Source organism: Bradyrhizobium sp. LjRoot220 (assembly GCF_964252915.1).
In the GTDB taxonomy this organism is placed as follows: Bacteria; Pseudomonadota; Alphaproteobacteria; order Rhizobiales; family Xanthobacteraceae; genus Bradyrhizobium.
The window spans coordinates 115,343-226,547 of sequence record NZ_CAXUPS020000002.1 but is presented as its reverse complement, the minus strand read 5'-3'; the positions used below and the strand labels follow the sequence as shown (position 1 = coordinate 226,547).

Here is a 111,205-nt window from a genome sequence, read left to right as displayed (position 1 = left end):
CGTCGCGCCGGCGATCACGAACCAGGTGTTGACCTCCTGGCTCTTGGCAACGTCGCCCTTCGCATGCGCGTCATCGAGACGTTTTTGCGTGGGGTCTTCTGTTTTATCGTCGCTGTCGTCGGCCATCGCGGCGCCCTGGCTTTATCTTATCGAAGCGGCGTGAGCTCGTGCATGACGCCGGTGAAGTAGTTCAGATAGGTGCCCATCATCGCGGTGATGACGGCAGCGAAGATCAGGAAGCCGATCATGATCGAGAGCGGCACGCCGACGAAATAGACCTGCATCGCCGGCATCAGCCGCGCCAGAATGCCGAGCCCGAGGTTGAAGACGAGGCCGAACACCAGAAACGGCGCCGACAATTGCAGGCCGATCTTGAAGGCGGCGGTGAAAGCCCGGGTCGCAAGTGCGGCGACATCGCCGGTCGGCATCGTCTCGCCCGGCGAGAAGATCCGGTAGCTCTCGTTGAGCGCCGCGATGACCAGATGATGGCTGTCGGTGGCAAACAACAGCGTCATGCCGAGGATGGTGAGGAAGTTGCCGATCAGAAGGCCCTGCTGGCCCTGGGTCGGATCAACCGCGGTGACGAAGCCGAGGCCGAGCTGCTGGGCGATCACCGAGCCTGCGACCGCCAGCGCCGACAGCGTCACCCGCGCGGTGGCGCCGAGCACCACGCCGATGATGATCTCGTGCACCATCAGGACGCCCATCGCGCTCATCGAGGTCAAATCGACCTGATAGGCGGCGCGGTGCAGCGGCAGGATGATCAGCGTCAACAGAAGCGCGATCGCGAGCTTGATCCGGACCGGGATGTTGCTCTCGCCAAACCCCGGCAACAGCATCACCATCGCCCCCACGCGGGCAAACACCAGCATGAAAGTGGCGGCAAGGGCCGGCAGCAGGGATATATCGACGCGCATGACCTAGCCACAGTGCATCATCCGCCTATGATTCGCGACGATATCCGCATCATGTAGCCTTGCAGCGAATCCGCCATGAACGGCAAGGCCAGCAGCAATGTCACGAAGATCGCGAGGATCTTCGGCACGAAAATCAGCGTCTGCTCCTGGATTTGCGTCAGCGCCTGAAACAGCGACACCACGACACCGACCACAAGCCCGACCACCATCAAGGGCGACGACACCACGACAATGGTCCAGATCGCATCGCGCGCCACGTCGAGGGTTTCAGCACCGGTCATGTTTTGACTCGCTCTTTCCACAGCGTCATTCCGGGGCGCGAAGCGAACCCGGAATCTCGAGATCCCGGGTTCGCTGCGCGCCCCGGGATGACGTCCAAGGACGTCAAATCGGCATCTTCATGATGTCTTCGTAGGACTGGATCACCCGGTCGCGCACCGACACCAGGGTCGAGACCGCGACGTCGGTCTCGGCCACCGCCGTCACCACGTCCATGACGTTGGCCTTGCCCGAGGTCATCGCGATGGACTGGGCGTCGGACTTCTTGCCGGCTTCCATCACGCTGCCGACGGCATCCTTGAGCAGCGCGCCGAACGACGGGCCGCCGGAGGTCTGGCCGCCCTTCTCCGCGCCGCCGGTCTCCATGATGCGCGAGAGCGCGGCGTAGGCGTTTGCTGCAACGGTCGGTGAAGCCATGGTCTATGATTCCTGTTTCAGGCCTTGAGGATGTCGAGCGTGCGTTGGATCATCCGGCGCGTGGCGCTGATGATGTTGAGGTTGGCCTCATAGGACCGCTGGGCTTCGCGGATGTCGGTCATTTCGACCAGCGGGTTGACGTTGGGATATTTGACGTTGCCGGCGGCGTCCGCCGCCGGGTTGCTCGGCTCGTGCTTGATGCGGAACGGCGACTGGTCGGTGCGCACCTTGCCGAGCGTCACCACCCGCGCGTCGATCGAACGGTCGAGCGCCGAGGTGAATGTCGGCACCTTGCGGCGATAGGGATCGCCGGCGGAATTCGGCGCGGTGGAATCGGCGTTCGCGATGTTTTCCGAGATCACCCGCATCCGCCCGGCCTGCGCGCGCAGGCCCGAGGTTGCGATGCTCATCGAGCGGGCAAAGTCGCTTCCACCATCATCTGCCATGATCCGGTTCCCTTAAATTGCAGCGCGTCAGCGCTTTCCGATGGCGGTTTTGAGAAGTCCGAGGCTGCGGCTGTAGAGCGAAGTGGCCGCCGCATAGTCCATCTGGTTGGCCGAGACCTTCATCATCTGGTCTTCCAGATTGACGGCGTTGCCGGCGGGCCGCGTCAGAAATCCGCTCTTGCCGCCATCGCCATTGAAGGCCTGGGCGCCGCCGGACAGGCCGATGTGGCTGGCGCTGGTGCGCATCATTCCCATCGATCCGAATGTTCCGCCGACGCTGGCGGCGGAACCCTTGTTGTCGAATTTCGGTTCGATCAGCTCGCGCGGCTTGAAGTTCGGGGTGTTGGCGTGGGAAATGTTTTCGGCGAGCACCCGCTGGCGCTCCTGATGCCACTGCATCTTGGTGCGCAGCGCCGACAGGATCGGAAGATCGTTGATGGCCATCGCGAGCGGGTCCTCGTTAACCTCTGGCCGACGCCGCGAGGTAGGCAGAATTTGCCCGGTGTATGGTTAACGGCTGGTTAAAATCCGCCGAAACCGGCCGTGGACAACGCGCTTGCGCCGGAGCTGACGCGAAAAGAGCGCATTTTCGCCACGATGCCTGCGTTAACCAGCAGCGGCCAACGCGGCCCGGGGCGCTCAGAAGTCGTTTTGGATCAAGCGATTCTTGGTCTATTAATTAATGGGCGGCAGCGTTTGCCGTGGGGAATCAAGAAATAAGGCTGATCTCGGGCGTGATTCGTCGGTTCGACGGATCTTCGGGACATGGATTCGGAAGAATCATGTTCAACTTGGAAAGATCAGATCCACACACCTCGAAGCAAGCATGTGAGAACGGCCTGAGGCCGGGGACTAGAGAATGCAGACAGCATATTTCATCTTCGCATTCATCGCTGTGCTGGCGCTGATTGGCGTCGCCGCATGGCTGGTACGCCGCTTCGCTACCAACCGCCTCGGCGCCAACCCCAATCGCGGGCGGATGCCGCGGCTGGCCGTGATCGACGCCGCCGCGGTGGACGGCCGCCGGCGGCTGGTGCTGGTTCGGCGCGACAATGTCGAACATCTCCTGATGATCGGCGGCCCCAGCGACATCGTGGTGGAACCCAATATCGTCCGTGCCATGCCCGGCCGTGAGCAGGCCAGGCCGGCGATCACCGGCGAGCAGCCGCCGCGCATCGCGCCGCTGCCGGACGCCGGCTGGAACGACGATGGCGCGCGCGAGCCCTTCGATCACGCCGAACCGCAGATGCCCGAGCCGCCGCCGCGCCCGGCACGCCCCGCTTTCGCCGACGAAATCCGTCGTCCGGTGCCGCCGCCGATGGCGGAGCGCCGCAACGATCGCAGCGACCCGCTGGCAGGCTTCTCGCCGGAACCGATCGCCAGCCGCCCCGAACCGCGTCCCGATCCGGCCCCGCCGCGCCTGACCCGTACCGAGCGAAGCGAGCCGATGATGCCGCGGCCGCAACGCCCGTTGGAGCCGTCGAAGGCACCGCCGCCGGTCCGCGCGCCCGAGCGCGCGGCGGCCCCGCCGCCTCCGCCGGCGCCGCCGCCGCAGTCCAGCGCCGACCAGAATCTCGCCGAGATGGCGCAGCGGCTCGAAGCTGCCTTGCGCCGGCCGGCCGACGCCCCGATCGCGCCTCCGGTCGCGCCCGAGCCGCCGCCCGCCCGCCCCTCGCGCAGCGAGACGCCGGCCCCCGCAGCACCGCAGAAGAGCGGGTTTGAGAACCTCGAAGACGAAATGGCCTCGTTGCTCGGCCGCCCGAAGTCTCCTTCGTGAGATCGGCGAAAGCCCCGCGTAGAGTTGTATTATTTGCCACACTGATAGCCGCCGGATCGCTCGCCGACCCGGTGCTGGCGCAGGACATCAGTATCAATCTCGGCCAGGGCGGTGGCGGCGTCACCGAACGCGCGATCCAGCTGATCGCGCTGCTGACGATCCTCTCGATCGCGCCCTCGATCCTGATCATGATGACGTCGTTCACCCGGATCGTGGTGGTGCTGTCGCTGCTCCGCACCGCGCTCGGCACCGCGACCGCACCGCCGAACTCCGTGATCATTGCGCTGGCCATGTTCCTGACCGCGTTCGTGATGGGGCCTGTGCTGCAAAAAGCCTATGACGACGGCATCAAACCGTTGGTCGCCAACCAGATCGGGGTCGAGGAAGCGCTGCAAAAGGCGTCCGTGCCGCTGCGCGGTTTCATGCTGAAGAATGTGCGCGAGAAGGACCTCAAGCTGTTCCTGGACATGTCGCGCGAGCCGCCGCCGGCGACGCCGGACGACATGTCGCTGCGGATTCTGGTGCCGGCCTTCATGATTTCCGAATTGAAGCGCGCTTTCGAGATCGGCTTCCTGTTGTTCCTGCCCTTCCTGATCATCGACCTCGTGGTAGCCTCGGTGCTGATGTCGATGGGCATGATGATGCTGCCGCCGGTCGTGGTGTCACTCCCGTTCAAACTGATCTTCTTCGTGCTGGTCGACGGCTGGTCGCTGGTGGCAGGAAGCCTGGTGCAGAGTTACGGGACGTAGTGGATTTGATCCGCGCCGATGTCACGGGCGGTCGGATACGCGGTCGCGCCGGCCCTCTCAACGACAGCCGTCGTGACCATGCCGATGCCGTTGCCCGCCACCTCGTCCCTCGTGCCGAATTCCAGCAGCATGGCGGCCGTGCCGATCACCGCGACCACGACGGCTATCGCGACCGGAACCATGGCTCCGCGCGTATTCTTCCCGGGATTGTCCATCAAACCTAGTCCGTCTCTCGTAATTTGCGCCGCTTGGGACGGTACGATTTGGGACCGAAACCGTTTCAAACAAGGAGCTCACCGATGACAATTGCGCGACTGGTAAATGCCGCCGATCTCGGTGCGCTGCTGACGCTGTTTGCCGCTTGCGATGTCAGCAAAAGCGCAGAACCGGCGCGGGCTAGCATAATTTGGGCGCAGATCCTCGCGCGCGAAGGACTGGCGGTCTTCGTATCGGATGAAAACAGTAGAATCGTTTCAACCTGCACGCTGATCACCGCGCCCAACCTGCTGCGCGGCGGCCGGCAGCACGGCATTCTCGAGAACGTCGCCACCCATCCCGATTTTCAGGGACGCGGCCACGGCCGCGCGGTGGTCGCGGCAGCCCTCGCCGAGGCGTGGAAGCAGGATTGCTATCAGGTCTTGATGCAAAGCGGCCGCACCGATCCGCGCGTGCACCGGTTCTACGAGGCTTGCGGCTTCGTGCCCGGACTTCGCACCGCCTACGCCGTGCGCAGGCCTGCGAAATAGGCAGCGGTGACCCCTCACCGCTCGACCCTATTGCTAGCCAAGATGATCGCCGAGCTACCCCTAGCGTCTCGGTTTCCTCACGGGGCCAACACGGCCTTCTTGATCGATCGCGGCAACGCGATCGTCCGGAACAGCGCGGCGGGATAAAGATAATCGTCCCCTGACTCGTCCGCGATACGCAGCATCCCCTGCTTTTCTGCAGCCACGTCACGCAGCGCCACGTAGATCTTTCGTCGTTCCAGCGATGCCGGATAATCTGCGCTGCTGATGCACACGACCAATTGTCTGGCACTCCTGCGGCTATGCGGCGGTCTGCCCACGAGAAAACTCACCCCTTGAAATCATACTGCTTGCTGAGGTGGTCGCCGATCTGCACCAGCATCGCGACGCATTCGGGATAGCCTGGCTTGTCGATCGTCGCCTGTTCGGCACTTGCGCGGAACTCCCAGGAATCGCCATCGCGGAGCACGGAGATCACCATTCCATCCGGACAATCGGCATGGACCTTCAACTCGGCCCTTGCCATCGCAATGAGTTCGGCTTCGGTCTTGGCTGGCTTGCTCATGGCAACGGCTCCCCCCGTGGTGTCTTTGGTTTTATGCGCCACAGGTTGCCGGTTCGGAGGCCATCTGTCGAGGGGATGAAAAAAACCGCTGATTCGGACTGGAATTTCGGCCGAACTAAACCTCGGTTGGTTGACTCCATATTTTGTAGTATGTACTATTAAAAATGTAGCATATCGGATCACCGATGACGATGGCTCCATCGACACGACACCCGGCAAGTGCCGGCCGTCTTTGGCTCGGTATGGCTGCCTATCTGGTTCCCTCGTTTCCGATCGCCTTTGTCTGGCATCTCGTGCTGTTCGAATCGCAGTATCATTCACTTCACATCTACCGCGCCGACCCCATCATCCCGTTCGGGCTGGCTTCGATGATCATTCAAAGCGTGATCTTTTCATGGGCCTATCCCCTCCTGTTTCCTGGCCAGCGCAGTTCCCTCTTGAAGAATGGACTGCTCTACGGATTCGGCGCCGGCCTGTTGTCGTGGTCATTCACGACGCTGGCCGTCGCGGCAAAGCATCCGATGGCTTCGATCTCCGACTACGTATTTCTCGAGACGGCGTTCACTTTCCTGCAGTTCCTGATCGTGGGCCCTCTGATCGCCCTCGCCTACCGCAACTCCAGTTAGGGTCCGGCAACTTGAACCTTCCGGAATGAGCAATCTCCATTATCCGCAGTTTTGTGCGCTTGCGCGTGCGGCGGAGATGATCGGCGAACGCTGGACGCTGTTGATCATCAGAGAACTCTTGCTTGGGCCGAAACGATTTAGCGACCTTCAGGACCACCTCGGGGGCATGAGTCCGACCTTGCTGACAGCGCGCCTCGCAGACCTCGCCGAAAGCGGCATCATACGCCGAACTGCGCTGCCGAGGCCGGCCAACGCGCAGGTCTACGAATTGACCGAGATCGGCCGCGAAATTCAGCCGGCGATCCGGGAATTGATCCGCTGGGGCGGACGTTTTTTGTTTCCGCCGGTGCCCGGGGACGCATTCGAGCCGGATTGGGTCATGCTCGGGCTTGACGCCATCGCCAAACGCACGCCGGTGATCAAGATAAACGTGGGGCTCATCGTGACGCATGGAAAAAAGTCTGCCGACTTCACCGTTGCAGGCAGCGAGAGCGGAACCGCCATCCATCGGGGCATCACCGATTGCAAGGCGACGCTGGAAGCACCATTCGACGCCGTGCTCCAGATCGTGAGCATGAGCGTGTCGCTCGACGACGCCATCGCAGCCAATCGCGCGAAAATCATCGGCCCGGTGACGCCTATTCGCAAACTGCCGCAGATGTTCGACCTCGCCGAGCGCAGGCGTGGAACGACGACGACCGCCTCACCCCAGTAAAGGAGCAGATCGTGAAGAAATTCGTTCTGTTGCACTATGGATTTGAAAAGCCCACGCCGGAAATCATGGCCGCCTGGGGCAAATGGTTCGAGGCGATGAAGGACAACATCGTCGATATGGGCGGCCATTTCAGCAGAGGCCGGGAAATCTCCAAGGCCGGCACCAGGGATTTGCCGTTGGGTCTTGAATCGATCACCGGCTACACGATCGTAAACGCCGCAGGCCTTGATGATGCCGAGGCGATGGCGCGGAGCAATCCGTACATATCGAGCGTCAGGGTCTATGAAATCATGTCGAAATAGAGCCGAGCACCCTTCGCGCCAGACCGACGCCCGCGCGAGCCGCACGGCTATTTTCGGATGTGTTTGGTAAATATCCTGACGACATAGCCCTTCATGGCCGGTGCCGCGTCGAACATGTCGGATGCGATGCGCTCGACGGCATCTCGCAACGCCACAAACTGCGCCTGCCTGGCCAGGCTTTCGGTCCCCTTCACGCCGGCAAGCTCGTCCATGGCGGCGTCACTGATCTGGCATTCGATCGTCTCGTCCCCATTCAACATGGTGAACTTGAACGCCAATCGCTCGTTGTCGTGTCCTATAATTCGGCCCCGGGTCAGCGGCATCGAACGACAAATCCATACGGCTTGATGTGTGAGTTTCGCTTACGCGACGCAAGGCCGGAGTGCAAATCCGGCGGCCCCGCTCAGGCTCGGAACGGTACGGCTTTATTTTGCCGCATCGGCGCGCTTTGATCCAACGATCGCGGGCAAGGCGCCGGTGTGGACCGGCTCGCCCTTGGCTGTCTCGGGCGAAACCGGCGCGCGGGCGGTGGCGTCGGGGAAGCGGACCTTCATTTCGCGGATAAAGCCATCGAGCGTGTCGACACCTGCCGCCATCCTGGCGATCGAGACAAATTCGGCACTGCTGGCGGCGGCCGGCTTGCTGGCGATGTCGAACGCCAGCCGGTCGGCTTCGCCGGACATCAGCGGCGCATATTTCTCGCGGAAGCGCGCCAGCCCGATGGCGTCCTCGGCAAGCGCATAGCCGACGACGGCGCGGATGACGTCGCCCCGCTCCACCGCGTTCAGCGGTTTGAAGTCGCGCCAGCGATCGGCATAGTACAGTTCGATCTGTTCGGAGGCCTCGCGCCACTGCCGCGACGCCCAGTAAATGTCGGAACGCAGCCGGATCGCCTCGCGTCCGGTGATGTTGGAGATGATGTCGAGCGCAAGATCGTGGCGTCCGACGTCGCTTTGCGCGCGCGCCTCCAGCAACAGGCGCTGCTGGCGCAACTCGCCCGAGAGATCGGCGATGCGCGTGGTGCGAAGTGCGGCGACCGCGCGATCCGGCTTGCGATGGGTCAGGTAGACCATCGCCAGGCGCGCCGCCACCTGCGCGCGCGCGGCACCCTCCAGCCGTTTTTCGATCTGATACTGCAACAGCTCGGCGGCCTGATCGAGCAGATCGACCGCGACCAGGCGGTCCGCCAGGCGGCGGATCATCTCGTCGCCGCGGCGGCCGATCGGCGTCAGTTCGCGATACTCGTAAAACAGGCCGAGCGCATCGATCGGCTTCATGTCCTCGCCCTTGGGGCTGAGAAACAGCTGCGCAAACAGCGCGGACGCGGCGTCCTGGCCCTGGCGCGACAATTCGGAATTCGGCTGCAGCCGGGTCGCGGTCTTGGCCGCTGCGAGCGAATCCCCGTAGCGTGCGGCGTCGGAATAGAGCTGCGCGAGCACGGAAAGTGTCTTCAGCTCGATCGCATCGCCGCGCCAGATCGCCGACAGGGTTTCCAGCTCGCGCAGCAGCTCGGGCTGGCCGATTTCGCCGCGCTTCTGACGCAACAGCACCTCGCGCAGCTTGCCTTCGGCAGCCGAGGGGCGGTCGGCCGAGTGTGCGGCGAACCGGAAGGCATCGAGCGCGTCCTTGTCGTGGCCAAGCGCCTCGGCCAGCCGGCCGCGCAACACCGCGATTTCCGGCTTCATCTCCTTGGGGATACCGACCACCTCGAGTTCGCTGCGGCGGCGCGAGGCGCCGGCGTAATCCTTGACTTCGAGCGCCGCCCGCATCGCATCGGCGGTGACGATGCGCTGCATTTCCAGAGGCAGCGCGGCGATCGAGAATTCGGCGTTCTTGAACTTCTCGCGCGCGTCCGCCCATTTGCCCTGACGTGCAAAGGCGAGCGCCTTCCACAATTGGGAATCATAGCCGTTGCCGATCGCCGGATTGGCAAGGTCCTTCAATCCCCGCTCGGGGTTGCCGATCAGGATACTGGCCACCGCATGCACCATCAACACCGCGGCTTCCTCGGACCCCACCTTGGTCTCCGAGAGGATGAGGTTGGTGACGCCCCTCGCTTCATGAAACATCCCGCGCGCCATATAGAAATTGGCGAGGTCGAGCCGCGCGTGCGAGACGTTGTCCTCGCCGGCGGCGGCCGTCGCGTTGATCAGCGCATCCAGCCGGTTGAGAAAATTCTCCTCGCGGTTCTTGCGCCATTCCTTGGCGTCAAACAGCGGCCGCACCGCGGCGGTGGCGCGTTCGGCGGAGACGTCGGCCGATGACAGCGTCAGCCCGCCCGGCCGGCCGAGCATCACCTTGTCGGATCCGACCTCGGCGGTGATATCGTCGGAATTGGGATGGATAACGACGCCGTGGACGGATTCGAGCAGCGACAGCTCGACGAAGTCCTGACGCTTGATGAAGCCGCGGGTCGGCGGCGGCGCGGTGACCACCAGCAGCGTGTCGCCGGCGTCGGGGTCGACCAGCCGATGCATGAGGCCGGGGTTCGCCAGCGGCACGCTGACATTGGCCAGCGCCGGATCGGTGATGTTGCGCAACACCTGCAGCGGCAGCGGCGGCGCCTGCATGCGATCGGCAAATGTCAGCGTCCAGACGATGCCGTTGGCGCGGCCATCGCCTTCGAGCGACGGCATCAGCGGACGATTGAGCCGGATGCGTATGGCCTGGCCCTTTTCCAGCGGCAGCCGGCTGACGTCGCCGATGATGGCCCCGCCTTTGGCGCGGAAAGGCTCGACATCGATCGGTCCGGTCTGGTCGAACACCAGCCACACCGTGTCGGCGCGACGGAACATGGCCGCCGGCGTCGGCGCGGCAAACGAGAACATCACGCGCAGGCCGTCACTGTCCCGCCTCGCCTCGACGGAAGCCGCCGGAGGGTCTGCTTGCTTCGGAACCTCAACGGCAGCCGCCGGGGCTTTCTTCGGCGCCACCGGTTTTGGCGACTCCATCGCGGCGGCGGGCCTTGCTTGCGAAGGCGGCGCTGCTTTCGGCGTCTCCACCGGAGCCATCTTGTCAGCCGCAAGCGCTGGCTGCGGAGGCGCAACCGGCAATTTTTCCGCAGCGGGTGCCGTCGCAGCCGCCTGAGGCGCCGGCTTCTCCGCGGCAGCAGCCTGCTCGACGACCGGCGTCGGGCGCGGCGCTGTCTCGGACGCGCGGGGCGCTGTCTCGGGGGCCGGCGGCGCTTTTTCAAGTGCTGGCGGCGCCTGCTGCGGCTCGCCCGGCTTGATCTCGATCCCGGCCTGCTGGGCGATTGCCTCCGACGTGACCGGCGGAAGCTGCGGCGGCTGCTGCGGCGGTATGGAATCGTTCAGCGGCCTGGTGTGGGCGCCCGCCTCGGCCGTCGCGATCTGCGCTGCGATCCCCGATCGACCCGGCGTCGGCGCACGCGCAACGACAGGCGCAGCCGCCGGGGCTTGCGCCTGTTCCGCCGCCGGCTTGTCCGCCTGCTGGAAGGCGACGTCGATGACGTAGTTCTTTTCCTCGCGGAAGGAATGCACGTCGACTTCGCCGATCAAGACGATATCGACGGCGGAGGAATCGCCATCGGTCCGCTGCGTGATCGAGGCGATATTCGGCGGCGCCGCCACCTTGGCATCGGCCAGATCAAACGCCAGCACGCCGTTGAACTGCAGCGTCAGCTTCTGCTCGTTCAGCACCGAAGAAACGTTGACCCCGTTGGGCATTTCAAAGACGAAGCGGACAAAAGTCGGCTGCATCGAGGCGCGGACACGCACCGGCGGCTTCTTCTTCGACGCGGCGACCGCGAGCTGGGCGCGAAGCGCGCGTTCGGCCGCCCGGGCCCGCGCGGCCAGTTCGCGAATGACGTCCGCCGGCAGCGTCGGCGGCGGGCCGGTCCAGCTATCGGGCAGGAAATCGACGTAGATCCGCTCACCGGCCGTCATGGTGTTGATCGTCGCCCGCCGCGCCAGCGACAGCCGGATCGCCGAACCATCGGGATCGCGCCGCGCCGACCCGACATAATCGGGCACCGCATCGCTCAATTTTTCGACGGGAATGTCCACCGGCCGCTTGAAGCGGATCACGATGATCGAGCCGGCGGTGATGACGTCGGACTCGACGTCCTCGGCGAGCTTCAGCACCAGCCGCGCGTAGCCGCCGGACGCTGTGAACGTCGCTTCGCCCTTGACGGGATCCTGCGCCTGGCTGTGAGACGCCACCATCACGCCGGCGAGCACCACGAAGGTTGCGAGTGACGAGCGCAGACCAAGCGCTACGTCAAGGCAACGCCGGCCTATCCGCGCCAATGCGCGGCCCGACCCAATTCCAGCGGCGGCCCTCTGCCCCATCCAGGATGTCTTTCAGACTCAACGATTCCGGCCGGCGAAGCGCACTCGCCTGCCCGCCTGAATCTTGAATTGGCTGGCTTAAGGTTTTGTTAAATATCCGCGTCAATTGGGCTTTTGCGACAGGATCTTGCCTTCGATTTTCGGCAATTCGGCCGTTGAGGCGGATTTGTCGGTCCCGGCGCGGCGTGCCAGTTCCACGGTCAGCCGCTCGGCCGCCTCCGGCTGCATCAGGCCGAGAATGTCGGACATCTTGCGCGGCGCGATCTGGGAGGCGATTTCGTACAGCACGGACATCTCGAGCCGGTCGAACACCTTGGCGGCGTCCTTTGGCTTCATGCCCTCATACATGGTGATGATGCCCTTGAAGCGCGCGGCATCGGTCTCGGCCTTTTGCCCGGTCGCGGTGGTGATCCGCGCCTCGGTCGCCTTCATCTCCTCGACCCGTCCCTCGATGCGCTTCTCGGCCGATTTCAACAGGCTCTCGCGGATCTCGATCTCGCGCGCGCGCTGCTCCAGTTCCTGCCGCCGCGCCTGCAGCCGCTCGAGAATGGCGCGCTCGGACGGCGATACCGCCTGCTGGTTGGCTTCGGGAAAGACCACCGTGCCGTTTTGCGGCGGCGGCGGTTCGGCGGCAGCGGGGGCCGCCGGCTTCGGGGCCTCCTTGGGCTTCTCCTGCACTGATCCCGTGATGTCGTCTGAATCAGTCCTGACGATCTTGGGACCCCCTGGAAAGTTGAAGGTATCCTGCGCCCACGACTTCTTGGCCGGCTGCTGCGGCTGATAGGCGAATACGTATCCCCCATCGATGACCAGGCCGGCCACCTTCAGCACCGCGAGGCCGAAGACAGCGACCAGCACCACCGGAATGACACGTATGTCGCGAAACGATTTCATGCGGCGAGGCCACTGGCCCTTCGGCGTTCCGAGAATGCTTCCGCCGCGGCTGCAACGGCTCTCGCGGTCGAGACCTTGGGGGCGGCGGTTTCCGGCTCCGGCGTCAGCGGCCGTGCGGCAATGGCGATCTTGGAGAGGCGGCGGATCACGCCGTCGCCCTCGGCCAGCATGCCCTTCAGATGCGTGGACATCTGGGACGCCGCCGTCAGCTGGCTGCCGAGATGCTCGTTGACGTCGCGAACGGTATGCTTGAGGCCGCCGATCGCGCGCTCGGCGATTTCGGTGGCGGTGATCAGTTCGCCGATCGTGGCCTTGAGCGAATGCTCGTCGGCTTTCAGCCGCTTCAGGCGGCTGTTGAGCAACATGCAGTAGCCGATCGTCAGCAGCAGCAGCACCGCCACCAGACTCTCGATTACGATTCCAAGGGAATGACTCATTGTGCCTCCATCAACTTGGTTTGCTCGTCGGCCTTCTCGAACATCGCGAAGGTGGTATGCGGTTTACGCAGCTGCTTGGTGACGCGGATGGCGACGCGGTCGCCGACCCGGCCCATGCGCCCTTCGGTCAGCACGACGTTGCCGCAGCGGACCGACACCAGCGCGTCCTTTTTCATTTCCAGCGGCAGCGTGTCGCCGACCTTCAGCTTCATCAGCTGCTTGAGCGGAACGTTGGCTTCATACAGCACGGCGTCGACGGCGATCTCGGCCTGCGCCACTTCGGTCGCAAAGTGGCCTTCCCAGATCGGGTCGCGGCCGAACTTTTCGCCCATGAACATCTGCAGCAGCACCGGCCGGATCGGCTCGATGGTCGCATAGGGCAGCAGCAGCTCGATATTGCCGCCGCGGTCCTCCATGTCGATGCGCAGCCGCACCAGGATCGCGGCGTTGGCGGGCCTCGAGATCGCGGCGAAGCGCGGATTGGTTTCCAGCCGGTCGATCGAGAAGGTCACCGGCGACAGCGGCCGGAACGCCTGCTCGGCATCGGACAGCACCACCTCGACCAGGCGCTTGACGAGGTTGGTCTCGATCGTGGTGTAGGGACGGCCTTCGATCCGCAATGAAGTCTGGCCGCGGCGGCCGCCGAGCAACACGTCGATGATCGAATAGATCAGGCTCGAATCGACGGTCGCGAGGCCGAAGTTTTCCCACTCCTCGGCCTTGAACACGCTGAGCACGGCCGGCAGCGGTATCGAGTTCATGTAGTCGCCGAACCGCACCGAGGTGATGCGGTCGAGCGAGACTTCGACGTTGTCGGAGGTGAAATTGCGCAAGCTCGTGGTCATCAGCCGCACCAGGCGGTCGAACACGATTTCGAGCATCGGCAGACGCTCGTAGGACACCATCGCCGAATCGATGATGGCGCGAATGCCGGAATTGTCGTCGAGGTTGACGTCGCCGACGGTGAAGCCGAGCAGATTGTCGATTTCTTCCTGCGACAGGACCCGCTCGCCGCCGGCCTTGTTGCCGAAGTCGCGGCTGCCGTCCTCGACCATCGCGGCCCATTGCAGGGCCATGCTCTCCGAAAGCTCGTTGGCCGCGGCTTCTTCCGCCGCCGCCGCGGGATCCTCGGAATCGAGCGAGGCCTCCCATTGGGCGGCAATCGCGTCCTGGTCGAGGTCTTTACCGTTACCGGCCATGATGTGAGACCTGCTGCGTCACTGGACGATGATTTCCTTGAACAGCACCGCGTTCACGTGGTGGGGCGCCAGCGCCACATTGACGCGCTTGGTCAGCTCTTCCTTCAGGCGAAACAATCCGGCCGAACCGTTGATGTCGCTGGGGCGCAGTTCGCGCAAATAGGTCTGGAACAGATCGGTGACGCGCGGCAGCGTCGGCTTGATCGCCTCGAGCTGCTTCTCTTCCTTGACCTCGAGCACGACCTTGACCTTGAGATACTGCACACGCTCGCCGGGGCCGCCGACCAGGTTGACCATCATGTCGGGCACTTCGACAAAGGATGGCGGCTTCGGCGGCGCCGCCTCCGCGTGCTTCTCCTCGCCATGTCCGCCGCGCATCAGGAAGAACCAGCCCGCGCCGGCGCCGAGGATGGCGACGAACCCGACCGCGGCGATGATCAGCTTGAGCTTGCCGTTTTTGGCCGGGGCAGCTTCCGCGCCATCGGCAGCACTTTCCGCTTCGTTGTCCGCCATTGCCCCGCCCGATCCATTTGGGAACGAACGCGATTGCCCACCAGCCGGGCCGGAACGAGGCCCAAGACGCGATACCAAAGCCGCCAGCGCACACGCGCGCTCTTCATATGCAACGCTAGGGTAATAATGGTTAACGGAACCTTTCCACGGCGCCTCAACTAGGAAAAATCTGCCGGGCAAACATGGTCAACAACACCTTTCTGCCGTCCGTACCCGCCCCGGAAAAATAGCTAACTCCTTCAAAAATCGCCGTTTTCCAAACTGGCACGGCTTTCGCTGAGATGTTGGCGGACCACGGGGCTTGGGAGAGCCTGGGTGGTTCGAGAGATCGGTGGCCGGCTTGGGAGAGCCGCTCACGGATCGATGAAGGGGAGAACCACCGATGGAGAATATGCTTCTCGTCGGACTATCGCGGCAGATGGTGCTGGAGCGGCAGATGGATGTCGTCGCCAACAACGTCGCCAACATCAACACCAACGGCTTCAAGGCCGACCGGTCGTTGTTCGAGGAATATCTGCGCTCACCCGCCCACGAAGACAACTTCATGCGCGCCGACCGCCGCGTCTCGTTCGTGCAGGACCGCGCCACCTTCAAGGATTTCGCCGCAGGCAATACTGAAATCACCAAGAACCCGCTCGACATCTCGATCGACGGCCGCGGCTTCCTGGCGGTGCAGACCGCGGCCGGCGAGCGCTACACCCGCGACGGCGGCCTGCAGATCAACAATCAGGGCCAACTGGTCACCGCCGGCGGCAATCCGGTGCTCGGCACCTCCGGCCCGATCGTGTTCCAGCCGACCGACAAGGAAATCAACATCGCCGCCGACGGCAGCATCACCGTGATCGAGGGCACCGGCCGCATCGACTCGGTCCGCGGCAAGCTGCGGCTGGTTTCTTTCGCCGACGCCCAGAAGCTCGAGAAGGAAGGCAGCAACCTTTATTCGGCAGGCCCCGGCGTCGTCGCCCAGGCCGACACCACGTCCAGGGTTAATCAGGGCTTCATCGAAAAGTCGAACGTCAATTCGGTCACCGAGATGAGCCGCATGATCGAGATCACGCGCGCCTACACGCAGATTTCGGCCCTGCTGCAGCAGCAGAGCGAACTGCACAAATCCGCCATCGAAAAACTCGCCGAAGTTCCGGCATAACCCTGAGGCATTGATCGATGCGCGCACTCTACACAGCCTCGACCGGCATGGCGGCACAGGAACTCAACGTTCAGGTGATCTCCAACAACATCGCCAACCTGCGCACCACCGGCTACAAGAAACAGCGCGCCGCGTTCCAGGACCTGATCTACGATCACGTGCGCCGGGTCGGCGCGCAGGCGTCCGATCAGGGCACCATCCTGCCCGTCGGCGTCGACATCGGCGGCGGCGTCAAGACCGTCGGCACGCCGCGCCTGATGAGCCAGGGCACGCTGCTGCCGACCGGCAACGAACTCGACATCGCGGTGCGCGGCGAAGGCTTCTTCAAGATCCAGATGCCAGATGGCACCTACACCTATACCCGCGACGGCTCGTTCCAGATGGACGCGCAGGGCCGCGTCGTGACCTCGCAGGGCAACCCGGTACAGCCGACCATCACGATTCCGCAGAGCGCTTCCGGCCTTACCGTCAACGCCCAGGGTCAGGTCTCGGTGCTGCTGCCGGGCTCGACCACGCCGACCACGGTCGGACAAATCGGCCTGACGCGCTTCATCAACAAGGCCGGCCTCAATCCGATCGGCGACAATCTGTTCACCGACACGCCGGCCTCCGGCACGCCGCAGGACGGCATCGCCAACACCGACGGCTTTGGCGACATGCAGCAGTCCAGCCTCGAACAGTCCAACGTCGAAGTCGTCACCGAAATCTCCGACCTGATCGCCGCCCAGCGCGCTTACGAGATGAACGCCAAGGTGGTCAGCGCGGCCGACCAGATGATGCAATCCACCGCCAACATGTTCCGCTGAGGACTTGTCATGATCGCCCGCGCGCTCCTCCTCGCCACCGCCCTCTTCGCCGCCTCCGCGGCGACGGCGGCCGCGCAGACCCGCAACGAAGTCATCGCCGCACCCGCGCTGCGCGCCAGCGTCACGGTAACGGGGGATCTGGTGCGGATCGGCGACATCATCGACAACGCCGGCAGCGCTTCGCAGATCGCGATCTACCGCGCCCCGGATCTCGGCACCACCGGTTCGCTGCCGGTTGCCCAGGTGCTGAACGCGCTGCGCTCGCATCAGGTGATCGGCGTCGACACCAGGGACCTCAAGGAAATTTCGGTCACGCGGCTGGCCCGCACGCTCGAGGGCAAGGACATCGAGCAGCAGGTCGCGCGCACGCTCGAGCGCAAGAACGGCCTGGGCGAGGCCGCCAACCTGAGCCTGACCTTCGACCGCGACCCCGGCGATGTCAGGCTGGAGGCTTCCAACACCGGCGGCATGCAGGCCGCCATCGTGCGCTTCGATCCGCGTAACGGCCGCTTCGACATCACCTTCGAAATATCCAACGACAGCGGCACGGCCCCGACCAAGCTGCGCTTTACCGGCACGGCGGTCGAGACCATCGAGGCCGCGGTACTGGCGCGCGGGATCGAGCGCAACGAAGTGCTGAAATCCTCCGACGTCGTGGTCGAGCGCCGTCCCAAGTCCGAAGTCGGCAGCGACGCCGCCACCCGCGACCGTGCGGTCGGCATGCAGGCGCGCCGTCAGTTGCGCGCCGGCCAGGCCGTCCGGGTCGCCGACCTCGCCAGGCCGGACCTGGTGCAGCGCGACCAGAACGTCACGCTGATCTACGATTCAGTCGGGCTTTATCTCACCGTGCGCGGCAAGGCGCTTGAGAACGGCACCGAAGGCGACGTCGTCAACGTCATGAATATGCAATCCAAGCGCACGGTCTCCGGCACCGTGACCGGCCGCGGCCAGGTCTCGATCATCGTCGCCCCGCCCCGTCCCACCCCGGCCGCCGCCGATACCACCTCCTCGCTCGGCAACGCCGGACAGGTAGCCCCCGTCGCCGTCGCCAAACTCAGTTCGCCAGTCGCTCCAAAAGCCGAGTAATGTAAATGTCAGTTTCCCGTATCAACCGCTTGATTCTCACCAGCGCCTTGCTGGCCGTGGCGGCGTTCGCAAGCGGTTGCTCCTCGATCGACCGCCTCTCCCAGATCGGCGAAAAGCCGAAGCTGACCGAGATCGAGAATCCGACCACGCAGCCCGGCTACAAGCCGGTGCAGATGCCGATGCCGAAGCCGGAGCAGGCTTCCTACAACGCGAACTCGCTGTGGCGGAACGGCTCACGCGCCTTCTTCCGCGACCAGCGCGCCGCGCGGGTCGGCGACATCATGACCGTGACCGTCAACATTACCGACAAGGCCAACATCGCCAACCAGACCCAGCGCAGCCGCTCCAGCAAGGAAGACTCCGGCATTTCCGACTTCCTCGGATCCGAGACGATCACACAAGCCAACAAGATCCTGCCCGGCAAGATCCTGACCGCGGAGGCCATCGCCTCCACCGACGGCAAGGGATCGGTCAACCGCCAGGAAGCGTTGCAGACCAACGTCGCCGCCGTCGTGACCCAGGTGCTGCCGAACGGCAACCTCGTTGTCGAAGGCAAACAGGAGATCCGGGTCAATTTCGAAATCCGCGAACTGATCGTCGCCGGCATCGTGCGCCCGGAAGACATCCAGAGCGACAACACCATCGATTCCTCGAAGATCGCACAGGCCCGTATCGCCTATGGCGGCCGCGGCCAGATCACCGACGTGCAGCAACCCCGCTATGGCCAGCAGGTGATGGACGTATTGCTGCCGTTCTAGGGGCATGATCCCAAAAAGTGGAAGCCGGTTTTTGGAAAAGATCATGCCCAACTAAGAGTCTTTTGAAGAGCTCCCACACCTCGTTGCGAACCTAGGCGCGACGATGTGTTCCAACGCGGCCTCCGTCAGCTCCCCTGACGGAGGCCGCGGTCGTTTTTTCCATGGCCGCATGGTTCGAGACGCGCTGCGTTGCCGCGCTCCTCACCATGAGGGTCTCAAACCTCATTCTGAGGAGCACGCGCTGGCGTGCGTCTCGAAGGATGAAGCCACCGAACGAGGAGATGCGCTAGGCCGACTTTTTCATTCGGCGCTTGCGGACCGGCGCCTCGCTCGCGCGCAGATCCTGCGCGCCGGCGAACGCGGCGAGCACTTTATCGGCGGACACTACGCGGTTGCGGCCGGAATATTTTGCGGCGTAGAGCGCCTGATCGGCCTGCCCCAGCAGCCAATCCGAGCGCGTGTCCTCGCTCGGCACCAGCGTCGCGATACCGATGCTCAGCGTCACGAAGGGCGCGACGCCCGGTGCGCCGTGCGGCAGCCGGGCCCGCGACAGTGCCTCGCGCAGCCGCTCGGCCAGTTTGCACGCTCCGGCGGAATCCGTTTCGGGCATGATGACGGCGAACTCCTCGCCGCCATAGCGTGCCGAAAGATCGGCCGGACGAAATGCGTTCTTGGCGATCGCGTCGGCCACCGCGCGCAGACACTCGTCGCCCTTTTGATGGCCGTGCAAATCGTTGTAGAGTTTGAAATGGTCGACGTCGCACAATAGCAGCGACAACGGTTTTCTGGTCCGTTGCGCGCGCGCCCATTCCATCGCCAGCGTCTGGTCGAACGAGCGGCGGTTGGCAAGACCGGTCAGGCCGTCGCTCGCGGCCAGGGTCTGCAACGCCAGCTCCGCACGCTTCTGATCGGTCATGTCGCGCAGGGTCTCGACGACCGCGATCAGCTTGCCGTCCTCGTCGTGGATCGGGCCGGCGTCGATGGCGAGATACAATTGATTGCCGAGCTTCGGCATCACGCACCAGTTTTCGGCGGAGAAGCCGACCCCGTCTTCGGGGATGGTGTGCTCGGGATAGAGCTGGCCCAGTTTGTCGGGCCGTCCAAGCGCGACCAGATCGGCCAGGCAATAACGCTGCTGCTGATAGAACGCGCGCCAATGGTCTGATGTGCCGATGACGTCAGCCGCGGCGACGCCGGTCAGGCGCTCACAGGCCCGATTCCAGATGACAACACGCCGTCTTGGATTGAGCACGAAGGTCGGAACCACCAAATGTTGCATCAGCCGCACGGCGTAACCCTGTGCGACGTCTGAACCCGCTTTGGCTCCGATCTTCAAGTCCCAACCCTCGCATCGATCACGCAGGAGGCTATGGGTATTAGGCCAGCGATGAATGGAAGCCCGGTTAGCAATCCAAGTTAGTGTTGGGTTAAAAGGGCCATAATTTTCCGCTGCAGTGCGGGAGATTGCCGTGGTTTTCCGGGAAAAAGTTCCATCGAAACGACAAAGAGTCCCGGCAGCATGCGATTCGAACCAAACCTCTCGCGGTGCCTACCCGGGCCGATCCTCCTGAACCGGACATGACAATGCGCTTCCGTTGGCCGTTCCTCATTGCCATTCTCGCTGCGGCGATGCCATCGTGGGCGGCGGGCGCGGTGGAACGCGACGAGCCTGACATCGACATGTACGCGCACATCTCGGGCAGGTGCACCAAGCTCAGGATTGCCGGAAGCGATTTCGGCTGCAAGGCGGTGGCCTATTTCCATGGCCAGCAGGGCCGCGCGCATTTCACCATCGTGCTCGACGATCCCCGGGACGACAGCCACATCATTTCATTCTCCGGCGAAACCGGCCGCCGCGAGCAGGAAAACATCTATGAACTGCAGGTCGACCGGATGCTGCTGAACTCCAAGGACAGGCCGAAGGTCGACGGCTTGCCGGTACCAATGGTTGAATCATCGACTGGCACCTGCCGTCAGGTCGGAATCATCGCGACCCGACAGGTTTCCAGCATCTCCTGTGCGGCGACCGCCAGGGACGGCCGGAAATTCGAGCTGCAATTCGAGTCCGACGGCGAGCCGGTGACGCTGCGCCGGATCAGGCAATCCTCCCTCACCGAGGAGAAGGCCAACGCCAAGAAGGCCGAGCAACTCGAATGCCGCCGCAAAGCCCACATCGCCAAGGTGCTGCCGCGCGACTGGACCGCTTTCGTGATCCGGTGCCTCGCGGATGACGATCAGAAGCCGGCGACGGCGGAGCAGCGGTGACGGCGTTGATCCGCCGAGCATCCCCGCGCCATTAACCCCGCGTTAACCAAGCCGTCTCATCCTGAGATTCCAGGAGAGCATCCACGAGACTGACCTGGTCGACCACCAGGCCGGCGAGCGCAAGCGCTCCCTCTCCTGCCCATTCATCTTGATCACGGATGCAACCATGATCGCTGAAAGCAATAGCAACATCGCCTGGCACCGGGTTCAGCTCAAGAAGAACCGCCAGGCCGTCAAGGCATTGGAAATCGCCCGCTTCCACGTCGGCGAGATGACCGGCGCGGCCGGCCATGCGCAACAAAAGGCGCTGACCCAGCTCAAGCGCAAGATCGCGGAATCCCAGCGCTGCATCGCTGCGCACGAAAGACAAACCAAGCGGCCGCTGGCGACCGATCTGCGAAGCCTCGCGCAGGTGAGCTGGGGCAGCTGGGACGCCTACAGCGGTTCGCGGCAGGCGTCGTCGCGGGCGTAAGGCGACCGACCGCCTAACCGGCAGCTATCGACGGCTTTCGCGTCGTTTATCGTCGGCGCGCATTGGCGCGGCCCGGTGGCTTTACGCATCGGGCGCTCATCCGACCTCGCCCTGGCGAGCCCGCTGGAGTTGCAGCCGGCGAGATCGGTTGCATCGCCTCGCGCGCAATGACATAACATCGGCATCGCCTGAGATTGCGTTCCTCTCCTCAAGGAAAATGCCATGTGCCGCATCTGCGATGCCAGCGACGCCGTTGAAGTTAGGGAAACGTCGCGCCGCCGTTTCCTTCAATTCGCGGGCGGCATCGCCGCAAGCCTGGCCGTGGCACCGCTCGCCTTGACACCGCTGGCCTTTGCGCCGCCGGCCTTCGCCAAGGACACCAAGCCGCCGCCGAAGCCACAGAACAAGATGTCTCCGGACGCAGCACTCGACCGGTTGTTGAAGGGCAATGCGCGTTACGTCGAAGGCGCCTCGCGCCGGCATGATTTCAAAAGTGAGCGGGAAGCGCTGGTCGGGGGTCAAAACCCGTTTGCCAGCGTCCTGAGCTGCGCGGATTCCCGCATCGCGCCCGAATACGCCTTCGACGCCGGCCGGGGCGATCTGTTCGTCTGCCGGGTTGCCGGCAATTTCGCCAATGACGATTCGGTCGCGAGCCTGGAATATGGCGTGGCCGTGCTCGGCTCGCCGCTGATCCTGGTGCTCGGACACGACAGCTGCGGCGCCGTCGATGCCACGATCAAGTCGCTCAAGGACAATACCACCCTGCCCGGCCACCTGCCGTCGCTGGTCGCCGCGCTTGCGCCTGCCGTCAAGGCCAGCGCCGACAAACCCGGCGACAAGCTCGCCAACGCCACCCGCCAGAATGTCATCGACGTCGTCGCGCGGCTCAAATCGGCGACGCCGATCCTCAGCGCCGCCGCGGCCGAGGGCAAGATCAAGATCGTCGGCGGAATTTATCGGCTGGACACCGGCAAGGTTGAATTGATCGGCTGAGCATTTACGGCGGAGCGAAGGCGGAAGCGTAACCCGCCATCTTCGTCTTCAAGTCTGCCGCACGGCAGCGTCACCTTTTGCGTTGCCTTTCAGCCCACGGATGCGCCCGCCTTTGCCCGGCTGATTCCGAGAGCCAGGATGCGCTGCAGCAGGTCGGGGTAGTCAAGCCCGTCATGCCGAGCGGCTGTCGCGAACTCCTGGCTCTTCGCGATTTCGGGGTTGGGATTCGCTTCGATGAAATACGGAGTGCCATCGGCAGCGAGGCGAAAGTCGATGCGTGCGTATCCATCGAGCTTCAGTGTGCGGTAGATGCGTTTCGCTGTTCGCTGAATACGGGCGGATACCTCCGGCGCAAGGTTCTCGGCTGGCCCGTCTACAATTCCGACGCGTTCCTGATAACTGGGATCGTGTTTGACCTTTTCGGTGGCAATCTGCCGGGCCCCCTGACCGCCCATGCTGCCGAATTTCAATTCCCAAACCGGCAGAACTCGCAGCCGATTGTTGCCGAGCACGCCGACATAGAGCTCACGTCCCTCGATGTACTGCTCTGCGATGGCGGCAGTTCCGATCCGCTCGTGGACGAAAGCGACTCTCTCTGCGAGCTTCTCGTCCGTATCGACGATGGATGCTTGCGAGATGCCGAAGGAACCATCCTCGTTCAGGCTCTTGACGATCAGCGGCAGCGCAAGACGCGTTGGCCGTTTGACTTTGCGGCGCATCGGAAATACGGCGAAGGCCGGCACCGCAATCCGGCGGTGGTGCACCAGTGTTTTGGACAGATCCTTGCCGCGCGCCAGGATCAGGCCGCGCGGGTTGCACCCGGTATACGGGACTTTCATCAGTTCGAGAAAGCTCGCGATGTGCTGGTCATACCCTGACGTATAGTGGAACTCCTCCAGCAATGTGTACACCACATGCGGCTTGAAACTCTCGATCGCGTCCCGAACCGGCTTGATTTCCTCCTGCACGCCGAGCGGGCGAACATCGTGGCCTGCCGCACGCAAGGTGCTCACGACGTCGAATTCAGTTTTCCATCGGTTGATTTCCTGCGCAGCGTATCCGTCGATCGAGTCCGGCGGCAAGAAATCCGGATGCATCAGAACGAGAATGCGCAAGCGTCTCATAGCGCGATCCATTTGCGGCGTGACGGGCCGAACAGCGCGTGCATGGTCTTGGCGGTCAACAGAATCGTGAAGTTGATCACGAGCTTCCGCTCCGAGCCTGGGGCCCGGAGATCGAGTTCGCGGCAGCGGGAGATCATGTCATCGAGAACGGCATCGAGCGTAAGCTGGTTCTCACCCGTCCATTGCGCGACCAGCCGCCTGACTTGCGCGCGGTGGCGTCTGATGAAGGACGCCGCCGGCTGCGCCCGCCGATGTCGCTGATCGGCGGAGAACAGACGCGATAAGTCGCGGTCATAGGTCCTCGGCGGCTCGAAAGCGTAGAATGCCTGCTTTTTCCGGTAGTGCTCGCCAAGCGTTTGGCTGAGCCTGGACAGCGGATCGACGCGCTCCCGTGACGTGATCGGCGGCCGCTCGCCAGCAATCTCGCCCATCAGCTCGTCGACATATTCGAGCTTTTTCAGCGCCGGCCAACCGGCATAGCGTGTCCGCCATTTCGACCGCGGCCGCAGCCACACCGCAAAGGTTTCGGCGAAATCCTCGTCCGGATGGCTCTGCGCGTACCAGCGCCGAAGATGTTGGACGTAATGCCGGCTGGCCGGATTGGGCCGGTAGTAGAGCGGATAGTGTTTCGAGGACGGGCCGAACAACTGTTGCCAGCGTCGGCGGCGTTGCAACTGGTAAGCGTGCTGCACGGCATGGCCTGCCTCGTGACGGAGGATGGCCATGCACTCCGACCAGGTACTTCCCTCTACCTCGAGCATCATTTTTTTCTCGAGTTTCATCAGGCGGGGATGAGCAAGATAGAACGGGATGGCGATGCCCGGCACATCTGCTGGGCTAAACCATTCGCTCGATATCCATGCGTGTGGCCGCAGCCGGATGCCCCGCGCTTGAAGCTCTTCATGTAGCGTGCCGAGGCAATCCTCGAGCCAGGTGTCTTTGACCGCAACCCTCAGACTACTGAGGCGTTGCTCGAGCAACTGCTCATCCGACAGCTTTTCCCAAGTATATTTCCGACGTGGCATAGGCATCCAGAAGTCATAACAACTCAGTGCCTGGATGGTGTCATAGGATATTGCTGGCAACAACCGCGGCGGCGCTCGATTTCCCAATGCGGAGATGTCCTGCTGGTGGCCACTCCTGTGGTCCTACACTTTCGACCCGGTGTGCCAGAGAAGCCCGCTGATTAGTCATTCAGTCCGGAGGCCTCAAGCAGGGTGCGCGGGAGCCGGGCCACCGCACAGGCGGCGCGTGTAAGCGCCCGCTGGACGGCTGGGTTTTGGCGGTTAGTATAGGCGTGGGAAAGCGAGGGCAAGCCAATGCTGTTCAAGCGATTTCGACAGGCCGTTGAACCCAGTCCCAGCAAATGGAAGCGAACTGAAGAAACGCCTATTCCGTTGAGCCTCGGTCGGATTTGGCTCGTTGATAACGATGGCAGTATCACTCGCGCGATGGCATTTACCTGGCCGATCCTCAAGCGCCGCGAGCCGCGCAAATATCGGTTTTGGATGGCTCGCGCGCCTCACGCACGAGAACCTACGGCCGAGGCTATTGCGGCTCTCAGAGTGCTTAGAGAAAAATAGGCCGGAGCACGTGGCTAAAACGAGTAGGTGATAAGGGCAAGTCTGGCGCCGGCTTCGCGTGCGCCACGCCTTCGATTGTTACGATAAAGTCAAATAGCTTATTAAGCCCGGATGCTGCGTCGGTAGCGCACCGCGTCCGGTGCCGCCATTTTTTTGCGCCACCAAAGATACTCTTAATCGACCCAAGTCCGCTGTCCGCACGGGCACTCGAACATGTGGACGATGCAGCCGGTGCGCGGGCTCACCATTGTTCGAACCAGCTTCAACCTCTCACTACAAGACGGGCAGGTTTTGTCCGTCTCGCTCTCCAAAACGGCCACCATCTCAGCCCGAAATAATTCCATGGCCCGCTCCGTCCCCAGCTGGGTCTCGGAAATACACGCTTGGTTCGGGAAATACTAAGGAGATTTTCTTGGTCGGATGACATTCCGTCGGGGCGTTGCCTTTCTGCATCGCGTGTACCTGGCGGACGTGCGATTTCAGCTGTCGCGGCAAATTCCAGCGACTTGACCGCCGGATGCCGAAAGCGGCGGCGTCGTGTGGCTGGCTTTACTCGCCTTCCCGCGCTGGCCGCGTGCTCATGAGTAACGATTAATGCTGCGATGCGATACGTAGCTTACTTGCGTTTGCGGAGTCCGGTATATTCCGGAGATTGTTTACGAGATTGATCCGATTTAGTGTGATCCCTGCGATCCGACTCTTGGCTTTATTGAAGGCGATTTTTTTCGACTTATCGAATAGCCATAATGATTGACCAGAAGACCGACAGAATTGTTGTCGGCACCCGTTTCAGGATGAGTAAGCTTGGAGCCGTTCGGTGCCCAGAGCTGGCTGATCGGGCTGGCATTGTCATTGAAGTGAGCCCTCGTACCACTGGCATCACCGTGTTGTTCGATGGCGCCCAAAGACCAACTTGCCTGCACAGAGATTTTATATCTCCCGTTTTGGGTCGGGGGTAGGCGCATCGCGAGTGGCTATACACGGATGATGGTGAATGAGGCCTTCAAAACCGCGCGAATCGATCGACCAGGAGACACCGCGATTAACGGGCTCTCGCGCGTCAGAAATTGGCGCCGACGAGATAGCCCACAAGCTTAATCTCCATGTCCACCAGCCCCTCACCCCGGCTTGATCCCAGCTGCCTGCATGATCGGCAGCAACCGCTTTTCCTCGTCATCGCGGAATTTGCTGATCTCGGCCGATGATGCCGGCCACGGCGTCGCGCCAAGCTCGGCGTAGCGCTCCTGCAATCCGCGATCGGCGAGCGCCTTGACGGTGAGCGCGCTGACCTGAGCGACAAGATCGGCCTTCATGTTCGCCGGCCCGACCAGCGCGGTCCACGACGTCATCGCATATCCCGGCAGCACCTCGGCCATGGTGGGCACATCCGGAAGCTCCGGGATGCGCTTTAGCGAAGTGACGGCGACCGGCTTGACCTGGCCGGCGCGCACACTCGGCAACGAGCCGGGCAGATTGTCGAACAACAGGTCGACGCGGCCGCCGAGCAGATCGGTCAACGCCGGCCCGGCGCCACGATAGGGAATGTGGTTGACCTCGACGCCGCCCATGCTGTTCATCATCTCGCCCGACAAATGCAGCGTGGTGCCGAAGCCGGCCGAGGCGTAAGTGTACTTCTTCGGCTCCTTCTTGAACGCGGCCAGCAATTCCTTGATGTCCGAGGAGAACATATCCTTTCTCGCCACCAGGATATTGGGCAATTGCCACATGCCGCCGATGAAGGTGAAATCGCCGCGCGGATCGTAGGGAAGTTTTGTGTAGCTGCCGATCGCCAGCACGTTGCTGGCGATGCCGCCGAGGCCAAGCGTGTATCCGTCGGGCGGCGATTTCGCTATCGCGTCCGCCCCCAGCACGCCGCCGGCGCCGCCCTTGTTCTCGACCACGAAGGTCTGTCCGGACAGGTCACTCATCTTCTGGCAGATGATCCGCGACAGCGTATCGGTGGCGCCGCCGGCTGGAAATCCGTTGACGTATTTCACCTGCCGTGTCGGCCAGGCCTCCTGCGCAAACGCGCCGCGGGTCACGAGATACGGCGCGGCGATCGAACCGCCGAGCACGGTCAGCAATTTGCGGCGGTTCACGGGCGTGGTCTGCGGCATCATTTCCCTCCGTTGCGCAGTTGCCTGATTGATTGGTCGGACAAGGCTTGCTGCGTCGGCGACAGCGTAGTGCGTCGTTCTCGGGGGTGAAAGAGCGGATTTGCGCTCGGGCAAGTCAAAACCATGCGGCCTGTTGGCCCGACGGCCGCGCCGGGCATAGCCTCGACGACCCGTCGGCCGTAGCTCAACGAGCGACCTGTCCCGCCGTAGCTCGAAGAGCGAAGGGGGAAGGCGAAAGCCGGGGCAAATCAATTCTGTTATACAGAAGCCATGTCAAGCCCCAAAATAAAAAATATTTCGCTTTTCCGTAAGACCGACTCAGGGGCATAGTTTGGCCATCCCGTCCTAGTCAGAAGGGCGTCGGCCGTGGTCACGGACGTTGGACGGGGTAGCGGTGGACGTGACGGTGCCCTTGACCAAAGGCGCCGAAGCGTACGGTGAAGACGAGTGGTCCCGACGTCGCGGTGCTGGCGTCAATGCACCTGGAGGCAATAGCTTCCAGGGCGCAACGGAGGCAAAAGAGCCGTTCTCCGGGGAGAGCTCGTTATAAGCCGTAAAGCCATTGCGCAGGGAAGGCCGGGTGTTCACCGCTGCCCTGTATGCTCGTGTGCAGCTTTCTATCTACAAACCGCACACGGGACCGCGGGTGCAGCGCGCACCCGGTCTTCCCTGCGCCCTCTAATTGGGAGGGCGGGAAGTTTTTATGCAAGCCTCGGGCGCAACGCGTCGCGAGAAGGCGAAACCATATCCTCGTCGTCCCTGCGAACGTGTTCGCAGGGACGACGGCGTAATGCGATGGCCTGTGACCTCCCGCACATTCACTGCTCCTCATATGAACCTGTGCCGCCTCCACCGCAACTGAACGCAAGAAGCACTGTGACAACGCGAGACGGACCAATGCAGGCGATCACAACGAGAAAAGCAGCAATCCTGTTCACCTTGGCGGCGACCATGCTCTGCGCATCGGGCGCCGTGGCGGCTGAACCCTGCAGCACGACGCCGGCGCGCTTTGCCATCGCCGAGACGCTTTGGCATGCGGCCGAACAACATCCGGTCCACATCACCTTCACGACGCGGACCGAGGGCGTGAAAATGCCGGGATACCTCTTGGAAAAATATCCGAACGAGATGACCGTCGTCCTGCAATACGAATTCGGCAAGCTGAACGTGAAGGACGACCGCTTTGAAGTGCTGGTATGGTTCAAGGGCTATCCGGAACGCTTCGTCGTTCCCTTCAATGCCATCAAGAAGTTCTACGACCGGACCGAGCTGAAGTGCTCGGGGAGCTGACGAAAAGTTCGTAGCCCGGATGAGCGAAGCGACATCCGGGATTCGCACAGGCAGCGGCCCCGGATGTCGCTCCGCTCATCCGGGCTACAAATCTGCTCACTCAGGCGTGGCGCGGCGGATCAGCGCGCAGAGCCCGGTCATGCGGGCGATCGGATGTTCGACGAACAGGCGACAAGACTTCAGCGCATCCCCGAGCGTCTCCGGCGGCGCCGCCGGTTTCAAATGCGGCGCCAGCATCGCGCCGTGCGCATGCCCGAGCGCGCGCGTCGACCGCGTCAGCGCATCGAGCCGGCCGTCCGCCTGCAGCGGCGCCAGCAGGGTTCGCACCAGCGCGAGATACGCCGGCCAGTACGCCAGATGCCGGTACATGCTGGCGATCAGCGTCGGTTCGGTGTCTTCGCCAAAGCTGTTCAATTCCGCAACCAGCTGCGCCACCTCAGGGTCGAGCGCGTCGATCGGCGGCAGTTCCGGAATCTTGCCGCCGGAGGGCGGGGCTGCGGCGCTGGCGGCCGTGACGGGTTCGGCCGGGCGCGGTTCGAAATGCGCGAGCAACGCCGACAGTACAGCAAGCGCCAGCGCATTGGTGTGTTGATAGCTGTCCAGCACGTTGCGAATGATGGCCTGGTCGGATTCATCGATACCGGCGGCCAGCAACGTGTCGGCGGAAAAGCCGGGCAGATCCGGCAAGGCGACCGTGCGCCTGATGGCTTGCGCATGCAGCGGCGCGGCGCCGAGATAAAGCGGCCGCACCGTGGCCCAGGTCCAGGGCAGCGCGCCCGGCATGGTCGCGAGGTTGCGCCAGATCAGATTGACGACGCTGGTGCCGAGCACCTTTCGGATGTCGGCAAAAATCTCGGCGATTTCACCGCGCGCATCGGCTTCGAGGATCGAGGGAACGCTCTCCTGCCCTTGCATGATTCCCGCTCAATCCGGAAAGCTCGCCGCCACCGTGCCGAGCCCGTCGAGCTCCATCACCACGCTGTCGCCGGCGTTGAGCCACGCGGTCTTCACCAGGCTCCCCGTCAGAACGATCTGCCCGGCGTGCAAGCCCTTGCCCTCCTCGGCCAGATGATTGGCCAGCCAGGCCAGCGCATTATGCGGATGCCCGAGCACATCAGCGCCGGTACCGCGCCCGACTTCGGTGCCATTGATGATGGCGCGGCCGACCACATTGAGCAGATCAGGCGCGTCGTTGCGCGGGATTGCCGGGCCGAGCACGCAGCCGGCGGCGAAGAAATCATCGGCGACCAGCGTCGGTGCGCCCAGCGTTTCCCATTTGACGTAGCGGTCGTCGACGATCTCGATCGCGGGGTGATAGGCCTCGACCGCCTCCATCATCCACTCGGCGGTGAACGGCGCTTCCGACGGCAGCAAATTGCGCGCGAGCCGGACCGCGATTTCGCACTCGACGCCGACACGGATGTAATCGCCGAAGCGCAGCTTGGCGCCAGACTCATGCACGCCCTTGGCGAACACGCCGCCGCCGCAGGGATGCGGGATATCGAGATATTGCTGCATCACCGCGCTGGTGCAGCCGATCTTGTAGCCGACCAGGCTGCCGACCTGCGGCAGCAGCAAATCGTGGACCGCGCGCTGAACCTTGTAGCCCTCGGCTTCGTCCTGCGGCGCGAGGTCGGACGAAAGCGCAGCCAGCGGGCTGCGGCTGCGGCGGGCGCCGGCAATGCGCTTGGCGGCCGCGAGAATTTTGTCCATCGGCGGCAGCTCTCTGGTTACAAACCGGCAATGCCGACCGCGCGCTGCGGCCGGAAGCCGGAGGTTACTCTACTCGTCCCGGTAGACCTTTTCACGCTTCTCGTGACGTTCCTGCGCCTCCACCGACAGCGTCGCAATCGGCCGGGCTTCCAGCCGCTTGAGCGAGATCGGCTCGCCGGTCTCCTCGCAATAGCCGTAGGTGTTGTCCTCGATACGCTGCAGCGCGGCGTCGATCTTCGAGATCAGCTTGCGCTGGCGGTCGCGGGCGCGCAGTTCGATCGCGCGGTCGGTTTCGGAAGAGGCGCGATCAGCCAGATCGGGATGATTGACGTTCTCTTCCTGGAGGGTCTGCAGGGTGATCTTCGATTCCCGCAGGATCTCGTCCTTCCACGCCAGCAGCTTGGCGCGAAAATAATCGCGCTGGCGGTCGTTCATGAAAGGCTCTTTTTCGGACGGTCGATAATTCTTCAACTTTTCCAAGGTCAGCCCATCGCGTACAAGGCGGCCCGGAAAATCGTCCGTCCGCGCGGGCCTTATATAGCGGCGGGTTGTGACAGACAATATCGGCCGTCCCCAAGGCAAGGCCGCCCGCTAGATCTTGCACAGGCAAGGCCATCGGGGCGGCCTTCCTGGTCAGTAACCGACCGTAAAACGCTGCCGAATATGGGCTGGACGCTCGATTTCGTCGGCGAGTGCAACTGCGAAGTCCTCATAGGAAATCCAGCTTTTGCCGTCCGAAGCGCTCAAAAGCTGGTCGGTCCCGAGCCGGAACTTGCCGGTCCGCTCGCCTGCCGTGAACAGGGCCGAGGGCGACAGGAAGGTCCAATTCAGCTCCTTTTCCTGGCGCAGCAGGTCGAGAAAGGCGCCGCCCTTCTCGGCCTCGGCCTTGTATACCACGGGAAAGTTCGGCGTCGTGACCAGCCGGACACCCGGCGCCACCTCGAGGCTGCCGGCGCCGCCGACCACGAGATAGCGGCCGACCTCCGAATCACGGGCGGCGTCAATCAGCCGGACCGGATCGCTGTCGAGGAAATGCACCGAGCTGATCGCGGCGTCATGGCCGGCGAACAGTGCCGTCAGGCCGGCCTGGTCCTGCACGTCGCCCGGCTTGGCCGTGACGTTGGGCTGGCCCGCAATCTTCTCGGGGTGGCGGGCGATGGCGGTGATGGTGTGGCCGCGGCTGGCCAGTTCGGTGACGATGCGCGAGCCGGCATTGCCGGATGCGCCGACGACGGCGATCTTCATCAGGGTTTCTCCTTGCGATGGGATGGATGTAGTATCCAATGGTGACTAGATAACGCAAAGAGCGTTGGTGTTAAGAGAGCACTTTGAACTCACCTGATTACGCCGGAGTAACCGCCATGAAAAACGGGAATGCGAAAGCCGCCAACATGAAACCCGATGCCTACGCCGCCAATTGTCCGACCCGCCAGATTCTCGATCGCGTCGGCGACAAATGGGCGGTGCTGATCCTGCTCCTGGTGCGCGACGAGCCGATGCGCTTCAACGCGCTGCGCCGTGCCATCGAAGGCATCTCACAGAAGATGCTGTCGCAGGTGCTGAAGAGTCTGGAGCGCGACGGGCTGATCAAGCGCCGTGTGATCGCGACCGTGCCGGTAACCGTGGAATATTCGATCACGCCGCTGGGCGCGACGCTGTCGACCGCCGTCGATGCGTTGCGTGATTGGGCGGAAAGTAATCTCAAGGAGGTGCTGAACGCGCAGCGCCGCTACGATGCGCAGCGCAGCGCGATGGCGGCGTGAGCAAACAGGATGTGAAGCGAACGCGAAGCCTAGAACTGCCCGGCCTTGGCCAGTTCGACTTCGACCCGAAGCTCGATCTCGGCCAATACCGCATCGAGGCCGGGATCGCCGGAGGAGGATTTCAGGTTGGCCGCCGCATCGCGCAGCCGGTTCATGGTGGCGGTATCGAGATTGCCGGACAGCAGGCCGAGCTTGAGGTCGTCGAGCACGTCGAGCGCGCCGCGCCCGCGCGCCACCGACCGCTTGCGGCGTTCGGTCGGATCTTCGACGCCCTGCATCGCCAGCAGCGCGTCGATGCTGCCGGCGGCTTTCGGCGGGGCCGCCGAGCGAGTCTCTTCCGGCGTCGCCGGCGCATCCGGCAGCGAAAACCCGGTCGAACTGGTACGCCGCGTGTTGCTCGCGGGCGATCCAAGCGTGGTGCCGTTGGGTCCGTAGATGCGCATCGTCATGATCTCGCGGTCGATTGCAGGGAGCTTCGCCGCGTTATGGTTAATGCCGCGTAAACGACCCGGCAAAATCTGCCGCCGCGCGGCAGTTTCGCCGGCGCCGCGAGCTCGGCCGGATCGCGCACAACCGAACAAAGCACAGCACTTTCAACGGACTAGGCCACCGAATCCGCGTGGCACCGATCTCGCATAGTTAATTGCGGACTACCGTCATGGGAGTGGCGTGTCGTCCGGAAAGACTTCAAGGGGAGCATCGGGATGCCCGGCATCCATACGGCGAGAGTGTTTTGGGTGGGCTGCGCGGCGCTGCTGGCGCTGGCGCTGTCGGCCATGTCCGCAGGCGCGACCTCGCGGATCAAGGACCTCGCCAACATCGAGGGCGTACGTCAGAACCAGTTGATCGGCTACGGCCTTGTCGTCGGCCTCAACGGCACCGGCGACACGCTGAACAACATCCCCTTCACCAAACAGTCGCTGCAGGCGATGCTGGAACGCATGGGCGTCAACATTCGCGGCGCCACCATCCGTACCGGCAACGTCGCCGCCGTGATGGTCACCGGCAATCTCCCGGCGTTCGGCACCCAGGGCACGCGGATGGACGTCACCGTCTCCGCGCTCGGCGACGCCAAGAATTTGCAGGGTGGCACCCTGCTCGTCACCCCCCTGCTCGGCGCCGACGGCAACGTCTATGCGGTGGCGCAAGGCTCGCTCGCCATCGCAGGTTTCGCAGCCGAAGGCGCTGCCGCCAGCATTACGCGCGGCGTTCCGACCAACGGCCGCATCCCCAACGGCGCGATCATCGAACGCGAGATCGAATTCGCGCTCAATCGCCTGCCCAACGTGCGGCTGGCGCTGCGCAATGCCGATTTCACCACCGCCAAGCGCATTGCCGCGGCGGTCAACGACTTCCTCGGCGTCAAGACCGCCGAGCCGATCGATCCCTCCACGGTGCAGCTGGCGATCCCCGCGGAATTCAAGGGCAATGTCGTCGCCTTCTTGACCGAGATCGAGCAATTGCAGGTCGAACCGGATCTCGCCGCCAAGATCGTGATCGACGAACGCTCCGGGATCATCGTAATGGGCCGCGATGTGCGCGTCGCCACCGTGGCAGTGGCGCAGGGCAACCTCACGGTCTCGATTTCCGAGAGTCCGCAAGTGAGCCAGCCCAATCCGCTGTCGCGCGGCCGAACCGTGGTGGCGCCGCGCTCGAGCGTATCGGTTTCCGAAGACGGCAAGAAACTCGCGGTCGTCAAGGACGGCGTCTCGCTGCAGCAACTCGTCGACGGCCTCAACGGCCTCGGCATCGGTCCGCGCGACCTCATCAGCATCCTGCAGGCGATCAAGGCCGCCGGCGCGATCCAGGCCGATATCGAGGTGATGTGATGCAAAGCACCTTGGGCGGCATCGTCGATCCCTCACACACCAAAGCTTACAGCAGGACCGCGGCGCGCACCGATCCGCTGCTGACCGAAGCCCTGACCAAGGTTTCGCCCGAGGCGCAGACGAAGATCCGCGCCAAGGCGCAGGACTTCGAAGCCATGTTCCTGAACTCGATGTTTTCGCAGATGACCGCCGGCATCAAGGGCGCCGGCCCGTTCGGCGATACCCCCGGCACCGGCGTCTGGCGCTCGATGCTGACGGATGAATATTCGAAGTCGTTCGCCAAATCCGGCGGCGTCGGCATCTCCAACGACGTCTTCCGTACCTTGATCCTGCAGCAAGCCAACCGCGCCGGCTGACATAAGGGAACCCCGCCATGAATCAGCGAACCCAAGCCAAGCCCGCCGCCGCACCGGCACAGGCGATTTCGACTCCGGCCGAGGCCCGCAAGCTCGCGGAAGACCTGATGGACGTGATGAGCGCGCTGCTCGGGATCATCGAGCGCGAAACCGAACTGGTTCGTGCCGGCAAGGTGCGCGAAGCGATGGAGCTGGAGGGCCAGAAGGGCGAGCTATCGCGCCGCTACATGATCACCGTCGAACATCTGAAGACCTCGCAAAAATATCTGGCGCAGGTATCGCCTGAATTGCTGACCACGCTGCGACGCCACCACGACACGTTCCGCGCCATGCTGCAGGTCAACCTCACCGTGCTTGCGACCGCGCATGCGGTGTCCGAAGGCATCGTGCGCGGCGTCAACGTCGAGATCCAGCGCCGCAACATCCCCAATACCTATACCGCGAGCGGCCAGCGCGCGGCGCCCGGGCCGCGCAACATGACGCCGCTCGCGGTCAGCCGTTCGCTCTAGCGAATCAAGGTTCGGCCTGCGCGACGCCAATTCGCTCCGGACAAACCTTACAATTTTCGATAAATTCGTGTCCCCGTATATGCACGGGATTCAGCGCGTTCCCTAACACCGTGTTGAGGGGTGCCAAGCTATATTGCGGTTTGAGAGGGGTTGGGATTTGACTCGAAGGAAGCCTGGAGGCTGCCATGAGTACAGATTTCAACATCAAGCCGGTGGGGGCACCGGTCGCCGCGCCGATCGTTCAACCGATCAGCGAAGCGGCGAATCATGCGGTCGCGACCGAATTGCCGGCGCGACAGAGCGTCGTGGCGTCGGACGCCGGCGCACGCACCGGCGATGCCGCCGCGGTCCGCGTTTCGATTTCGAGTGCGTCGGTCTCGAACCAGGTGGTGATCGATCGCGACGCGCGGACGATCGTCTATCAGGTCGTCGATAACCGGACCAGCCAGGTTGTGAAGCAATTCCCCGAGGAAGCCGTGCTGCGCCGCCGCGCCTATTTCCGCGCGCTCGACCTGACCAGGGAAGCCCCGCAGCGTCTTCGCGTGACCGACCGGCAGGCTTGAAACCGGAAGATCCGCTAATCAGGTGACATGCGTCGCGTAAGCCTTGTCCAGATAGGTCTGTCCGCTGGCGGGATCGGTGACGACGTTCTTGATTTCGGCTTTGCCGTTGCTCATCAGCGTGAACTTGGCGTCGCCGATCCGAAACGAATTATCCCTGATCAGCACTTCCTGATATCTGTTGGTGCCACCGCTCTGGTAGTGCACCTTGGCGCGAAAGCCGGTCACGTTCGAGACCGTGATCTTGAACGATTTGTTGTCGGCGTATTTGCCGGTCCAATCGCCCTGATAGTTGTCGGGATTGACCGCGAAGTACGGAGTCTTGGATGGCACCGTCATCCCGACGGTCTTGTAGTTGGCCGACAGGATGCTCAGGACGTCGGCCATGCTACAGCTCCCTTGCCCTCATCCAGGTGTTGTTAGGCGCGGCCTGACAGACCGGCGGCCAGGTTGCAGTTGATGTCAATCAACGACTTCAACTTGGCCGGATCCGGGTTCATCTGCATGTCGACGGTCTGCTTCATGACAAAACAGCCGATGTTGGCGATGTTCTGCCGGACCTCGATCGGCTGCGGATTTTCGTTGGCTTCCGCGGCGCTCATGAAAATCGACCAGAGCCGGCGATTGAAGAGCAACGCATTGTGCATGGCATTGTCGGGACCATTCCAGTTGGACTGAACTTCCTGGAGTTGCCGTGCGGCCTTCAGCAGCGCCTGCGCTTCGATTTCACGGGGAGATGTCGTCGTTTGCGACGTACGAGCGTAGGCCTGGGCTGCATTGGACATTCAAGAACCTCGATGGGGCGGTTGGCAGGACCGCGGGGACTTCGAAAACTGCCCAACTTTCATACAAGCCGTGCCTTTAAATATGGTTAGCGGCGGTTACCAATTGTGTCAGCGGTTCGCCGGAAATCCACATTTTCACCACCTTGCCCGCCGCGGGTTCTAATGAGATTAACATCGAGACCAAAATTTTTGCTTTGAGGCGTTTTATTCGCGCGACCGAAATTTATTTCTCTCACCCAAAAAGAAAAGCGGCGGGGTTTCCCCCGCCGCCTTGATCGTTGTCTTCGCGCCGGACTTAGCGGAGCAGCTGGAGCACGCTCTGCTGGCTCTGGTTGGCCAGCGCCAGCGCGGACACCGCGATCGACTGGCGGGTCGACAGCGCCTGGCTGTTGGCCGCTTCCTCGTTGGTGTCGGCCAGCGTCAGGTTCGACGAGCCGGTCTGCAGCACGTTGATCAGGTTCTTGGAGAAGTCCTGACGGATCTGCACGATCGACAGGTTCGAACCCAAAGCCGAAGCCTGCGTGCGCAGCAGGGTCGAAGCAGCCGCCAGGCCGCCCACAACCTTGTTGGTGGCGGCATTGTCGATGAAGTCGGTGCCGCTCGTCAGGTTCGCAAGACCGAGGCCCGCCGCATTGAACGTCACGCCGGTGATGCTCAAGGTTGATTTGCCTGTTTCGTTGAACGTCAGCTTGAGCTGATCGCCGCCGAGCAGGTTGACGCCGTTGAACGACGCATCCTGCGAAGTGGTGGTGATCTGAGACAGGATGTCGTTGTACTGCTTGACCAGGTTGGCGCGGACGGTCTGCGCCGAAGCGTCGACAACCGGAGCCGTCGCGGTCGTGAAGGTGACCGAGCTGGTGACCGTGCCGCCGATCGCACCGCCTGCCAATGCCGAACCGAGGGTCGACGAAGCATAGTCGTTGCTGGCGGAGATCGTCAGCTTGCCGGACGAATCCACCGTCGCAGCCAGATTGTTGGCCAGCAGCGCGGCATTGAGCTGGTCGAGGGTCTTGACCGTGCCGTTGGCGCCGTCGCCGAAGGTGACGTTGACCGCCGTGCCGCCGTTGAAGGCGGTGAAGGTCAAGGTCTTGCCGGCAAGGCTGCCAGGCGCCGCGGTACGCGTCGCGGTGAAGCTGGTGTCGGTGCCGGTGGGACCCGTGAGACCAAACACCGACAAGGAATTACCGGTGCCGGTAATGTTCAGGTCGTCAGCAATGCCCGTGCTGAGCCTGAGCGTGCCGTTCGCGGCGACCGTCGACGCCGTCGCGCCGGCGGCGTTGGAGACGGTGGCCACACCGGCCGCAATGCTCACGGTTTTGGTGCCGGTAGCAATGTCGATGGCGGTGAGGACATCGGCGACCGTGCCGCCCTGCAGGAAGACGGTCGAGTTGCCGGCCGCATCGGTCAGCAGGTTGGTGTTGCTGATGCCCGAGCCGGTCGGAACCGCCCCGAGGGCCGCAGCGTTGGCATTCTTGAAGGTGATGGTCTTGCCGTTGACGTTCAGCGTCGAACCATCTTCCACCAGGTTGGCGATGCTGGCAGCGCTGGTCGCACGAGCGGCGGTGAGCGTGGTGTTACCGGCGCCAACTGCAGCCGTCAGGTTAAGTGCCTTGAGGCTGTCGGCCTTGCCGGTGATCGAAAGATCAGCGCCCGTGGAGCTGCTGAGCGTCGTGATGCCGGCAAGGGTGGTGCTGGCGGTACCGCCCAGGGTGGCGACACCGGAGGCGACCGACGCGACATACTGACGGCCGCTGGCAAGGTCGATGGCGGTGGTGAGATCGCCAACGCTGGCGTCCGATTGCGCACCAGCACCGAGGTAGATGGTGGAGTTGCCGGTTCCATCCGTCACAACGTTGCCGACCGAGCTGAGCCCGGCAGCGAGGGTGGCAGCACCGGGAACGGTGCCCGACTTGATCGTGATCGTCTTGCCGTTCACGGTGAGGACATCGCCATCCACGAACGAGGATGCAGCCTGGGTCGTCAGACCGCCAGTGCCCGCGGCGCCGCCGGCGGGACCGTAGAGTTTGGTGGCGGCCGTGATATTAACGGCGCCGGCGGTGTTGTCCGTCACCGCAGCCGAGCTGACAAGCGCGCCGGCGGTGGCGCCGAGGGTCGCCGCGCCGGTCACAGCGGTCGTGCCGCCGGCTGCGCCGCTGTACAGCGCGTTGCTGACCGCAGTGGCGCTGGTGTAGGTCGTGGTGCCGCGCAGGTCGGTTGCGGTTGCGCCGGCAATCGTCGCGGAGACGTTCGACTTGGTGGAGTAACCGACCGCGCTCTGCAGCGCCTGGTTGGCCAGCGACTTCGCGGTGTCGACCAGCTTCTGCAGCGAGGTGATACCGGTGTTGGCGGCCTGCAGCACCTGCACGCCGTTACCGATGCCGTCGAGCAGACTGTTGATGTCACCAGCGCGTGCATCGAGCGACTGCGCGGTGAAGAAGTTGGTGGGGTTGTCGAGGGCGGTGTTGACCTTCTTGCCGGTGGCAAGGCGGTTCTGCGTGGTCGCGAGCAGATCTGCGGTCGACTGCAGCGAGAGAAGGTTCTGGCGAACCGAAGCCGAGAGAACAATACCGGACATGTTTCATACCTTTCTGGTGTGAAAATAAAACGAGCCACTATCCCGACCTCTCGATCGGGCGACGGCTCACTCTGAAACCAAGTCTCTAAGAAAAAATGAATCCGGTCGAATAACCCGCGCATAAAGAGGCTGAATTTCAAATTAATAGCCCGCTTGGCCGGCGGCCCCGTGTTCTTACGGGCCGCGAGTAGCCACGCTCTATCGCACAGGCACCAACGGCCCATTCACGATTGATTAACCATCATCGGAAAGGATGCCGAATCCGCCGGCGGGCACCCAGAACTGGCGCGACAAGCGTCAATGGAGAACAGGCATGGCCTTGAAAGTCGAGCTCAAGCCGCACGAACGAATCATCATCGGCGCCTGCGTGGTCACCAATACCGACCAACGTGCCAGGCTCCTGATCGACGGCGACAGGATTCCGATCCTGCGCGAAAAGGACATCCTGACGCCCGAGAGCGCCGACACCCCGGCCAAGCTGATCTATCTCGCGGTGCAGCTCATGTATCTGTCGCCGGACCCGATGGCCCACCACCCAACCTACTTCAGCCTGGTGCGTGATATCCTGACCGCGATGCCCAGTGCATGGCCGTTCATCGAAGGGATCAACAACTACATCTTGAACGGCGATCTCTATCACGCGCTGAAGGAAGCGAAGAAGCTCATCGCCCATGAGGAGCAGATCCTCGAAAGCGCGCGAAAGCTCCAAAGCGAGCCCGACCTCAAGTCAGCCTGAGCGTCGCAACGGCGCCAAACGAAAAGGCCTCCGCAAGGAGGCCTTTTTGCTTGCGATGAAAGTCGTCAGATCAGATCGGCAGGTACTTGGTCAACGTGGTCTGGTAGAGCATAGAGGTGGTTTGATACGAGGCCTGCAGGTTGGTCTGCAGCGCCAGAATTTTGGTTGCCACCTCGTCCGGATTGATCCCCTCGATCGAGTCGAGCATCGTCTGCGCCATTCCCTTGAGCTGGGTCTGACGGTCGGTCGCTCCCTTGATCGCGGTTTGCGCGCCGGCCATTTCCGCCTGCATATCCTGGATCGACTGCTGCCCGTTCTGCGGCGCCAGGTTTGCCGAAATGCGCTGTTGAAGCGCATTCACCTGCGCTTTGGAATTCGGGTTGTTGGCATTGGTCGTGACCGCGGCATACACCGCGATGTTCTGCAGCTGATAGCGCAGTGCCTCCTCGTTGGCGCGCGCGCCGTATTGCACCGTGACCGCCTGATCGACGCGCGCGATCGCGGTGCCGCGCGCGGGATCGGCGCCGACTTCGCCAGTGTACCACGACACCGTGTTGGCCGGAGTGCCGCCGATCAGGTTCGTGGCGGTGGCAAACGGCGGACCGTTGACGCGCAATGGCGCAGGCGTGGCCGTTGCCGCGGCACTGAACCCAAGCGCCGCAAATGCTGTCGTGTTGGAACTGCTGATCGAGAGATCAGCGCTGTCGGCGCCGTGCAATGCAATCACTCCGCCGCTGACGGTCGATGGCGTCGTGGCACCGGAAATCGAATCGATCTTCGCCAGCAACGCCTGAACGCTGTCGGTGATGTTGAGCTGGTCGCCGGTCGCGCCGGCGGCCACGAATGTGATCGGCGTTCCGTTGACGGTGATGGTGTCGCCCGCTGCGAAGCTCGTGGCCAGCGAATCCGTTCCCGCCGCGCCGGACAATAGCGTGGCGCCGGTGATCGGCGCCGGGACCGCCGCCTGGTTGTTGACCGCACTTCCCGTGATCGTTGCCGACGGATTGAAGAAATTATCCGACGCGGCAATCGCCGATGCCGCAACCAGCGCGGTATCGCCCAGCGTCTGGATCGACGACGTCAATGCGGCCTGCAGATTCGCGGTCGTCGCGACGGTGTCGACACCGATCAGGAATGAACCTGATGGCGGCGGATTTGTCGTAGTCGCGGTCAGCGTGATCGTCTCGCTGGTACCATCGGGCAGATTGAAATTGAACGCGATCTTGTCGCCATCATTCGGATTGACGGCGCCAAGATCGATGGTCGCGGACGGCGGCGCGCCGGCCGGCTGCGTCACGGTCGCGCCGGTCAGCGACGAACTGATGGCGCCAAGCTTCAGCCCGAAGGACGAGCCGTCTTCGGCAAGGCTGGTAACGGTCGTCGTCGCCGGCGGCGAGGCGACGGTGAGATGCGCCATGTTGCCGACGCCCTGATCCGCCTCCCGGCGCTCGTTGATCAATTGCGTCAACCCGGCCTGGGTTCCCGTGCCGGCGAGCATCACGTCGGCCGGCACAGTCGCGGACTTGTCGGTGGTGCGCCCCGAAAACAGATAGCGGTCGCCCGACTGGCTGTTGAGCAGCGAGACGGCGTTGGAAAACGCCGCCTGCGCCGTGATCTGGCCGGAAGTCTGTCCGTTGTTGTTGAGCACGATGGTCGACGCAGCCGCGGCACTCTTTACCGCCGTACCGATGTTGGCCAAGCCCTGCAGCGCCAGGTTTAGAACGCTGATTCTCGTATTGACGTTGGTCGCAGTGTTCGCGAAGGCATTGATGCTGCTGACCTGCGCACGCAGGCTCAACGCAAACCCGCGATCGGCACCCTGCCCGGCATAGGTCGTCGAGACCTTGCCGCTCGCAAGCTGCTGCGTCAGATCGTTGAGCTGATTGCGCAGCCCGATGATCGAGCTCCCGATATAGGATGTCCTGCCACTAACGCCGTCGATAGACATGAAATCCTCACATGGACTGGATCAGCGTGTCGTACATCTGCTTGATCGAAGACATCACACGCGCGTTGGCGGAATAGGCATTCTGCAGCGCCAGCAGATGCGCCATTTCGTCGTCGATATTGACGCCGGAAGTAGCGTTCACCTTGTTCTGCAGAGTGTTCAGCACGACGTTCTGGCCGTCTGCCAGCTGCTTGGCGGCATTCGCCGCCTCGCCCTGCTGGCTGATGAACTGCCTGGCGAAGTTCGTGAGCGTGCCGGTGAACGGAGCCCCCGTGGTGCCGATGCCGGTCGTCGGCGAGTAGCGATAGGACCCGGTCGACAATTGCGTGAGAATGAAGTCCGAACGCGCGGTATCGCCGGCGGCCGTGAGCGGATTGGTGGAATAGACGATGGTGCGCGAGGGATCGCCGAGCAGCGCGGTATTGACGCTGATGCGGGCCGCCAATCCGATTTGCTGCGAGCCGTTGGCGGTGATCGCCCCGCCATAAGGCGCGCCATTGTCGGTGAACAGCGGCAACTGTACGTTACCGCTGGTCAGCGACGTCATGGTCGTGGTGACCGACGCGGCGAGGACGTCCGAACGATTCGGCACGCCGTCGTCCAGCACCCGCAATGTGGACCCCGACGGATTTGAAAACTGAAGGTCGGCGGTCGCTCCAAGCGCGGCGTTGAGCTGGGTAATCACCGAGCCCATGCCCGCGGAGAAGTCGACGCCGAGAACCTCGTCGTTCGGATCGAGCGTTGCCGCGTTGGTCAGCGGCAGCACGCTCGGATCGTCGACGCGCACGATCGAGAGATTGTGCGTGGCGCCGGTGATGTTGTTCTTGTAGGTGACGTGAATGATGTTGCCGGACTGCAGCCCGGCCAGATCGAGGTCGAAACCGGCCTGCGGCGCGACGGATCCAGGCGCGGCGACGCCGTTCGTGGTCTTGTCCGACAGCGCGCTCGACATCGATGCCGCGAACTGATCGACCTGGGCCTGGGCCTGCACCAGCGTCTTGTCGCGCAACTCGAGATAGGCGGCGATCTTGCCGGAGCGGATCGAGTTGGTCGACACCATGTCGTAACTGCCGCCATGCGGGAAGTTGATGGTGATGGTGCCGACGTTACTCTTGGTTGGATCGGTGTTGTACAGGGTGTTGGGCGTGACCGTACCTTGCGGGTTGAAGCTCAGCTTCGAGGCCTCGGTGCCGACCAACTGCACGCCGGAATTGGTGAATATCGTCACCTGATTGAGATTGTTGGTCACGGTTCTGATGTCGATCAGCTGCGACAACTGATCAATATACTGATCGCGCTGATCGAGCAGCGATGCCGTCGAAGCGTCGGTCTGGCCGCCGCCGTTCTGCAGCTTGATGTTGATCGCCGCGATCTGGGCCATGGCGTTGTTCGCGGTGATCACGGAGTCGTTGATGCCGGTCTCAGCGTTGGCACGGAGGTTCTGAATGCCTTGCGTCGTCGAGTTGAGCTGCTGCGCCATCGCCTGTGCCGCGGCGACCGCGCCGATGCGCGCCGACTGCGAGTCCGGACTGGTCGACAGGCCCTGCATCGCCGTCAGCAGGTTGTTGAACGCATTCTCGATGGTGCCGCTTTCGTCCGGATTTCCATAGACGTTCTGCAGGTTGGCGAGATAGGTCGAACGTACCTCGGAGTACGACGCGCCGGAATTTTCGGTGCGCAATTGGGTCTGCAGATACTGATCGAGCTGCCGGTTGACGCCGTTGATGAGTACGCTCGAACCGAAGTCGCCGGTCGTGCCTGCGACCTGGTTGATGGTCTTCTTGACGTAGCCCGGCGTCTCCGCGTTGGCGACGTTCGACGAGACCAGCGCGAGCGAGGCTTGCGTCGCGCGCAGGCCTGACATCGCGGTAGAGAGAGCCTGACTCAAACCCATGACTAAATGCCCATCTCAAATCGCATCGCGAAGGAACGGATCGCGGATCAGCGCAACACGTTCAGGAGATCCTGCACCATCGTGTTGGAAGTGGTGATGACCTTGGTGTTGGCCGAATAGGCCTGCTGGGTCACGATCAGCTTGGTGAACTCGTCGGCGATGTCGGTGTTGGATCCTTCCAGCGACGAACCGACGATGGTTCCAGACTTGCCGAACAATGCGCCGCCGGATTCGTCGGTCACCTCGAAGGCGCCGCCGTTGACACGTTTGAGGAAGTTGGTGCCGTTGAAGGTCGCGATCGAGATTTCGGCGAGATCGAGGTTACGACCGTTGGAATAATTGCCGACGATGCGGCCGTTGGTGCTGACACCGACCGACTGCAACTGGCCGGCCGGGAAACCGTCCTGCTGGATCTGGTTGACCTGGACGTTGCCGTTGGCGTCGGCGAACTGGGTCACACCACCGGTGCCGAAGTTGATGACGGGGCTGCCGAGGGAAACACCGTTGACGACCGCGTTGGTGAGCGTGATGGACGGTATCGCCGGCGACATCTGGCCGGAGGCAGAGAAAGTGAAGTTGGTATTGACGTTTTGCCATGCCACCTGCGTGCCGGTCGCGTTGGCATTGACCTGATAGAACATGTTCCAGGTATCGGTATGACCGGGGCCGAGCGAGGAGCTGTCGCTCTTGGCCCAGCGGAACTGCAGGTTCACCGGCGCGCCCGACACGTCGTAGGTGGTGACCGCGCCTCCCGCGACGCTCTGATCGAGGAATGTCGAGTTGTCGTTGCCGACCACCTGCCCGGTGCCGATCGTGCCGCCGCCGCCGCGTGTCGCAGAAGCGGTGCCGGTGAAGCCGAGGGCTGCGAATGCCGTCGGGTTCGAGCTGGTGACCGAGAGGTTGGCCGCCGTTCCGGTATGCAGCGTGATCGAACCGCTCGTAATCGTGGACGGAATTGCCGTTCCCGTGATCGAGTCGATCTTGGCGAGCAAGTCGTCGATGTCGTCGGTAACATTGAGCTGATTGCCGACGGCACCCGCCGCCACGAAGGTGACTACCGTGCCGTTGACCGTGATGGTGTCGCCCACGGCGAAGTTGGCGGAGATCGAGTTGGTGCCTGCCGCGCCCGAAAGCGTGGTCGCGCCGGTATTGGCGACCGACGGCGTCGCCTTGTTGCTCTGCACGGTGCCGCTGGTCGACGAGTCGGTGTACGGCGCCGGAGGCGTTCCCACCACCAGCGGATTGTGTCCGGCGCTGAAAGATCCCGGTGCGAGCAATTCCGACCCCAGAACCGACGTATCGTGTCTCGTCGTCAGCGGATAAGAGGCGAGGTTGGCGCGATAGTCGATCTTGGTGGTTTCCTGCGCCGGCAGGAAGTCGTTCTGGAATTTGAGAACCTGCGGCGAACTGCCCGACGGGTTGCCGGTGGTCGGATCGATCGGAACGCCCTGGAGATAATAGCCGGCGCCGTTGACGAGATAGCCGCTCTTGTCGATCTGGAAGTCGCCACGCCGTGTGTAGCGGTCGACACCGTCGAACACCGGCGTGCCGTCGGTGAAGGTGCCGGGCTTTTGCACGGCGAAGAAGCCGGCGCCGTTGATGGCCATGAAGGTCGCGACCGAGGCCGTCTGCACGTCGCCCTGCACCGAGTTGGTGCTGCGCGATTGCGTGGTCACGCCACCCGCCAACTGCTGGGTCGATGCGGTCTGCGGAATGAGATCGAGGAAACTGGTGTCGACGCGTTTGAACGCCGTGGTCTGCGAGTTCGCAATATTACCCGAGACGTTTTCCAGTGCGTACGACTGCGCGCGGAGGCCGCCGACCGCTGTCGTAAGAGCGCCGAAGATACCCATGACATTCTCTCCAAGTTCGATCCGGGCGGCTCGCCGGTCTCGCGTCATCGCAGGCCGCGTCGGGAGAAGATGTCGCAAGCGCCGTGCCAGATGCAAAAATTGATATTTATCAGTCGCTTAAATAAAAAGCCCCGGTCGAAAGACCGGGGCACAATTGCCGGGCGGGGCAACAATTGCCGGGCGCGAGCCTTTAGGAGGCCGATGGCGAGGACGGGTGAAACACCAGCCCAAATCCATCGATGCAATAGCGCAAACCCGTCGGCTTCGGGCCGTCGTTGAAGACGTGACCGAGATGGCCGCCGCAGCGTCGGCAATGCACTTCGGTGCGCAGCATGCCGTAGGCGCGGTCCTCGGTCTTGCCGAGCGCGTTGTCGAGCGGTTGATAGAAACTCGGCCAGCCGGTGCCGCTCTCGAATTTCGTCTCCGAGGAGAACAGCGGCAGGTCACACCCGGCGCAGGCAAAGATGCCCTTGCGATGCTCCTTCAACAGCGGGCTCGAACCCGGACGCTCGGTGCCGTGCTTGCGCAGGATTTCATATTGCTGCGGTGTCAGTTGCGCGCGCCATTCGGCGTCGGTCTTTTCGATCTCGAATTTCCCGGCGGCCTGAGCCGGCGTTGTGCGCAACCAGCGGAAGGTCACAAGGCCGAACAGGCCGGCAACAGATGCGAGCAGGATACGGCGGTCGATCATCGGGGTCTCCGTGCGAGGCGGAACAAGATGGTTCGCCATCAAATACGACGCGCTCGTGCGGAAGTTACACGGATCCGTCCCGAATTCGCTCACTTTCCTGCGAGGGGGCGACCGGCGGCACTGCGCCCTCCGGGGCGTCCGACGCCGGCTGCGGGCGGGCCGACCGCGGCTGCGAAGAATCCGGCGGACGGCGGCGGAGTGGCGGCCTGGTTCCGGCCTGCCGGCTGGCCTCGGCCACCCGCGCCTCGCGAATCTGTTCCTTGGCGCGCCCGCCTTCCCGATAACGGGCCAGCGCGCCCGCGGCGGCAGAACTTCCCCGCCCCCACATGCCGATCAGGTGACCGGCGACCCGCCCGGTTGTGCCGCCTGCCCAGACCAGTTCGAACGGCGAAAATAGCCGCCAGCGTTCGTCGCCCCACAGAATGCTGCGCGCCACCAATTGCCCCGCCATCGCCGCGGTGTTCATCCCCTGGCGGCCGAAGCCGCTGGCCACCCACAATCCTTTGCGCAACTGGCCGATCTGCGGCATGCCGTGCACGGTTACTCCGACCGCGCCGCCGAACACGTCGGATATGCCAACCTTGCCGAGCGTTGGAAAAATCGTGGCGATTCGCCGCTGGATGGTCGCGCCGAAGCGGCGCGGCCGCGCGTTCCAGGACGTCTCCGGACTGGCCCACATCAGTCGGTCGCCCTCCACGATCCGGAAATGATCGATGCCGTCGCTGTCGGTAACAGATCCCTGAAAGGTGATGGCCTCAGCAAGGCGCGCGCCAAGCGGTTCGGTTACAGCGGCATAGCGCCAGACCGGCAGCAGCGTTTCCGACAGCCGCCGCAGCGGCGCTCCAAGATGGATGTTGCCCGCCAGCACGATGTGCGATGCACGGAGCCGCGCCGACGGCGTCACGATGCGCTTGCGAATGCCCGAAGGGTCGATGCTGACCACCGGCGTGTCCTCGAAGATGCGCGCGCCTGCCCGCCTTGCGAGCCCAGCCAGACGCTGGACATATTTGCGGCCGTCGACCTGAAACGCCCTGGGGTAATAGATGCCGTGGAAATAGTGCCCGGTCTTGAGCTGATCGCGCACCCGATCGACCTGCCAGCCCTCAACTTCGGTTTCGAAATCCTCGCTCAGCGTCTGCAGCCGGCTGATCAGCGTTTCGCCGGCGTCGACATTGGAGACTTCCAGCGCCCCCTCGCTCAGCGCAATGCCCGGCATCGCCTCTTCGGTCGCCACGGCGCGAATGTAATCAGCGCCCTGCTTCGACAGCGCCCATAGCTCGCGGGCATCCTCGAGGCCGACGCGCTCGATCAACTCGCCGATCGGCAGGCTATAGCCTGGCATGACGGTACCAAGCTGGTTGCCGGACGCGTTCCAGCCGACGTGCCGGCCTTCGAGCACGGCAACGCTGGCGCCAAGACGCGCCGCCTCGAGCGCCACGGTCAGGCCGGCGAGCCCAGCCCCGACCACGCAGATGTCGACATCGAGGTCGAACGACAGCCGCGAGCGAAACGGCGCGTCGTCGTCCGGACCGTTGGTCGCACTTGTGAAAGTCTCTGCCATGGCGTTTTCTTACGGACCGCTGCGGCGCTTGTCACCTTGTCCTGGGCATGAGCTTGTAGATTAATTCAGGCCAAAACGAATCGAGATTGCGCCCATGCGCCGTTTGATGCTGCTGCGTCATGCCAAGACCGAACACGACGCGCCCTCGGGGCAGGACCAGGATCGCCGGCTCGATGATCGCGGCCGCCTCGATGCCGCGGCCGTCGGCGGCTGGATCGGCCGCCACCTACCCGTTCCCGACACGGTTCTGGTTTCAACCGCGGTGCGGACGCTGCAGACCTGGGAGATCGTCCGGCAGGCGATGCAGGATGCCGCCAAGGATTTCGTCCCGCCGCAGGTCGAGTTCCTGGCCGAACTTTACGGCGCCGACCCGACGCATCTGTTGCAGATCGTCCGCGTGGCCGAAGCCGCCGATTCCCGGCGGTTGATGGTGATCGGCCACAATCCCGGCATGCATGAACTGGCGCTGGCGTTGTCCGGCAGCGGCGATGCGGCCGCGAAGAAAGCACTCGAGCACAATCTGCCGACCAGCGGCCTTGCGATCCTCGACTTTGCGATCGAGGACTGGAGCGAGGTGGCGTTTCGCCGCGGCACACTCGTGCGCTTCATCAGCCCGAAACTGCTGAAGCAGACGTCCGACGACTAGAGCACGGTGAGCTGGAGAGGACGCAGCGCGGTGCTCTTCGAGGGCATACCGGCGGGCCTCGGCACAAAATCGCGAAAGCAACCCCATGCAAAGATAGGCGGGCGGACATCGCGGCGCCGCCATGGTACGCTGGCCGCTGACAGGAGGCGCAGATGTTCAAATCCATTCTGGTGCCGCTCGATCTCGCCGACACCGACCTGGCGAAGCCTGCGATTGCGACAGCTGCGACGCTATCGCGGACCTGGAACGGCACGGTGCGGCTGCTCAACGTCATGCCGACGACGCCGCTCATGCTGGCGGAATACGTGCCGGCCGATTTCGACGCCCAGCAACGCCAGACCTCGGAAGAAGCGCTCGCGATCGTGGCCCAGGAATCCGGCATCGAGGCCTCGCGCATTTCCACCGTGGTGCGGCAAGGCGGCATCTACCACGAGATCCTCGAGGAGGCAGCGGCGATCAAGGCCGATTTGATCGTGATGACGTCGCATCGGCCGGCGATGCGAACCTATTTTCTCGGCTCCAATGCCGGCCATGTGGTGCGCTACGCCAAATGCTCGGTGCTGGTGGTGCGGCACTGAAGGAGCAACAAAGACATGCGATCACCATGCGGCCCGGTCGATCGACGGGCCGCATGTGTTTTATCGCACAGGTTGAGGCACCGGGCCGTTACCGAAGCCGCCGAGATCCGGATCTGCGAGACCCCGAACCGCGTCCTCGATCTGGCTGCGGTTTAGGCCGATGTCGCGGAGCTCACGATCGTCCAGCTGCCGCAGCGCTTTGATCGCCGCCCGGCGATCCAGATAGACTGCAATTGCATGCGCCCAAATCCCGAACCGGCGGAGCAATCCGCCCGAGCTAAGGGAAATTGCAGGCTGGGCTGCGGCTTGGGGCATCGTGGTCATTGGTCTGCTCCGGTTGGTCTTTCAGCGGCAAGGTGCTGCCGCCGACGCAATCGCTGGGAATCAGCGGCTGCGCCCTAGGTCTGATTGCTTGCACTCTCCTCAGTGCAATCTCAGGCTTGATAGGTTCAAAATGATCCGGTACATTTCTCGGTGCAAGTGAAACATTGATCTCGGTGCAATAATGTCAAGGTTTGAATATCTCAGGCTTGCCGATGCAGTTGCCTCCGAGATCGCCAATGGCGGGCTCAAACCGGGCGATCGCCTGCCGCCGCAACGCAGTTTCGCCTATGAGCGCAAGATCGCGGTCTCCACCGCGAGCCGCGTCTACACGGAATTGTTACGCCGCGGCCTCGTGGTCGGCGAAGTCGGCCGCGGCACGTTCATTTCCGGACAGGCACCCCGTGCGATCACCGCGCTGACGGAGCCGCGCGGCGCCCGCATCGATCTGGAAGTCAGTTATCCGATGCTGCCGACGCAATCGGCCCTGATCGCGAAAAGCCTCGAAGGCCTGGAGCGGCCCGAAGCGCTCGAAGTCGCCTTGCGGCAAGGCACCAGCGCCGGAACGCAGGCTGCGAGAAGCATCTCGGCGGATTTCATCTCCCGAAGCGGCTGGTCGGCACGGGCCGAGCAGATCGTCTTTACCGCCAACGGCCGGCAATCCATCGCCGCATCCCTTGCCGCCATCGTGCCGCCGGGCGGCCGCTGCGGCGTCGAGTCCCTGACCTATCCCTTCATCAAAGGCATTGCCGCCCGGCTGGGGGTGACGCTGGTGCCGCTAGCGATGGACGAACACGGCCTGCGTCCCGACGCCGTGCAAAAGGCCCACCGTGACGCGCAATTATCGGCGCTGTACGTCCAGCCGACGGTTCAAAATCCGCTGGGCATGACAATGCCCGGCTCACGCCGCGCCGAGTTGTTGCGCGTCGTCGAGAAACTCGATCTCACCGTCATCGAAGACGCCGTCTATGGCTTCCTCGACGACGAAGCCCCGCTGGCTGCGCTGGCGCCGAATTGCTGCGTCGTGGTCGACAGCCTCTCCAAGAAGGTCGCACCGGGTCTGGCGCTCGGCTTCATCGCCGCACCGCCACGTCTGCGCGAGAGTATCATGTCATCGGTTCGTTCCGGCGGATGGACCGCGTCGGGATACGCCTTCGCGGCCGCGCAACGGATGATGGCCGACGGCACCGCGTCCGAACTCGTCAGGCTGAAGCGAGCCGATGCGCAGCGGCGCCAGCGCCTCGCCATGGAGCGCCTTGCCGGCTTCGAGATTGAGGCGAACCCGAAATCCTATCATCTGTGGTTGACGCTGCCGCCGCACTGGCGGTCGCAGACATTCGTCGCGGCCGCGGCCCGCCGCGACATCGCGCTGACGCCCTCGTCGACTTTCGCGGTCGCCCCCGGATACGCGCCGAACGCGGTACGGCTGGCGCTGGCCGCGCCACCGATCGATCAACTCGATGCGGGCCTGCGTGTATTGGCGGGAATGCTGAGCGCCGGGGAAGAAGATTTCGACTCGACCGAATAGCTTGACCGCCCCCCTCACCGCACCGGCCACTCCGCGATAAAGCCCTTCACCTTGTACGGCTCGATCTTGTCCCATTCGGCGAGAATGCGGCGCCGGAATTCGCAATCGGTGTGCCAGAGCGACCGCGGCGTTGCGAAACTGTCGACGGTGACCAGCATCTTTTCCACTTCCGGCCAGTGCCGGTGCAGCGTCATCGGATAGCGGCGCGCGGTCCAGGTATTGCCGAGGCAAATCACGCTGCGGATGTTCGTCAGTCCCAGCGCGGCATCGATCACCGGAAGCGAGAAGATCACGTTTTCACCGGTGTTCATCGCGCGATCTTCCCGCAAGATGCGCTCGCGCGGAATGCCGCGCGCGATCATCGCGTCCGCAATGATTTCACATTCCGAACGGTCCGAGCCCGGAGTGATCCCGCCGCTGACAATCGCGCAGCGAAAGTACCCGTCGCGCCAGAGCCTGAAGGCCTGATCGACGCGCTCCTCGACATCGACGCGGGTTCCGAACACGAACAACAGGTCAGCCGGCTTCAGCGGCGTGCTGATTAAATGCCGCGCGTTGATCGCCGCAATCTCGGCCTCGGTCGGCAATCGCGCGCTTCGATCCGTCATCATGCTCGCAACATGCCCATCCAGCCGCGACAAAACGCGCCGCTACGATGCCGTACGCCGCGCGCTTCGCGAAGTCACATTTGATTGCGCTTGATTGCGGAACTACGGCAGCAGTGTTGTCGGCAAATGATCGAAGTCGTAAGTGCGCGGCCTGTTGCGCATGATGAAGCCGCCGATCTGCCAGCTGAACAGCGCGACGAATCCAACCAGGAACAACGCGCCGTACCATTCACCGGTCGCGAACGCGCGCAGCAGAAGTCCTGCCATCGCGATGCCGAGCAACGTCACCATCGCAAGTGCCGCGGCGTAGGTGATCCGTCCGATACCGGCGAACAACGCGGCTTTGCTGCCCGCCTCGGCCATTCGCCGATGCAATTCGGTGATGAAGGCACGATAGTCGCTATCCTGTGGCACCATCAGCGAAACGGTTTGCCAGGTGGTCGAGAGAATGGCGATGCGTCCACCATTCTTGCCCTGGAGGTCGGCGCGGAAACGGCGGGATTGCATCGACGACGGCTTATAACTGAGGCGGACCGCCGCGATGTCGGCGTAACGCCAGACACCGGATTTGCCCGAGATATGCCAGGACAAGCCGGCATCGGTCAGTTTGAATTCATGCGCCGATCCGATCAGCGACGCCTTGTAGACGTAGCGGGTCTCTGGCGCGCTCTCGCCCGATATCTCCGTCTTGTCCGGTAGCGAAGTTGGCAATTCAAAAATCCCGGTAGCGGCTGGGCACGCAGCTTGCGCGGCCAGCCGGCTTTATCTTACAAGCAGGCCATGGCCGAGACGACCTATTTTCCGCGACGCCTGATTTTGGCCGGCGCGATGATTTCCGGGGTACTGCTGGCGCTGGCCGTTCACATGCTGGGCGCACGCTTCGGGCTCGATCTCGGCGGTTTGTGGCGATCCGATACCCGCGAATTCATGCCCGCGGGCGCCGCCATTGCGTGGTGGCTGATTGCGACCGTCGGCTTTTGCAGCGGCTATCTCACCGCCAATCTGATGCACAGTGCGGTGTCCGGCCAAATCCCGCAGCGGATGCGGCAGTTCCTGATCGCGGTCGGCGTGCTGATCCTGGCCGGCGCCGGACAGGCGGCCTCGGCACCGAGCCCGATCCCGACGATTTCGGGCGTGCTTTCAGGTCTTGCGGCGTTATGCCTCGGCGCCGTGATGGCATTCTGCGGCGCGCATTTCGCGCTGCGCAAGGCCTGACTTCGAGGCCTGACTTCGAGCTCTCCGCCTAGGCCACGATGCGGGCACGCGGCCGCGACAGCATCGCTTGCACATCGGCGGCCGGACGCGGCTTGCTGAACAGATAGCCCTGCGCCTGCGTACATCCCTCGCGGCGCAGCAGATCGAATTGGGCCTCGGTCTCGACGCCCTCCGCCGTGGTGACGATCCCAAGACTCTTGCCCAAGCCAGTCACGGCGCGGACGATGGCCATCGAATCGTCGCGCGTGGCCAGCTCGCTGACGAACGAACGGTCGATCTTGATCTTGTCGAACGGGAAGCTGCGCAGATAGCTCAGCGACGAATAACCGGTTCCGAAGTCGTCGAGCGATATCCTGACGCCGAAGCTGCGAAGTTCGTGCAGCACCGCCAGCGTCGCCTCGCTGTTCTGCAGCAGCACCGATTCGGTGATCTCCAGTTCGAGGCGATGTGCCGCAAGACCGGAGGCCTGCAACGCGGACTTCACAGACACTACCAGGTTCGGATTCTTGAACTGTGCCGGCGACAGATTGACGGCGACGGTGATATCCTCGGACCAGCCAGCGGCGTCGACGCAGGCCCGTCGCAGCACCCAATCGCCGAGCGGAATGATCAGGCCGGTTTCCTCCGCCAGCGGAATGAAATTCGCCGGTGCGATCATGCCGCGCAGCGAATGGTTCCAGCGCACAAGGGCCTCGAACGCGACGACGCTGTCGCTGGCGACGTCGCGGATCGGTTGATAATAGACTTCGAACTCGTCGCGTTGCAGCGCCGCGCGCAGATCCAGTTCCAGAATGCGCCGCGCCTGGGCGCGGGCGTCCATTCCGCTCTCGAAGAAGCGGTAGGTGCCGCGGCCGTCCGCCTTGGCGCGATAGAGCGCGAGATCGGCCTTCTTCAGCAGTTCATCGGGATTCTTGCCGTCCTCGGGTGCCAGCGAGATGCCGATGCTGACGCCGACGACGAGCTGATGACCTCCGATATCGTAGGGCTCTCCGATCTTCTCGACGATGTGGCTGGCAAGCAAGGCCACCGCCGAGGGATCGCAGTCGCTGCAGAACTGCACGACCGCGAATTCATCGCCGCCAAGTCTTGCCACCGTATCGTGCTCGGTGACACATTCACCGAGCCGGCGGGCGACTTCCTTCAGCAAGGCATCGCCGACCGGATGGCCGAGCGAGTCGTTGATTTCCTTGAAATGATCGAGATCGAGGCAGAATACCGCGAGCTGATCGCTGCGCTTGACGAGGCGCAGCGCCTTCTCGAGCTGCTCACGGAACAACGTCCGGTTCGGCAGATTGGTCAGCGCGTCATGGCGCGCCATGTGCGTGATCTGCTCCTGGGCCGCCTGCCATTCAGTGATGTCCTCAAAGGTCGCGACCCAGCCGCCGCCCTTCTTGGGCTGATCGACGACGCGGATCGAACGTCCGTTGCGGGTGACGACCCTGGTCAGGCTCTCGCCGGCTTTGGCCGCTGCCACCACCTTGGCGAAGAACTCGTCGGGATCGCCGTCCCATTTTCCGATCGATTTCTGATCCTGCAGAACGTCGACCAGCAAGCGGCCCTGCAGCGGCATGTCGGTCCGATCCATCATCTCGCTGTAGCGCTCGTTGAACAGCATGATGCGGCCGTCCGCGTCGAACATGCAAAGTCCCTGCGACATGTTTCCGATTGCCGAGTCGAGCAGGAGCTTCTGCTGATGCATTTCGCTGCTTGAACGTCGGTCGAGCAGCGCCGCCACGAACGATATGCCGAGAATGGCGAAGGCTGCGACGGCGGTCAAAAAGGAAAGCGCGGCCGGCGAGATCGACAAACCGTCGGTGGCGAGGGTCGGATCCGGAACGAGCGTGACGGCTCCCATTGCCGTGAAATGGTGGGAAACGATCGCGATCGTCAGCAGGCCGGTGGCGGCCAAGGTATGATTGCGGTCATCCCGCCGCGCGGCGACGACGAGCGCGAGCGCTGCAAACATGCCGCCGAACAGGACGGAAGCCAGCACGATCCCCGGCGACCAGACGATGCGCGCCGGAAGCTCCAGCGCCATCATGCCGGTGTAGTGCATCGCTGCGACACCAGCGCCAACGACCGCGCCGCCGAGCGCAATCGTCGAGCGGCGCTCGTTGAGCAAGGCGATGCTGAGGCCGATCGCGGCGATCGACACCGCAAAGATCAGCGACATCAGGGTGACCGGAATGTTATATCCGGCGCCGGTGCCGGGATCGTAGGCCAGCATCGCCACGAAGTGAGTGGCCCAGATACCGCAGCCGCCGACCGCCGCATCAAGGCCGACCCAGATCGCGCGGGTGCGGCCATGTGAAGCCCGGGCACGATGAAACAGGCTGATCGCTACCGCGCTGGACAGCCAGCAAATGATGCCGCCGAGAACGACCAGCCGCAAATCATGCTCGGTGACGAGGCAATTCAAAACTTGATACATCACAGACCCCCGCTATCAGTCTGTAATGACGGCGCGAATGGTGCATTGAAGTTAACGCCGCGGTTTCGGCTGCACCGATGGTGAACAAATGCTTGGCGCCCTCGCCTGCGGGTTGCGGGCTATTGCCGTTGCCCGCAGATTCCCGGTATTGACCCCCCGCGCCTTTCAAAACGACGAACCGCGACCTGATTTCGAATCAGGCCTGCCCGCACCAGCCTCAGGCCGGCAAGAATCGCAGCCACCGGCGCGCGACGCCGCGCGATTTTCGCGCGCGGCGTTTTGCCTCAACGGACCGGGGTGGCGCTGATCGGCGCAGCATCCAGTGGGGCCTCGCCTTCCTCAGCCCTCCTGGATGAATGGCCGGCCATCCCAACAGCTGACGGCATGGCTGATTTAATCGGCACGACTCAAAAAGCCCTGTCCAAGCTGCTTTCCTGGCGCCTTCTCGGCCATCGACGGCCGCGCTTTCACGAGTTATCTCGCGGCGTAACAATAGATGTCCTGCAATCGATGCATGCGCGCAATGTCCTGGGCGAAGAGTCCCCCCTTGTGCGCGAGGCCCTGGGATCGAGGGAGATCGAGGTTTTGGGATCAAGAAAGCGCAAGCCTTCTAAAAGCCCGATCTGCGCTTCATGTTCGGCGGCGGCCCCGGACTGCAGGCGGCGGAGACGTTGCTGAAACTTCCCGAAAAGCGCAAGGGAACAGCGGAACGGCTCGGTTAAAGGGGCCGGAAACACCTTTGGTCGCGACTCAAAATTGTTGACGCCACAACATATGTAGGACGTATGACAGGCCCGCCGAACGAATGCAGAAGCCAGGCTTGTCAAGGGCTGCACAACGGCTCGTTTTTGGCTTATGGGTCTTCACGCACGGTGCGTCTGACCGTCCCTGTCGTCTCTTTTTGATCGTTTTGACAGGTTTTTCTTTGCTACCCCGCCGGGAGGATGAATGCATCGGCTGCTGACCACGCTCGGGCGTGGCTTCAAGGAGAAGATCGGCTGGAAACGGCTCGGGATCGCTGCGAGTCTCCTCATCATCATTCTTGCGGTCACCCACCTGGTTCGCACCCTGAAGGGGGTCGACACCGCGATTATTCTGACCGCCCTGACGGAAATCGCGCCGCATCGCATCGCGCTGGCCGCCTTGTGCGTGGTAGGCGCGTTCTGCACGCTGACCTTCTATGATTTCTTTGCGTTGCGAACCATCGGCAAGACCCACGTCCCCTATCGCATCGCCGCGCTGTCGAGTTTCACCAGCTACACCATCGGCCACAACATCGGCGCCACCGTTTTTACCGGTGGCGCGATCCGTTTCCGGATCTATTCCGACTACGGGCTGAGTGCGATCGACGTCGCCAAGATCTGCTTCCTCTCGGGCCTGACCTTCTGGCTCGGCAATCTGTTCGTGCTCGGCATCGGCATGGCCTGGCATCCCGAAGCGGCGACGGCGATGGATCTGCTGCCGCCAGCGATAAATCGGCTGATCGCACTCGGCTGTCTTGCCGGCATCGCGGCCTATTTCCTCTGGCTGGTGATGGGCGAGAACCGCCGCGAACTCGGTCAGAACGGCTGGAAGGTGGTATTGCCCTCGGCGCGGCTGACGCTGCTGCAGGTCATGATCGGCGTGGTCGATCTCGGGTTCTGCGCGCTGGCGATGTATCTGCTGATGCCGGCGGAGCCCCATATCGATTTCGTCTCGCTGGCGGTGGTTTTCATCCTCGCAACACTTCTTGGCTTCGCCAGCCATGCGCCGGGCAGCATCGGCGTGTTCGACGCCGCGATGCTGGTGGCGCTACCCCAGTTCAGCAAGGAACAATTGCTGGCGACCCTGGTGGTGTTCCGGATCCTGTATTTCCTGATTCCCTTCGGGATCTCGATCTCGATCATGGGAGCGCGCGAAGTCTGGCTTAGCGTGGTGCAGCCCTGGCAGGAACGCCGCAAGCTCGCGGGGGCCTATACGGCCTCGGCCCGGGTACGGCAGCCGATCAAGAGCCGCCAGTCCTAGCACTCACCCGTCCGGCCCAGATGGGATCGTCCAACCCGGCCCAAAGTCACGTAAGGTAACGGCAAAATTATTGTTGCCGTCCTGTCTTATAGGCTAGAGCCTTTTCCGTTCAGATTACATCGGAACGGGGCTCTAGATTCTTGATTTGACGCGTTTTCTTGACGCGAACCGGTGTCCACCCCGGATCAAGTCCGGGGCAGGCTTTTGCTGGAAAACGCTCTTGGGCTGCTATCGCATTCTCTTATTTCTGCCTTACCGCTAACGTCAAACGCGCCATGGCCGGAATTCTCCCTCGATCGTTAGTAACCGTCGCGCTGCTCATCGGCGCGCTGGGGTCGCTGTCGCCTTCCCCTGCGGACGCGCAGACTGCGCCCGGGGGCGGCGCCTTGCAGATCTCGTGGGAGGTTCGCAACCGCTTCCGCCTGTTCCGGGAAGAACGGGATTTCCTGCTGCACACCGACAGCGGCCGCGGCCGCAGCGTTCTGGCCGCCGAACAGGCGCTGGGATTGCAAAGCGACGGCCGCGGCTGGGCACGAAACACCGTGAACCGGCTTTGCATCGATCTTGCCGGCCGCGTCAGCGAGCCCTGCAGCCGCGACAACGTCAAGGAAAGCTATCTGACGCCGATCGATCATCCGATCACCGTCAGGCTGACCGGACCGGTTCCGGTCGGCGCCACCTGCGCCTGGTCGTTCGACGATGGCGACGGGCCGCAGGGATCCACTTTCGACTGCGCCGAGCCGGTCAATTTCCGCGTCCGCTACGGCCGCACCACCGTTGCCAGCGTCGACGTCTCCGCCGGCTCGGAAGGCAGCCAGCGCGTCGCCACCGAGATCGCGGTGCGCGACATCTTCATCGCCGGCCTCGGCGACAGCATCGCCTCCGGCGAGGGAAATCCGGACCGGCCCATCGCGCTGTCAGATGAAGGCTTTTGCTTCCGCTCCTATCTGGGAACGGCCGCGTCACAATATTACCGTCCAAGCCGCGCCGGCTATAAGGGCGGACGGGCCTGTGAAGCGCCTGATACGCTGGCCGTATGGCAGCGCCAGAGCGCGCTCTGGCTCAATGCAGCCTGCCACCGCTCGCTCTACAGCTACCAGACGCGGACCGCCCTGGCGCTCGCCGTACAATATCCGCACATCGCGGTGACGTATCTGCCGCTGGCCTGCACCGGCGCCACCATCGCCGACGGCCTGTTCGGCTCGCAGCGCGCCCGTGACTGCCCGCCATCGAAAGCGGGCAACTGCCGCGGCACGGTCAACGCCCAGCTCGCCGAACTGCGCGAAGCCGTGACGGCGGCCAAAAGCCGCCAGCCCGATCGCAGGCTCGATCTGGTGCTGCTGTCGATCGGCGCCAACGACATTTATTTTTCGGGGCTGGTCGCCGACGTGATCGTCGACACCGCGACGGAGCGCGCCCTGTTCCGGCGCAGCGGCGTGCTGGCGTCGGTGGACGATGCGCGGGGCGCCCTGATGCGGGACCTCCCGCAAGGGTTTGCCAAGCTGCGCGAGGCGTTGAAACCGCTGGTCGGCGAGATGTCCCGTGTGATCTACACCTCGTACGCCAACCCGACGCTGGCGGACAACGGCGCGCCGTGCCCCGGTGGACGGGCGGGCTTTGATATTCACCCCTCGTTCAACGCCGCGCCGCAGCGACTCGCCGCCGTCTCGAATTTCGTCGAACGCGAATTCCTGCCGCAGTTGAAAGCGCTCGCGCTATGCCAGTCCGGCATCCTGTGCCGCAATCCGGCCGCCGACCGCATGAGCTTTGTCGATGCGCATCAGGCCACCTTTGCAGGCCATGGATTCTGTGCGCGCGCGGCGAGCGATCCGGAATTCGATCGGCAATGCTTTTCGGCCAGCGGCGAAAGCTTCGATCCCGACATCGTCACCGCCGCCAGCCAGCCGATGCTGTGCGGCCGCAGCGCCGGCGAGTATCGCGCCTATCTGCCGCGGGCGCGCTGGATCCGCGACGCCAATGACAGCTACTTTGCGGCGATGACCTATCCACAGGGCCTGCCGTCGTCGCAGCAACCTGCCGACATCCACGATGCGACCTGGGGGGTTCTGTCGGCGGTGTATGGCGGCGCCGTGCATCCGACCGCCGAAGGCCACGCCGCGATGGCGGACGCGGCACTGCCGGCCGCAGCCGCCGTGCTGCAACTGGATGCCGGGCCCGAAGTGATTTCGCAGCCGATATCGCCGATCCCGCTATTGCCGGGGACGCGTTAGGCCGCGGCCAAACTAAAATGTCGAAAACAACCCCATGCAAAGAAAGCAAGTGATTGCCAGCGTTGATGTTTTGCCAAACGAAAAAACGTTTGACGCGTCGGGCAAATCAGGGGCACGAATACATCATCGCGCAATTTGTGGAAGCCATGGCCCCGCCCGACAACGGGTGCGTCGGCGCGATTGCGAGCAAAAAATCCTTACCCATACAATTGAAGTTGCACCTGGCTCCCTTCGCCAATTTTGAAGAGCCGCGTTAGCGGTCTCGCTCAGCGCACGGGGGCCGGCGCTCCAGGTGCCGGCGCGGGCGTCGTCGCCTTCTTCGCGGCCGGCGCTTTCGCAGCGGGCGGTTTCATCGCCGCCGCCTGTGCTGGCAGATATTTCGCGACGACGGCAGGATCGACCTGCGCCAGCGAGGTGTCCGGCAACCGGGTCCAAATCTCGTCCTTGCCCAACAGCGAGAAGCCGAGATAGCCGCGCATGGTCAGAGTCTGTCCGTCCGGACTGAGCGTCATCTTGGCCTTGTAGATCTTGCCATCGCGCGGATCGAGCACGTTGCCGTTCTCGTATTTCAGCCCGTCTCGCTTCATGTCGCGGATGAAGGAGAGCCCGAGCCACGGCTGATCTTTTCGATCGTCGGTGCATTTCGAGCAGATCGGATTGGGCGGATCGCCGGGCTCGGAAAAAAGCTTGGCAAACGCGCCTTCATAGATGCCGTCGCGATCGACCACCAGAAACCAGCCGACCGGCTTGCCCTTCTCGACCTTCTGCCACAGCCCGGCGGCGGACGGCTCCGCCGTTTGCGCGGCAAGTTCGCTTGCGAACGCAAGCGCCATCAGAACCGGCAATATCAGTCGAAGCAGGGAAAGCGCATTTCGCATCATCATCACCTGACTAATTCACAAGATGAATGGCCGCAGACTAAGGCCATTTCGCGGACGGTTCCAGTGGCTGGCCAAATGTTCGCGAGACCGCGGCGAACCTGCCGCGCCATTCGGTCATATTTCGGTTGGAATCGCTGCCGGCGAGAGCCAGGAACCGGCTCGATACGCAACCGGCTTCACGGGTTGCCGCCGCACTTGTCGGTCCTGGTGTTGTAGTTGCCGCACTTCTTGCCAACCCAGTCGCCGATCAGGTCCCTGGAGCCCTCGAGCTCGTTCGACCATGCATCGCCGTCCACCAGGCCCGGGGCGTTCCACACCACGTCGAACTGACCGTTGATTTTGACTTCACCGATGAACACCGGCTTGGTGATGTGATGGTTCGGCAGCATTTTGGCGATGCCGCCGGTCAGATTGGGAGTTTCGATGCCGGGCAGCGCGTCGATCACCTTGTCCGGCTCGGTCGAATTCACTTGCTCGACCGCCTTCACCCACATCTTGAAGCCGATATAGGTGGCTTCCATCGGATCGTTGGTCACGCGCTTCGCACTCTTGCTGTAGGCTTGCCAGGCCGTGATGAACTTCTCGTTGGCCGGATCCTTGATCGACTGGAAGTAGTTCCAGGCGGCCAGATGGCCGAGCAGCGGCCTGGTGTCGATGCCGGCGAGTTCTCCTTCACCGACCGAGAACGCGACAACCGGAATGTCGGTCGCTCTGATGCCCTGGTTGCCGAGTTCCTTGTAGAAGGGAACGTTGGCGTCGCCGTTGATGGTGGAGACCACGGCGGTCTTCTTGCCGACTGAGCCGAACTTCTTGATGTCGGCCACGATCGTCTGCCAGTTCGAATGACCGAACGGCGTGTAGTTGATCATGACGTCTTCCGGCGCGACGCCCTTCGACTTCAGATAGGCTTCGAGGATCCTGTTGGTGGTGCGCGGATAAACGTAGTCGGTGCCGGCCAGCACCCAGCGCTTCACCTTTTCGTGCTTCATCAAATAGTCGACCGCAGGAATCGCCTGCTGGTTCGGCGCCGCACCGGTGTAGAACACGTTGCGCTCGCTCTCTTCACCCTCGTACTGCACGGGGTAGAACAGGATGCTGTTGAGCTCCTTGAACACCGGCAGCACGGATTTGCGCGACACCGAAGTCCAGCAGCCGAACACGACGGCGACCTTGTCCTTGGTGATCAGCTCGCGGGCCTTTTCCGCAAACAGCGGCCAGTTCGACGCCGGATCGACCACGACGGCCTCGAGCTTCTTGCCGAGTATGCCGCCCTTCTTGTTCTGCTCGTCGATCAGGAACAGGACGGTGTCCTTCAGCGTGGTTTCGCTGATGGCCATGGTGCCGGAAAGCGAATGCAGGACGCCGACCTTGATGCTGTCGGCCGAACCGGCAATCTGGGCGATGGCGCTATCCGGCGCCGACAGCGCCGAGCCCAACAACAAAATAGCCGCGCACCGCCTCGCTCGGTTCGACCAACGTTTCACGGCGCTCTCCGAATGGCACAGCTCAGGGTGCGGCTGTAAAAATGAACGTCGGTCGAACTCCCGGTCAAATACTTTCGTCAGCTCGCGCCCGCCGTCAGTTGACGCCGAGCTTCTTCTGCAGGCTCGATGACGAGGTCGTGTACTGGAACACCAGCCGCTTGTCCGGGTAGACGTAGCGGTGCGCCTTCTGCGCCATCAACGCGCCCTCGTGGAATCCACACAGGATCAGTTTCAGCTTGCCCGGATAAGTGTTGATGTCGCCGATCGCGAAAATGCCTGACACATTGGTCTCGAAGGCGGCAGTCTCGACCGGCACCAGATTGTTCTCGAGCGCAACGCCCCAGTTCGCAACCGGTCCGAGCTTCATGGTCAGCCCGAAGAACGGCAGCATCGTATCGCACTCGACCCTGGAGACCGCGTTGTCGCTGTCCTTCATCATGGCACCCGAAAGCTGGCCGCCCTCGCCTTCAAGCGAGGTGACCTGACCGATTTTCAGGTCCATTTTTCCGGAAGCCACCAGCGCGCGCATCTGCTCGACGCTGTGCGGGGCGGCGCGGAAATCGTCGCGCCGGTGCAACAACGTCACGCGCTTGGCGATCGGGTGCAGGTTGAGCGTCCAGTCCAGCGCGGAATCGCCGCCGCCGACGATCAGGATGTTCTTGTCGCGGAACTGCTCCATCTTGCGCACGGCGTAGAACACCGAGGTGCCCTCATAGGCCTCGATGCCCGGCACCGGCGGGCGCTTGGGCTGGAACGAGCCGCCGCCCGCGGAGATCACCACCACCTTGCATTCGAACACCTGGCCGGCGTCGGTGGTGACGCGAAAGCCGGGATCGCCGATCTTCTCGATCGTCTCCACCATCTCGTTGAGGTGGAAGGTCGGATTGAACGGCTTGATCTGCTCCAGCAGCGCGTCGGTGAGGCCCTGGCCGGTGACGAAGGGAATGCCGGGAATGTCATAGATCGGCTTTTCCGGATAGAGCTCGGCGCACTGGCCGCCGATCTTGTCGAGGATGTCGACCAGATGCGTCTTCATATCGAGCAGGCCCAGTTCGAACACGGCGAACAGTCCGCAAGGACCTGCGCCAATAATCAGCACATCGGTTTTGATCGCTTCGCTCATCTAAAGCTTCTTTTCGGTTGGACCGCGCCGATGGCCTGGGCGGCGCTTCTGGGCCAGCGTCTGTCTAACCAACGCCGGTGCAACAGGAAAGCCATAATATGATGCGCGGCCTTCGCCTCAACCCCTTGCCGGCGCAGGATAACTGGGCTGTAACGGCGTGAAACTTTCGGAGACTGCCCCGTGAACGCCCCTGCCCGCCTCGATTCAACGCCGCGCCTGGAGGATTTCCCCTACCGGTTGACGGACAATGTGCGTTTCGCCGACCTCGACCCCAACCAGCACGTCAACAACGCGGTCTATGCGACCTATTTCGAAACCGGGCGCGTCACGCTGATGAAGGATCGCAGCTACGGGCTGAGCCCGGACGGCGTCACCTGGATCATGGTCCGGCTCGACATGCATTTCCGCGCCGAACTGCGCTGGCCCGGCACCATCGAAATGGGACTTGGGGTGGTGAAATTCGGCCGCACCTCCGTGACGTTCGATCAGGTGGTATTTGCCGAAGGCATCTGCGTTGCCTCGGCGCAATCGGTATCGGTGCTGCTCGACGAAGCCACGCGCAAGCCGACACCGCTGACCGCGGAGATCATCGCAAACTTCCAGCGCTGGCTGCGGCGCGGAATGGACGGACGATAATGCGCGCGGTGCTGCTGCTGGCGGTGTTGATCGTCGCCACGACGATGCAGCCCGCCGCAGCCGATGGATACTATCGCGAGGATTTGCGGATTCCGATAACGGCTACGGAACCGGCAGGCCTTGAAGCCATGCTGGTGCGGCCGTCCGGCAGTGGACGCTATCCGCTGGCGCTGATCACTCATGGCGCACCGCGCGATCGAACCGCGCGGGCAACCATGTCGCCCTACGGAATGTACCGGCAGGCGATCGAATTCGCGCGGCGCGGTTTCGCCGCACTGGTCGTGATGCGGCGAGGCTACGGCGTCTCCGGCGGCCGCTATGCCGAGAGCAACGGTCCCTGCTCCGATCGCGATTATCTGCGGTCGGCCCGCGCGTCTGCCGAAGACTTGGGCGCTGCGATCCGCGCCATGCAGGGCCGCAGCGATGTTTCCACCAGCGGCATGATCGCGGCTGGCTCCTCGGCGGGCGGCTTTGCCAGCATCGCGCTCGCCGCGACCGCGCCACCCGGCCTCGTCGCAGCGATCAGCTTCGCCGGCGGCCGCGGTTCACGTGGCGACGACGATGTCTGCGACGAGGCGGCACTGGTCCGCGCGTTTGCCACGCTCGGCCGGACCTCACGCATTCCGATGCTGTGGATCTATGCGGAGAACGACAAGTTCTTTGGCCCCGACCTGGCTCGCCGGCTGCACGCGGCCTTCACCGGCGGCGGCGGCCGCGCTCAATTGATCGACGCCCCCGCGTTCGGCGACGACGGCCACACGCTTTTCTCAAGGGGCATTCCGCTATGGACCCCGATGGTCGATCGCTTCCTGCGCGAGCAGAATTTGGGAACGCGGGAGTTGGCCGCAGCACCGCTTCCGGCGGACCTTTCGCCGCCGCCCCGGCTGGGTGAGAAAGGCCGTTCAGCTTTTACAGACTATCTGTCCGCGAGCCCCCACAAGGCATTTGCGGTGTCTCCGACCGGCACCTTTGGCTACCGCGGCGGGCAGCGCTCGGCCGCCGCCGCGCACGACGCGGCCCTTGCCGCATGCGCCAAATTTGCGGATGACTGCGCGGTTTATGCGGCCGGCGAGGAACTTGTCGGAAAGGAGCGCGCCGGAGCGCGCTGATACGATCCGGCGCCGCCGGACCAGATCCTGCGCTTTTCCTACGCTTGCCGTTCCGGCGTCGAGACCACGAGGCCGTCGAGTTCGTCGGAGACCTTGATCTGGCACGACAGGCGCGAATTCGGCCTTACATCGAAGCCGAAATCCAGCATGTCTTCTTCCATCGGCGTCGGCGAGCCGACCTTCTCGCGCCAGGCTTCGTCGACATAGACGTGGCAGGTCGCACAGGCGCAGGCGCCGCCACATTCGGCTTCGATGCCGGGAATGGCGTTGCGGATCGCGGCTTCCATCACGGTCGCGCCGTTTTCGACCTCAATGGTTCGTTTTTCGCCGGTATGGTCGACAAAGTGGATTTTGGCCATGATCGCTCGTGCTGCCGGAATGCGGTAGGAAGGTCCCCGGCAGTCCTATAACGGGTCGATCCGCACAGCGCTAGCGGTCGGGGCGAAAACCTAAGGGGCTAATTTGGCAGGGTTTTGGCGCCGCCGGATCGCCGGCCGTTCAGGAACGGCGCAGGACCGTCTCGATGGCCGCCCGCGCCAGCGCAACGGCATCGCCGAGCTCGGTCACCAGGCTGGACGGATCGGCCCCGTTCGCGAGGACCGTCTCCAGCCGGGCGGCGGCTTCCGCCACAGCGAAGGCGCCGATCGCGCGGGCCGAGCCCTTCAGCGTGTGGGCCAGCGCGCCGGCATCGGCCGGCACGGCGGCAAGCGTGGCCATCAGCGTGGCCGACTGGGCCGCGAACATCGCCAGCACCTCCTGCTCGAGGCCGGCGTCGTCAAGCGTCATGCGCTTGAGGTGTTCGAAATCGATCGGACCGTCATCGGGAGCGAGTGGCGGCGATGGCATCCAATGTATCCGTTCGAGATGAAGCGGCATGGCCTATCCACATCGCCCCGCCGGACCGATCCGGGCAGGGCCGTTTTGGCCAGCCAATCATGAAACTGGTTAACGAAACGTTCGGCGATATTGCCGCAACTTCGCCCATCTTTTGCCGAGGAGTTGCCGCAAATGGCCCTCTCCCACAGGAATTTCGAGTGTCCGTAAGGCCTTAAGCCACAAAGCTGTTAACGATGATTAAGAAAGTCTTAATCGCGACCATTTCATTCGCATCGCTCAGCCAATAGGATGTTTGCGGATGTAGCGGACAAGCCGCCGATGGGGCGCGGTTGCGTTCCGTGCGGGGCAAAGATTCCAGGTTGGGGCTTGCGGGGGCGTTTGCAAGATCAGTCGCAAGACCAACAGGACGCGTAAAAAGTAAGAGGGCTCGACTGAACATGGCGAACAATCCCAAGAAGGTCAAAGATCCCACCGAAGTCGCGCTTTCCGCCATTCAGGAAGCGCTCAACATCAGCGACACCACGGTCGATCCCAACCGGCATTCGGTCGGCAACGACTTTTCGCAGCCCGCCAGTTCGTCTGCGCCCCCGGACTACGCTGACAATCCATTCGATACGCGCGTTGATACGCGTTCTGGCGCAGACCGACCGGTATTCGATCCGATCGAAGAGCCGCGCTCGCCGCGTCGTGCCGCCAATGACGATCGCGAAACCATCGGACAAATTCTGCAGGCGATCCAGAAGGGCCGCCCGGCCCGCGGCGTCTATACGCTTGCCACCGTGTTCGCCGGCGTCTGGCTGGTCGGCTGCGCGCTGCTGACCGCCGCTTTCCTGCCTTCGCTGCAGGCCGCGATGGGACAGAGCGGCGGCGTGCTCGTGCTTGGCGGCCTTGCGGCGTTGTTCTTTGCGCCGGTGCTGCTGTTCTATTTCCTCGCCAGCCTGGCCTGGCGCGGCCAGGAAATGCGGATGATCGCGCAATCGATGGCGCAGGTCGCGATCCGCTTCTCCGAGCCCGAAGGTGCCGCCTCCGACTCGATGGTGACCGTCGGTCAGGCGATCCGCCGCGAGGTCGCGGCGATGGGCGACGGCGTCGAACGCGCGATCGCGCGCGCCGGCGAACTGGAAACGCTGGTGGCCAATGAAGTCGCAGCGCTGGAGCGTGCCTATTCGGACAACGAAGTGCGCATCCGGGCGCTGCTGCAGGATATCGCCCATCAGCGCGACAACCTGGTCGGCCAGGCCGAACAGGTTCGCAGCGCCATTTCCGGCGTGCAGATCGACCTGCGCCACGACATCGCGCTGATCTCGGACGCGATCGCCTCGCGCGTCGACGAAGTCGCGAAAAGCATCACCGGCGCGCTGGAAGAACGCGGCGGCCACATCACCACCGCCTTGAGCCATGCCGGCGACAACATGATTCTCGCGCTCGGCGAGCGCGGCGGCGACCTGCTCGACCGCCTCGAGGAAGCCAGCGCCGAGACCACACGCGCCGTGCTCGACGCCTCTGAGCGGCTGACCACCAGCCTCAACTTCAAGACCGGTCACGTCCATGACGAGTTCGTCGACCTGGCCGATCGCGTCCACGAGATGCTGAACGAGCGCATCGACCGCATCACCGGCGAGTTCGAGCAGCGTTCGTCGACCATCGTCGACGGCATCTCCGACCGCACCGAACAGGTCCACGACTCGCTGAAGAATTCCAGCGACTCGCTGCTGCTCGAGCTCGAGCTGCGCAGCGGCGATCTCGTCAGCAAGATCGACGAGGCCGGCAACCGCCTGGCGACCCGCATCATGACCTCCGGCGACAAGGCCAGCGACGCGCTCGATGTGACCGTGAACTCGCTGGTCGCCAAGGTCGTCAGCCAGACCGAGACCGCGCACGACAGCCTCTCGCTGCAGATGAGCGCGTTCGACGAACTGGTGAAGAACCAGGGCAGCGAACTGGTCGAGAAATTCGCCCGCGACAGCGGCACGCTCGGCGCCCTGATCACCCGCCACATCTCCGAATTCGACCGCACCGTCAAAACCTTCGGCGGCGAGATCGTCGAGCGCATGGGTCAGCGGACGCAGGACATCCACGACAGCCTGAAGAACTATGTCGACACGTTCGACACCCGCCTGATCTCGAATAGCGGCGAGATCACCGCTTCTCTCGATCAGCGCCTGCTGCAGTTCGAGAACACGCTGAGCACGCGCGTCAACCATCTCGACTCTTCGCTCGACACCAAGATCAGGTACTTCGACGAGGCGGTCGAGGGCCGCCTGAAGGCGCTGGAGCAGACCTTCGACAACCGCGCCAGGTCGGTCACCGAGACGATCGACGATCGCCTCGGCACGCTCGCGACCTCGTTGACGGACGGTGCCGCGCAGGCGATCCACTCGATCGACTCGCGTCTCACCGAACTGACCTCGTCGCTGACCGGAGGCACCACGCAAGCCATCCAGTCGATCGACTCGCGCCTCAGCAACCTGACGACGTCGCTGACAACAGGCGCCGCGCAAGCGGTCGAAGCCATCGACCTGCGCCTCACCAACGTGACGACCTCGCTGACGGTTGGCGCCGCGCAAGCCGTCGAGGCCATCGACCAGCGCCTCACCAACGTGACCACGTCGCTGACCGTTGGCACCGCGCAGGCGGTCGAAGCCGTCGACCAGCGCATCACCAGCGTGACCCAGACCATCGATGGCCGCAGCGCCCATCTGACCGACACCATCGCGGCGCGGTTCCAGGACATCCACCAGGGCATCGAAACCCGGGTCGGCGCGATTGCCAGCGACATCGACATGCGCGTCGCGCAGTTCGAGGATCTCCTGGGCTCGCGCGTCGAAGCCGTGGCCGGCCGCATCGAAAGCAGCGGCCGTCAGGCCAGCGACGACCTCATGGCGCGCGCGGAACTGTTGTCCTCGGGCATCCGCTCCCATGTCGAGGACGCCGAGCGCTCGCTCACGAACCTCGTGGTCAACACCTCCGAAACCATCCAGACCGGCGCACGCACCGCGCAGCAGGCCATGCTCACGGTTTCGTCCGATGTCGGCGCCCAGCTGCGGATGACCTCGGCCGAGGTTGAAAGCTCCCTCACCGCCGTCGGCACCGGTGCTGCGAATTCGATCCTCTCCAGCGCCCGCGAAGCGCAGACCACGCTGGTATCGGCTTCCACCGAAGCCGCTACCCAGATCAAGTCGCTTGCCGAGGACGTCGAGCGCACGCTCACCGCCGCCGGCAGCGCCACCGCCTCGTCGGTTCTCTCCGGCGCCCGCGAAGCCCAGTCCACACTGGTCGCGGCGTCTGCGGATGCGGCAAACCACGTCAAGTCGCTCGCCGCCGATGTCGAGCGTACGCTGTCGCTCGCCGGCACGTCGACCGCCGAGGCCGTTACGGCCAGTGCCCGCGAAGCCCAGAGCACGCTGGTCGCCGCCTCGACCGAGGCCACCAATCAGGTCATGTCGCTGACAGCAGACGTGCAGCGTACGCTGTCGATCGCCGGTACCGCGACCGCCGAGGCCATCACCGCCGGCGCCCGCGAAGCCCAGAGCACGCTGGTCAACGCTTCCTCGGATGCGGCAACCCAGGTCAAGTCGCTCGCCGCCGACGTGCAGCGCTCGCTGTCGATCGCCGGTACCGCCACCGCGGAATCGATTACCGCTGGTGCCCGCGACGCCCAGAACACCCTGATCAACGCGTCCGCGGATGCAGCCACCCACGTCAAGTCGCTCGCTGCCGACGTCGAACGCTCGCTGTCGGCCGCCGGTACCGCGACCGCCGAGGCCATCACGTCAGGTGCACGCGAAGCCCAGAACACCCTCGTCACGCTTTCGACGGATGCCACCAGCCAGGTCAAGTCGCTCACCGCCGATGTCGAGCGGTCGCTGTCTGCCGCCGGGATGGCCACCGCCGAGGCCATCACGTCGGGTGCACGCGAAGCCCAGAACGCCCTCCTCGCCGCATCCACGGATGTCGCTGGCAAGGTCACGGCCCTGGCCGCCGACGTGCAACGCTCGCTCTCGATGGCCGGCAATGCTACCGCCGAGTCGATCACGTCAGGCGCCCGTGAAGCGCAGAACGCGCTCACGTCAGCCTCGACGGAAGCCGCCGAGCACGTCAAGTCGCTGGCGATCGATGTCGAGCGCACGCTGAGCGCGGTCGGCGCCGGCACCGCCGCCTCGATCCTCGGCACCGCGCGCGAAGCGCAGAGCTCGTTCGCCGCGACCTCGGCCGACGCCGCAAACCAGATCAAGGCGATCGCAACCGACATCGAGCGTTCGCTCGCTGCGGTCACCGCCAGCACCACCGACAACATCCAGATCTCGGCGCAGAACGCCCAGAGCGCGCTGGTCGCCGCGTCGAACGAAGTCAGTTCCAAGGTCAAGACGACCTCCGCCGACATCGAACGCTCGGTGCTGTCCGCGAGCAGCAATTTCGGCTCGACGATGACCGGCAAGACCGACGAAATCGTCACTTACGTTCAGCAGCAGACCGATCGTCTGGCGCAGATCGTGGACAGCCGCCGCGGCTCGCTGGTCGAGGCGCTCAGCGCCAAGACCATCCAGCTCACGACCGAACTCGACCGCGTCACCGCCGACAGCCTGAAGTCGATCGAAACGAGGGGCCAGGCGTTCTCGCAATCGATGGCGACCCATGGCTCGGAAGTCGCCCGCACGATCACCTCCGCGGGCGATATGGCAACCGGCGCGGTGGCCAAGTCGCTGAAGGATCTCGAGCAGTCGTCGCGTTCGGCGATCGACCAGTCGCGTCAGGTCTCGATCGCGGCCGTCACCGAAATGCAGGAGACCAGCAAGATCCTGCGGACCGACACCGTCGCGCTGTTCGAGCGGCTGCGTGAAGGCAACATCCTGCTGCAGGAAGTGCTGACCGGTGCCCACGACAACCTCAACTCGCTGGAGCGCGCCCTGGTGACCCGCGTGGCCGACTTCGTGTCCGCCATGAACGACGTCACCTCGCGCAACGGCGTCGCGACCCAGACGCTGGAAGACCAGCTCACCACCTTCAACACCAAGACCTCGAAGGCGCTGGAGGATCTCGGCTCGCTGTCGAGCGAGTTCGAAACCCACGGCAAGGCGCTGGTCGATGCCGCGACCGCGGTCGAACAGGCCAACCGCAGCACCACGACGTCCGTCGCCGAACGCAAATCGCAACTAGAATCGCTGGTGACCACCATCGATCTGCGCACCACCGACCTCGATCAGCGGCTGTCGCGCTTCACCGGTCTGCTGGATGAATCGCTTGCCGCCGCCGAGGAACGTGCCCGCGACATCGCCCGCGTGGTGGCGGAGACCGCAGGCGCCGGCTCGGCCGCGATCAGCCGCCAATTCGAGGCGGTTCGTGCCGCCGCCGAAAATGAGCGGCACCAGACCATCGACGCCATGAACGAGCTGTACCAGCAGAGCAACGCCGAAACCGACGCGATGTTCAAGCAGTCGACCGAGAAGTTCGGCGCCATGGTGGTGGCCATGAAGCAGATGGCCTCCGAGATGCATCACGAACTCGAAGCCACCCGCAACGAACTGCGCCGCGGCGTGCTGGAAATGCCGCAGGAGGCCGCCGATAACACCGCGCAGATGCGCAAGGTGATCGTCGACCAGATCGAGGCGCTGGCCGAACTCAACCGGATCGTCGCCCATCACGGCCGCGGCCTCGACGTCATGACGACGAGCCGCGCCAGCGTGCAGCGCCAGGAAGAGCCTGTGATGGCAGCCGCTGGTGGCGGTGGTGGCCGCAATGACGTGCGCATGCGCGACACCAGCAGCGCGTCGAACCTGCCGCCGCCGGATCTCGGCATGCCGGCGCCGCGCCGCACCGAAGCGCCGCCGGTCAGCCCGGCGAGCAGCCAGGACGGCGGCCGCGACGGCTGGTTGTCGGATCTGCTCAGCCGCACCGACGCCGGCGGTCCGAGCGGTCGTGAAGCCGCTCCCCGTCCGCGCGCGCCGCAAGGCCCGGCCAATCCGCTGGAATCGCTGTCGCTCGACATCGGCCGGCTGATGGACCGCAATCTCGCGGCCGAGATGTGGGATCGCTACCAGCGCGGCGAGAGCAAGGCGTTCTCGAAACGGCTCTACACGCCGGCCGGCCAGAAGGCGTTCGATGAGGTCGCCCGCAAATACCGCGCCGACCGCGCCTTCAAGCAGACCGTCGACCGCTACATCGCCGAGTTCGAGCGCCTGCTCGACGAGGTGGCCCGCGAAGATCGCGGTCCGCAGGCGCTGCGCGGCCACCTGACCTCGGAGACCGGCCTCGTCTACACCCTGCTCGCCCATGCGGCGGGACGGCTGGGGTAAGGTTTGGCTTCGGAGACGTGGAATACACGGAGGCCTCGCGGCCTCCGTTTTCTTTTTTGGCGGGTTTTTGCGCTTTTTCACTCGCCAGGCAGCGAAAGCACTCTTGCTGCGGACCGAAAATCTGGATATATTACTGGATATATTCGGGTTTGAGGTTGGCCATGGGCAACACCGCACAGAAGCGAGCGCTCCGGAATTACCGGACCCGGTTGGTCAAGCGCGGCATGGCACGGTTTGAAGTTCTGGGCCTGGATACCGACCGCGAACTGATCCGGTCCCTGGCAAGACGGCTTGCTGAAGACGATCCTGAAGCCTTGCGGATTCGAGCGACAATCAGCCAGACGATCGCCGGCGAGCCGCCAAGGAAGGGCGGCATTCTCGCCGCGTTGCGCCGGTCGCCACTTGTCGGAGCCGATCTCAATCTTGCCCGTTCGCATACCAGCGGCCGCGAAGTCGACCTGTGACCCGCTATCTCCTCGACACCAACATCATCAGCAATGTCACCAAGCCTGATCCATCCAAAGCCCTTCTCGCATGGATGGCGGAACAGACCGACAATGATCTGTTCATCTCTGCGCTGACCATCGGCGAAATCCAGCGCGGTTTGCTGGAGAAGCCCAAAGGAAAAAAGCGCGCTTTGCTGGAAACCTGGTTCGCCGGTCCGGAAGGGCCACAAGCACTCTTCGCAGGCCGCGTCCTCCCTTTCGAAGAGAAGGCGGGATTGATCTGGGGCCGGCTTATGGCCGACGGTACAGCTAAGGGTCGGCCACGCAGCGCGCTCGACATGATCATAGCCGCGATAGCCGAGGCGAACGACTGCGTGGTGGTGACCGACAACGAGAAGGATTTCACAGCATTGAATTTTATCAATCCGCTTCGCAATTCTGACTAGTCAACATCGCTGCAGTAGCCCGCGCCCTACTGCCGCTTCTGTCCGCTCGGGGCAGCGGCCGCGGCGGGCGGTCTGGGCGCGGCCGGCCTGGCCGGTGGCGGCGCGGCTTCCGCCGCCGGCGCGGCGTTGTTGCTGCCACCGAAGATCACCCGGCTCGGATTGCGGTCGAAATTGTTCACCGCGCGGCTGATGTCGCCGAGCGTACGGCGGCCATCGGAAATCAACGCGCCGGTGCGCTTGTCGAGATCGTCAGCCAGTTCCTTGATCGACTTCACCATCAGGTTCAACTCGCCGCCATTGGCGCCGCCCGCGATGGTGTTGAGACCGAGCATGAGATTGTCGGCCTTGAGCATCACGCCGTCGACCTTGAGCATGACGTTGTCGATCTTCTCGGAATTGCGCGCCAGCGCGCCCGTGAAGGTCTCGAGGTTTCGCAGCGAGTTCTTCACTGACTCCTGGTTGTCGGCGACGATCCGGTTGACGTTTTGCAAGGTGGCGCGGATCGACTCGGTGACATCCTGCAGCGCGGCCGGATCGGCCGTCAGCACGGGGACGCCGTCCTCGTCCAGCGGCACGGGGGGCGCGGCCTCATCGCCGCCCTTGAGCGAGATCGCCGCCACGCCGGTCAGCCCCTGGAATTCGAGGCCGACCAGGGTGTCCTTGCGGATCGGGGCGTTGTTCTCGACCATCGCCAGTGCGACGACGCGACGCGGGTTGTCCAGCTTCACGCGGACGACCTCGCCTACCCTGATACCGTTGAAATTGACGCTGCCGCCATTGCGCAGGCCGGTCGCCGGCCCCTCGAAAATCACCCGCAGCGGGCTGCGCGCCTTGGTCGTGTGCAGGCTCTGGAACCAGAGCACGAAACCAAACGCCGCCGCGATCACCGCCAGGGTGAAGGCTCCGATCAGGACGTAATTCGCCCGCGTTTCCATCAAATACTCCTACACCACAACGGCGCGGGCGCGCTTGCCATTGAAATACTGATTAAGCCAGGGATGCTGCGATGCCTTCATCTCGGCAATCGATCCTGCGGCAATGATCTTACCGTTCCCTAAAACGGCGATACGGTCGCAAGCCGTATAAAGGCTGTCGAGGTCGTGGGTTACCATGAAAACGGTCAGCCCCAAAGTACGCTGCAGGGTGCGGACCAGCTCGTCGAAGTCGCCGGCGCCGATCGGATCGAGGCCTGAGGTCGGCTCGTCCAGGAACACCAGTTCCGGATCGAGCGCGAGCGCGCGCGCCAGTGCCACCCGCTTGACCATGCCGCCGGAAAGCTCGGACGGAAAGCGGTCGGCGACTTCGGGCTTCAGGCCCACCATGCCGAGCTTGGCGACCATGACCTCGTCGAGCAGGCGCTGCGAGAGGTTGAGATATTCGCGCACCGGAAACTGGATGTTCTGCCGCACGGTGAGCGAGGAGAACAGCGCACCCTGCTGGAACAGCACGCCCCAGCGCCGCTCGACGCCGCGCCGCTCGGTCGTGCTGGCCTTGTCGAGATCGACGCCGAACACCTCGATGCGGCCGGCGACCTTGGGCACGAGGCCGATGATGGTGCGGGTCAGCACGGATTTGCCCGCGCCGGATGGGCCGACGAAGCCGAGGATCTCGCCGCGCTTCACGTCGAGATTGAGCCCGTCGAGAATCCGCGTCTTGCCGAACTGCACGGTGATGTCGCGGACCCGGATGATGGCATCGGAAATCTCGCCCGCCATGGTCACATTCCGATCGATGCGAAGAAGATGGCGAACACGCCATCCATGACGATGACGAAGAAGATTCCCTTCACCACCGACGACGTGGTGTGCTGTCCGAGCGATTCGGCGCTGCCCTGCACCGCAAGCCCCTCGACACAGGCCACGATGCCGATCACCGCGGCCATCACCGGCGCCTTGATGATGCCGACGATGAAATGATCGATCGAGATGGCATCGCGCAGCCGCAGCAGGAAAGCTTCGGGCTCGACGCCGCCATAGAGATACGCGACGAGACCGCCGCCATAGAGCGCGGCCATCGCGCCGAGAAACGCCAGGATCGGCAACGCCATGACCAGCGCCAGCATGCGCGGCAGGATCAGGACCTCGATCGGATCGAAGCCCATGGTGCGCAGCGCGTCGATCTCCTCGCGCATTTTCATCGAGCCGAGTTCGGCGGTGTAGGCCGAGCCCGAGCGGCCCGCCACCATGATCGCCACCAGCAGCACGCCGATTTCGCGCAGCACCAGCACGCCGAGCATGTCGACCACGAAAATGTCGGCGCCGAATTTGCGGAAGTGGAAGATGCCCTGTTGCGAGATGATGCAGCCGATCAGAAACGTGATCAGCACCACGATCGGCACCGCGCGCCAGCACACCTGCTCCAGATGATGCACGGTGGAGGTCAGGCGGAAACCGCGGGGACGAATCAGGACATGGCCTGCCGCTGATAGCACCGCGCCGAGCATCTCGATCAATCCGACCAGGGTGCCGCCGACGCCAGCCACGCTGCGGCCGATCTGCTCCAGCATGCCCGTGATCGTCACTGACCGGGTCTCGACGACAGGCTCGGCTTTGACCCGGCGCACCTCGTCGACCAGGCTGGAATAATTGGCCGACAGGCCGGCGATCTTGGCCTCGATGCCACCGTCGGTCAGGCTGCGGCGCAGCCGCTCGATCAGCCAGGCGCCGAACGTGTCGAGCTTCGACACCTGGGAGACGTCGATGAAGATGTTCGGGCGGCTGCCGCGAAGCTTCTCGGCATCGGCCACCATCCGCTCAAGCACGGGGGCAAAGCGGGCCGTCCATGACCCGGCAGCGCACAGCGCAAGCCCGTTGCCTTGGACGATCCGCTCCAGTGTCGGGTCTGCGCTCACGATGCCCGCCCCCTGGCCCGCCCGCTAGTGATGCAAAAGGTATGGTCCGGCACGCCGCCTTGCCTTGTAGAATCTGTCCCTAACCAGCCATAGTTGGTTGCGGCGAGCAAGCTCACGGTTCAGAAATTGCCAGATTTTAAAATGACTTCCAGCCGATCCCAGGAATTTGACCGACAGCTTGTGGCCCGCATCGAGCGCTGGCCGATCGCCGGCTCGTTCACGATCAGCCGCGGGGCCAAGACCGAGGCCGTCACAATCGTGGCCGAAGTCAGCCATGGCGGCCGTACCGGGCGCGGCGAGTGTGTTCCCTACCCCCGCTATGGCGAAACCCCGGAAGCGACCCTGGCTGCCCTTCAGGCGATGCAGGAACCGGTGTCCAGAGGATTGGACCGAACCGCCCTGCAGGCTGCGATGCCCGCAGGGGCCGCCCGTAACGCGCTGGATTGCGCCCTATTGGACCTCGAGGCCAAAAGCAGGAAACAGCGGGTGTGGACCCTGCTCGGCCGGCCGGCGCCACGGGCCTGTACCACCGCCTTCACGATTTCGCTGGGAACGCCGGAGGCGATGGCCGCAGCGACCGCCAAGGCGGCGCGCCGGCCGCTGCTCAAGATCAAGCTCGGCGGCGACGGCGACGGGATGCGGATCGCCGCCGTCCGCAAGGCCGCCCCCGAATCCGAGCTGATCGTGGACGCCAACGAGGCCTGGACGTCGGACAATCTCGAACGGAACCTGAATGCCTGCGCCGAACTCGGCGTGACGCTGGTCGAGCAACCGCTTGCCGCCGCCAATGACGGCGCGCTGGCACGCATCAAGCGGCCGATCGCGGTGTGCGCCGACGAAAGCGTGCATGACCGCGCCTCGCTCAGCGGCCTTCGCGAACGCTATGACGCGGTCAACATCAAGCTCGACAAAACCGGCGGACTGACCGAAGCGCTGGCGATGGCGGATACCGCCCGCGCGCTCGGCTTCGAGATCATGATCGGCTGCATGGTCGCCACCTCGCTGGCGATGGCCCCGGCAATGCTGCTGGCGCCACAGGCGCGCTTCGTCGATCTCGACGGCCCGCTGTTGCTGGCGCGCGACCGCGACGGCGGGCTGCGCTACGAAGGCAGTCTGGTCTACCCGCCGGAAGCCACGCTCTGGGGGTGACGCGCTAGCCGGTGCCGCGCCAGCCACATCACGATCGCAGCCACCAGCGCCATCGCCGCCATCACGTAATAGACATTCTGCCCGTAATTCTCATAGACCCTGCCCGACACCACGGACGCCGTGGCGCTGATGATGCCGCCGCAGGCCGCAAGATAGCCCTGCCCGCGCGCCATCATGTGACCGGGCACGTGACGCACCAGCAGTCCCATGACGCCGACCTGCGTCAATCCGTAGGTCAGGCCATGCGCGAGCTGTACCGCAGACAACACCGCGACCGAGGGCTCCTGCGCTGACATCAGCCAGCGCGCCACCGCGCTGAGCCCGCCGATCACCACCAGCAGCGACGGCGCCAGCGTGAAACGCGGCGACAGCGCGAACACCACGATCTCGGCGAGCACGCCCAGCACCCACAGGCCGGCGATGGTCAGCCCGTCAAGACCGGACGCCTGCCAGCTGATGGACGCAAAACCGTAGTAGGCGGCGTGGCTGCCCTGGATCAGGCCGGCCGCAACGATGATGGCGAGGAAGCCGGGATCGCGCAGCAGGGCGTTTCCGCCGTGCACGGCGGTCGCCGGCGGCTTTGGCCGGTCCAGCGGCTGCAGCCCCAGGCTCGCAACGGCGCCAAGCGCGGCCATCGCCGCAATGACCCAGATCAGCTGGCTGGCTGCAATGAAATCGACCAGCAGGCCGCAGACCAATGCGCCGACCACGAAGGCCGCCGAACCCCACAGCCTCAGCGGCCCGTAATTCAAGCCATACCGCGCCACGCCGCCGAGCGCGTAGGCGTCCGTCAGCGGCAGCATCGGGGTCCACAGACAGCAGGTCACGGCATAGGCCAGCAGCACCGCGAGCGGCAGGTATTGCGTGCCGATCACCGCAAAGCCCAGCGCGGTGGCGGTCGCGGTGACGATCAGGATCGTGCGCAGCGAATAAATCCGCCCCGCAGCACCGGTCACGAACGGCAGCACGGTAAAGCGCGTCACCGCCGGAACCGCGGAAATGATTCCGATCCAGGAGGCGTCGATGCCGATCGACTTCAGCCACAGCGTGAAAAACGGCAGATGGGTGCCCATCGTGCCGAACGTCGCGCCGTAAAACAGCGCCAGCCGCGTCGCGAATCGCTTCGATGCGCCTTGAGATGCGATGGGGATTTGTGATTCGCTTGGCATCAATTCAATTGCGATTCGCCCGATATCGTGTTGTTTCGTTATCGCAACGCGCGGCGATTTGCGCGAAGAGTTTAGCATGGCCGACGAAGCATTCGCCCTTTCGCCGATCTCAGCACGCGCCGCGCTGCCGGGCGAGGAAGACTATGCTGCGATCAGCGAAGCCTTCATGGAGACTTCGCGGGGCCGCTGGTTCCTCGGCGAATATGCCAAGCGCAACCGCAACGCCGACACCAGCATGGTGCTCGACGCCGTGGCGCGGATCGAGCAAAGCCTGGCGGCGCAGAAGGAAGAGAGCCTCGCCGCCCAGCGCGAGGCCGCCGACGCCCAGCGCGACGCCGCGGCCGCCGTCGCGGACAACAGCCTCGCCGAAGCCAAACTAGTCGAGGCCTTGATTGCGATTCGCGGTGCGCTCGAGGCCGCGCAGACCTCGGCGATAGGGGCGATCGACGGCCTCGCGCTGAACGAGAAGCTGGTGCCGGTGCGCAAGGGCGCGCGGGTGATCCGGGAGATCGCCTGGCGCTTGCGGGAAATCGGCAATGACAGCCGAATCTGCGACCTGATCGATTCGCAGGTTCAGGTCATCGAGCAAGGCGCCGAGCAAATCTCCTCCGACGAGGCCAAGGCCGCGCTGCAGGCCGCGTTCGCCTCGATTGCGGGCCGCATCGCGGAGTTCGGCGAGGAGGAGACGCCCGCTGCGGTCGCTGAAGCGCCGATGGCTGATACGCCGGTTGCAGAAGCCCATGTCGCCGCGCCAGCGCCGGCGGCGCAGACCGAGTCGCCGGCTGTCGCCGAGATCGTCGAGGAAGCCCCCGCATCGGAAGGTGCTCAGGCTGCAACCAGTTCCCTTTCGAGCGACGCTGCAACACCGACCGCCGAAGCCGTGGCCGCTGAAGTTGTGGCTACTGAAGTTGTAGCCGCCGAAGCTGTGGTCTCCCAGGCCGACGCCGCATTGGAGGAAGTCGGAACCGCCGCGATGGAGACCGCCGATGCGGTCGAACTCACGGCCGAGGCCGCCGATGCCCATGACGAAGCCGTGCTCGACATGATCGCGATGGAGATGGGCGCGCCTGATCCCATCGACGATGATGAGTTCGTCGAACCGGAGGTCCAGCACGCCCACGTCGCAGCGCCGATGGCTGAGGAAGCTCGGATTGCCGGGCCGATGGTTGAAGAAGCCCACCTTGTAGAGCCGCCTCCGATCGAGCCTGAAGCCGTCGCTGAAGTGGCCGAGCCAGCACTGCCCGAGCCGGTACCGCCCGAGCCAATGGCAGCGGCGGCCGAACGGCCGGTTCAGCCACCGCCCCAGCCGGTCGCCCAAGCCGTGCCGGAACCGGCGCTGGAAGTCTCGCTCGGCTCGTCGATCATCGCCAGCGGCCTCGTCCGCAGACCCATCGCGGCCAACGATCCGCTGGCCCCGATCCGGCGCATGAGCCAGGCCGAGAAGATCGCGTTCTTCTCGTAGAGCCGGTTCTCCCTCCCATCGAATGATTGCCGAAGCCGGATCGTGACCAAGGTCACGTACAGCGTCCTCACCTCAACCTAGCCTGTCCCCGGACATCTCACCTTGAGATTGGATGGAGGACACCATGCCGCGTTTCAAATCGCTCCTGCTGTGCGCCGGTCTGCTGGGCGGCCTGCTGAGCTTGGCGCATACCGGCCCCGCTTCCGCCGAGGCGGTGAACGCCGCCATCAGCGCCGGCACGAAGTCATTGCCGGCGGAGCAGCGGGTCGCGCTGGTGATCGGGAACGCGAACTATCAGGTCGCGCCGCCGCTCGCCAATCCCGGTAACGACGCGCGATCGGTCGCGCAACTGCTCAACACCGCGGGCTTCGAAGTCACTGCCGCGACCGATCTGACGCGCAGCGACATGGTCAAGGTCGTCGAGGATTTTGTTTCCAAGGTTGCCGATCGCGGACCCAATGCGGTCGCCATGATCTATTATGCCGGGCATGGCGTGCAGCTTGAGGGCGAAAATTACCTGCTGCCGATCGATGCGAGAATTTCCAAGCTGTCGGACCTCGACGGCAATTCGGTGCGCCTAGTCGATCTGATGGGAACGCTGGAGACCATCTCGAGCCGGATGCGGATCGTCGTGCTCGACGCCTGCCGCAACAATCCGTTTCCCGACGTCGACGATTCCGGGCGCGGCCTTGCGATGGTCGATGCGCCCAGCGGCTCGATCGTCGGATATTCGACGGCGCCGGGCATGGTGGCCCATGATGGCGACGGCAATCACAGCCCTTATACCTCGGCGTTCCTCAACATCGCGCGGCAGCCCAATCTGCCGATCGAGCAATTGTTCAAGCGCGTCCGTCTCGAAGTGAACAACGCCACCGGCGGCCGGCAGACGCCATGGGAAAGTTCGTCGCTGACCAACGACTTCTATTTCTTCGGCGATACGGCGGTTGCGGCGACCCGCGCGCCCGATCGCGGCCCCGTTGTCCAGATGGCGTCGAACCTGCCTTCGCGTTCGGTGCGTCAGGCCTATGATTACGTCTTGTCGGAAGGTTCGCCCGAACACTATGAGGAGTTCATTCGGCTGTATCCGTCCGACCCGCTGTCCGAGCGCGTCCGCGCGCTGCTCGGCAACTGGCGGCAGTCATCGGAATGGCACAAGGCGGTAAAGGCGAACACAGCCGTCGGCTACAGTTCGTTCCGCGATCGCTTCCCCGACAGTCCGTATGCGCGCACGGCCTTGCGGCTGCAAGCGCAGCCGAGAAGCATTCCGCTGATGCAATTCAACCGCCTGTCGAGGCCTGCGAGCCACCATGGATTTTCGAACGGCCACCGTGCGCCGGCGCTGGCGTCATCGGCCAATGGAATGGGTGCGTCCGCCGCGATGCACGGCCACCGGACGGACAGGTTCACGCAAACCGGCTCGAGGATGAACGGCCACGCCCATGGCCATCACATGCATGGCAAGAGCCGCTTCCACGACCACGGACCGCGCAGGATGGGCGGCGGCATGCACGGCCACTCCAGTCATCGTTTCGCCGCGAGCCACTCGCGCAGCTCGTTTGGGCACTCGCGGCATTCGTTCGGGGGCGGCCGCTCGTTCGGTGGTGGCGGTTCGTTTGGCGGCGGAGGCGGGTTCAGGCGCTGATCGCGTCGTCCTAGGCCACCAGCTTGGCGAATAGGTCGGCGTCGACATTGCCGCCTGACAGCACGATGACGACGTTCTTGCCGCGGACATCGATCCGGCCGGCCAGCAAGGCGGCGAGACCGACGGCGCCGCCGGGCTCGACCACCAGCTTCAATTCCCGGTAGGCATAGGCCACCGCGGCGCCAACTTCGGCGTCGGACGCGACCACGCCCTGCGCCAGCAGCTTGCTGTTGATGGAGAACGTCATCACGCCGGGGATCGCGGCCATCAGCGCGTCGCAAATGGTGCGATCGGCGGCGTGGTGGGCTTCGCGATGTCCGGCGCGCAGCGAGAGGCCGTGATCGTCATAGAATTCGGGTTCAGCGACGATCACGCTTGCCAGCGGAAAGCGCGCCTTGACAGCGGTGGCAACGCCGGCGATCAGCCCGCCGCCGGAGGCCGGCGCCACCACGATATCGGGCGCCAGACCGAGCGAGGCCATATCCTCTGCTATCTCGCGGCCGGCGGTGCCCTGCCCCGCGATCACGAACGGATCGTCATAGGGGCGCACCAGCGTCGCACCGCGCTTGCTGGCGATGTCCCTGGAGATCGCCTCGCGATCGTCCTTGTCGCGGTCATAGAGCACGACTTCGGCGCCATAGCCCCTGGTGCGCTCGCGCTTGGTCAGCGGCGAGTCCTTGGGCATCACGATGGTCGCCTGCATATTGAGGATCTGCGCCGCCGCAGCCACGCCCTGGGCATGGTTGCCGGACGAGAACGCGACCACGCCGCCGCTGCGCTCGGCTTGCGGGATCGATGCGAGCTTGTTGAAGGCGCCGCGGAACTTGAAAGAACCGGTCCGCTGCAGCATTTCCGGCTTGAGAAAGACCTTGGTCCCGACCCGTTCGTTGAGGACCGGGAATGACAACAGCGGCGTTCGCACCGCAAACGGCGCAACCACCCGCGCCGCCGCATCGATATCCGCAGGCCCGATCGGTGCCATTGAGGCTTGATCCGTCATGTCCACTTTGTATCGCGTCCGTGGACAGTCGGGCAAGACGCATTCCGGTGAATTCAGGCGGCGAAATGCGGGTCTTCAGCCACCAATTCGACCGCTTCGTCTTCGGAACCGGTGTCGCGGACGTTGAGGGCATGCTCGACAAAGACGCGCGCCGAGGCCTGCCAGGTGTGGGCGGCGGCAAACGCCACGCAGGCCTGCGGTGCGATCTGCATCGCGTCCAGGCAGGCGGCACGCAAATCGTCGCAGAGGACGCCGACCGGCGCCGCACCGATCACGTCGCGGGGACCGGTGACCGGAAAAGCGGCAACCGGCAGGCCGCTGGCGAGCGCTTCGAGCAGAACCAGGCCAAAGGTGTCGGTCTTGCTCGGGAATACAAAAACGTCGGCGGCGGCATAGATCTCCGCCAGTTCTTCGCCCTGCCGGGCGCCCAGAAACACCGCATCCGGATATTTCCGCTCCAGCGCCACGCGGGCCGGACCATCGCCGACAATGAGCTTGGTGCCGGGCAGATCGAGATCGAGGAAGGCTTCGAGATTTTTTTCAACCGCGACGCGGCCGACACTGAGGAACACCGGCTGCGGCAGACAGAGGTCAACTTCGCGCGGATGAAACAGCGAGGTGTCGACGCCGCGCGACCACAGCACCACATTGCGAAATCCGCGCTGGCGCAATTCGGCTGACAGCGCCGGCGTCGCCGCCATCACCGCCTGGCTCGGCCGGTGGAACCAGCGCAGCGCGCCCCACACCCATTTTTCCGGGATCGGCGAGCGCGCCGAGACGTACTCCGGAAAGCGCGTATGGAAGCTGGTGGTGAACGGCAGCCGGTGCTTGCGGCAATAGCGGCGAACCAGGAGCCCGATCGGGCCTTCGGTCGCGATGTGAATGCTGTCCGGCTTTGCCGCTTCGATCAATGCCGCGATCTTCGCCGGGTAAGGCAGCGCGAGTTCCAGATCCGGATAGCTCGGCATCGCAACGGTGCGAAACGATTGCGGCGTCAGGAAGCTGACGTCGACGCCGAATCCTTTGGCGGCTTGCGCCATCATGGTCAGCGTCCGCACCACCCCGTTAACCTGGGGATGCCATGCATCGGTCGCGACCAGGATATGCGTCATGCCGCGCGCGCCGCGACGCGAGGAACCGGCGCCAGCCGACGCTGCGGATCGGCCCAGGTGATGATTTCGAACCGGCCGTCCTCATGCTCGACGAGCGCGGTGCAGCTTTCGACCCAGTCGCCGCAGTTCATGTAGCGGATGCCGTGCTCGTCGCGGATAGTGGCGTAGTGGATATGGCCGCAGATTACGCCGTCGGCGCCGTGACGCCGCGCTTCGCCGGCCAGCGTCTTTTCGAACGCACCGATATAGTTCACGGCGTTCTTGACCTTCAACTTCGCCCATTGCGACAGCGACCAATAGGGCACGCCGAACATGCGCCGGAAGAAATTGACCAGGCGATTCATCTGAATGGCAAAATCGTAGGCCTTGTCGCCGAGATGGGCGAGCCAGCGCGCGTTCTGCACCACCAGGTCGAAGATGTCGCCGTGGATGATGAGATAGCGCTTGCCGTCGACGCCCTCGTGGATGGTGTTTTCCACCACGTCGATGCCGCCGAAATGGGTGCCGTAATAGCTGCGCAGGAACTCGTCGTGGTTGCCCGGCACATAGACGACCTTGGCGCCCTTGCGCGCCTTGCGCAGCATCTTCTGCACGAAGTCGTTATGCGATTGCGGCCAGTACCAGTTGGATTTCAGCGCCCAGCCATCGACGATATCGCCGACCAGATAGATGGTGTCGGCGTCATGGCTCTTGAGGAAGTCGAGCAACCGGTCGGCTTGCGAGCCGCGGGCTCCGAGATGGACGTCGGAGATAAACAAAGTGCGAAAGCGCCGCTCCGGGCTCTCTTCACTCGAGGAGTCACTACCCATGCCTGTGCACCTACCAGCTTGCTGTGACAGGGCGATGACGACTGACGCGGCCGATGGCCCCACGCGAATCAATGACGCGCCCCTGCCAAAGCGGATAGCAGCGCGATGCGACAGGGAAGCGACGGCGGCGGCAGGTAGATTTACGGTCTAGCTGCATACATATATTCGGTGTCGTCCCGGCCTTGCGCCGGGACCCATACCGCGTGGTCTCTCGATCAAGCCTCGGTAGCAGAGACCGTTCGCAAAACTCCTCCCTGCGGTTATGGGTCCCCCGATGCGCAATTGCGCATCTGTGCTCAAGGCCGGGACGCGGCGGTGCTTGCTGTTGCACCATCGTCCAAAACGCAACGGTGCGAAAATGTGGATGAGCGTGGCTGCACGGACGCCGCCACGCCGCCTTGCGGGCGGCGCCTGCTGCTGTCACACTTCCTCGACGTCCCGCGGCGATGACCGCGCAAACCGGCATGCGGGACAGCAGAGGAAACGATGACGTTCGTTGCGAACCTGTTCGCCGTGTTGCTGGTGCAAGTGATCAAGGACGCCGGCATCAAGTTCGGCAACTAGCGTAACCTGGGCGCAGGTGCCCCGCCCGATCCCTTCATGCGAACCGAGGAGACCGCCATGGCCAATTGCATCGTTATCGTCCAATTCGATCTACCGAAGCGCAGCGAGGAACAGGCGATCACGGGCGGCACGTCGAGCGCGCCGATCTATCGCGGCCTCGCCTCCAAAGGGTTGATCCGCAAGGACTACCTCAATGGCGAGACAGGCACCGGGGGCGTCTATCTCTGGGACAGCCGCCAATCGGCGGAGGCCTGGTTTACCGAGGCGCGCGTGGCGGAACTGACGGAACGATTCGGGGTGCGGCCTCGCCTCACCTGGTACGACACACACGTGACCGTCGATAATCTGCAGCACGAGACGCGCGTCAACGGCAAGGCGATCGAGGTCGCGGACTGACGATAGCGATCGCGGCGCTGCGCTCGATCGGGTCGCGCGCGCCGCGATGCACGCGAAGAAATTAAGTCCCGCGCGTCGATGCCGAAGAGTAACGTTTGCCACGCTTGCCCTCATTGGGCACGAACTGGGCAAACACTTCTCTTACGCGATCAGCCGGCGTCGCATCGCGTGTGAAGCGCGGCTCGGTCAGGGTTTCCACCAGCCGGGGCGCGTAGATGGCGCTTTGATAGAGCGACCCGTCGAAGCGGGTATCGCTCTCGCTGTCGCGCAAGCAAGCGTCGGAAACAAACAACAATACGAACAGCGCTGATCCTACGACGGAAAAATACTGAAAAATGGGCATCGCTTATGCGCCTCCTTTTGCAGGAGGATGCACGCCCGCGATAAAGGCCGGGTTTAACAACGCCAAGCTTTTGCCGGAACAGTTGTTTGGCCGTTATCAATTTGCAGAAAATTTTAAGCAATCGAGGAAGCACATTGGCGGAGTAATCCTGAATCTGCTCTCCGCTTTCGGCAGCGTTGCGGACATGGCCTGGTGACCTGACCGATTCGCAAATGCCCCAAGCGGAAGTCGCGTTCGTAACGACCAACCCGTTACTTCCGAACTGATTCAAAATCCGGATGGCGGCTTCCGGCCCTCGGCCGTCAAGCGGCCGAGGAAGGCGAGGCAGGAGCCGGGCGCGAACGAAGGGCGGAACAGGTCGGCCACCAAGCCGTGGCAAACGGTGCCTCCGACTGGCAATATCTGTTACCGTTAAAGCCCGCACGGACTGGGAAAAACAGGAAACCTCCGCGGACGAATTGAGTTGCCATCGGTAGTCACACTTGTTGGAGCTGGAGGATGGTTGATGAAACTCTCGTTCGAAAGGCGGTCGACACGGCCTGGACCGTCTATCTTGCGACGCATCGCGATGTCGACGCGGCGGACGGCCGACGATGCCTGCTGGAGCGACATCTGCAAGGGAGGTTGGAGGCCAGCCAGAGCGAGGCTGAAGAACTCACGTGTTCCGGACTCGCCTATCTTGACCGGCTTCCCAAGGACGAATGATCGAGCGGATAAAGTTATTAGTCGAAAGGATAACGGCAGGAAGCGCGAGGCCGGACTGGACATTGCTCGCCGTGTCGTCGCTGCTTTCAGCGGCGCTCGTCCTGGCGGTGCAATCCATCTGGTAGGCGAACTTTCGCCGTGCACGAATTAGGTGGGCTCGCGCCAGCGGGGAACCGATCCGCGGCATATGTGAACAGGCCGTCGAACTCGAGTCCTGGCGCTAAGTCACGGCCAGTTGATTGGCGGTGGGGTTGTTCAGTACAGACGGCTTGCTGGCCCCAAAACCAGCAAGCCATCCCACCTCTCCCGATCGGACGCGCTCAGCCCTTGCGCATTTTGCTGAGCAAATAGTTGTCGTAGTAATTTTCCGCGATCTGCGTGTAGAACAGCACTTCCTTCATGTAGGCGTCGTGGCTCTCTTTGGTCTTCTTGAAGAGCGGGCTCTTCTCGGCGATTCCGTTCAGATGATCCTGCGTGGCGGTGTAGCAGGCTTCCATGACCGGTAGCGGGAACGCGCGCAGCTCGGCCCCGCCCGCGATCAGCCGCTTCAGGGCGGCCGGATTGACGCTGTCATATTTTTCGATCATCCAGGCGCCCGCCGCCGAACCCGCCTGGTTGAGGATCGCCTGGTATTGCTTGGGAAGCGCGTTCCACTTCTCGTCGTTGACGATCATGTGCAGCATGGCGCCGCCTTCCCACCAGCCGGGGTAATAATAGTACTTTGCTACTTTGTAGAAGCCGAGCTTCTCGTCATCGTAGGGACCGACGAACTCGGCGGCGTCGATCGAGCCCTTCTCGAGCGCCGAATAGACGTCGCCGCCCGCGATCTGCTGCGGCACGATGCCGAGCTTTGCGAGCACATGGCCGCCCATTCCGGCGATGCGGAATTTGAGGCCTTTGAGATCATCGACGGTCTTGATCTCCTTGCGAAACCAGCCGCCCATTTGCGTACCGGAATTACCGCACAGGATCGCATGCGCCTTGAACGGCTTCAGCGCCTCGTTGCAGAGGTCGGCGCCGCCGCCGAACGTCCACCAGGAATGCTGGTGGCGATGGTTCATGCCGAAGGGGGCGCCGGTGGCATAGGTCAGCGCCGGCTCCTTGCCGATGTAGAAATACAGCGGCGTCTGCGCCATCTCGACAGTCGCGGTGCTCACGGCATCGAGTGCCTGCAGGCCAGGCACGACCTCGCCGGCCGCAAAGGTCTGGATCTGAAACTTGTTGTCGGTGGCATCGGCGACGTATTTGGCAAAGGTTTGCGCCGTGCCAAAGATGGTATCGAGCGACTTTGGAAAGCTCGAGGTCAGGCGCCACTTGATCTCGGGCGCTGCTTGCGCGATCGCAGGTGCCGCAACCAGCGTCGTCGCGCCGACCACGGCGCTGCCTTTGAGGAACGTACGGCGTTTCATGTGATCACTCCGTTAGGGTGCAAGCCATAGGGTGCAAGTCATAGATTGCAAATCCGCTGGTGCTGGGCCGAGAGGACTCCCGCGACCGTTCAACCTTCATCTTAACGAACTTTGGGGCATGCGCGGAAGTGCTACTTCCGCGCCCGGCGCCATGCGCAGCGGGCGAGCGGGCACCGCGGCGGTGCCCGCTTTGAAGCCAGTCGATGCTTGCCTCTTGCACATCGCGCCACGTCGTGGCGACGCGGAACGTGCCGGCGAGCCGGCTAGTCCAGCTTCACATTCGCTTCCTTCACGACCTTGCGCCAGCGCGCGACTTCGGCGGATACCATGGTAGCGAATGCCGGGCCCGTCACGTCGGGAACGTCAGAGCCGTTGCGCTCCCAAGCCTCCTTGATTGCGCTCGTCTGCATCGCCTGCTGCACCTCCTTGATCATGCGTTCGACGATCGCCGGCGGCGTGTTCTTGGGCGCAAACAGGCCATACCAGGTCGCTACTTCAAAATCGGCCAGACCAGCTTCCTTGGCCGTGGGAAGATCGGGGAACGCGGCTACCCGCTTCGGCGCCGCAACCGCGAGCGCGCGCAACTGCCCGGCCCTGATCGGTCCTGCCGACGAGCCCATGCCGTCGAACACAACAGGCACATGGCCGGCGATCAGATCCTGCATCGCGGGCCCCGCCCCGCGATAAGGGACGTGCTGGATATTGGTCTTGGTCAGGATCTTGAACAATTCGCCCGCCAGATGGTGGGTTGTGCCGGCCCCGGCGGAGCCGTAGTTCAGTTGGCCCGGGTTCGCTTTGGCGAAGGCTATGAACTCGGCAAGCGTCTTGGCGGCGACCTTTTCGGGGTTAACGACGATCACCTGTGGCGGACGCGCGATCACGGCGACGGCGATAAAATCCTTCTCGATGTCGTAGTCGAGGTTGGGATAGAGCGAGGGGGCAATGGTGTGATGCGCCGCGCCCATGAAGAAGGTGTAGCCGTCGGGAGCGGCCTTGGACGCCGCCGAGGCGCCGACCGTGCCGCCGGCGCCGGCGCGGTTTTCGATCAGCACGCGCTTGCCAAGCTGGGTGTCGAGCTGGGCTGCGAGCGGGCGGGCGAACGCGTCGGTGCCGCCGCCGGCCGCAAATGGCACCACGAACGTGATCGGCTTCTCCGGCCATGTCTGGGCCAGGGCCGGACTGGCGGCGATCGCAAGGCCCGCCAGAACGGTCAATACGGCGTAGCGCAGGTTCTTTTGTTTCAAGGCGTTCCCTCCCGGATATGGCGACACTGTTCCGCGCATTGGCGGCGTCGCGCTTCTCTTGAATTTCAGGCGCTGAATTATAGGTGCCGGGCATGGTCCCGCAAATGGGCCATTTGGACAAGGACTGCTCCCGGGGCGTATGGTCGCCCCTCGCGGGCATCGGCGCTGGCAGAGACGCCGCACGGAAGCGCCTTCAATAGTACCCGTGAAAATGATGGACCGGGCCGTGGCCGCGGCCGACGCTGAAGCGGTCCGCGGCTGCGATCGCGGCACTGATCCAGGCCTTGGCGTTGCGGACGGCGGTTTCCAGACTATCGCCTTTGGCAAGGCCGGCCGCAATCGCCGATGACAGCGAGCAGCCGGTGCCGTGGGTATTTTTGGTGGCGATGCGCGGAGCGGCCAGCGTGATCGTGGCATTCGCGTCGATCAGATAATCGGTGCTCTCGGCGCCCTGCCCGTGGCCGCCCTTGATCAGCACCGCGCGGCAGCCCATCGCCAGCAACCGCCTGCCCTGATTTTCGACCGCGGCTTCGTCCGTCGCCATAGGCTCATCGAGCAAGGCCGCGGCCTCCGGCAGATTGGGCGTGATGACAGAGGCGAGCGGAATGAGCCTGGTGCGCAAGGCCTCGACGGCCTCGGTCGCCAGCAGGCGATCGCCCGAGGTCGCGACCATCACGGGATCGAGCACGACATGATTGGGCGACCAGCGCGTCAGCCCCGCGACGATGGCATCGATGCTCGCGGGCTGCGCCACCATGCCGATCTTGACCGCGCCGACGGCGAGATCGGAAAATACCGCGTCGATCTGCGCGGTGAGGAATTCCGCCGGCACCTGATGGATGCCGCTGACGCCGGTGGTGTTCTGCGCCGTCAGCGCCGTGATCGCAGAGGCGCCATAGACACCGAGCGCGGCAAACGTCTTCAGGTCGGCCTGGATACCGGCGCCTCCGGACGAATCGGAGCCGGCGATTGTGAGCGCGATCGGCGTCATCGCCCGCCTCGTGCAACTGGTGTGTTCGGGACCATAGCCTGTCCTAGCGCGGCCGGCCATTGCCAGCAAGCTGGCTAGCCCTCGCGCGGCAGACGGCAGGTCAATGCGCTAACCGAAGTTGCGGAAGCCCCACGTCAGGAATCCGAACATGACGACCAGAATCACAAGGCTGCCGACGGCGACCATGAGGAGGACCTCCCAGCCGGAGAGGCCCGCCTTTTTGGCTTTGACAGCGCCGAAGCCCAGCAACACGAACAACAATGGGCCGACAAGCAGCGTCATTTGCGCTTCGGCGCCTGGACCGGCAGGTCAAGCACGCCAAAGAATGCGAGCAGCAGGGCAACTTCTTCCTTCGAACCGACTTTGATCATCTTCATCTCCCGTTTGATGTTTGGTCGAACCGGGATCTGAAGGGGTTCACGCCATACGGTTTCGTGACTGTTTCAGGCTGATTTCATCGGCCTTTTGACGTCCTGATTGCGGCGCGTTTTCCTGCATGTTTTCCTCTACGTTTTCCTGGCCTGAACCGGTATCCACCCGGCTCGAAAACGCTATATTGGGTGCAAATCGCCCCTTCGGAGACGACAAGCCATGGTTCCCTTCTTCGTCCAGTTCAAATGCAAGCTCGGCCAGTCCTATGCGGTGGCCAATGCGCTCGCGGAAGCCGAGATCGCCTCGGAGATCTATTCCACCGCCGGCGATTACGACCTGCTGGTCAAGTTCTACGTCGATAACGCCACCGATATCGGCCATTTCGTCAATGAGAAGGTGCAGGTCATTCCCGGCATCCAGGACACCCACACCATCATCACCTTCAAGGCGTTCGGCACCAGCTAGCACCTCACCTGATTGGACGGCTTCAGACCCTGCGCGCGGAGTGCCTATCCTGAAGCCATGATCAACGCGTCAAGCTGACGCGGATCGGCCCCCCCTGCTTGTGCCTTGCAGTAGAAGCGGAAATCCGCAAGCATTCGCTCCAATACGCAGCGCCTGTTTCCGACTGACGCCCGTTTGTCGGCCAGAAGCACAGGCGACAAAGCGTCTCAAGGCTGCAACGTCAGCTTCCGAGGGGAGGAATGAATGATCTATCCGATCTTGAAGCTTGCGGCCGTTGTGCTGGCCGGATCCGCGCTCGCGGCATCGACGGCGGGCGCGCAGGTGAAGCTGCCGCCGTCCGTGACGATGACGGCCTATGACACCGGGACATCCGGGTTTAACATTACCGTCGCCATCGGCAAGATGATGAAGGACAAATACGGCGCTGATGCGCGCGTATTGCCCGCCGGCAACGACGTCGCCCGGCTTCAGCCGCTGCGACTCAACCGCGCGACCATCTCGGCGATGGGTGCCGGCGTTTATTTCGCGCAGGAAGGCGTGTTTGAATTCGCGACGCGGGAGTGGGGACCGCAGGCGGTCCAGATCACGCTGTCTTCGGTCGACTGCAACGGTCTTTCGGTGGCGGCGGCCGCCGACACTGGTGTGAAAGCCGTCGCGGACCTGAAGGGCAAGCGCATCGGATTCGTGGTCGGCTCGCCCGCACTCAACCAGAATGTGCTGGCGATGCTGGCGTTCGCGAACCTGACGGCCAAGGATGTCAAGATCGTCGAATTTTCGGGCAACAATGCGATGTGGAAAGGCGTCGTGAACAACGATGCTGATGCCGCGTTCACTTCGACGATCGCGGGCCCCGCCAAGGAGCTGCAAACCTCGCCGCGCGGCATCGTCTGGCCGCCCTTGCCGCACGCCGACAAGGCAGGGTGGGATCGCGTGCGCAAGGTCGGCCCGTACTTCACCGAGCACAACGCCACCTGCGGCGCCGGCGATTTTTCCAAGGACAAGCCGGTCCAGATGGGCACCTATCCGTATCCGATCTATACGGTCTACGCGAGCCAGCCTGAGGACGACGTCTACATGCTGACCAAGGCGCTGATCGAAGGCTATGACGGATACAAGGACAACGCGCCGGGCGCCAGCGGACTTGCGGTAAAGGGGCAAACCAAGAATTGGGCGGTGCCGGTGCACAAAGGCGCGGTCAAGGCGCTAAAGGAAGCCGGCGCCTGGAGCGACGACCAGGAGAAGCACAACAACGCCCTGTTCAAGCGCCAGGAAATTCTGATCGCGGCGTGGACCGACTACATCAAGGGCACCCCGTCGGCCGATCCGGCAAAACTCACCGAGGAGTGGATGGGCGCGCGCAAGGCCGCACTCGCCAAGGCCGGCCTGATCAATACGTTCTAGTTAGAGCGTGAAGACGTCAGACCGGGGCGTCGCGCTCGCACTGTCCGCCGTCATCCCCGGGATGAACGCAATTGCGTTCACCCGTAGGTGCGCGCTCTTGCGCGCCTCGAAGGATGAGTACGGCCCGTGGCCCATCCTTCGAGGCTCGCCCAGCGGTGCAAGTGCACCGCAAGGCTCGCACCTCAGGATGACGGCGAGGCTGTTGCGAGCACGCTAAAGCGTCAGGACTTCTCCGCCTTCTTCGGCTGCGGCGGTCCCTCCACCGCGGGCAGCGATTTCAGATACTCCGCCATCGCGGTGCGGTCCTCGGGCGACAATTGCGAGGTGTTGCGGATCACACGCGTCATCAAGCCACCGGCGGTGTCGCCGTCGGGCGTCTGCCCGCTCTCGAGGAAATAGGCGAAATCCTTCGCGCTCCAGTCCGACATCCGCTTCTGCGTGATGTTGGGCACCCAGCCCTTGCCTTCCGGATTCGGACCGCCCGCGAAGCGCTGCGCTTCGACGATGCCGCCGATGAGATTGCGCGGGCTGTGGCACTCGGCGCAGTGACCGAGGCTGTTGACGAGATAGGCGCCGCGATTCCATTGCGCGGATTTGCCGGCGTCAGGCGTGAACGGCTTGCCGTCCATGAACAGGAATTTCCATACCCCGACATTGCGGCGGATGTTGAACGGAAACGGCACGTCATGGTCGCGCACCTTGCCGGCTACCGGCGCCAACGTCTTCAGATAAGCGAACAGATCCCTGACGTCCTCGACCTTCGCATGCTGATAGGAGGCGTAGGGAAACGCCGGAAAATAATGATCGCCCGAAGGCGAAGTGCCCTTGAGCATGGCGGTGACGAAATCCGCTTCGCTCCATCGCCCGATGCCATCGTTCGGATCGGGCGAGATATTGGGGACGTTGAACGTCCCGAACGGCGAAGGCAGCGGCAGTCCACCGCCGAGCTTGAGGCGATCGGGCTGGTTCGGCACGGCATGGCAGGAGGAGCATCCGCCGGCATTGAACGCTGTGAGGCCGTTGGCGAGGTTGGGCGTGTACGCGGGCAATGCAGTCGCAGCGACGACCGCCGGTATCGTCAGCCACCAGAAAATGCCGAGACCGGCGATGCCGGCTAAAACGGCCAGAAGGAACAGTCGTTTCAGCATTCACCAATCCGTCATCGGGCGTTTCAATATGGCCAGTATGGACGCAATTTCAGCCCGAAGCTTCCACGAAAATTTCGGCAACTCAACGCCGTTTCGGCGGCGAGGCGATGAGCGACCAGGTCCTCGCACGCGAATGACGAAAAGGCCGGACGCGTTACGCATCCAGCCTCGTTCTGTCTTGTCCAGCGATGGTCTAGCCCTTCTTGAGGCGGAAGGTCTCGTGGCAGGCGCCGCATTCCTTGCCGATGCCGGGGAAATTCGCTTTCAGCGTGTCGAGGTCCTTGATCTTGGCCTGGGCGTCGGCCACCACCTTGGCGAAGCTCGCGACCTTGGCGTCGTAGCCGGCCTTGTCGTCCCAGATCTTCGGCGCGGGGGCGTAGTCGCCTTCCCACTTGGCATCCTTCACGCTGGCGGGGAACATGGCCGGGAGCTTCTTGGCGGTGTCGTCGAGCTGCTTGAGCGCCGCATCGACCGCGGCTTGGTCGTAGGGCTTTTCGCCCTTGAACATCGGAGCCAGCACGCCGCCGACGTTCTTTCCGTTGGCCTTCATGGTGTCCTGGGCACTCTTGACCGAATCCTGCTGCGCCACGCCAACGCCGACACTGAGCAACAGTGCACCTGCAACCAACAATACCCGTTTCATTCGGCAAACCCCTGTTTTTGACTGATGCCGGTCCGCGATCGCCGCGGACCTTGCCTCATTGAGCCAACCCCGGGAGTTTAGATTCATTCCAGACAAAAAATCAAAGGTTATGCCGCCGCTGGGCCTCCCGAATCGCGATCCAGACCCGTTCGGGGGTGGCGGGCATGTCGATGTGGTCGATCTTGTACTCCCGCCACAGCCCCTCGATGATCGCATTGACCACCGCCGGACAGGAGCCGATCGCGCCGGCCTCGCCCGCGCCCTTCACCCCCAGCGGATTGGTGGTGCAGGGCACGTTGTGGGTCTCGAAGTGGAATGACGGGCCGTCGGCTGCGCGCGGCATCGCATAGTCCATGAACGTGCCGGTGACGAGCTGGCCGTCGCTGGAGAACACCGCCCGCTCCATCAAGGCCTGACCTATCCCCTGCATCGCGCCGCCATGCACCTGGCCGGCAAGCAGCAGCGGATTGAGCGTCACCCCGAAATCGTCGACGATCACGTAGTTGATGATCTTGATGATGCCGGTCGCCGGGTCGATCTCGACTTCGGCGAGATGGGTGCCGTTCGGGTATGTGCCATCAGCCTGGGTGAAGGTCGCGCTCGAATTCAACTTCGACGGATCGACGCCCGGACGCCTGGCCAGATCGACAAAACTCACCGAACGGTCGGTGCCCGCGATCCGTATCCTGCCGTCGCTGATCTCCAGATCGCCCGCACTGGTTTCCAGCGCTTCGGCCGCTATCTCCTTCAGCTTGCCGCCGAGATCATGGGCCGCACGCTGCACGCTGACGCCGCCGGTCGGGATAGAGGCCGAACCTCCGGTGCCGAGACCAGTGGCGATGCGATCGGTGTCGCCCTGCACGATGTGCACGCGCTCGGGCGGCAGCCCGAACTGCTCGGCGATCAGCTGCGCATAGGCGGTCTGATGGCCTTGTCCGCTCGACTGGGTGCCGATCAGAATGGTGACGTCGCCATTGGGATCGAGCGCCACATTTGCAGTCTCCTCACCCATGGTGCCGCAGACCTCGACATAGCTTGCCAGCCCAATACCGCGCACCAGGCCTTCCTTCCTGGCGGCCTTGGCGCGCTTGGGGAAATCCTTCCAGTTGGCAACTTCCATCGCGCGCTTCATATGTGCGGTGAAATCGCCTGAATCGTAAACCTTGCCGGTGATGGTCTTGTAGGGCATCGCCTTCGGCGGGATGAAGTTCTTGCGCCTGATGGCATCGGGCGTCAGCCCAAGTTTTCGCGCGCAGGCGTCGACCAGCCGCTCGATCACGTAAGCCGCTTCGGGACGGCCCGCGCCGCGATAGGCATCGACCGGCACGGTGTTGGTGAACACCGTGCGGACGCGGCAGTGGAAGGTCTGGATGTCGTAGAGGCCGGGCAGCATGCCGGCGCCGCCGTGCGGAATGTAGGGGCCGAAGGTCGACAGATACGCGCCCATGTCGCCCATCAGGTCGACGTCCATCGCCAAAAACTTGCCATCCTCGGCGAGCGCCATCTTCGCAACGGTGACGTTGTCGCGTCCCTGCGCGTCGCCGACGAAGTGATCGGCGCGATCGGCGGTCCATTTGATGGTCTTCTTGAGCCGTTTCGCGGCGACCGAGATCAGCGCGTATTCGCGGTACGGAAACAGTTTGGTACCGAAGCCGCCGCCGACATCGGGGCAGATCACCCGCATCTTTTCCAGCGGCATCTTGAGCACCATGCCGCCGATGATCTCGCGCAGGCGATGGCTGCCCTGGCTGCCGATCGTCAGCGTCAGATGATCCTTCTTGGCATCGTATTCGGCGACCGCCGCGCGCGTTTCCATGAAGTTGGTGATGACGCGCGGATTGACGATCGACACTTCGGCGACCGCATGTGCCTTGGCGAAAACGGCGTCGGTTGCCGCCTTGTCGCCGATCGGCACGTCGAACAGGATGTTGCCGGCGTGACTGGGCCAGACCTGCGGCGCGCCCTTCTTGACGGCGTTGACAAGGCCGACCACGGCGGGCAGCGGCGTCCAGTTGACCTCGATCGCCTCGAGCGCATCGCGGGCCTGATCGATGGTATCGGCCACGACGAAGGCGACGGCGTCGCCGACATGACGGACTTCATCTTTTGCGAGGATCGGGTAAGGAGGTCCGGTGAACGGATCGACTTCGAAATTGAACAGGCAGGGCAGATTGCCGAGATCCTTGACGTCGTCGGCGATCAGGACCGCGCCGACACCAGGCATGCCGCGGGCCTTGGTGACGTCGATGGTGAACTTGGCGTGCGCGTGCGGCGAGCGCAGCACCAGCGCATGCATCGCGGCAGACGGCGACACGTCGTCGGTATAGCGGCCCTTGCCGCGAATGAGCGCATCGTCTTCCTTGCGGCGGACGCTGTGACCGACGCCGAACTTGATGGGAGCTGCCATCGTATCTCCAATAGCCTGATTGATTTCGCGCCATATTGGCGTGGTTCGCCGCCAAGCGCAAACGGGTTTAGCCGCGGATCAGTCTGAAAATCCAGCCTCTGCCGAACAGCACCAGGATGGAAAAACCATAGACAAAAATGCCGGTTAACATAAGTAAGAGCAACGCGAGTTCGTCGCGAAAACTCGTCATTTGAGCGAAATAGAGGGCTGCGAATCGCGCGGTCAGCCAAAGGGCTGCCGCAAGCACGATGCCAGATATCGCGAACTTGGCGAGCGATATGAGCCACTCGCGGTCCAGCTGGAGAAATCCTCTTCGCACTGCAAAACCGAGCACCAACAACAAATTGATCCAGGCGCCGATCGCGGTCGCGAGCGCGAGACCGATCTGGGCCAGCGTGCCCATCAGGGCGACTTTCAAGGCGACGTTGACCGCAACGCCGGTCAGCGCCGCCTTCACCGGGGTTGCGGTATCCTTGCGGGCATAGAAGGTTGCGACCGCGCTGCGGATCATCACGAACGGAATCAGCCCGACCGCATAGGCGGCCAGTGTCGCGCCCGCGGCCGCGGCGTCGGCCTTCGAAAACGCGCCGCGCGCAAACATCGCCCGCATGATCACGTCAGGCACCGTGAGGAACGCGGCGACGAACGGGATCGAAAACAGCAGCGTGAAATCGAACGCCCGCCGCTGCGCCTTGGCGGCGCCGGCGTGGTCTTCCGCCGCCAATCGGCGCGACAATTCCGGCAGCAGCACCGTGCCGATCGCGATCCCGATCACGCCGATCGGCAGCTGGTTGAGGCGGTCGGCGTAGTACAGCGCCGACAGCGCGCCGGCGGCGAGAAACGTCGCGATGATGGTGTCGGCGAACAACGCCACCTGCGTTCCCATCGAGCCGATGGTCGCGGGGCCCAGTGCGCGAAAGAAGGCGCGTACATCCATGTCGAGCCTGGGCACGCTGAATTTCGGCAGGATGCCGTTCCTGGCCGCATCGCCTGCCAGCAGCAGAAATTCGAGGATGCCGGCGATCAGGACGCCCCATGCGGCGGCATAACCGGCACCCGGAAAGAACGCGGCGAGCGCCAAAGTGGCCATCATCGACAGATTGAGAAAGATCGGCGCCGCCGCCGCACTGGCAAAGCGATGCATGACGTTGAGCATGCCGCCGTACAGCGTCACCAGCGTGATCAGCAGCAGATAGGGAAAGGTGATCCGCGTCAGCGCGATCGCAAGTTCGCCGCGCGCCGGATCGTCGGAAAATCCCGGCGCCAGCAGGCCGATCACCTGCGGCATGAACAGCCACGCCACCACGAGCAGCACGATCTGGGCACTGAGCAGCAGCGTGAAGATGCGATCGGCGAACAGTTTTGCCGAGGCCTGGTTCTGCCCATGCAGGTGGGCATAGGCCGGCACGAACGCGGCGTTGAAGGCGCCCTCGGCAAAGATCGCGCGAAAATGATTGGGCAGCCGCAGCGCGACGAAGAACGCGTCCGCGACCGGCCCGGCGCCAAGGATCGCCGCGAGCATGATGTCGCGCGCAAAACCGGTCACGCGCGAAAGAAGCGTATAGCCGCCGACGGTGAAGATGCGCCCAAGCATGAGCCCGCTTCTAGCGCATATTCGGTTCCGATTGCATCAGAACCGAAGCATTTTATTTGAAGCGTTTTCTTCGAAAACGTTATCGCGCCGAAAATCAGGCGGAAAGCGCGCCGCGCACCGCCTGGATGACGCGGTCCTGCGTCGGCTCGTCGAGATAGGCGTGCATCGGCAGGCTGATGACGTCTTCCGAAAGGCTTTCGCTCACCGGCAAGCCGCCGTCCGCGACTGGAAAATCCCGGTACGCGGTCTGCTGATGCATCGATTTGGTGTAGTAGACCGCGGTCGGAATGCCCTGCGCCTTCAGCGCGGCGGCAAAACCGTCGCGATCGGTACCCTTCGGCAGCCGGATGGTGTATTGCGCCCACACCGAGCTGCAGCCGGAGGCAAGCCGCGGCACGGTCACGACATTGCCGAGGCCGCGCGCGTAGCGATCCGCGATGGCGTTACGCGCCGCGATCTCATCCTCGAAAATCTTCAGCTTTTCGATCAGGACCGCCGCCTGCATGGTGTCGAGCCGTCCGGTGAGACCGAGCCGGACATTGTCGTATTTGTCGGAGCCCTGGCCGTGCACGCGAATGCTGCGCAGCGTGTTCGCCAGTTCGTCATCGTCGGTGAAGATCGCGCCGCCATCGCCGTAGCAGCCGAGCGGCTTGGCCGGGAAGAAGCTGGTCGCGGTGGCGAGCCCGAAGGTGCCGAGCTTGCGGCCCTTGTAGCTGGCGCCAAAACCTTGCGCGGCATCGTCTAGCACAAACAACCCTTCGGCCTCCGCGACAGCGCCGATGGCGTCGTGGTCGGCGCTCTGCCCGAACAGGTCGACCACGATCACCGCGCGGGGCTTTAGCCCGCGTTGCCGCGCCGTGGCGATGCCGCGCTTGAGCGAGGCCGGATCCATGTTGAAGGTCTGCTCATCGACGTCGACAAAAACAGGTACAGCCCCCGTGAGCGCCACGGCTTCACCGGTCGCGCAGAACGTGAACGACGGACACAGCACGGCATCGCCGGGACCGACGTTTTTGGCCATCAGCACCATCAGCAGCGCATCGGTGCCGCTGGCGCAGCTCACGACATGTCTGGCGCCACTGAATGCCGCCAGCGCCGTCTCGAGCGTGGTTACTTCCGGGCCATTGATGAACTGGCAGTGGTTGAGCACGCGGGAAACGGCGTCGTCGATCGACTTGCCGAGCCGGCGGCGCTGCGCGGCGATATCGATCAGGGGAATCGGTTCTGGACGCATGTGCTGGTTCATGGAGCCTTGCTGGGAATGAGTTGAACGGGAATCAGCCGACGACGCGGCGCGGACCCTTGCGCGCGGAGGAGGCCGCGGGCCGGGCCGGCGCTTCGAGGCAGCGGATCGCGATTTCGAGGCTGGCGACGCCCTCGTCGCCGGTAACCGCCGGCACATTGCCGGACCTGACAGCATCGAGGAACGCGATCAATTCGGCGCGCAGCGGCTCGTCATGGCCGACCGGCAGATGACGCATCGAATAGCTGCCGTCGGGCTTGAAGCCAAAGCACTCGGTCACCTGACGCGTCAGCAAGTCGCCCATCACATATTTGCCGCGGGTCGCGACCGTGACGTTGCGCGCCTTGAACGGCGTCAGCCAGTTGGTGTTGATGTGGGCGAGCACGCCCGAGGCGGTGCGGAATTGCAGCAGCGCGATGTCCTCGCGCTCGGCGACTGCGCTGGAGAGCTGCGGCTGCACCTCGACGATGTCGGATTCGGTGAACCAGCGGATCAGGTCGATATCGTGCACGGCAAGGTCGATGACGACGCCGACATTCGACATGCGCGGCGGAAATGGCCCGACCCGGGTGATGCCGATCGAAAGGATGTCCTCGCCGGAGATCGCCTGCTTGATTGCCGCGACCGCCGGATTGAAGCGCTCGACATGGCCGACCATCAGCGTGACCCCGGCGCGTTGCGCGGCGTCGACGATGTCCCGCCCCTCCTGCACGGTCGGCGCAATCGGCTTCTCGACCAGGATATGGATTTTGCGCGCGATGCAGGCGAGCGCGACCTCGTGATGCAGATGGGTCGGAGCTGCGATGGTGACGGCATCGACGCCCTCGGCCAGCAATTCCTCGAGAGCTTCGAAAGCGCGGCAGCCGGCGAGTTCGGTGGCGCGCGCGCGGTGTTCCGGCAGCGGATCGACGATGCCGACCAGCGTGATGCCGGGCAGGCCCGCCAGCACGCGGGCGTGGTTGCTGCCCATCACACCGGCACCGATCACGCCAACGCGCAATTCGCGCGTGGCGCCGGACTTCGCATCCGACCCGAACCCTTTGGAACTCATATTGTCGACCCCAACAGACATTTCGTTGCTTTTGAGCACGATCCTTTCGGAAGACCGGTGCCCACCCCGCATCGCGTGAGGCAGGCGCTTTCCGGAATCATGCTCCAACGTCCCCGGTGGGTTCTCTAGCACGCCGCCACAAATGTGGCGAATGCCATCCCTTCTATCCGGACACGTTTTGATTCAAAGAGTTACAGCCCGGGAGACACTTCGACTGGCACACAAAACGGTGATTGGGCAGGGCTCATGCGGGGCTTAGGCCACTGCAATATGGAGGAATTAAGTGCATCGGCCGCTGCCGCGACCGATGCTGGTGGCTAAGGTTTAGTGGCGTTTTTCCTGGCTACCCGCCGGACAGGCTTTCGCGAAGCCGGATGACCTGGGGCCGCAACTGCTCGCAGGCGAGCTCACGCTCGAATCGAACCACATCCTCGCGTGACTGGCTGGCGCGCAGCTTGGCCAGGGTGGCCCTTTCCTCGTCACAGCTTCGGACCTGAACAATCGGCGCGGATTGCGCCGGCTTCGCCCCGGTCGGCGCGGACTGGGCCGACTGGAGGGTCGGCGGATTGGCGGCAACCGCCGGCTCGTTCGGTTTCGCCGCCTCCTTGGCTGCTTCCTTGGCAGCTTCCTTGGCAGCTTCCTTGGGCAGGCTCTCGCGCAGCCGTACGATTTGCGGGCGCAAGCGCTCGCAGCTCAGCTCACGCTCCAACGAAGCCAGATCGGCGTGCGAGGGATTGGCGCGGATCTTGGCAAGTCGAGCTTCGTCCTGCTTGCAGTTCGGTGTGGCTCCGACCGCCGCAACGACGGCCTTCGGCGGCTCCGGCGGCTTCGGGGCGGCTTCTTGTTTTGGCGCAGCCGGCGGCGCTGGCGGCGGCGCGAGAACCACGGCCGGCGGCGGGGTAACTTTTTCAACGATCGGCTTGCTCTGCGCGGCGACGGCTGGCGCCGCATGGGCGACCGCCGAGAGGCTTTCCCGCAACCTCAGGATCTGTGCGCGCAATTTCTCGCAGCTGAGGCTGCGCTCCAACTCCGTGACGGCCTCAAGCGACGGGTTGCTGCGCAACTGCGCCAGCGCGGCCCCGTCGCGATCGCAGGGTTGATCGGCAGCGGCCGGCGCGGCCTGCGGCGGCAGCGTCCGGATCTCAGTGGATATGCCGGCAAGCGACGGCGGCTCCTTCCGGTCGATCGCGGCAATCTTGGTCCGGGCCTGCTCGGCCAGCAACTGCGCAGCCTCTTCCCGCAGCTTGCGTTCCCGCTCGGCCGCGAGTTTCACGCGTTGCTCTTCCTGCGCCTTGGCAGCTTCACGCTCCTTGCGCTCTTTCTCGGCGACGAGCCGCAAGCGCTGCTCTTCCTGCGCCTGGGCGGCCTCGCGCTCCTTACGGACTTTTTCGGCCGCCGCCTGCGCGCGCAAACTCTCCTGCTTGCGCAGCGCCTCTTCCTGCTCGGCCAGTTTGCGCAGCGCGGCTTCACGCTCGGCCTTGCGCTGTTCCTCCGCGAGCCTGGCTGCTTCCCGCTGCCGGGCCTCCAGGTTCTGGCGCTCGCGAATCGCGGCCTCGATGCGCTGGATGCGGTTTTGCGCCTCCGGCACGTAGCTCGACGTCGAGAACTTGGCGATGAAGTCCTGCAGCACGGCGGGATCGGGCGAGTCCTTGATCTTGTCGAACGCGATCCGGTCGGTCTGGTTGAGATAGTAATTGCTCAGCAGCGACACATAGGTTTCCGGCCGCTGGCGGCCGCCGGTCTGGGCGTTGACGTCGGCGGCGACGCGCCGAAACAATTGTTCGATCTCGAGGCCGGGCTCCTTGAGCCGCTTCAGGAAGGCGCTGGTGAACGGGCTGTTGCGGCCGTCGCCGTCGGCGGCGACTTCATCCGCCGCGGTGGCATAGGCCACCACCATGCCCTGGGCCTTGTCGATCTTGGCAAGGCCGCCGCGCACCGCATCGATGGCGCGGCTGTCGCCGGACTTCTTCTTGCGGCGAAGCGCGTTGACGATCGGATTGTTGCGGCAGGCATCGAGGATCACGATCTTGACGCCGTCGCCGCGGTCGAGCGCGGCGCGCACGTCGTCGAGCGGCGTCATCTGGTAACGGAAGCTGATCTCGTCCTCGACTTCGGCATCGGTCGGCATCAGGTAGTTGCGGCCCTGATACTGGACGGCATGACCGGCGTAAAAGAACAGCGCGGCGTCGGCGTCGATCGCCAGCCGGGCGAACTTCGCCATGTTCAAATCGAGATCGCGCTTGTTGGCGTCGATCGCCTGCAACACCTCAAAACCAACGCCGCGCAGCGCGGCGGCGACGTCGGTGGCGTCATTCTTCGGGTTGGAAAGGAACAGGCTCGCATTGCTGTAATTCGAGTTGCCGACCACCAGCGCGACGCGCCGGTCGGCCTTCGCAACGCTGATCGAACAGGTCAGCAGCACGAGACTATACAGAGCTGCAATCCAGATCGGACGACGTGTGCTCATGGCAGGCTCCGAAAGTGCCCCCTTAGTAATAGCGACGATATTTGCGAAACTTCTTCTTCGCGGGCGGACGACCGTTGGCGGTAACCGTGACCGTGATCGGCTCCGACAGCAAAGGCGGATCGTGTGGGATGTGGAGCTCGTCCGCCAGCAGCAATCGCAAGGTATGCTTGCCGAGCGGCAGCGTGATCTTGGCTTCGGTCTGGCCGGCGCCGAAATGCAGATGATTGAAGTCGGCGGGAATCGGCAAATCGAGGTTCGGCACGTCGGTATCGATCAGCAGATGGTGGTGACCGGTGTTGACCTTCTCGAAGCCGGCGGGTGCGACGCCCATGCCGATCAGGCCGAAACGGATGACCGGCGTCGGTGTCACATAGCCGCGATTCTTCGGAAAGACGAAATACACCTTGGCGCCATCAGGAGATTTCTTGCGGCCCGCGCTGACGGGATTGGTCGTGGCGGGCGCCGCCGCCGCCGCCGACGCTGCCGCAGGCATCTGGGAGGCGGTCACCACGCGAATTTTGATCCGCTCGGAGATCACCGGAATCGTATTCGGAATATGGTCCTTGTCGCCGAGCACCAGCTGCAGGGTGTGCTCGCCTTCCGGCAGCGTCACTTCGGCTTCGGTTTGCCCCGCACCAAAATGCAGATGATTGAAGTCGCTCGGTATCGGCTGATCGAGCGGCGGCAGCTCGGTGTCGATCAGCAAATGGTGGTGTCCGGCATTCGCCTTGTCGGAGCCGGCGGGCGCGACGCCCATGCCCTTGAGGCCGAAATTCACGGTGAAAGTGGTCGGAACGGTCTGACCGTCCTTGAGACCAACGAAGTAAACGGCCGCACCGGGGGGAGAGGGATTGGGACCACCGACCGGCTTTTGCTGTCCGTGGCCCGTTCCGATCGTTCCTGCCAGCATCAAAAGCGAAACAGCAATTCCGGTCGATACTCTGGAGAACACACACACCTCCTAAAATTACGGCAGGCCGGCTGCCAAAATCTCAAATAACTCAAGAACTGTAATGCGTCTGTGAAATAGTACACTGGATTTGCGCCATTTAATATCGTCCCCTGCCCGGAGCGCCGCGAACGGTCGTTACAAGGCGCACATGCTCACGTCCGCCTGCGGGCGAGCTTTGACAGTACCATAATACCTCCGTCCTAAACGGTCGATAGCGACACTGCGACTTTTGATTTTATGGCGTGTTGCGGGCACGATGGAGCAACAGGCGGCCGCAAGACGACCGGCGCAATTGAGGCCGAGGGTATGATGTTCAGATTTTTTGCATTTTTGATTTTTTTATTCGCCACCGGCCCGGCCGCCGCCCAGACGGCCGCGGCGCCCGAACCCGGCGAGCTGTTTCGCGACTGTCCGGATTGCCCGGAAATGGTCGTGGTGCCGTCGGGCGAGTTTGACATGGGCGGCAAGGACAGCCCCTACGAGGGACCGCCGCACCGGGTCACCATCGCCAAGAACTTCGCGATCGAACGGCGCGAAACCAGTTTCGCCGAGTGGGATGCCTGCGTCTCGGACGGCAAATGCAGGCACCGGCCGGACGATCGCGGCTGGGGCCGCGGCGATCAACCGGTCATCGACGTGAGTTGGGAGGACGCCAAGGCGTTTGTGCTGTGGTTGACGCAGAAGACCGGCCGCAACTACCGCCTGCCGAGCGAGGCCGAGTGGGAATATGCCGCGCGCGCCGGCACCACCACCACCTACTGGTGGGGCAAAGAGGTCGGCAAGTCGAACGCCAATTGCGACAATTGCGGCGACTCGCTGCGCCGGACGATGCGCACCGGATCCTACCGGCCGAACGGCTTCGGGCTCTACGACACATCCGGAAACGTCTACGAATGGGTCGAGGACTGCTGGAACGACAATTACAAGAATGCGCCCAAGGACGGCTCGGCCTGGACGCAGGGCAATTGCCGTCAGCGCGTTTTGCGCGGCGGATCGTTCGCCAACAAGGCCAATACGGTCACGTCGGCGGCGCGCTACCGGTACGATCTCGACGTGCGCTATTTCGCCAATGGTTTTCGCGTCGTGCGGGACGTGCAGTAGTTTCGCTCGGAGCGTTATCGCGTCATCCCCGGGATGAACGCAATTGCGTTCACCCGTAGGTGCGCGCCCTCACGCGCCTCGAAGGATGAGAAGCGCCCGTGGCCCATCCTTCGAGGCTCGCTGCGCTCGCACCTCAGGATGACGTCTGCCGCTTCAACCGAACTCATCCCGCGTTACGTCCGCTGATAATCATCCTCGATGCGGATGATATCATCCTCACCAAAGTAGCTGCCGGTCTGGACCTCGATCAGTTCGAGCTGGATCTTGCCGGGATTTTCCAGCCGGTGCACCGCGCCGATCGGAATGTAGATCGATTCGTTTTCGTGCACGGTCTTGACCAGTTCGTTGACGGTGACGCGCGCGGCGCCGCGCACCACGATCCAGTGCTCGGAACGGTGATGGTGCTTCTGCAGCGAGAGCCGTCCGCCGGGCTTGACGATGATGCGCTTGACCTGATGACGCTCGCCATTGTCGACCGACTGATAGGAGCCCCAGGGCCGGTGCACCTTGATGTGGTCCTCGGTCACCTGCGGCGCCACGGTCTTCAATGTCGCAACCAGCCGCTTCAGCCCGTTGGCGTCCTTTTGCCTGGAAACCAGCACCGCGTCCTGCGTGGCGACCACCACGAGATCGTCGACGCCTTCGAGCGCGACCAGCGCGCGGTCGGTCGTCACATTGCAATTGCGCGAATCCTCGAACACGGCCGCACCGCGCGCGGCGTTGCCCTGCCCGTCCTTGTCGGACAATTCCCACACCGCATGCCAGGAGCCGACATCGGACCAGCCGCAGGCGACCGGCACCACGGCGGTGCGCGACGTCTTCTCCATCACCGCATAGTCGATCGAGATCGACTTGGCGGAAGCGAACGTATCGGTATCGAGCTTGATAAAACCGAGGTCGCTGCCGGCGCTGGCGACGGAGTCAGCCACCGCCCGAACGCTGCCGGCGTCGACCTTGCGATATTCATCGAGCAGCACCGCGGCGCGGAACATGAAGTTGCCGCTGTTCCAGAGATAGCCCGATTTGACATAACCCGCCGCCGTTTCCGCGTCGGGCTTTTCGACGAATTTTGCGACCGCGCGAACCTGCCCCGAGATAACATCGCCGGGGCTGATGTAGCCATATTCGGTGGCGGCACGCTCGGGCTGGACGCCAAAGGTCACGATGTGTCCGGCTTGCGCAGCCGTCAGCCCCTCACGGCAGGCGGCGACGAAGGCTGCGGTGTCGCGCACCACGTGATCGGCCGCCAGCGCCAGGATGATCGCTTCCTTGTCGCGCGTCTGCGCAAATGCGGCACCGGCCGCGATCGCAGGTCCGGAGTCGCGCCGCATCGGCTCCAGCAGCACATCGGCCTCCAGGCCGATCTCGGCCAGTTGTTCGAGCACCATGAAGCGATAGGCATTGTTGGTGATGATGACAGGACGTTCGAACAGCGACGCATCCGATACCCGTATCAGCGTGTCCTGAAACGTCGAACGTGCCCCGAACAAGGGCAAGAACTGCTTCGGATGGACCTCGCGCGAGGCCGGCCACAGTCGAGTTCCGGCGCCGCCGCACATGATCAGGGGAATAATTCGTCGGTCCATCGGTACCTCAAATCCTGTAGTGGTCGTGACGCTAGGCGACAAAGTCGCGGCTGCCGTCGTCGATCGATGTTGCGGCCCTGAAGCCTGCTTCTCGCATCAGATCGGCGAAGGCATCGGTTACGTCTTCGGCTGCATCGGCAACATATCCTTGACCGCAAAGCGGCCAAACTCCTTCTCCGGAACCGCTACCACATGGGGCGGCGCTTCCGGATGACGATCGCCGACCTTGCAGGATCCGCGCCGGACCGTCATCACGACGTACCCGATCGACCAGGCGCATTACTACACGGGTGTCGTCGTCGATATGGGCGAAATCGCGACGCATCTTGCCATGGTTAAAGAGCCCGATCGGCGCTCCCCCGGGAATCGCGCCGGTGCGCGGAAAATTCGTCATATCGGGCCTGATGAAATCCGCGGCACCGGTGACCAATATTGTCTGATCCGACATCACATCCTTGCGAGCCACCGGCCGGCGCCATCGATCCGTTCCGGGCCTCTTTACCCGCCGTGCGGAGGGTGCCGCAATAGCCAGATGTGCGGCGAGCGCCTTTCCGCTGCGATTGAATCGGAATGGGGCTCTAGAGTCTTGATTTGACGGGTTTTCTTGACGCGGACCGGTATCCACTTCGCTGGAAAACGCTCTATTGCCATATTGGCTTTAAAACCATACCAAGGCGGCGAAGTTCGGCGCCTGGCGCCGATTTGCGCCGCTTTTGACCCCCTTTCTCAAACCTGGCAAGCGCCAACGAGATGCGCCGGATCCTGCTTTCGACCGTCAAGATATTGATTTCGGTTGCGCTGCTTTATTTCTCGTTGCGCAAGATCAATCTGTACGATCTCGCCTCGCGCATCCAACTCGAGAGCCTGGGCTGGATCGCGCTGGCGATCGCGATCTCGTTCCTGCAGATTTTCGTCGGCGTGTTGCGATGGCGCGAAATCAGCGCTGAATGCGGCGCGCCGCTCGAGCCCAGGCAGGCGATGCGCTTCAATGTGATCGGCACCTTCTTCAATCAGACGTTGCCGTCTTCGATCGGCGGCGATGCCGTGCGGCTCTGGCTGGTTGCGCGCGCCGGCGCCGGCTGGCGGGCCGCGACCTATTCGATCTTCGTCGACCGTGCCATCGGCCTGATCGCGCTTGCGATCATCATCGTCGCGAGCCTGCCATGGAGCTACAGCCTGATCAGCGACCCCCACGGGCGATCCGCGCTGCTGCTGGTCGATTTTACCGCGCTCGCCGCCGGCGTCGGATTTCTGATCCTCGGCGTCTTGCCGTGGCCCTGGCTGAAGCGCTGGTGGGCGACGCATCACATCCGCGCCTGCGCCGAGATCGCGAACCGGGTCATTTTCAGCTGGGACCGCGGACCGAAAATTGCGGCTCTCTCTCTTCTGGTTCACGTTCTCACCGTGGTCATCGCCTGGTGCGTGGTGCAATCGATCGCCGCGCCCGTGGTGTTCGGCCAGGTCTTTCAATTGATACCGCCGGTCATGCTGATCACGATGCTGCCGATCTCGATCGCCGGCTGGGGCGTTCGCGAAGCCACCATGGGGCTGGCTTTCGGATATGCCGGGTTGATGACGAACGAAGGCGTGAACGTTTCGCTGCTGTTCGGCGCGGTATCGTTCATCGTCGGCGCCGTTGGCGGACTGGTATGGATCTTCAGCGCCGAGAAGGCTGCCCAGGGTGCCGTTGCCATCGAAGTTCCGAAATAGGCCTGCCGCAATCCGCCATCTTCACCGCCGGGTAGAATGATCGATTCCCAATTGTCCCTGTCGCTGCTTGCCGCGGTTCTGGCCGCGCTGCTGTCGGCTGTCCTGATCTGGGCGACCCGGCCGCTGCTGTTGCGGCACGCGCTGGCCGACCCCAATGCGCGGTCCTCGCATCGCCTCCCGACGCCGCAAGGCGCGGGCATCGGCGTGATTATGGCAACGCTGGTCGTCGCCGGGGTCGTCATCATTTTCGCGGGAACGGCGGACGTGAAAATCCCGATCGCGGTTTTCGGCGCGACCCTGTTCATTGCGGCCGTTGGCCTTGCCGATGACGTCAGGTTCATACCGGTGCTGCCGCGGCTGATACTGCAGGGATTGGCCGTCTCCGCCGTGATTTTCGCCGCACCCGATGACTTGCGGATCATTCCGGCCTGCCCGCTCTGGATTGAGCGCGTGCTCACGCTGCTGGCCGGTCTCTGGTTCGTGAACCTGGTCAACTTCATGGATGGCCTCGACCTGATGACGGTGGCCGAAGCGGTGCCGCTCACCGCGGCGGTCGTGCTGCTCGGCTGGCTTGGCGACGCCGCGACATCGACGACGATTGTCGCCGCGGCGCTCTGCGGCGCGCTGCTGGGATTTGCGCCCTTCAATCGCCCGGTCGCCAGAATCTTTCTCGGCGACGTCGGCAGTTTGCCGATCGGCCTCTTGCTCGGCTGGCTGCTGTTGCAACTGGCGTGGCATCAGCAATTCGCAGCCGCGCTGCTGTTGCCGCTGTATTATCTGGTCGACGCCACGGCGACGCTGTTGCGGCGGCTGGTGAAGCGCGAGCCGTTCTGGGCCGCGCATCGCACGCATTATTATCAGCGCGCCACCGACAACGGGTTTACGGTATGGCGGGTCGTCGGCGAAGTTTTCGCGCTCAACCTCGTCCTTGCGGCGCTTGCAGTTGCCGCAACGCGAATCCAGCAAGTCTCGATCCAGGTCATGCTGCTTGCGATCGGCGGGATCCTGGTTGTGTTGGTGATGCGCCGCTTCTCGCAACAACGGACGTCGCCTTAAGTAGTCAGTCCTGGCGGGGCGCGCCCACCGCCAGCCGAAGTCCGGCCTCGAGACTGAGTTCAGGCCGCCAGCCGCTGGCGAGCGCTTTCGACATATCGATCTCCAGCGAGCCGATCAGGCTGTCGCCGGCTTCGGCGCGGCCGCCCAGTTTCAGCAGCCAGCGCAACACTGGCTCCGGGCCCGGCAGCAGTCGCGCGCTGGTGCCGACCGCCGCCGCGATTTGCCTGACGAATTCCGGCGTCGACACCTGTTCGCCGTCGGCCACCAGAAAGGTCTCCAGATTTCCGCCCGGGGCCGCGAGCCGGTGGGCAATAAAGGAGCACAGGTTCTGGACGCCCAAAAACGCCCGGCGATTGCGGATCGACGCGAATGGCAGCGGCACGCCGCGCCGTACCGCCTTGACCAGCAGCTGGAAATTCCCCGCCGCGCCCGTCCCGTAAATCAGCGGCGGGCGAACGATCGAAACCTGCATCCCGGTCTGCGCTGCGATCGGCGCGAGGCCGGATTCGGCAGCCACCTTCGACATGCCGTACACGCCGCGTGGCTTGAGATCGTCCTCTTCGCGAAACGGCTCCCGCCCTTCGGTGGTGGCGCCATTGACGAGAATGGTACTGAGATAGACGAAGCGCTGCACGCCGGCCGCCGCGGCAGACCGTGCAAGCTGCAGCGTCCCCTCCGTGTTGATCGTGCGATAAATCTCGCCGGCATTCTCCTCGTTGGGATGATGAACGCGGGCCGCCAGGTGCACCACCGCCGCAACACCGTCGAGCGCCGCGCGCCAATCGGTTTGCGGTCCGATCGCCCCGATCTGGACCTCATGGTCGCCCCCCGACAGCACGCGTTGGGCGCGCCGTGCGGTCCAACCCCTTGCTTCCAGCGCGACTGAGAGATGCCGACCGACGAAACCGTTTGCCCCGGTGACCAGGACGACGGGCCGGGTCGCCGTCATGGGTTGCCTCGCACGAGCCCGAGAACGAGCTGCGCGTAACGCTGCATCGCATCCGGCAAATTGAAGCGCTGCGCGATGCCCGCCGCGCGTTCGGCCCTCGCCTCGTCCTGCGACGACGCGGCCATGGCTATGGCGCCGGCAAGTTCGTCGGCCTTGCCGGGCGTGACCACCCACCCGACGTCGTGCTCGCGCACGATCTGTGCCGCCTCGGCTTCAGGTTCGGAAGCCAGCATCACCGGGCGCCCCATCGCCAGCAGATTATAGAACCGGCTGGGAACCGATACGCCGGCAAGATCCTTGCGATACGGGATCACCCACACATCCGCCGCCGCCAGGAACGTTTCCAGGTCCTGGTCAGCCACGCGATCGACGAAGGTCACGTTTGGCAGGCCGGTTTCCGACTGCATCTGCTTGATGCGGTCGAAGCCGATGCCCCAGCCGGACAGCAGGAAATGGATGTCCGCCCTGTCGCGCAGCAGGCGCGCCGCCTCGAATACAATGACCGGATCATGCGTGAAGCCAAGGTTGCCGGAAAGACCGACCACGAAGCGCGCAGGATTCGCCTTGCGATATGGATTGTCCGGCAGGATCGGACGAACCGCGGGAGACAAGGTCGCCCAGTTCGGGATGAAATGCATTTTCGCGCGCATCGCCTCGCCGTATTGCAAGAGCAGCTTCTCGGTATCGCGCCCGATCACGACAACCGCGCTCAGCGCGCGAAACATCAGCGCGTTCAGCCCGCGCATGGCCTTCGCCGCCAGCGACTGCGGTTTGAGCAATCCGCTCATCACGAGCACCTCGGGATAGAGGTCGTGCATGATCAGCACGGAGCCCGCCCGCTTCAAGCGCGCGGCCGCGGTGGCGGCATAGGGCAGCATGAAGGGCGCGGTGACCATCAGCACCACATCCCCCCGCTGCAACTTCCTCAGCAACGCCAGAAATACCCGGAGCGTGAACAATATCTCGGCGGTGGCGCGCTGGATCAGCGCGGCCTTCCCGGGCATCCGGTTCCTGATTTCAACGACAGCCGGCTGGGCGGAAGAGCCAGGGAACGCCGATCCCGGCGATCCCGAAAGCACCAGAACCGGGGCTTGCTGCGCCAGATGGTCTGAAATCGCCACCATGATCGCCGCGGTCGTGCTCTGGTCCGGCGGGTAGTGCTGGGTGACGACGACGACTTTTCCGGACTTGCGCATCTTGGCTTTCGAAGCGGCCTCGCGGGACGCGGGCCGGCGCGGGCAATGAATTAAGCGGCGTTCGATCCGAATTCGGGCACAGCGTCCTTTAGCACCGCCCTGATGGTGGCACGATCATCTTTTGCGATCGCTTCCTCCAGTATCGCGAGCCATTTGCGAAGCACCTGCATCGGCGGCTCGTTGGGCTTGGCGGCCATGATGCCGGCCACGCCGATCTCGATGGACGGTTCCTCGCTGGCAAACAATATCTCGTTGAGCCGTTCCCCCGGCCGCATCCCGCTGAAGACGATTTCGATATCGTAGCCGGGCTGCAGGCCGGACAGCCTTATCATGCGCTCGGCAAGATCGACGATCTTCACCGGTTGTCCCATGTTGAGCACGTAGACCGAAACATCGGGACGCGCCGGCGTCATCGCATGCGTCGCGGCCGTGAGCACCAGATCGCAGGCTTCGCGGATGGTCATGAAATACCTGACCATGTCCGGATGGGTGACGGTGACCGGACCGCCCGCCTCGATCTGCGCCTTGAACTTCGGCACGACGGATCCGTTCGACGCCAGCACGTTGCCGAACCGCACGGAAATCAGCCGCATCCGCGGCTTGCCGTCCGACTGCGCCGCCAGATCATGGTCGAGCGCCTGGCAATACATTTCGGCAAAGCGCTTGGTCAGGCCCAGCATCGAGACCGGCTCGATCGCCTTGTCGGTCGAAATCATCACCATCGCCTTGGCGCCGGCTGCCAGCGCTGCGTCGGCCACATTGACCGAGCCGAAGATGTTGGTCTTGACGCCCTCGCTCCAGTCGCGCTCGAGGATCGGCACATGCTTGAGCGCCGCGGCATGGAACACGATATCCGGCTTGAACTCGCTCATCAGGCGCATGATCCGCTCGCGAT

The 111,205-nt window shown here is 63.6% G+C and carries 109 protein-coding genes (2 of these 109 cut by a window edge); 43 read left to right on the top strand and 66 right to left on the bottom strand.

The window, feature by feature from the left end; genetic code table 11:
- The 6 genes from flhB to flgB form a co-directional block, all read right to left on the bottom strand.
- Positions 1-126: the start of a flagellar biosynthesis protein FlhB gene (gene flhB, locus ACSQ84_RS09355; protein WP_436211387.1), read on the bottom strand. Its footprint begins 948 nt before the window's first position; only the first 126 of its 1,074 coding nucleotides appear in the window; its start codon is at positions 124-126; its stop codon lies beyond the left edge, outside the window.
- A gap of 20 nt (positions 127-146) precedes the next feature.
- On the bottom strand, positions 147-917 hold the full coding sequence (gene fliR / locus ACSQ84_RS09350; RefSeq protein ID WP_436211386.1) for a flagellar biosynthetic protein FliR: 771 nt from the start codon (positions 915-917) through the stop codon (positions 147-149).
- A 17-nt stretch (positions 918-934) separates the two neighbouring features.
- Positions 935-1,198, bottom strand: coding sequence for a flagellar biosynthesis protein FliQ (gene fliQ, locus ACSQ84_RS09345; protein ID WP_192740264.1), 264 nt, complete (start codon positions 1,196-1,198; stop codon positions 935-937).
- 103 nt (positions 1,199-1,301) lie between these two features.
- Positions 1,302-1,613, bottom strand: coding sequence for a flagellar hook-basal body complex protein FliE (fliE, locus tag ACSQ84_RS09340; protein ID WP_436211385.1), 312 nt, complete (start codon positions 1,611-1,613; stop codon positions 1,302-1,304).
- A 17-nt stretch (positions 1,614-1,630) separates the two neighbouring features.
- Positions 1,631-2,059 (bottom strand): flagellar basal body rod protein FlgC, encoded by a 429-nt coding sequence (gene flgC, locus ACSQ84_RS09335; protein WP_436211384.1) that lies wholly within the window; start codon positions 2,057-2,059, stop codon positions 1,631-1,633.
- Between the two features lie 27 nt (positions 2,060-2,086).
- On the bottom strand, positions 2,087-2,503 hold the full coding sequence (gene flgB / locus ACSQ84_RS09330) for a flagellar basal body rod protein FlgB (RefSeq protein ID WP_436211383.1): 417 nt from the start codon (positions 2,501-2,503) through the stop codon (positions 2,087-2,089).
- Positions 2,504-2,602: 99 nt separating this feature from the next.
- Here flgB and ACSQ84_RS09325 point away from each other — a divergent pair, with 99 nt between their 5' ends.
- The 3 genes from ACSQ84_RS09325 to fliP all read left to right on the top strand — a co-directional run bounded on the left by ACSQ84_RS09325 (position 2,603) and on the right by fliP (position 4,585).
- Complete coding sequence (locus tag ACSQ84_RS09325; RefSeq protein ID WP_436211382.1) at positions 2,603-2,779, top strand: hypothetical protein; 177 nt, start codon at positions 2,603-2,605, stop codon at positions 2,777-2,779.
- A gap of 139 nt (positions 2,780-2,918) precedes the next feature.
- Positions 2,919-3,836 carry a flagellar biosynthetic protein FliO gene (locus ACSQ84_RS09320; RefSeq protein ID WP_436211381.1) on the top strand — a complete coding sequence of 306 codons (918 nt, stop codon included), beginning with the start codon at positions 2,919-2,921 and terminating at the stop codon, positions 3,834-3,836.
- Positions 3,833-4,585, top strand: a complete 753-nt coding sequence (gene fliP / locus ACSQ84_RS09315; RefSeq protein ID WP_436211380.1) for a flagellar type III secretion system pore protein FliP — start codon at positions 3,833-3,835, stop codon at positions 4,583-4,585. The genes ACSQ84_RS09320 and fliP overlap by 4 nt, the downstream gene beginning before the upstream one ends.
- On the opposite strand, the gene ACSQ84_RS09310 is transcribed toward fliP, so the two are convergent.
- Positions 4,573-4,800, bottom strand: coding sequence for a hypothetical protein (locus tag ACSQ84_RS09310; protein WP_436211379.1), 228 nt, complete (start codon positions 4,798-4,800; stop codon positions 4,573-4,575). The genes fliP and ACSQ84_RS09310 overlap by 13 nt on opposite strands.
- A gap of 84 nt (positions 4,801-4,884) precedes the next feature.
- Between ACSQ84_RS09310 and ACSQ84_RS09305 the strand changes: the two genes are divergently transcribed.
- The gene (locus ACSQ84_RS09305) at positions 4,885-5,331 is read left to right on the top strand and encodes a GNAT family N-acetyltransferase (RefSeq protein ID WP_436211378.1); all 447 of its coding nucleotides are present in this window, start codon (positions 4,885-4,887) and stop codon (positions 5,329-5,331) included.
- 77 nt (positions 5,332-5,408) lie between these two features.
- On the opposite strand, the gene ACSQ84_RS09300 is transcribed toward ACSQ84_RS09305, so the two are convergent.
- Both ACSQ84_RS09300 and ACSQ84_RS09295 read right to left on the bottom strand, forming a co-directional pair.
- A complete protein-coding gene (locus ACSQ84_RS09300) occupies positions 5,409-5,606 on the bottom strand; it encodes a hypothetical protein (RefSeq protein ID WP_436212249.1) in 198 nt (65 codons plus the stop codon).
- Positions 5,607-5,659: 53 nt separating this feature from the next.
- A complete protein-coding gene (locus ACSQ84_RS09295; RefSeq protein WP_436211377.1) occupies positions 5,660-5,896 on the bottom strand; it encodes a hypothetical protein in 237 nt (78 codons plus the stop codon).
- A 185-nt stretch (positions 5,897-6,081) separates the two neighbouring features.
- Here ACSQ84_RS09295 and ACSQ84_RS09290 point away from each other — a divergent pair, with 185 nt between their 5' ends.
- The 3 genes from ACSQ84_RS09290 (at position 6,082) to ACSQ84_RS09280 (ending at position 7,539) form a co-directional block, all read left to right on the top strand.
- Positions 6,082-6,522: a hypothetical protein gene (locus ACSQ84_RS09290; RefSeq protein ID WP_436211376.1), complete on the top strand. Its 441-nt coding sequence runs from the start codon at positions 6,082-6,084 to the stop codon at positions 6,520-6,522.
- Between the two features lie 76 nt (positions 6,523-6,598).
- Positions 6,599-7,237: a winged helix-turn-helix transcriptional regulator gene (locus tag ACSQ84_RS09285; RefSeq protein ID WP_436211375.1), complete on the top strand. Its 639-nt coding sequence runs from the start codon at positions 6,599-6,601 to the stop codon at positions 7,235-7,237.
- A gap of 11 nt (positions 7,238-7,248) precedes the next feature.
- Positions 7,249-7,539 carry a hypothetical protein gene (locus tag ACSQ84_RS09280; protein ID WP_436211374.1) on the top strand — a complete coding sequence of 97 codons (291 nt, stop codon included), beginning with the start codon at positions 7,249-7,251 and terminating at the stop codon, positions 7,537-7,539.
- A 47-nt stretch (positions 7,540-7,586) separates the two neighbouring features.
- Here the strand turns inward: ACSQ84_RS09280 and ACSQ84_RS09275 are convergent, their stop codons facing one another.
- The 6 genes from ACSQ84_RS09275 to fliL form a co-directional block, all read right to left on the bottom strand.
- Complete coding sequence (locus ACSQ84_RS09275) at positions 7,587-7,862, bottom strand: DUF1488 family protein (RefSeq protein WP_436211373.1); 276 nt, start codon at positions 7,860-7,862, stop codon at positions 7,587-7,589.
- Positions 7,863-7,964: 102 nt separating this feature from the next.
- Complete coding sequence (locus ACSQ84_RS09270; protein WP_436211372.1) at positions 7,965-11,849, bottom strand: tetratricopeptide repeat protein; 3,885 nt, start codon at positions 11,847-11,849, stop codon at positions 7,965-7,967.
- Between the two features lie 102 nt (positions 11,850-11,951).
- Complete coding sequence (locus ACSQ84_RS09265; protein ID WP_436211371.1) at positions 11,952-12,743, bottom strand: MotE family protein; 792 nt, start codon at positions 12,741-12,743, stop codon at positions 11,952-11,954.
- Entirely contained in the window at positions 12,740-13,180 is a 441-nt protein-coding gene (locus tag ACSQ84_RS09260; RefSeq protein WP_436211370.1) for a DUF6468 domain-containing protein, read from the bottom strand. The genes ACSQ84_RS09265 and ACSQ84_RS09260 overlap by 4 nt, the downstream gene beginning before the upstream one ends.
- Positions 13,177-14,379, bottom strand: a complete 1,203-nt coding sequence (gene fliM / locus ACSQ84_RS09255) for a flagellar motor switch protein FliM (protein WP_436211369.1) — start codon at positions 14,377-14,379, stop codon at positions 13,177-13,179. The genes ACSQ84_RS09260 and fliM overlap by 4 nt, the downstream gene beginning before the upstream one ends.
- Before the next feature lie 18 nt (positions 14,380-14,397).
- A complete protein-coding gene (gene fliL, locus ACSQ84_RS09250) occupies positions 14,398-14,892 on the bottom strand; it encodes a flagellar basal body-associated protein FliL (protein WP_436211368.1) in 495 nt (164 codons plus the stop codon).
- Positions 14,893-15,274: 382 nt separating this feature from the next.
- Between fliL and flgF the strand changes: the two genes are divergently transcribed.
- From flgF to flgH, 4 genes are read left to right on the top strand one after another with little or no spacing between them, the layout of a single operon-like run.
- On the top strand, positions 15,275-16,039 hold the full coding sequence (flgF, locus tag ACSQ84_RS09245; RefSeq protein ID WP_436211367.1) for a flagellar basal-body rod protein FlgF: 765 nt from the start codon (positions 15,275-15,277) through the stop codon (positions 16,037-16,039).
- 17 nt (positions 16,040-16,056) lie between these two features.
- Positions 16,057-16,845, top strand: a complete 789-nt coding sequence (flgG, locus tag ACSQ84_RS09240; protein ID WP_436211366.1) for a flagellar basal-body rod protein FlgG — start codon at positions 16,057-16,059, stop codon at positions 16,843-16,845.
- Positions 16,846-16,854: 9 nt separating this feature from the next.
- Positions 16,855-17,931, top strand: coding sequence for a flagellar basal body P-ring formation chaperone FlgA (gene flgA / locus ACSQ84_RS09235; RefSeq protein WP_436211365.1), 1,077 nt, complete (start codon positions 16,855-16,857; stop codon positions 17,929-17,931).
- 5 nt (positions 17,932-17,936) lie between these two features.
- The gene (gene flgH, locus ACSQ84_RS09230; protein WP_436211364.1) at positions 17,937-18,689 is read left to right on the top strand and encodes a flagellar basal body L-ring protein FlgH; all 753 of its coding nucleotides are present in this window, start codon (positions 17,937-17,939) and stop codon (positions 18,687-18,689) included.
- A 286-nt stretch (positions 18,690-18,975) separates the two neighbouring features.
- Here the strand turns inward: flgH and ACSQ84_RS09225 are convergent, their stop codons facing one another.
- Positions 18,976-20,025, bottom strand: a complete 1,050-nt coding sequence (locus tag ACSQ84_RS09225) for a diguanylate cyclase domain-containing protein (protein WP_436211363.1) — start codon at positions 20,023-20,025, stop codon at positions 18,976-18,978.
- A 242-nt stretch (positions 20,026-20,267) separates the two neighbouring features.
- On the opposite strand from ACSQ84_RS09225, the gene ACSQ84_RS09220 reads away from it, so the two are divergent.
- The 3 genes from ACSQ84_RS09220 (at position 20,268) to ACSQ84_RS09210 (ending at position 22,419) form a co-directional block, all read left to right on the top strand.
- Positions 20,268-20,954 carry a hypothetical protein gene (locus ACSQ84_RS09220; protein ID WP_436211362.1) on the top strand — a complete coding sequence of 229 codons (687 nt, stop codon included), beginning with the start codon at positions 20,268-20,270 and terminating at the stop codon, positions 20,952-20,954.
- A 166-nt stretch (positions 20,955-21,120) separates the two neighbouring features.
- Positions 21,121-21,426 (top strand): hypothetical protein, encoded by a 306-nt coding sequence (locus ACSQ84_RS09215; RefSeq protein ID WP_436211361.1) that lies wholly within the window; start codon positions 21,121-21,123, stop codon positions 21,424-21,426.
- A 222-nt stretch (positions 21,427-21,648) separates the two neighbouring features.
- Complete coding sequence (locus ACSQ84_RS09210; RefSeq protein WP_436211360.1) at positions 21,649-22,419, top strand: carbonic anhydrase; 771 nt, start codon at positions 21,649-21,651, stop codon at positions 22,417-22,419.
- 89 nt (positions 22,420-22,508) lie between these two features.
- On the opposite strand, the gene ACSQ84_RS09205 is transcribed toward ACSQ84_RS09210, so the two are convergent.
- The 3 genes from ACSQ84_RS09205 to ACSQ84_RS09195 all read right to left on the bottom strand — a co-directional run bounded on the left by ACSQ84_RS09205 (position 22,509) and on the right by ACSQ84_RS09195 (position 27,243).
- Complete coding sequence (locus ACSQ84_RS09205) at positions 22,509-23,543, bottom strand: D-alanine--D-alanine ligase family protein (RefSeq protein ID WP_436212248.1); 1,035 nt, start codon at positions 23,541-23,543, stop codon at positions 22,509-22,511.
- Complete coding sequence (locus ACSQ84_RS09200) at positions 23,540-24,523, bottom strand: putative zinc-binding metallopeptidase (protein ID WP_436211359.1); 984 nt, start codon at positions 24,521-24,523, stop codon at positions 23,540-23,542. The genes ACSQ84_RS09205 and ACSQ84_RS09200 overlap by 4 nt, the downstream gene beginning before the upstream one ends.
- Before the next feature lie 1,721 nt (positions 24,524-26,244).
- Positions 26,245-27,243: a Bug family tripartite tricarboxylate transporter substrate binding protein gene (locus ACSQ84_RS09195; protein WP_436211358.1), complete on the bottom strand. Its 999-nt coding sequence runs from the start codon at positions 27,241-27,243 to the stop codon at positions 26,245-26,247.
- 897 nt (positions 27,244-28,140) lie between these two features.
- On the opposite strand from ACSQ84_RS09195, the gene ACSQ84_RS09190 reads away from it, so the two are divergent.
- Positions 28,141-28,533, top strand: a complete 393-nt coding sequence (locus ACSQ84_RS09190) for a ClpXP protease specificity-enhancing factor SspB (protein WP_436211357.1) — start codon at positions 28,141-28,143, stop codon at positions 28,531-28,533.
- Between the two features lie 96 nt (positions 28,534-28,629).
- Here ACSQ84_RS09190 and ACSQ84_RS09185 read toward each other — a convergent pair whose 3' ends face one another.
- The 4 genes from ACSQ84_RS09185 to ACSQ84_RS09170 all read right to left on the bottom strand — a co-directional run bounded on the left by ACSQ84_RS09185 (position 28,630) and on the right by ACSQ84_RS09170 (position 31,491).
- Positions 28,630-29,448, bottom strand: coding sequence for a hypothetical protein (locus tag ACSQ84_RS09185; RefSeq protein ID WP_436211356.1), 819 nt, complete (start codon positions 29,446-29,448; stop codon positions 28,630-28,632).
- A 9-nt stretch (positions 29,449-29,457) separates the two neighbouring features.
- Positions 29,458-30,246 (bottom strand): 2-keto-4-pentenoate hydratase, encoded by a 789-nt coding sequence (locus ACSQ84_RS09180; RefSeq protein ID WP_436211355.1) that lies wholly within the window; start codon positions 30,244-30,246, stop codon positions 29,458-29,460.
- A gap of 69 nt (positions 30,247-30,315) precedes the next feature.
- On the bottom strand, positions 30,316-30,681 hold the full coding sequence (gene dksA / locus ACSQ84_RS09175) for an RNA polymerase-binding protein DksA (RefSeq protein WP_092509290.1): 366 nt from the start codon (positions 30,679-30,681) through the stop codon (positions 30,316-30,318).
- Between the two features lie 198 nt (positions 30,682-30,879).
- The gene (locus ACSQ84_RS09170) at positions 30,880-31,491 is read right to left on the bottom strand and encodes an NAD(P)-dependent oxidoreductase (RefSeq protein WP_436211354.1); all 612 of its coding nucleotides are present in this window, start codon (positions 31,489-31,491) and stop codon (positions 30,880-30,882) included.
- Positions 31,492-31,637: 146 nt separating this feature from the next.
- Here ACSQ84_RS09170 and ACSQ84_RS09165 point away from each other — a divergent pair, with 146 nt between their 5' ends.
- Entirely contained in the window at positions 31,638-32,009 is a 372-nt protein-coding gene (locus ACSQ84_RS09165) for a winged helix-turn-helix transcriptional regulator (RefSeq protein WP_436212247.1), read from the top strand.
- Positions 32,010-32,038: 29 nt separating this feature from the next.
- Here the strand turns inward: ACSQ84_RS09165 and ACSQ84_RS09160 are convergent, their stop codons facing one another.
- Positions 32,039-32,452 (bottom strand): flagellar assembly protein FliX, encoded by a 414-nt coding sequence (locus tag ACSQ84_RS09160; RefSeq protein ID WP_436211353.1) that lies wholly within the window; start codon positions 32,450-32,452, stop codon positions 32,039-32,041.
- Positions 32,453-32,713: 261 nt separating this feature from the next.
- Between ACSQ84_RS09160 and ACSQ84_RS09155 the strand changes: the two genes are divergently transcribed.
- The 4 genes from ACSQ84_RS09155 (at position 32,714) to ACSQ84_RS09140 (ending at position 35,266) form a co-directional block, all read left to right on the top strand.
- On the top strand, positions 32,714-33,838 hold the full coding sequence (locus ACSQ84_RS09155; protein ID WP_436211352.1) for a flagellar basal body P-ring protein FlgI: 1,125 nt from the start codon (positions 32,714-32,716) through the stop codon (positions 33,836-33,838).
- On the top strand, positions 33,838-34,194 hold the full coding sequence (gene flgJ, locus ACSQ84_RS09150) for a flagellar assembly peptidoglycan hydrolase FlgJ (protein ID WP_436211351.1): 357 nt from the start codon (positions 33,838-33,840) through the stop codon (positions 34,192-34,194). The genes ACSQ84_RS09155 and flgJ overlap by 1 nt, the downstream gene beginning before the upstream one ends.
- A 17-nt stretch (positions 34,195-34,211) precedes the next feature.
- Positions 34,212-34,703, top strand: a complete 492-nt coding sequence (locus ACSQ84_RS09145) for a hypothetical protein (protein ID WP_436211350.1) — start codon at positions 34,212-34,214, stop codon at positions 34,701-34,703.
- Between the two features lie 185 nt (positions 34,704-34,888).
- Positions 34,889-35,266, top strand: a complete 378-nt coding sequence (locus ACSQ84_RS09140) for a hypothetical protein (RefSeq protein WP_436211349.1) — start codon at positions 34,889-34,891, stop codon at positions 35,264-35,266.
- A gap of 18 nt (positions 35,267-35,284) precedes the next feature.
- On the opposite strand, the gene ACSQ84_RS09135 is transcribed toward ACSQ84_RS09140, so the two are convergent.
- The 3 genes from ACSQ84_RS09135 to ACSQ84_RS09125 all read right to left on the bottom strand — a co-directional run bounded on the left by ACSQ84_RS09135 (position 35,285) and on the right by ACSQ84_RS09125 (position 38,623).
- Positions 35,285-35,650 carry a hypothetical protein gene (locus tag ACSQ84_RS09135; protein WP_436211348.1) on the bottom strand — a complete coding sequence of 122 codons (366 nt, stop codon included), beginning with the start codon at positions 35,648-35,650 and terminating at the stop codon, positions 35,285-35,287.
- A gap of 32 nt (positions 35,651-35,682) precedes the next feature.
- Positions 35,683-36,048 carry a flagellar biosynthesis regulator FlaF gene (gene flaF, locus ACSQ84_RS09130; protein WP_436211347.1) on the bottom strand — a complete coding sequence of 122 codons (366 nt, stop codon included), beginning with the start codon at positions 36,046-36,048 and terminating at the stop codon, positions 35,683-35,685.
- A gap of 295 nt (positions 36,049-36,343) precedes the next feature.
- Entirely contained in the window at positions 36,344-38,623 is a 2,280-nt protein-coding gene (locus ACSQ84_RS09125) for a DUF1522 domain-containing protein (protein ID WP_436211346.1), read from the bottom strand.
- A gap of 313 nt (positions 38,624-38,936) precedes the next feature.
- Here ACSQ84_RS09125 and flbT point away from each other — a divergent pair, with 313 nt between their 5' ends.
- Positions 38,937-39,359 carry a flagellar biosynthesis repressor FlbT gene (gene flbT / locus ACSQ84_RS09120; protein ID WP_436211345.1) on the top strand — a complete coding sequence of 141 codons (423 nt, stop codon included), beginning with the start codon at positions 38,937-38,939 and terminating at the stop codon, positions 39,357-39,359.
- 70 nt (positions 39,360-39,429) lie between these two features.
- Here flbT and ACSQ84_RS09115 read toward each other — a convergent pair whose 3' ends face one another.
- From ACSQ84_RS09115 to ACSQ84_RS09095, 5 genes are all read right to left on the bottom strand, one after another.
- Positions 39,430-41,307, bottom strand: coding sequence for a flagellar protein (locus tag ACSQ84_RS09115; RefSeq protein ID WP_436211344.1), 1,878 nt, complete (start codon positions 41,305-41,307; stop codon positions 39,430-39,432).
- A 7-nt stretch (positions 41,308-41,314) separates the two neighbouring features.
- Positions 41,315-43,201 carry a flagellar hook-associated protein FlgK gene (flgK, locus tag ACSQ84_RS09110; RefSeq protein WP_436211343.1) on the bottom strand — a complete coding sequence of 629 codons (1,887 nt, stop codon included), beginning with the start codon at positions 43,199-43,201 and terminating at the stop codon, positions 41,315-41,317.
- Between the two features lie 47 nt (positions 43,202-43,248).
- A complete protein-coding gene (locus ACSQ84_RS09105; protein WP_436211342.1) occupies positions 43,249-45,054 on the bottom strand; it encodes a flagellar hook-basal body complex protein in 1,806 nt (601 codons plus the stop codon).
- 190 nt (positions 45,055-45,244) lie between these two features.
- On the bottom strand, positions 45,245-45,745 hold the full coding sequence (msrB, locus tag ACSQ84_RS09100; protein ID WP_436211341.1) for a peptide-methionine (R)-S-oxide reductase MsrB: 501 nt from the start codon (positions 45,743-45,745) through the stop codon (positions 45,245-45,247).
- Positions 45,746-45,809: 64 nt separating this feature from the next.
- Positions 45,810-47,306, bottom strand: coding sequence for an NAD(P)/FAD-dependent oxidoreductase (locus ACSQ84_RS09095; RefSeq protein ID WP_436211340.1), 1,497 nt, complete (start codon positions 47,304-47,306; stop codon positions 45,810-45,812).
- A gap of 94 nt (positions 47,307-47,400) precedes the next feature.
- Here ACSQ84_RS09095 and ACSQ84_RS09090 point away from each other — a divergent pair, with 94 nt between their 5' ends.
- On the top strand, positions 47,401-47,952 hold the full coding sequence (locus tag ACSQ84_RS09090; protein ID WP_436211339.1) for a SixA phosphatase family protein: 552 nt from the start codon (positions 47,401-47,403) through the stop codon (positions 47,950-47,952).
- 152 nt (positions 47,953-48,104) lie between these two features.
- Complete coding sequence (locus ACSQ84_RS09085) at positions 48,105-48,530, top strand: universal stress protein (protein ID WP_436211338.1); 426 nt, start codon at positions 48,105-48,107, stop codon at positions 48,528-48,530.
- A gap of 60 nt (positions 48,531-48,590) precedes the next feature.
- On the opposite strand, the gene ACSQ84_RS09080 is transcribed toward ACSQ84_RS09085, so the two are convergent.
- Complete coding sequence (locus tag ACSQ84_RS09080; RefSeq protein ID WP_436211337.1) at positions 48,591-48,854, bottom strand: DUF1127 domain-containing protein; 264 nt, start codon at positions 48,852-48,854, stop codon at positions 48,591-48,593.
- A 181-nt stretch (positions 48,855-49,035) separates the two neighbouring features.
- On the opposite strand from ACSQ84_RS09080, the gene ACSQ84_RS09075 reads away from it, so the two are divergent.
- The gene (locus ACSQ84_RS09075; protein ID WP_436211336.1) at positions 49,036-50,379 is read left to right on the top strand and encodes a PLP-dependent aminotransferase family protein; all 1,344 of its coding nucleotides are present in this window, start codon (positions 49,036-49,038) and stop codon (positions 50,377-50,379) included.
- A 14-nt stretch (positions 50,380-50,393) separates the two neighbouring features.
- Here ACSQ84_RS09075 and ACSQ84_RS09070 read toward each other — a convergent pair whose 3' ends face one another.
- A complete protein-coding gene (locus tag ACSQ84_RS09070; protein WP_436211335.1) occupies positions 50,394-50,987 on the bottom strand; it encodes a YdcF family protein in 594 nt (197 codons plus the stop codon).
- A gap of 102 nt (positions 50,988-51,089) precedes the next feature.
- Positions 51,090-51,698 (bottom strand): hypothetical protein, encoded by a 609-nt coding sequence (locus ACSQ84_RS09065; RefSeq protein ID WP_436211334.1) that lies wholly within the window; start codon positions 51,696-51,698, stop codon positions 51,090-51,092.
- Positions 51,699-51,767: 69 nt separating this feature from the next.
- On the opposite strand from ACSQ84_RS09065, the gene ACSQ84_RS09060 reads away from it, so the two are divergent.
- Positions 51,768-52,202, top strand: coding sequence for a hypothetical protein (locus ACSQ84_RS09060; protein ID WP_436211333.1), 435 nt, complete (start codon positions 51,768-51,770; stop codon positions 52,200-52,202).
- A gap of 28 nt (positions 52,203-52,230) precedes the next feature.
- Here the strand turns inward: ACSQ84_RS09060 and ACSQ84_RS09055 are convergent, their stop codons facing one another.
- Positions 52,231-54,633, bottom strand: coding sequence for an EAL domain-containing protein (locus ACSQ84_RS09055; RefSeq protein WP_436211332.1), 2,403 nt, complete (start codon positions 54,631-54,633; stop codon positions 52,231-52,233).
- Positions 54,634-55,581: 948 nt separating this feature from the next.
- On the opposite strand from ACSQ84_RS09055, the gene ACSQ84_RS09050 reads away from it, so the two are divergent.
- Positions 55,582-56,637, top strand: a complete 1,056-nt coding sequence (locus tag ACSQ84_RS09050) for a lysylphosphatidylglycerol synthase transmembrane domain-containing protein (RefSeq protein WP_436211331.1) — start codon at positions 55,582-55,584, stop codon at positions 56,635-56,637.
- A 275-nt stretch (positions 56,638-56,912) separates the two neighbouring features.
- On the top strand, positions 56,913-58,868 hold the full coding sequence (locus ACSQ84_RS09045) for a hypothetical protein (protein ID WP_436211330.1): 1,956 nt from the start codon (positions 56,913-56,915) through the stop codon (positions 58,866-58,868).
- Between the two features lie 266 nt (positions 58,869-59,134).
- Here ACSQ84_RS09045 and ACSQ84_RS09040 read toward each other — a convergent pair whose 3' ends face one another.
- The 3 genes from ACSQ84_RS09040 to ACSQ84_RS09030 form a co-directional block, all read right to left on the bottom strand.
- Positions 59,135-59,746 carry a DUF2147 domain-containing protein gene (locus ACSQ84_RS09040; RefSeq protein ID WP_436211329.1) on the bottom strand — a complete coding sequence of 204 codons (612 nt, stop codon included), beginning with the start codon at positions 59,744-59,746 and terminating at the stop codon, positions 59,135-59,137.
- A gap of 179 nt (positions 59,747-59,925) precedes the next feature.
- The gene (urtA, locus tag ACSQ84_RS09035; protein ID WP_436212246.1) at positions 59,926-61,185 is read right to left on the bottom strand and encodes an urea ABC transporter substrate-binding protein; all 1,260 of its coding nucleotides are present in this window, start codon (positions 61,183-61,185) and stop codon (positions 59,926-59,928) included.
- Positions 61,186-61,327: 142 nt separating this feature from the next.
- Positions 61,328-62,356 carry an NAD(P)/FAD-dependent oxidoreductase gene (locus ACSQ84_RS09030; protein WP_436211328.1) on the bottom strand — a complete coding sequence of 343 codons (1,029 nt, stop codon included), beginning with the start codon at positions 62,354-62,356 and terminating at the stop codon, positions 61,328-61,330.
- 180 nt (positions 62,357-62,536) lie between these two features.
- Here ACSQ84_RS09030 and ACSQ84_RS09025 point away from each other — a divergent pair, with 180 nt between their 5' ends.
- Complete coding sequence (locus ACSQ84_RS09025) at positions 62,537-62,992, top strand: acyl-CoA thioesterase (protein ID WP_436211327.1); 456 nt, start codon at positions 62,537-62,539, stop codon at positions 62,990-62,992.
- Positions 62,992-64,101: an alpha/beta hydrolase family protein gene (locus ACSQ84_RS09020; RefSeq protein ID WP_436211326.1), complete on the top strand. Its 1,110-nt coding sequence runs from the start codon at positions 62,992-62,994 to the stop codon at positions 64,099-64,101. Before ACSQ84_RS09025 ends, ACSQ84_RS09020 begins: the two co-directional genes overlap by 1 nt.
- A 38-nt stretch (positions 64,102-64,139) precedes the next feature.
- On the opposite strand, the gene ACSQ84_RS09015 is transcribed toward ACSQ84_RS09020, so the two are convergent.
- Both ACSQ84_RS09015 and ACSQ84_RS09010 read right to left on the bottom strand, forming a co-directional pair.
- Entirely contained in the window at positions 64,140-64,460 is a 321-nt protein-coding gene (locus ACSQ84_RS09015; protein WP_324417509.1) for a 2Fe-2S iron-sulfur cluster-binding protein, read from the bottom strand.
- A gap of 139 nt (positions 64,461-64,599) precedes the next feature.
- A complete protein-coding gene (locus tag ACSQ84_RS09010) occupies positions 64,600-64,977 on the bottom strand; it encodes an Hpt domain-containing protein (RefSeq protein ID WP_436211325.1) in 378 nt (125 codons plus the stop codon).
- Positions 64,978-65,375: 398 nt separating this feature from the next.
- On the opposite strand from ACSQ84_RS09010, the gene ACSQ84_RS09005 reads away from it, so the two are divergent.
- The 3 genes from ACSQ84_RS09005 (at position 65,376) to ACSQ84_RS08995 (ending at position 72,123) form a co-directional block, all read left to right on the top strand.
- Entirely contained in the window at positions 65,376-71,231 is a 5,856-nt protein-coding gene (locus tag ACSQ84_RS09005; RefSeq protein ID WP_436211324.1) for a negative regulator of septation ring formation, read from the top strand.
- A gap of 161 nt (positions 71,232-71,392) precedes the next feature.
- A complete protein-coding gene (locus tag ACSQ84_RS09000; RefSeq protein ID WP_436212245.1) occupies positions 71,393-71,695 on the top strand; it encodes a hypothetical protein in 303 nt (100 codons plus the stop codon).
- The gene (locus tag ACSQ84_RS08995; RefSeq protein WP_436211323.1) at positions 71,692-72,123 is read left to right on the top strand and encodes a type II toxin-antitoxin system VapC family toxin; all 432 of its coding nucleotides are present in this window, start codon (positions 71,692-71,694) and stop codon (positions 72,121-72,123) included. The genes ACSQ84_RS09000 and ACSQ84_RS08995 overlap by 4 nt, the downstream gene beginning before the upstream one ends.
- Before the next feature lie 26 nt (positions 72,124-72,149).
- On the opposite strand, the gene ACSQ84_RS08990 is transcribed toward ACSQ84_RS08995, so the two are convergent.
- The 3 genes from ACSQ84_RS08990 to ACSQ84_RS08980 are packed head-to-tail and all read right to left on the bottom strand — an operon-like array spanning position 72,150 to position 74,974.
- On the bottom strand, positions 72,150-73,058 hold the full coding sequence (locus tag ACSQ84_RS08990) for an MlaD family protein (protein WP_436211322.1): 909 nt from the start codon (positions 73,056-73,058) through the stop codon (positions 72,150-72,152).
- A 9-nt stretch (positions 73,059-73,067) separates the two neighbouring features.
- Positions 73,068-73,838, bottom strand: a complete 771-nt coding sequence (locus ACSQ84_RS08985) for an ABC transporter ATP-binding protein (protein WP_436211321.1) — start codon at positions 73,836-73,838, stop codon at positions 73,068-73,070.
- A gap of 2 nt (positions 73,839-73,840) precedes the next feature.
- Positions 73,841-74,974, bottom strand: coding sequence for an MlaE family ABC transporter permease (locus tag ACSQ84_RS08980; protein ID WP_436211320.1), 1,134 nt, complete (start codon positions 74,972-74,974; stop codon positions 73,841-73,843).
- A gap of 141 nt (positions 74,975-75,115) precedes the next feature.
- Here ACSQ84_RS08980 and dgcA point away from each other — a divergent pair, with 141 nt between their 5' ends.
- A complete protein-coding gene (dgcA, locus tag ACSQ84_RS08975; RefSeq protein ID WP_436211319.1) occupies positions 75,116-76,123 on the top strand; it encodes an N-acetyl-D-Glu racemase DgcA in 1,008 nt (335 codons plus the stop codon).
- Here dgcA and ACSQ84_RS08970 read toward each other — a convergent pair.
- Complete coding sequence (locus ACSQ84_RS08970; RefSeq protein ID WP_436211318.1) at positions 76,093-77,292, bottom strand: MFS transporter; 1,200 nt, start codon at positions 77,290-77,292, stop codon at positions 76,093-76,095. The genes dgcA and ACSQ84_RS08970 overlap by 31 nt on opposite strands.
- A gap of 76 nt (positions 77,293-77,368) precedes the next feature.
- Between ACSQ84_RS08970 and ACSQ84_RS08965 the strand changes: the two genes are divergently transcribed.
- Complete coding sequence (locus ACSQ84_RS08965; protein WP_436211317.1) at positions 77,369-78,754, top strand: hypothetical protein; 1,386 nt, start codon at positions 77,369-77,371, stop codon at positions 78,752-78,754.
- Positions 78,755-78,878: 124 nt separating this feature from the next.
- On the top strand, positions 78,879-80,396 hold the full coding sequence (locus ACSQ84_RS08960) for a caspase family protein (protein WP_436211316.1): 1,518 nt from the start codon (positions 78,879-78,881) through the stop codon (positions 80,394-80,396).
- Between the two features lie 10 nt (positions 80,397-80,406).
- Here the strand turns inward: ACSQ84_RS08960 and ACSQ84_RS08955 are convergent, their stop codons facing one another.
- The 3 genes from ACSQ84_RS08955 to ACSQ84_RS08945 form a co-directional block, all read right to left on the bottom strand.
- Complete coding sequence (locus tag ACSQ84_RS08955) at positions 80,407-81,378, bottom strand: threonine ammonia-lyase (RefSeq protein WP_436211315.1); 972 nt, start codon at positions 81,376-81,378, stop codon at positions 80,407-80,409.
- Positions 81,379-81,449: 71 nt separating this feature from the next.
- Positions 81,450-82,508 (bottom strand): glycosyltransferase family 4 protein, encoded by a 1,059-nt coding sequence (locus tag ACSQ84_RS08950; protein ID WP_436211314.1) that lies wholly within the window; start codon positions 82,506-82,508, stop codon positions 81,450-81,452.
- A complete protein-coding gene (locus tag ACSQ84_RS08945) occupies positions 82,505-83,317 on the bottom strand; it encodes a UDP-2,3-diacylglucosamine diphosphatase (protein WP_436211313.1) in 813 nt (270 codons plus the stop codon). Before ACSQ84_RS08945 ends, ACSQ84_RS08950 begins: the two co-directional genes overlap by 4 nt.
- 621 nt (positions 83,318-83,938) lie before the next feature.
- On the opposite strand from ACSQ84_RS08945, the gene ACSQ84_RS08940 reads away from it, so the two are divergent.
- Positions 83,939-84,277, top strand: coding sequence for a monooxygenase (locus ACSQ84_RS08940; protein ID WP_436211312.1), 339 nt, complete (start codon positions 83,939-83,941; stop codon positions 84,275-84,277).
- Positions 84,278-84,338: 61 nt separating this feature from the next.
- Here ACSQ84_RS08940 and ACSQ84_RS08935 read toward each other — a convergent pair whose 3' ends face one another.
- The gene (locus ACSQ84_RS08935) at positions 84,339-84,620 is read right to left on the bottom strand and encodes a hypothetical protein (protein ID WP_436211311.1); all 282 of its coding nucleotides are present in this window, start codon (positions 84,618-84,620) and stop codon (positions 84,339-84,341) included.
- Between ACSQ84_RS08935 and ACSQ84_RS08930 the strand changes: the two genes are divergently transcribed.
- On the top strand, positions 84,613-84,816 hold the full coding sequence (locus tag ACSQ84_RS08930; protein WP_436211310.1) for a hypothetical protein: 204 nt from the start codon (positions 84,613-84,615) through the stop codon (positions 84,814-84,816). The genes ACSQ84_RS08935 and ACSQ84_RS08930 overlap by 8 nt on opposite strands.
- A gap of 302 nt (positions 84,817-85,118) precedes the next feature.
- On the top strand, positions 85,119-85,325 hold the full coding sequence (locus ACSQ84_RS08925) for a hypothetical protein (RefSeq protein ID WP_436211309.1): 207 nt from the start codon (positions 85,119-85,121) through the stop codon (positions 85,323-85,325).
- 320 nt (positions 85,326-85,645) lie between these two features.
- Here ACSQ84_RS08925 and ACSQ84_RS08920 read toward each other — a convergent pair whose 3' ends face one another.
- The 4 genes from ACSQ84_RS08920 to ACSQ84_RS08905 form a co-directional block, all read right to left on the bottom strand.
- On the bottom strand, positions 85,646-86,734 hold the full coding sequence (locus ACSQ84_RS08920; protein ID WP_436211308.1) for a TRAP transporter substrate-binding protein: 1,089 nt from the start codon (positions 86,732-86,734) through the stop codon (positions 85,646-85,648).
- A gap of 263 nt (positions 86,735-86,997) precedes the next feature.
- Positions 86,998-87,978 (bottom strand): Bug family tripartite tricarboxylate transporter substrate binding protein, encoded by a 981-nt coding sequence (locus ACSQ84_RS08915; protein ID WP_436211307.1) that lies wholly within the window; start codon positions 87,976-87,978, stop codon positions 86,998-87,000.
- A gap of 193 nt (positions 87,979-88,171) precedes the next feature.
- The gene (gene thiD / locus ACSQ84_RS08910) at positions 88,172-88,969 is read right to left on the bottom strand and encodes a bifunctional hydroxymethylpyrimidine kinase/phosphomethylpyrimidine kinase (RefSeq protein WP_436211306.1); all 798 of its coding nucleotides are present in this window, start codon (positions 88,967-88,969) and stop codon (positions 88,172-88,174) included.
- A 108-nt stretch (positions 88,970-89,077) separates the two neighbouring features.
- Positions 89,078-89,251, bottom strand: a complete 174-nt coding sequence (locus ACSQ84_RS08905; RefSeq protein ID WP_436211305.1) for a hypothetical protein — start codon at positions 89,249-89,251, stop codon at positions 89,078-89,080.
- Between the two features lie 309 nt (positions 89,252-89,560).
- Between ACSQ84_RS08905 and ACSQ84_RS08900 the strand changes: the two genes are divergently transcribed.
- Positions 89,561-89,806 carry an Lrp/AsnC ligand binding domain-containing protein gene (locus ACSQ84_RS08900; protein WP_436211304.1) on the top strand — a complete coding sequence of 82 codons (246 nt, stop codon included), beginning with the start codon at positions 89,561-89,563 and terminating at the stop codon, positions 89,804-89,806.
- Positions 89,807-90,049: 243 nt separating this feature from the next.
- Positions 90,050-91,207: a TAXI family TRAP transporter solute-binding subunit gene (locus ACSQ84_RS08895; protein WP_436211303.1), complete on the top strand. Its 1,158-nt coding sequence runs from the start codon at positions 90,050-90,052 to the stop codon at positions 91,205-91,207.
- 221 nt (positions 91,208-91,428) lie between these two features.
- Here ACSQ84_RS08895 and ACSQ84_RS08890 read toward each other — a convergent pair whose 3' ends face one another.
- From ACSQ84_RS08890 to ACSQ84_RS08855, 8 genes are all read right to left on the bottom strand, one after another.
- Positions 91,429-92,355: a c-type cytochrome gene (locus ACSQ84_RS08890; protein WP_436211302.1), complete on the bottom strand. Its 927-nt coding sequence runs from the start codon at positions 92,353-92,355 to the stop codon at positions 91,429-91,431.
- A 193-nt stretch (positions 92,356-92,548) separates the two neighbouring features.
- Complete coding sequence (locus ACSQ84_RS08885) at positions 92,549-92,998, bottom strand: c-type cytochrome (protein ID WP_436211301.1); 450 nt, start codon at positions 92,996-92,998, stop codon at positions 92,549-92,551.
- Positions 92,999-93,098: 100 nt separating this feature from the next.
- Positions 93,099-95,405: a xanthine dehydrogenase family protein molybdopterin-binding subunit gene (locus ACSQ84_RS08880; RefSeq protein ID WP_436211300.1), complete on the bottom strand. Its 2,307-nt coding sequence runs from the start codon at positions 95,403-95,405 to the stop codon at positions 93,099-93,101.
- Positions 95,406-95,472: 67 nt separating this feature from the next.
- The gene (gene murJ / locus ACSQ84_RS08875) at positions 95,473-96,999 is read right to left on the bottom strand and encodes a murein biosynthesis integral membrane protein MurJ (protein ID WP_436211299.1); all 1,527 of its coding nucleotides are present in this window, start codon (positions 96,997-96,999) and stop codon (positions 95,473-95,475) included.
- Positions 97,000-97,093: 94 nt separating this feature from the next.
- Entirely contained in the window at positions 97,094-98,245 is a 1,152-nt protein-coding gene (locus ACSQ84_RS08870; protein ID WP_436211298.1) for a DegT/DnrJ/EryC1/StrS family aminotransferase, read from the bottom strand.
- 31 nt (positions 98,246-98,276) lie between these two features.
- Positions 98,277-99,293 carry a Gfo/Idh/MocA family oxidoreductase gene (locus ACSQ84_RS08865; protein WP_436211297.1) on the bottom strand — a complete coding sequence of 339 codons (1,017 nt, stop codon included), beginning with the start codon at positions 99,291-99,293 and terminating at the stop codon, positions 98,277-98,279.
- Between the two features lie 343 nt (positions 99,294-99,636).
- Positions 99,637-101,760 (bottom strand): caspase family protein, encoded by a 2,124-nt coding sequence (locus ACSQ84_RS08860; RefSeq protein ID WP_436211296.1) that lies wholly within the window; start codon positions 101,758-101,760, stop codon positions 99,637-99,639.
- Between the two features lie 22 nt (positions 101,761-101,782).
- Positions 101,783-102,712 carry a DUF4399 domain-containing protein gene (locus ACSQ84_RS08855; protein WP_436211295.1) on the bottom strand — a complete coding sequence of 310 codons (930 nt, stop codon included), beginning with the start codon at positions 102,710-102,712 and terminating at the stop codon, positions 101,783-101,785.
- Between the two features lie 309 nt (positions 102,713-103,021).
- Between ACSQ84_RS08855 and ACSQ84_RS08850 the strand changes: the two genes are divergently transcribed.
- Complete coding sequence (locus ACSQ84_RS08850) at positions 103,022-103,813, top strand: formylglycine-generating enzyme family protein (RefSeq protein ID WP_436211294.1); 792 nt, start codon at positions 103,022-103,024, stop codon at positions 103,811-103,813.
- Between the two features lie 173 nt (positions 103,814-103,986).
- Here the strand turns inward: ACSQ84_RS08850 and ACSQ84_RS08845 are convergent, their stop codons facing one another.
- Entirely contained in the window at positions 103,987-105,399 is a 1,413-nt protein-coding gene (locus ACSQ84_RS08845) for a mannose-1-phosphate guanylyltransferase/mannose-6-phosphate isomerase (protein ID WP_436211293.1), read from the bottom strand.
- 31 nt (positions 105,400-105,430) lie between these two features.
- Complete coding sequence (locus ACSQ84_RS08840) at positions 105,431-105,865, bottom strand: hypothetical protein (RefSeq protein ID WP_436211292.1); 435 nt, start codon at positions 105,863-105,865, stop codon at positions 105,431-105,433.
- A 284-nt stretch (positions 105,866-106,149) separates the two neighbouring features.
- Here ACSQ84_RS08840 and ACSQ84_RS08835 point away from each other — a divergent pair, with 284 nt between their 5' ends.
- Together ACSQ84_RS08835 and ACSQ84_RS08830 are read left to right on the top strand one after the other, a co-directional pair.
- The gene (locus ACSQ84_RS08835) at positions 106,150-107,109 is read left to right on the top strand and encodes a lysylphosphatidylglycerol synthase transmembrane domain-containing protein (protein WP_436211291.1); all 960 of its coding nucleotides are present in this window, start codon (positions 106,150-106,152) and stop codon (positions 107,107-107,109) included.
- Between the two features lie 36 nt (positions 107,110-107,145).
- Positions 107,146-108,165 (top strand): glycosyl transferase, encoded by a 1,020-nt coding sequence (locus ACSQ84_RS08830; RefSeq protein ID WP_436211290.1) that lies wholly within the window; start codon positions 107,146-107,148, stop codon positions 108,163-108,165.
- Between the two features lie 4 nt (positions 108,166-108,169).
- Here the strand turns inward: ACSQ84_RS08830 and ACSQ84_RS08825 are convergent, their stop codons facing one another.
- The 3 genes in view from ACSQ84_RS08825 to ACSQ84_RS08815 are tightly spaced (at most 50 nt apart) and all read right to left on the bottom strand, a layout consistent with a single transcriptional unit that may run on beyond the window.
- Positions 108,170-109,114, bottom strand: coding sequence for an NAD-dependent epimerase/dehydratase family protein (locus ACSQ84_RS08825; protein ID WP_436211289.1), 945 nt, complete (start codon positions 109,112-109,114; stop codon positions 108,170-108,172).
- A complete protein-coding gene (locus ACSQ84_RS08820) occupies positions 109,111-110,310 on the bottom strand; it encodes a glycosyltransferase family 4 protein (protein ID WP_436211288.1) in 1,200 nt (399 codons plus the stop codon). Before ACSQ84_RS08820 ends, ACSQ84_RS08825 begins: the two co-directional genes overlap by 4 nt.
- Before the next feature lie 50 nt (positions 110,311-110,360).
- On the bottom strand, positions 110,361-111,205 hold the 3' end of the coding sequence (locus ACSQ84_RS08815; protein WP_436211287.1) for an SDR family NAD(P)-dependent oxidoreductase. The gene runs 1,090 nt beyond the window's last position; 845 of the gene's 1,935 nt are visible here — the last part of the coding sequence; its start codon lies beyond the right edge, outside the window; it ends in the stop codon at positions 110,361-110,363.

What these genes read in the sequence shown, in the direction of transcription:
- fliR (WP_436211386.1), bottom strand. Translation starts at nt 917, where the DNA reads ATGCGCGTCGATATATCCCTGCTGCCGGCCCTTGCCGCCACTTTCATG.
- fliQ (WP_192740264.1), bottom strand. Translation starts at nt 1,198, where the DNA reads ATGACCGGTGCTGAAACCCTCGACGTGGCGCGCGATGCGATCTGGACC.
- fliE (WP_436211385.1), bottom strand. Translation starts at nt 1,613, where the DNA reads ATGGCTTCACCGACCGTTGCAGCAAACGCCTACGCCGCGCTCTCGCGC.
- flgC (WP_436211384.1), bottom strand. Translation starts at nt 2,059, where the DNA reads ATGGCAGATGATGGTGGAAGCGACTTTGCCCGCTCGATGAGCATCGCA.
- flgB (WP_436211383.1), bottom strand. Translation starts at nt 2,503, where the DNA reads ATGGCCATCAACGATCTTCCGATCCTGTCGGCGCTGCGCACCAAGATG.
- ACSQ84_RS09320 (WP_436211381.1), top strand. Translation starts at nt 2,919, where the DNA reads ATGCAGACAGCATATTTCATCTTCGCATTCATCGCTGTGCTGGCGCTG.
- ACSQ84_RS09310 (WP_436211379.1), bottom strand. Translation starts at nt 4,800, where the DNA reads ATGGACAATCCCGGGAAGAATACGCGCGGAGCCATGGTTCCGGTCGCG.
- ACSQ84_RS09305 (WP_436211378.1), top strand. Translation starts at nt 4,885, where the DNA reads ATGACAATTGCGCGACTGGTAAATGCCGCCGATCTCGGTGCGCTGCTG.
- ACSQ84_RS09295 (WP_436211377.1), bottom strand. Translation starts at nt 5,896, where the DNA reads ATGAGCAAGCCAGCCAAGACCGAAGCCGAACTCATTGCGATGGCAAGG.
- ACSQ84_RS09290 (WP_436211376.1), top strand. Translation starts at nt 6,082, where the DNA reads ATGACGATGGCTCCATCGACACGACACCCGGCAAGTGCCGGCCGTCTT.
- ACSQ84_RS09285 (WP_436211375.1), top strand. Translation starts at nt 6,599, where the DNA reads ATGATCGGCGAACGCTGGACGCTGTTGATCATCAGAGAACTCTTGCTT.
- ACSQ84_RS09275 (WP_436211373.1), bottom strand. Translation starts at nt 7,862, where the DNA reads ATGCCGCTGACCCGGGGCCGAATTATAGGACACGACAACGAGCGATTG.
- ACSQ84_RS09270 (WP_436211372.1), bottom strand. Translation starts at nt 11,849, where the DNA reads ATGGGGCAGAGGGCCGCCGCTGGAATTGGGTCGGGCCGCGCATTGGCG.
- ACSQ84_RS09265 (WP_436211371.1), bottom strand. Translation starts at nt 12,743, where the DNA reads ATGAAATCGTTTCGCGACATACGTGTCATTCCGGTGGTGCTGGTCGCT.
- ACSQ84_RS09260 (WP_436211370.1), bottom strand. Translation starts at nt 13,180, where the DNA reads ATGAGTCATTCCCTTGGAATCGTAATCGAGAGTCTGGTGGCGGTGCTG.
- fliM (WP_436211369.1), bottom strand. Translation starts at nt 14,379, where the DNA reads ATGGCCGGTAACGGTAAAGACCTCGACCAGGACGCGATTGCCGCCCAA.
- fliL (WP_436211368.1), bottom strand. Translation starts at nt 14,892, where the DNA reads ATGGCGGACAACGAAGCGGAAAGTGCTGCCGATGGCGCGGAAGCTGCC.
- flgF (WP_436211367.1), top strand. Translation starts at nt 15,275, where the DNA reads ATGGAGAATATGCTTCTCGTCGGACTATCGCGGCAGATGGTGCTGGAG.
- flgG (WP_436211366.1), top strand. Translation starts at nt 16,057, where the DNA reads ATGCGCGCACTCTACACAGCCTCGACCGGCATGGCGGCACAGGAACTC.
- flgA (WP_436211365.1), top strand. Translation starts at nt 16,855, where the DNA reads ATGATCGCCCGCGCGCTCCTCCTCGCCACCGCCCTCTTCGCCGCCTCC.
- flgH (WP_436211364.1), top strand. Translation starts at nt 17,937, where the DNA reads ATGTCAGTTTCCCGTATCAACCGCTTGATTCTCACCAGCGCCTTGCTG.
- ACSQ84_RS09220 (WP_436211362.1), top strand. Translation starts at nt 20,268, where the DNA reads ATGACAATGCGCTTCCGTTGGCCGTTCCTCATTGCCATTCTCGCTGCG.
- ACSQ84_RS09215 (WP_436211361.1), top strand. Translation starts at nt 21,121, where the DNA reads ATGATCGCTGAAAGCAATAGCAACATCGCCTGGCACCGGGTTCAGCTC.
- ACSQ84_RS09210 (WP_436211360.1), top strand. Translation starts at nt 21,649, where the DNA reads ATGTGCCGCATCTGCGATGCCAGCGACGCCGTTGAAGTTAGGGAAACG.
- ACSQ84_RS09205 (WP_436212248.1), bottom strand. Translation starts at nt 23,543, where the DNA reads ATGAGACGCTTGCGCATTCTCGTTCTGATGCATCCGGATTTCTTGCCG.
- ACSQ84_RS09195 (WP_436211358.1), bottom strand. Translation starts at nt 27,243, where the DNA reads ATGCCGCAGACCACGCCCGTGAACCGCCGCAAATTGCTGACCGTGCTC.
- ACSQ84_RS09190 (WP_436211357.1), top strand. Translation starts at nt 28,141, where the DNA reads ATGCAGGCGATCACAACGAGAAAAGCAGCAATCCTGTTCACCTTGGCG.
- ACSQ84_RS09185 (WP_436211356.1), bottom strand. Translation starts at nt 29,448, where the DNA reads ATGCAAGGGCAGGAGAGCGTTCCCTCGATCCTCGAAGCCGATGCGCGC.
- ACSQ84_RS09180 (WP_436211355.1), bottom strand. Translation starts at nt 30,246, where the DNA reads ATGGACAAAATTCTCGCGGCCGCCAAGCGCATTGCCGGCGCCCGCCGC.
- dksA (WP_092509290.1), bottom strand. Translation starts at nt 30,681, where the DNA reads ATGAACGACCGCCAGCGCGATTATTTTCGCGCCAAGCTGCTGGCGTGG.
- ACSQ84_RS09170 (WP_436211354.1), bottom strand. Translation starts at nt 31,491, where the DNA reads ATGAAGATCGCCGTCGTCGGCGCATCCGGCAATGCCGGCTCGCGCATC.
- ACSQ84_RS09165 (WP_436212247.1), top strand. Translation starts at nt 31,638, where the DNA reads ATGAAACCCGATGCCTACGCCGCCAATTGTCCGACCCGCCAGATTCTC.
- ACSQ84_RS09160 (WP_436211353.1), bottom strand. Translation starts at nt 32,452, where the DNA reads ATGCGCATCTACGGACCCAACGGCACCACGCTTGGATCGCCCGCGAGC.
- ACSQ84_RS09155 (WP_436211352.1), top strand. Translation starts at nt 32,714, where the DNA reads ATGCCCGGCATCCATACGGCGAGAGTGTTTTGGGTGGGCTGCGCGGCG.
- flgJ (WP_436211351.1), top strand. Translation starts at nt 33,838, where the DNA reads ATGCAAAGCACCTTGGGCGGCATCGTCGATCCCTCACACACCAAAGCT.
- ACSQ84_RS09145 (WP_436211350.1), top strand. Translation starts at nt 34,212, where the DNA reads ATGAATCAGCGAACCCAAGCCAAGCCCGCCGCCGCACCGGCACAGGCG.
- ACSQ84_RS09140 (WP_436211349.1), top strand. Translation starts at nt 34,889, where the DNA reads ATGAGTACAGATTTCAACATCAAGCCGGTGGGGGCACCGGTCGCCGCG.
- ACSQ84_RS09135 (WP_436211348.1), bottom strand. Translation starts at nt 35,650, where the DNA reads ATGGCCGACGTCCTGAGCATCCTGTCGGCCAACTACAAGACCGTCGGG.
- flaF (WP_436211347.1), bottom strand. Translation starts at nt 36,048, where the DNA reads ATGTCCAATGCAGCCCAGGCCTACGCTCGTACGTCGCAAACGACGACA.
- ACSQ84_RS09125 (WP_436211346.1), bottom strand. Translation starts at nt 38,623, where the DNA reads ATGTCCGGTATTGTTCTCTCGGCTTCGGTTCGCCAGAACCTTCTCTCG.
- flbT (WP_436211345.1), top strand. Translation starts at nt 38,937, where the DNA reads ATGGCCTTGAAAGTCGAGCTCAAGCCGCACGAACGAATCATCATCGGC.
- ACSQ84_RS09115 (WP_436211344.1), bottom strand. Translation starts at nt 41,307, where the DNA reads ATGTCTATCGACGGCGTTAGTGGCAGGACATCCTATATCGGGAGCTCG.
- flgK (WP_436211343.1), bottom strand. Translation starts at nt 43,201, where the DNA reads ATGGGTTTGAGTCAGGCTCTCTCTACCGCGATGTCAGGCCTGCGCGCG.
- ACSQ84_RS09105 (WP_436211342.1), bottom strand. Translation starts at nt 45,054, where the DNA reads ATGGGTATCTTCGGCGCTCTTACGACAGCGGTCGGCGGCCTCCGCGCG.
- msrB (WP_436211341.1), bottom strand. Translation starts at nt 45,745, where the DNA reads ATGATCGACCGCCGTATCCTGCTCGCATCTGTTGCCGGCCTGTTCGGC.
- ACSQ84_RS09095 (WP_436211340.1), bottom strand. Translation starts at nt 47,306, where the DNA reads ATGGCAGAGACTTTCACAAGTGCGACCAACGGTCCGGACGACGACGCG.
- ACSQ84_RS09090 (WP_436211339.1), top strand. Translation starts at nt 47,401, where the DNA reads ATGCGCCGTTTGATGCTGCTGCGTCATGCCAAGACCGAACACGACGCG.
- ACSQ84_RS09085 (WP_436211338.1), top strand. Translation starts at nt 48,105, where the DNA reads ATGTTCAAATCCATTCTGGTGCCGCTCGATCTCGCCGACACCGACCTG.
- ACSQ84_RS09080 (WP_436211337.1), bottom strand. Translation starts at nt 48,854, where the DNA reads ATGACCACGATGCCCCAAGCCGCAGCCCAGCCTGCAATTTCCCTTAGC.
- ACSQ84_RS09075 (WP_436211336.1), top strand. Translation starts at nt 49,036, where the DNA reads ATGTCAAGGTTTGAATATCTCAGGCTTGCCGATGCAGTTGCCTCCGAG.
- ACSQ84_RS09070 (WP_436211335.1), bottom strand. Translation starts at nt 50,987, where the DNA reads ATGACGGATCGAAGCGCGCGATTGCCGACCGAGGCCGAGATTGCGGCG.
- ACSQ84_RS09060 (WP_436211333.1), top strand. Translation starts at nt 51,768, where the DNA reads ATGGCCGAGACGACCTATTTTCCGCGACGCCTGATTTTGGCCGGCGCG.
- ACSQ84_RS09055 (WP_436211332.1), bottom strand. Translation starts at nt 54,633, where the DNA reads ATGTATCAAGTTTTGAATTGCCTCGTCACCGAGCATGATTTGCGGCTG.
- ACSQ84_RS09050 (WP_436211331.1), top strand. Translation starts at nt 55,582, where the DNA reads ATGCATCGGCTGCTGACCACGCTCGGGCGTGGCTTCAAGGAGAAGATC.
- ACSQ84_RS09045 (WP_436211330.1), top strand. Translation starts at nt 56,913, where the DNA reads ATGGCCGGAATTCTCCCTCGATCGTTAGTAACCGTCGCGCTGCTCATC.
- ACSQ84_RS09040 (WP_436211329.1), bottom strand. Translation starts at nt 59,746, where the DNA reads ATGCGAAATGCGCTTTCCCTGCTTCGACTGATATTGCCGGTTCTGATG.
- ACSQ84_RS09030 (WP_436211328.1), bottom strand. Translation starts at nt 62,356, where the DNA reads ATGAGCGAAGCGATCAAAACCGATGTGCTGATTATTGGCGCAGGTCCT.
- ACSQ84_RS09020 (WP_436211326.1), top strand. Translation starts at nt 62,992, where the DNA reads ATGCGCGCGGTGCTGCTGCTGGCGGTGTTGATCGTCGCCACGACGATG.
- ACSQ84_RS09015 (WP_324417509.1), bottom strand. Translation starts at nt 64,460, where the DNA reads ATGGCCAAAATCCACTTTGTCGACCATACCGGCGAAAAACGAACCATT.
- ACSQ84_RS09010 (WP_436211325.1), bottom strand. Translation starts at nt 64,977, where the DNA reads ATGCCGCTTCATCTCGAACGGATACATTGGATGCCATCGCCGCCACTC.
- ACSQ84_RS09005 (WP_436211324.1), top strand. Translation starts at nt 65,376, where the DNA reads ATGGCGAACAATCCCAAGAAGGTCAAAGATCCCACCGAAGTCGCGCTT.
- ACSQ84_RS09000 (WP_436212245.1), top strand. Translation starts at nt 71,393, where the DNA reads ATGGGCAACACCGCACAGAAGCGAGCGCTCCGGAATTACCGGACCCGG.
- ACSQ84_RS08990 (WP_436211322.1), bottom strand. Translation starts at nt 73,058, where the DNA reads ATGGAAACGCGGGCGAATTACGTCCTGATCGGAGCCTTCACCCTGGCG.
- ACSQ84_RS08985 (WP_436211321.1), bottom strand. Translation starts at nt 73,838, where the DNA reads ATGGCGGGCGAGATTTCCGATGCCATCATCCGGGTCCGCGACATCACC.
- dgcA (WP_436211319.1), top strand. Translation starts at nt 75,116, where the DNA reads ATGACTTCCAGCCGATCCCAGGAATTTGACCGACAGCTTGTGGCCCGC.
- ACSQ84_RS08970 (WP_436211318.1), bottom strand. Translation starts at nt 77,292, where the DNA reads ATGCCAAGCGAATCACAAATCCCCATCGCATCTCAAGGCGCATCGAAG.
- ACSQ84_RS08965 (WP_436211317.1), top strand. Translation starts at nt 77,369, where the DNA reads ATGGCCGACGAAGCATTCGCCCTTTCGCCGATCTCAGCACGCGCCGCG.
- ACSQ84_RS08960 (WP_436211316.1), top strand. Translation starts at nt 78,879, where the DNA reads ATGCCGCGTTTCAAATCGCTCCTGCTGTGCGCCGGTCTGCTGGGCGGC.
- ACSQ84_RS08955 (WP_436211315.1), bottom strand. Translation starts at nt 81,378, where the DNA reads ATGGCACCGATCGGGCCTGCGGATATCGATGCGGCGGCGCGGGTGGTT.
- ACSQ84_RS08950 (WP_436211314.1), bottom strand. Translation starts at nt 82,508, where the DNA reads ATGACGCATATCCTGGTCGCGACCGATGCATGGCATCCCCAGGTTAAC.
- ACSQ84_RS08945 (WP_436211313.1), bottom strand. Translation starts at nt 83,317, where the DNA reads ATGGGTAGTGACTCCTCGAGTGAAGAGAGCCCGGAGCGGCGCTTTCGC.
- ACSQ84_RS08940 (WP_436211312.1), top strand. Translation starts at nt 83,939, where the DNA reads ATGGCCAATTGCATCGTTATCGTCCAATTCGATCTACCGAAGCGCAGC.
- ACSQ84_RS08930 (WP_436211310.1), top strand. Translation starts at nt 84,613, where the DNA reads ATGGGCATCGCTTATGCGCCTCCTTTTGCAGGAGGATGCACGCCCGCG.
- ACSQ84_RS08935 (WP_436211311.1), bottom strand. Translation starts at nt 84,620, where the DNA reads ATGCCCATTTTTCAGTATTTTTCCGTCGTAGGATCAGCGCTGTTCGTA.
- ACSQ84_RS08925 (WP_436211309.1), top strand. Translation starts at nt 85,119, where the DNA reads ATGGTTGATGAAACTCTCGTTCGAAAGGCGGTCGACACGGCCTGGACC.
- ACSQ84_RS08920 (WP_436211308.1), bottom strand. Translation starts at nt 86,734, where the DNA reads ATGAAACGCCGTACGTTCCTCAAAGGCAGCGCCGTGGTCGGCGCGACG.
- thiD (WP_436211306.1), bottom strand. Translation starts at nt 88,969, where the DNA reads ATGACGCCGATCGCGCTCACAATCGCCGGCTCCGATTCGTCCGGAGGC.
- ACSQ84_RS08905 (WP_436211305.1), bottom strand. Translation starts at nt 89,251, where the DNA reads ATGACGCTGCTTGTCGGCCCATTGTTGTTCGTGTTGCTGGGCTTCGGC.
- ACSQ84_RS08900 (WP_436211304.1), top strand. Translation starts at nt 89,561, where the DNA reads ATGGTTCCCTTCTTCGTCCAGTTCAAATGCAAGCTCGGCCAGTCCTAT.
- ACSQ84_RS08895 (WP_436211303.1), top strand. Translation starts at nt 90,050, where the DNA reads ATGATCTATCCGATCTTGAAGCTTGCGGCCGTTGTGCTGGCCGGATCC.
- ACSQ84_RS08890 (WP_436211302.1), bottom strand. Translation starts at nt 92,355, where the DNA reads ATGCTGAAACGACTGTTCCTTCTGGCCGTTTTAGCCGGCATCGCCGGT.
- ACSQ84_RS08885 (WP_436211301.1), bottom strand. Translation starts at nt 92,998, where the DNA reads ATGAAACGGGTATTGTTGGTTGCAGGTGCACTGTTGCTCAGTGTCGGC.
- ACSQ84_RS08880 (WP_436211300.1), bottom strand. Translation starts at nt 95,405, where the DNA reads ATGGCAGCTCCCATCAAGTTCGGCGTCGGTCACAGCGTCCGCCGCAAG.
- murJ (WP_436211299.1), bottom strand. Translation starts at nt 96,999, where the DNA reads ATGCTTGGGCGCATCTTCACCGTCGGCGGCTATACGCTTCTTTCGCGC.
- ACSQ84_RS08870 (WP_436211298.1), bottom strand. Translation starts at nt 98,245, where the DNA reads ATGAACCAGCACATGCGTCCAGAACCGATTCCCCTGATCGATATCGCC.
- ACSQ84_RS08865 (WP_436211297.1), bottom strand. Translation starts at nt 99,293, where the DNA reads ATGAGTTCCAAAGGGTTCGGGTCGGATGCGAAGTCCGGCGCCACGCGC.
- ACSQ84_RS08860 (WP_436211296.1), bottom strand. Translation starts at nt 101,760, where the DNA reads ATGAGCACACGTCGTCCGATCTGGATTGCAGCTCTGTATAGTCTCGTG.
- ACSQ84_RS08850 (WP_436211294.1), top strand. Translation starts at nt 103,022, where the DNA reads ATGTTCAGATTTTTTGCATTTTTGATTTTTTTATTCGCCACCGGCCCG.
- ACSQ84_RS08845 (WP_436211293.1), bottom strand. Translation starts at nt 105,399, where the DNA reads ATGGACCGACGAATTATTCCCCTGATCATGTGCGGCGGCGCCGGAACT.
- ACSQ84_RS08835 (WP_436211291.1), top strand. Translation starts at nt 106,150, where the DNA reads ATGCGCCGGATCCTGCTTTCGACCGTCAAGATATTGATTTCGGTTGCG.
- ACSQ84_RS08830 (WP_436211290.1), top strand. Translation starts at nt 107,146, where the DNA reads ATGATCGATTCCCAATTGTCCCTGTCGCTGCTTGCCGCGGTTCTGGCC.
- ACSQ84_RS08825 (WP_436211289.1), bottom strand. Translation starts at nt 109,114, where the DNA reads ATGACGGCGACCCGGCCCGTCGTCCTGGTCACCGGGGCAAACGGTTTC.
- ACSQ84_RS08820 (WP_436211288.1), bottom strand. Translation starts at nt 110,310, where the DNA reads ATGCGCAAGTCCGGAAAAGTCGTCGTCGTCACCCAGCACTACCCGCCG.